This is a genomic window from Pseudomonas sp. W22_MBD1_FP4, from assembly GCF_052113765.1.
Classification (GTDB): Bacteria; Pseudomonadota; Gammaproteobacteria; order Pseudomonadales; family Pseudomonadaceae; genus Aquipseudomonas; species Aquipseudomonas sivasensis.
Genome location: NZ_JBGQOI010000025.1, coordinates 1 through 95,165 on the forward strand (window position 1 = coordinate 1; position 95,165 = coordinate 95,165).

Annotated in this window: 82 protein-coding genes, 1 tRNA gene and 1 pseudogene; 58 read left to right on the forward strand and 26 right to left on the reverse strand. The window is 59.8% G+C overall.

Features of this window, described 5'->3' with window-relative positions:
* Positions 1–205 precede the first annotated feature (205 nt).
* Positions 206–626: pseudogene (locus ACEN2T_RS25215) on the forward strand (IS3 family transposase); the annotation flags it as partial.
* An 85-nt stretch (positions 627–711) separates the two neighbouring features.
* Here the strand turns inward: ACEN2T_RS25215 and ACEN2T_RS25220 are convergent.
* The gene (locus ACEN2T_RS25220) at positions 712–861 is read right to left on the reverse strand and encodes a hypothetical protein (protein WP_442117749.1); all 150 of its coding nucleotides are present in this window, start codon (positions 859–861) and stop codon (positions 712–714) included.
* Positions 862–1,408: 547 nt separating this feature from the next.
* Positions 1,409–1,493 (reverse strand) — tRNA-Leu (locus tag ACEN2T_RS25225).
* Between the two features lie 108 nt (positions 1,494–1,601).
* Here ACEN2T_RS25225 and queA point away from each other — a divergent pair.
* From queA to ACEN2T_RS25255, 6 genes are all read left to right on the forward strand, one after another.
* Positions 1,602–2,651 carry a tRNA preQ1(34) S-adenosylmethionine ribosyltransferase-isomerase QueA gene (gene queA, locus ACEN2T_RS25230; RefSeq protein WP_099602713.1) on the forward strand — a complete coding sequence of 350 codons (1,050 nt, stop codon included), beginning with the start codon at positions 1,602–1,604 and terminating at the stop codon, positions 2,649–2,651.
* A gap of 5 nt (positions 2,652–2,656) precedes the next feature.
* Entirely contained in the window at positions 2,657–3,772 is a 1,116-nt protein-coding gene (gene tgt, locus ACEN2T_RS25235) for a tRNA guanosine(34) transglycosylase Tgt (RefSeq protein WP_003175976.1), read from the forward strand.
* A gap of 43 nt (positions 3,773–3,815) precedes the next feature.
* A complete protein-coding gene (yajC, locus tag ACEN2T_RS25240) occupies positions 3,816–4,154 on the forward strand; it encodes a preprotein translocase subunit YajC (RefSeq protein ID WP_003175975.1) in 339 nt (112 codons plus the stop codon).
* A 62-nt stretch (positions 4,155–4,216) separates the two neighbouring features.
* Positions 4,217–6,085 (forward strand): protein translocase subunit SecD, encoded by a 1,869-nt coding sequence (gene secD, locus ACEN2T_RS25245; protein WP_032890673.1) that lies wholly within the window; start codon positions 4,217–4,219, stop codon positions 6,083–6,085.
* A 9-nt stretch (positions 6,086–6,094) separates the two neighbouring features.
* The gene (gene secF / locus ACEN2T_RS25250; protein ID WP_032890676.1) at positions 6,095–7,009 is read left to right on the forward strand and encodes a protein translocase subunit SecF; all 915 of its coding nucleotides are present in this window, start codon (positions 6,095–6,097) and stop codon (positions 7,007–7,009) included.
* 124 nt (positions 7,010–7,133) lie between these two features.
* Entirely contained in the window at positions 7,134–7,676 is a 543-nt protein-coding gene (locus ACEN2T_RS25255) for a glycine zipper 2TM domain-containing protein (protein WP_032890678.1), read from the forward strand.
* A 206-nt stretch (positions 7,677–7,882) separates the two neighbouring features.
* On the opposite strand, the gene suhB is transcribed toward ACEN2T_RS25255, so the two are convergent.
* Complete coding sequence (gene suhB, locus ACEN2T_RS25260) at positions 7,883–8,698, reverse strand: type III secretion system regulator SuhB (protein ID WP_003175971.1); 816 nt, start codon at positions 8,696–8,698, stop codon at positions 7,883–7,885.
* A 145-nt stretch (positions 8,699–8,843) separates the two neighbouring features.
* Between suhB and trmJ the strand changes: the two genes are divergently transcribed.
* The 19 genes from trmJ to der all read left to right on the forward strand — a co-directional run bounded on the left by trmJ (position 8,844) and on the right by der (position 25,611).
* Entirely contained in the window at positions 8,844–9,614 is a 771-nt protein-coding gene (gene trmJ / locus ACEN2T_RS25265; protein WP_032890680.1) for a tRNA (cytosine(32)/uridine(32)-2'-O)-methyltransferase TrmJ, read from the forward strand.
* 2 nt (positions 9,615–9,616) lie between these two features.
* Entirely contained in the window at positions 9,617–10,399 is a 783-nt protein-coding gene (cysE, locus tag ACEN2T_RS25270) for a serine O-acetyltransferase (RefSeq protein ID WP_442117750.1), read from the forward strand.
* A 302-nt stretch (positions 10,400–10,701) separates the two neighbouring features.
* A complete protein-coding gene (gene iscR / locus ACEN2T_RS25275) occupies positions 10,702–11,193 on the forward strand; it encodes a Fe-S cluster assembly transcriptional regulator IscR (RefSeq protein WP_003194020.1) in 492 nt (163 codons plus the stop codon).
* A 50-nt stretch (positions 11,194–11,243) separates the two neighbouring features.
* On the forward strand, positions 11,244–12,458 hold the full coding sequence (locus ACEN2T_RS25280) for an IscS subfamily cysteine desulfurase (protein WP_032890684.1): 1,215 nt from the start codon (positions 11,244–11,246) through the stop codon (positions 12,456–12,458).
* Between the two features lie 99 nt (positions 12,459–12,557).
* Complete coding sequence (gene iscU / locus ACEN2T_RS25285; protein WP_003209682.1) at positions 12,558–12,944, forward strand: Fe-S cluster assembly scaffold IscU; 387 nt, start codon at positions 12,558–12,560, stop codon at positions 12,942–12,944.
* Between the two features lie 28 nt (positions 12,945–12,972).
* Complete coding sequence (gene iscA / locus ACEN2T_RS25290; RefSeq protein WP_003209680.1) at positions 12,973–13,296, forward strand: iron-sulfur cluster assembly protein IscA; 324 nt, start codon at positions 12,973–12,975, stop codon at positions 13,294–13,296.
* Between the two features lie 8 nt (positions 13,297–13,304).
* The gene (hscB, locus tag ACEN2T_RS25295; protein ID WP_032890686.1) at positions 13,305–13,826 is read left to right on the forward strand and encodes a co-chaperone HscB; all 522 of its coding nucleotides are present in this window, start codon (positions 13,305–13,307) and stop codon (positions 13,824–13,826) included.
* A 51-nt stretch (positions 13,827–13,877) separates the two neighbouring features.
* Complete coding sequence (gene hscA, locus ACEN2T_RS25300; protein WP_032890687.1) at positions 13,878–15,740, forward strand: Fe-S protein assembly chaperone HscA; 1,863 nt, start codon at positions 13,878–13,880, stop codon at positions 15,738–15,740.
* Positions 15,741–15,743: 3 nt separating this feature from the next.
* Positions 15,744–16,085 carry an ISC system 2Fe-2S type ferredoxin gene (fdx, locus tag ACEN2T_RS25305; protein ID WP_099602716.1) on the forward strand — a complete coding sequence of 114 codons (342 nt, stop codon included), beginning with the start codon at positions 15,744–15,746 and terminating at the stop codon, positions 16,083–16,085.
* 14 nt (positions 16,086–16,099) lie between these two features.
* The gene (gene iscX, locus ACEN2T_RS25310) at positions 16,100–16,300 is read left to right on the forward strand and encodes a Fe-S cluster assembly protein IscX (RefSeq protein WP_032890702.1); all 201 of its coding nucleotides are present in this window, start codon (positions 16,100–16,102) and stop codon (positions 16,298–16,300) included.
* Positions 16,301–16,391: 91 nt separating this feature from the next.
* Positions 16,392–16,817 (forward strand): nucleoside-diphosphate kinase, encoded by a 426-nt coding sequence (gene ndk / locus ACEN2T_RS25315; RefSeq protein ID WP_003175956.1) that lies wholly within the window; start codon positions 16,392–16,394, stop codon positions 16,815–16,817.
* Positions 16,818–16,846: 29 nt separating this feature from the next.
* Positions 16,847–17,995: a 23S rRNA (adenine(2503)-C(2))-methyltransferase RlmN gene (gene rlmN, locus ACEN2T_RS25320; protein ID WP_032890704.1), complete on the forward strand. Its 1,149-nt coding sequence runs from the start codon at positions 16,847–16,849 to the stop codon at positions 17,993–17,995.
* A gap of 12 nt (positions 17,996–18,007) precedes the next feature.
* A complete protein-coding gene (pilW, locus tag ACEN2T_RS25325; protein ID WP_032890706.1) occupies positions 18,008–18,766 on the forward strand; it encodes a type IV pilus biogenesis/stability protein PilW in 759 nt (252 codons plus the stop codon).
* Complete coding sequence (locus ACEN2T_RS25330) at positions 18,766–19,755, forward strand: RodZ domain-containing protein (RefSeq protein WP_032890708.1); 990 nt, start codon at positions 18,766–18,768, stop codon at positions 19,753–19,755. The genes pilW and ACEN2T_RS25330 overlap by 1 nt, the downstream gene beginning before the upstream one ends.
* 2 nt (positions 19,756–19,757) lie before the next feature.
* The gene (ispG, locus tag ACEN2T_RS25335) at positions 19,758–20,867 is read left to right on the forward strand and encodes a flavodoxin-dependent (E)-4-hydroxy-3-methylbut-2-enyl-diphosphate synthase (RefSeq protein ID WP_003175952.1); all 1,110 of its coding nucleotides are present in this window, start codon (positions 19,758–19,760) and stop codon (positions 20,865–20,867) included.
* A 23-nt stretch (positions 20,868–20,890) separates the two neighbouring features.
* Positions 20,891–22,180, forward strand: coding sequence for a histidine--tRNA ligase (gene hisS / locus ACEN2T_RS25340; RefSeq protein WP_122756092.1), 1,290 nt, complete (start codon positions 20,891–20,893; stop codon positions 22,178–22,180).
* Between the two features lie 41 nt (positions 22,181–22,221).
* Positions 22,222–22,863: a YfgM family protein gene (locus tag ACEN2T_RS25345; protein WP_032890712.1), complete on the forward strand. Its 642-nt coding sequence runs from the start codon at positions 22,222–22,224 to the stop codon at positions 22,861–22,863.
* Positions 22,856–24,007: an outer membrane protein assembly factor BamB gene (bamB, locus tag ACEN2T_RS25350; RefSeq protein WP_032890714.1), complete on the forward strand. Its 1,152-nt coding sequence runs from the start codon at positions 22,856–22,858 to the stop codon at positions 24,005–24,007. Before ACEN2T_RS25345 ends, bamB begins: the two co-directional genes overlap by 8 nt.
* A 134-nt stretch (positions 24,008–24,141) precedes the next feature.
* Positions 24,142–25,611: a ribosome biogenesis GTPase Der gene (gene der / locus ACEN2T_RS25355; RefSeq protein ID WP_032890716.1), complete on the forward strand. Its 1,470-nt coding sequence runs from the start codon at positions 24,142–24,144 to the stop codon at positions 25,609–25,611.
* A gap of 34 nt (positions 25,612–25,645) precedes the next feature.
* Here the strand turns inward: der and ACEN2T_RS25360 are convergent, their stop codons facing one another.
* Positions 25,646–26,908 carry a hypothetical protein gene (locus ACEN2T_RS25360; protein ID WP_442117751.1) on the reverse strand — a complete coding sequence of 421 codons (1,263 nt, stop codon included), beginning with the start codon at positions 26,906–26,908 and terminating at the stop codon, positions 25,646–25,648.
* 243 nt (positions 26,909–27,151) lie between these two features.
* Here ACEN2T_RS25360 and ACEN2T_RS25365 point away from each other — a divergent pair, with 243 nt between their 5' ends.
* Both ACEN2T_RS25365 and ACEN2T_RS25370 read left to right on the forward strand, forming a co-directional pair.
* Entirely contained in the window at positions 27,152–28,300 is a 1,149-nt protein-coding gene (locus ACEN2T_RS25365) for a pyridoxal phosphate-dependent aminotransferase (RefSeq protein WP_442117752.1), read from the forward strand.
* Complete coding sequence (locus tag ACEN2T_RS25370; RefSeq protein ID WP_442117753.1) at positions 28,288–29,079, forward strand: amidohydrolase; 792 nt, start codon at positions 28,288–28,290, stop codon at positions 29,077–29,079. The genes ACEN2T_RS25365 and ACEN2T_RS25370 overlap by 13 nt, the downstream gene beginning before the upstream one ends.
* 170 nt (positions 29,080–29,249) lie before the next feature.
* Here ACEN2T_RS25370 and leuA read toward each other — a convergent pair whose 3' ends face one another.
* The 4 genes from leuA to ACEN2T_RS25390 form a co-directional block, all read right to left on the reverse strand.
* Positions 29,250–30,929 carry a 2-isopropylmalate synthase gene (gene leuA, locus ACEN2T_RS25375; protein WP_442117754.1) on the reverse strand — a complete coding sequence of 560 codons (1,680 nt, stop codon included), beginning with the start codon at positions 30,927–30,929 and terminating at the stop codon, positions 29,250–29,252.
* A gap of 324 nt (positions 30,930–31,253) precedes the next feature.
* Positions 31,254–32,075: a M23 family metallopeptidase gene (locus ACEN2T_RS25380; protein WP_032890722.1), complete on the reverse strand. Its 822-nt coding sequence runs from the start codon at positions 32,073–32,075 to the stop codon at positions 31,254–31,256.
* A 3-nt stretch (positions 32,076–32,078) separates the two neighbouring features.
* Positions 32,079–33,458: an exodeoxyribonuclease VII large subunit gene (xseA, locus tag ACEN2T_RS25385; RefSeq protein WP_122680807.1), complete on the reverse strand. Its 1,380-nt coding sequence runs from the start codon at positions 33,456–33,458 to the stop codon at positions 32,079–32,081.
* 10 nt (positions 33,459–33,468) lie between these two features.
* A complete protein-coding gene (locus ACEN2T_RS25390; protein ID WP_442117755.1) occupies positions 33,469–34,359 on the reverse strand; it encodes a LysR family transcriptional regulator in 891 nt (296 codons plus the stop codon).
* 99 nt (positions 34,360–34,458) lie between these two features.
* Between ACEN2T_RS25390 and ACEN2T_RS25395 the strand changes: the two genes are divergently transcribed.
* From ACEN2T_RS25395 to ACEN2T_RS25415, 5 genes are all read left to right on the forward strand, one after another.
* Positions 34,459–35,226: a sulfite exporter TauE/SafE family protein gene (locus ACEN2T_RS25395; protein ID WP_442117756.1), complete on the forward strand. Its 768-nt coding sequence runs from the start codon at positions 34,459–34,461 to the stop codon at positions 35,224–35,226.
* Between the two features lie 137 nt (positions 35,227–35,363).
* On the forward strand, positions 35,364–35,912 hold the full coding sequence (locus ACEN2T_RS25400) for a hypothetical protein (RefSeq protein ID WP_032890730.1): 549 nt from the start codon (positions 35,364–35,366) through the stop codon (positions 35,910–35,912).
* A 104-nt stretch (positions 35,913–36,016) separates the two neighbouring features.
* On the forward strand, positions 36,017–37,486 hold the full coding sequence (guaB, locus tag ACEN2T_RS25405) for an IMP dehydrogenase (RefSeq protein WP_003209646.1): 1,470 nt from the start codon (positions 36,017–36,019) through the stop codon (positions 37,484–37,486).
* 80 nt (positions 37,487–37,566) lie between these two features.
* On the forward strand, positions 37,567–39,144 hold the full coding sequence (guaA, locus tag ACEN2T_RS25410) for a glutamine-hydrolyzing GMP synthase (RefSeq protein WP_032890732.1): 1,578 nt from the start codon (positions 37,567–37,569) through the stop codon (positions 39,142–39,144).
* Positions 39,145–39,369: 225 nt separating this feature from the next.
* A complete protein-coding gene (locus ACEN2T_RS25415) occupies positions 39,370–39,777 on the forward strand; it encodes a hypothetical protein (protein ID WP_032890734.1) in 408 nt (135 codons plus the stop codon).
* A gap of 28 nt (positions 39,778–39,805) precedes the next feature.
* Here ACEN2T_RS25415 and ACEN2T_RS25420 read toward each other — a convergent pair whose 3' ends face one another.
* The gene (locus tag ACEN2T_RS25420; RefSeq protein WP_442117757.1) at positions 39,806–40,576 is read right to left on the reverse strand and encodes an APH(3')-II family aminoglycoside O-phosphotransferase; all 771 of its coding nucleotides are present in this window, start codon (positions 40,574–40,576) and stop codon (positions 39,806–39,808) included.
* 19 nt (positions 40,577–40,595) lie between these two features.
* Entirely contained in the window at positions 40,596–41,300 is a 705-nt protein-coding gene (treR, locus tag ACEN2T_RS25425) for a trehalose operon repressor (RefSeq protein WP_032890738.1), read from the reverse strand.
* A 227-nt stretch (positions 41,301–41,527) separates the two neighbouring features.
* Between treR and treP the strand changes: the two genes are divergently transcribed.
* From treP to ACEN2T_RS25450, 5 genes are all read left to right on the forward strand, one after another.
* Positions 41,528–42,970, forward strand: a complete 1,443-nt coding sequence (gene treP, locus ACEN2T_RS25430) for a PTS system trehalose-specific EIIBC component (protein ID WP_032890740.1) — start codon at positions 41,528–41,530, stop codon at positions 42,968–42,970.
* A gap of 105 nt (positions 42,971–43,075) precedes the next feature.
* Positions 43,076–44,722, forward strand: a complete 1,647-nt coding sequence (gene treC / locus ACEN2T_RS25435; protein WP_122753163.1) for an alpha,alpha-phosphotrehalase — start codon at positions 43,076–43,078, stop codon at positions 44,720–44,722.
* A 72-nt stretch (positions 44,723–44,794) separates the two neighbouring features.
* The gene (locus ACEN2T_RS25440; protein WP_442117758.1) at positions 44,795–46,015 is read left to right on the forward strand and encodes a maltoporin; all 1,221 of its coding nucleotides are present in this window, start codon (positions 44,795–44,797) and stop codon (positions 46,013–46,015) included.
* 49 nt (positions 46,016–46,064) lie between these two features.
* Positions 46,065–48,581, forward strand: a complete 2,517-nt coding sequence (gene ptsP, locus ACEN2T_RS25445) for a phosphoenolpyruvate--protein phosphotransferase (RefSeq protein ID WP_442117759.1) — start codon at positions 46,065–46,067, stop codon at positions 48,579–48,581.
* 2 nt (positions 48,582–48,583) lie between these two features.
* Complete coding sequence (locus ACEN2T_RS25450) at positions 48,584–48,883, forward strand: PTS transporter subunit EIIB (RefSeq protein ID WP_442117760.1); 300 nt, start codon at positions 48,584–48,586, stop codon at positions 48,881–48,883.
* 68 nt (positions 48,884–48,951) lie between these two features.
* On the opposite strand, the gene mltF is transcribed toward ACEN2T_RS25450, so the two are convergent.
* A complete protein-coding gene (gene mltF, locus ACEN2T_RS25455; protein ID WP_032890750.1) occupies positions 48,952–50,412 on the reverse strand; it encodes a membrane-bound lytic murein transglycosylase MltF in 1,461 nt (486 codons plus the stop codon).
* A 286-nt stretch (positions 50,413–50,698) separates the two neighbouring features.
* Between mltF and purL the strand changes: the two genes are divergently transcribed.
* The gene (gene purL, locus ACEN2T_RS25460; RefSeq protein WP_181639812.1) at positions 50,699–54,595 is read left to right on the forward strand and encodes a phosphoribosylformylglycinamidine synthase; all 3,897 of its coding nucleotides are present in this window, start codon (positions 50,699–50,701) and stop codon (positions 54,593–54,595) included.
* Positions 54,596–54,599: 4 nt separating this feature from the next.
* On the forward strand, positions 54,600–54,911 hold the full coding sequence (locus ACEN2T_RS25465) for an NGG1p interacting factor NIF3 (RefSeq protein ID WP_095185810.1): 312 nt from the start codon (positions 54,600–54,602) through the stop codon (positions 54,909–54,911).
* 66 nt (positions 54,912–54,977) lie between these two features.
* On the opposite strand, the gene ACEN2T_RS25470 is transcribed toward ACEN2T_RS25465, so the two are convergent.
* The 8 genes from ACEN2T_RS25470 to ACEN2T_RS25505 all read right to left on the reverse strand — a co-directional run bounded on the left by ACEN2T_RS25470 (position 54,978) and on the right by ACEN2T_RS25505 (position 69,234).
* Entirely contained in the window at positions 54,978–60,656 is a 5,679-nt protein-coding gene (locus ACEN2T_RS25470; RefSeq protein ID WP_442117761.1) for a membrane-targeted effector domain-containing toxin, read from the reverse strand.
* A gap of 77 nt (positions 60,657–60,733) precedes the next feature.
* Complete coding sequence (nagE, locus tag ACEN2T_RS25475) at positions 60,734–62,440, reverse strand: N-acetylglucosamine-specific PTS transporter subunit IIBC (RefSeq protein ID WP_442117762.1); 1,707 nt, start codon at positions 62,438–62,440, stop codon at positions 60,734–60,736.
* Between the two features lie 26 nt (positions 62,441–62,466).
* The gene (ptsP, locus tag ACEN2T_RS25480) at positions 62,467–64,977 is read right to left on the reverse strand and encodes a phosphoenolpyruvate--protein phosphotransferase (RefSeq protein ID WP_442117763.1); all 2,511 of its coding nucleotides are present in this window, start codon (positions 64,975–64,977) and stop codon (positions 62,467–62,469) included.
* Positions 64,978–65,013: 36 nt separating this feature from the next.
* Positions 65,014–66,024, reverse strand: a complete 1,011-nt coding sequence (locus ACEN2T_RS25485) for an SIS domain-containing protein (RefSeq protein ID WP_442117768.1) — start codon at positions 66,022–66,024, stop codon at positions 65,014–65,016.
* The gene (gene nagA, locus ACEN2T_RS25490) at positions 66,017–67,123 is read right to left on the reverse strand and encodes an N-acetylglucosamine-6-phosphate deacetylase (protein WP_032890764.1); all 1,107 of its coding nucleotides are present in this window, start codon (positions 67,121–67,123) and stop codon (positions 66,017–66,019) included. The genes ACEN2T_RS25485 and nagA overlap by 8 nt, the downstream gene beginning before the upstream one ends.
* 19 nt (positions 67,124–67,142) lie before the next feature.
* Positions 67,143–67,892 (reverse strand): GntR family transcriptional regulator, encoded by a 750-nt coding sequence (locus ACEN2T_RS25495; RefSeq protein WP_442117764.1) that lies wholly within the window; start codon positions 67,890–67,892, stop codon positions 67,143–67,145.
* Positions 67,893–68,153: 261 nt separating this feature from the next.
* Positions 68,154–68,657, reverse strand: a complete 504-nt coding sequence (locus tag ACEN2T_RS25500; RefSeq protein ID WP_095185804.1) for a L,D-transpeptidase family protein — start codon at positions 68,655–68,657, stop codon at positions 68,154–68,156.
* 28 nt (positions 68,658–68,685) lie between these two features.
* Positions 68,686–69,234: an NUDIX hydrolase gene (locus tag ACEN2T_RS25505; protein ID WP_032890771.1), complete on the reverse strand. Its 549-nt coding sequence runs from the start codon at positions 69,232–69,234 to the stop codon at positions 68,686–68,688.
* Between the two features lie 146 nt (positions 69,235–69,380).
* Here ACEN2T_RS25505 and ACEN2T_RS25510 point away from each other — a divergent pair, with 146 nt between their 5' ends.
* From ACEN2T_RS25510 to purT, 5 genes are all read left to right on the forward strand, one after another.
* Complete coding sequence (locus tag ACEN2T_RS25510) at positions 69,381–69,983, forward strand: CoA pyrophosphatase (protein WP_032890773.1); 603 nt, start codon at positions 69,381–69,383, stop codon at positions 69,981–69,983.
* Between the two features lie 35 nt (positions 69,984–70,018).
* Positions 70,019–70,543: a gamma carbonic anhydrase family protein gene (locus ACEN2T_RS25515; protein ID WP_442117765.1), complete on the forward strand. Its 525-nt coding sequence runs from the start codon at positions 70,019–70,021 to the stop codon at positions 70,541–70,543.
* Positions 70,540–70,755, forward strand: a complete 216-nt coding sequence (locus ACEN2T_RS25520; protein WP_032890777.1) for a DUF1289 domain-containing protein — start codon at positions 70,540–70,542, stop codon at positions 70,753–70,755. Before ACEN2T_RS25515 ends, ACEN2T_RS25520 begins: the two co-directional genes overlap by 4 nt.
* A 165-nt stretch (positions 70,756–70,920) precedes the next feature.
* A complete protein-coding gene (locus ACEN2T_RS25525; protein WP_032890779.1) occupies positions 70,921–71,388 on the forward strand; it encodes a VUT family protein in 468 nt (155 codons plus the stop codon).
* A gap of 69 nt (positions 71,389–71,457) precedes the next feature.
* On the forward strand, positions 71,458–72,639 hold the full coding sequence (purT, locus tag ACEN2T_RS25530) for a formate-dependent phosphoribosylglycinamide formyltransferase (protein WP_003193969.1): 1,182 nt from the start codon (positions 71,458–71,460) through the stop codon (positions 72,637–72,639).
* 128 nt (positions 72,640–72,767) lie between these two features.
* Here the strand turns inward: purT and ACEN2T_RS25535 are convergent, their stop codons facing one another.
* The 3 genes from ACEN2T_RS25535 to ACEN2T_RS25545 all read right to left on the reverse strand — a co-directional run bounded on the left by ACEN2T_RS25535 (position 72,768) and on the right by ACEN2T_RS25545 (position 76,364).
* Positions 72,768–74,078: an MFS transporter gene (locus ACEN2T_RS25535; RefSeq protein ID WP_032890781.1), complete on the reverse strand. Its 1,311-nt coding sequence runs from the start codon at positions 74,076–74,078 to the stop codon at positions 72,768–72,770.
* Between the two features lie 222 nt (positions 74,079–74,300).
* Complete coding sequence (locus tag ACEN2T_RS25540; RefSeq protein WP_099602734.1) at positions 74,301–75,539, reverse strand: transporter associated domain-containing protein; 1,239 nt, start codon at positions 75,537–75,539, stop codon at positions 74,301–74,303.
* A 12-nt stretch (positions 75,540–75,551) separates the two neighbouring features.
* A complete protein-coding gene (locus ACEN2T_RS25545; protein ID WP_032890784.1) occupies positions 75,552–76,364 on the reverse strand; it encodes a cytochrome C assembly family protein in 813 nt (270 codons plus the stop codon).
* 233 nt (positions 76,365–76,597) lie between these two features.
* Between ACEN2T_RS25545 and ffh the strand changes: the two genes are divergently transcribed.
* The 11 genes from ffh to ACEN2T_RS25600 all read left to right on the forward strand — a co-directional run bounded on the left by ffh (position 76,598) and on the right by ACEN2T_RS25600 (position 86,025).
* Positions 76,598–77,974 (forward strand): signal recognition particle protein, encoded by a 1,377-nt coding sequence (gene ffh, locus ACEN2T_RS25550; RefSeq protein WP_003193965.1) that lies wholly within the window; start codon positions 76,598–76,600, stop codon positions 77,972–77,974.
* A 250-nt stretch (positions 77,975–78,224) separates the two neighbouring features.
* Positions 78,225–78,476, forward strand: a complete 252-nt coding sequence (rpsP, locus tag ACEN2T_RS25555; RefSeq protein ID WP_003175899.1) for a 30S ribosomal protein S16 — start codon at positions 78,225–78,227, stop codon at positions 78,474–78,476.
* A gap of 5 nt (positions 78,477–78,481) precedes the next feature.
* Entirely contained in the window at positions 78,482–79,018 is a 537-nt protein-coding gene (gene rimM / locus ACEN2T_RS25560) for a ribosome maturation factor RimM (RefSeq protein ID WP_053135622.1), read from the forward strand.
* Positions 79,000–79,773 (forward strand): tRNA (guanosine(37)-N1)-methyltransferase TrmD, encoded by a 774-nt coding sequence (gene trmD / locus ACEN2T_RS25565; protein WP_024077235.1) that lies wholly within the window; start codon positions 79,000–79,002, stop codon positions 79,771–79,773. Before rimM ends, trmD begins: the two co-directional genes overlap by 19 nt.
* 45 nt (positions 79,774–79,818) lie before the next feature.
* Positions 79,819–80,169 (forward strand): 50S ribosomal protein L19, encoded by a 351-nt coding sequence (gene rplS, locus ACEN2T_RS25570; protein ID WP_003175895.1) that lies wholly within the window; start codon positions 79,819–79,821, stop codon positions 80,167–80,169.
* Between the two features lie 82 nt (positions 80,170–80,251).
* Positions 80,252–80,665 (forward strand): acyl-CoA thioesterase, encoded by a 414-nt coding sequence (locus ACEN2T_RS25575; RefSeq protein WP_032890787.1) that lies wholly within the window; start codon positions 80,252–80,254, stop codon positions 80,663–80,665.
* Positions 80,666–80,743: 78 nt separating this feature from the next.
* A complete protein-coding gene (gene xerD, locus ACEN2T_RS25580; protein ID WP_032890789.1) occupies positions 80,744–81,640 on the forward strand; it encodes a site-specific tyrosine recombinase XerD in 897 nt (298 codons plus the stop codon).
* Positions 81,641–81,784: 144 nt separating this feature from the next.
* The gene (locus tag ACEN2T_RS25585; protein ID WP_003175893.1) at positions 81,785–82,516 is read left to right on the forward strand and encodes a thioredoxin fold domain-containing protein; all 732 of its coding nucleotides are present in this window, start codon (positions 81,785–81,787) and stop codon (positions 82,514–82,516) included.
* A gap of 129 nt (positions 82,517–82,645) precedes the next feature.
* The gene (locus ACEN2T_RS25590; RefSeq protein ID WP_032890791.1) at positions 82,646–83,950 is read left to right on the forward strand and encodes a homoserine dehydrogenase; all 1,305 of its coding nucleotides are present in this window, start codon (positions 82,646–82,648) and stop codon (positions 83,948–83,950) included.
* Between the two features lie 66 nt (positions 83,951–84,016).
* Entirely contained in the window at positions 84,017–85,426 is a 1,410-nt protein-coding gene (thrC, locus tag ACEN2T_RS25595; protein ID WP_442117766.1) for a threonine synthase, read from the forward strand.
* Between the two features lie 314 nt (positions 85,427–85,740).
* Positions 85,741–86,025: a DUF3509 domain-containing protein gene (locus ACEN2T_RS25600; protein WP_401384434.1), complete on the forward strand. Its 285-nt coding sequence runs from the start codon at positions 85,741–85,743 to the stop codon at positions 86,023–86,025.
* Between the two features lie 170 nt (positions 86,026–86,195).
* On the opposite strand, the gene ACEN2T_RS25605 is transcribed toward ACEN2T_RS25600, so the two are convergent.
* A complete protein-coding gene (locus ACEN2T_RS25605; protein ID WP_442117767.1) occupies positions 86,196–87,065 on the reverse strand; it encodes a TIGR02285 family protein in 870 nt (289 codons plus the stop codon).
* 16 nt (positions 87,066–87,081) lie between these two features.
* A complete protein-coding gene (locus ACEN2T_RS25610; RefSeq protein WP_122753150.1) occupies positions 87,082–88,281 on the reverse strand; it encodes a CaiB/BaiF CoA transferase family protein in 1,200 nt (399 codons plus the stop codon).
* Between the two features lie 147 nt (positions 88,282–88,428).
* On the opposite strand from ACEN2T_RS25610, the gene ACEN2T_RS25615 reads away from it, so the two are divergent.
* On the forward strand, positions 88,429–88,971 hold the full coding sequence (locus ACEN2T_RS25615) for a YaeQ family protein (protein WP_032890801.1): 543 nt from the start codon (positions 88,429–88,431) through the stop codon (positions 88,969–88,971).
* A 96-nt stretch (positions 88,972–89,067) separates the two neighbouring features.
* On the forward strand, positions 89,068–90,777 hold the full coding sequence (gene recJ / locus ACEN2T_RS25620) for a single-stranded-DNA-specific exonuclease RecJ (RefSeq protein WP_122753149.1): 1,710 nt from the start codon (positions 89,068–89,070) through the stop codon (positions 90,775–90,777).
* 137 nt (positions 90,778–90,914) lie between these two features.
* Here the strand turns inward: recJ and ACEN2T_RS25625 are convergent, their stop codons facing one another.
* Both ACEN2T_RS25625 and mprF read right to left on the reverse strand, forming a co-directional pair.
* Positions 90,915–92,195 (reverse strand): virulence factor family protein, encoded by a 1,281-nt coding sequence (locus ACEN2T_RS25625; RefSeq protein ID WP_095185797.1) that lies wholly within the window; start codon positions 92,193–92,195, stop codon positions 90,915–90,917.
* A complete protein-coding gene (gene mprF / locus ACEN2T_RS25630) occupies positions 92,195–94,837 on the reverse strand; it encodes a bifunctional lysylphosphatidylglycerol flippase/synthetase MprF (RefSeq protein WP_032890807.1) in 2,643 nt (880 codons plus the stop codon). The genes ACEN2T_RS25625 and mprF overlap by 1 nt, the downstream gene beginning before the upstream one ends.
* Positions 94,838–95,165 lie beyond the last annotated feature (328 nt).

Here is a 95,165-nt window from a genome sequence, read left to right on the forward strand (position 1 = left end):
TCATCGTCAAGATTAAATTCCGAAACCCCATTTGCGAAAGCAGATGGGGTTTTGTTTTGGGCGGGCGGAAAGTGCGAGGACGGATCAGGGCGAGCTCTCGAATATCCTCAGGGGCGGCGGGCCTGAACTGGCCTAATGATTTTGAACACTTCAATCGGGCGCTATATTGGTACCCAAGTCTGAGGTGTTTGGATACTTCGCCAAAAAGTGCGCCTTTATCAAGCAGCGCACGGGCGACTACTCGATTCGACGGCTTTGCCTGACGCTGATAGTGCATCCCGGTGGTTATTACAGCGTGGCGGTCTGAGCCGCAATCTATACGCGCCAAAGACGACCAGCGACTGCTGGGTTTGGTCAAGCATTCCTGGCTGGAGAGCGGCGGCGTTTACGGCTATCGCAAAATCCATGACGATCTGCGCTAGGTCTGTGAGGATTGTGGTGGTCATTGTGTGGCTAGGCTGATGCGTCTTTAAGGTATGCGTTCTCAGACAGGTTATCGACGCCGCCCCGGAAAGTGCGGCGGTAAGCCAGCGGTAGCATTACCCAATTTGTTGAAGCGCCAGTTCGATGTCTTGGAATCCAACAGGGTTTGGGTCACTGACATCACCTACATTCGTACGTATGAAACAACGTAAAACGCCGCCATGGTTTCAACAATCAGCTGCCATCGGTAGAGTTTGAAAAGCGTTACGCAATGAGCTTGCAAGGTGTCTAGAGAATCCGGGGCGATTCACACTGATTGAGAAGGCGCGGGATGACCGGCAAATAGTTAGGATTATTTTTGCCGTCCCAGTTCGGACGATCAATCGCATCTTGAGCGTCAAGGATAACAATCAGGATAGGGGCGGATTGGTCCTTCATCTCATCTCCTTTGGGTAGGGCGGCAGGCCGAGTGTGCTGAGACGAGCCTCAACCAACAGTTGATTGCACTCGAAACCTGCCTACAGCTCTTTGCGAAGCCCCCCATAATGAATCTCAAGCTTATGCAAGTTGAGTTCGGCAGACGCTTACCGATACGCGCACTGCCTGATGCGGAACATTTGCCAGGATTCCTACCGGATATTGCCTTCTACCTAAGCTAGAAATCTCTCAATGATCGAGCCTGGGTGTTGCCGACGCCTCGGCGTAGCCCAAATTCGTCCAATCGATAAGGCCGATATCGTAATTCGAGATTCGCGCGTTGGCTTATGCGTGATGGGAGGTGAGCGAGAGTGGGCTTTCGATGTCATCACAAGGCTTCTGGGGCGGGGCGTGAGCGCGCTCAACGATCTTTAAGGCTTGTAACTATCTTGTGGGCTGGTTTTGTCTGTTCTCGCCTTCTGGGCACCTTTGCCGGCCTCTGGCGACGTTACTTCACTTTTCCACAGACGAAAAAAAAGACCTTGAAATTCAAGGTCTTTTTTTAAGATGGTGCCCCGAGGGAGACTCGAACTCCCACTCCTTTCGAAAACGGATTTTGAATCCGCCGCGTCTACCAATTCCGCCATCAGGGCTCAATGGCGGCGAAGTATAGAGATGAGATTACCGTTGGTCAATCACGTTTCATGGTCTATTTTCACTATTTCCGCTAAACTTCCCGGCCCTGCTAGACGAACCCCATCATGCGCGTTTCTGACTTTACTTTTGAACTCCCTGATTCGCTGATCGCACGCCACCCTTTGGCCGAGCGTCGCGCCAGCCGACTGCTTACCCTGGAAGGGGTCAGCGGTGCCCTCGCACACCGTCAATTCACTGATTTGCTTGAGCATTTAAACCCAGGCGACTTAATGGTATTCAACAACACCCGCGTAATTCCTGCGCGGTTGTTTGGCCAAAAAGCCTCCGGCGGCAAGCTGGAAATTCTGGTGGAGCGCGTGCTGGACAGCTATCGCGTGCTAGCCCATGTGCGCTCCAGCAAATCACCGAAGCCGGGTTCGAGCATTCTGATCGAAGGCGGCGGCGAAGCCGAGATGGTGGCGCGCCATGATGCATTGTTCGAGCTCAAGTTCGCCGAAGAGGTTCTGCCTCTGCTGGAGCGCGTCGGCCATATGCCGCTGCCTCCCTATATCGACCGCCCTGATGAAGACTCGGACCGCGAGCGCTATCAGACGGTGTACTCCCAGCGCCTAGGCGCGGTTGCCGCGCCAACGGCCGGACTGCATTTCGACCAGCCGCTGCTGGATGCGATTGCGGCCAAGGGCGTCGAGACGGCCTATGTGACCCTGCACGTGGGGGCCGGCACCTTTCAGCCGGTGCGTGTGGATAACATCGAAGACCACCATATGCACAGCGAGTGGCTGGAAGTCAGCCAGGAAGTTGTCGATGCGGTATCTGCGTGCAAGGCTCGTGGCGGGCGTGTAGTCGCAGTGGGTACCACCAGCGTGCGCTCCTTGGAGAGCGCGGCGCGTGATGGTGTGCTCAAACCGTTCAGTGGCGACACCGATATATTTATCTTCCCAGGCCGGCCGTTCCACGTCGTCGATTGCCTGGTCACCAATTTCCATCTGCCGGAATCCACGCTCTTGATGCTGGTGTCGGCATTTGCCGGTTACCCGGAAACCATGGCGGCTTATCAAGCGGCCATCAATAATGGGTACCGTTTTTTCAGCTACGGTGATGCGATGTTTATCACCCGTAACCCGGCGCCACGCGGCCCAGAGGAAACCTTATGAGTCGTATGTCGTTTGAATTATTGGCCACCGACGGCAAAGCCCGTCGCGGTCGCCTTACTTTCCCTCGCGGTACGGTAGAGACGCCGGCGTTCATGCCGGTTGGCACCTACGGCACCGTAAAGGGCATGCTGCCCCGTGACATCGTCGCCACCGGTGCCGAGATCATTCTTGGTAACACCTTCCACCTGTGGCTGCGTCCGGGCACGGAAGTGATCAAGAAGCACGGCGACCTGCACGATTTCATGAAGTGGCAAGGCCCAATCCTCACCGACTCCGGTGGTTTTCAGGTGTTCAGCCTGGGCGCCATGCGCAAGATCAAGGAAGAGGGCGTAACGTTCGCCTCGCCGGTGGATGGTTCCAAAGTATTCATGGGACCGGAAGAGTCGATGCAGGTACAGCGCGACCTGGGTTCCGACATCGTGATGATTTTCGACGAGTGCACGCCTTACCCGGCCGATGAAGATGTCGCGAGAATCTCCATGGAGTTGTCGCTACGTTGGGCTCAGCGGTCGAAGAACGCCCACGGTGATAACACCGCTGCGCTGTTCGGTATCGTCCAGGGCGGTATGCATGAAAGCTTGCGTAAACGCTCGCTTGAAGGCCTCGACAAAATCGGGTTCGATGGCCTGGCCATCGGCGGTTTGTCGGTAGGCGAACCCAAACACGAGATGATCAAGGTGCTGGACTACTTGCCAGGCCTGATGCCCGCTGACAAACCTCGTTACCTTATGGGCGTTGGCAAACCGGAAGATCTCGTAGAGGGTGTGCGCCGCGGTGTGGACATGTTCGATTGCGTGATGCCAACCCGTAATGCCCGCAATGGGCATCTGTTTATCGATACAGGCGTGCTGAAGATCCGTAACGCGTTCCATCGCCATGATGATTCGCCGCTGGATCCCACCTGTGATTGCTACACCTGCCAGAACTTCTCCCGTGCTTATCTGCACCATCTGGACAAATGCGGGGAAATGCTGGGTAGCATGTTGAATACCATCCACAATTTGCGTCACTACCAAGTCCTGATGGCTGGTTTGCGCGAGGCTATTCAACAGGGTACATTGGCCGCCTTCGTCGATGCCTTCTATGCCAAGCGCGGGCTCCCTGTGCCGCCCTTGGACTGAGTTTTCCGACCCTAAGATTCACTATTTGCAACTGGAGTGCTAAATGAGCTTTTTTATCTCTAACGCCATGGCTGACGCCGCTGCGCCTGCTGCTGCCGGCCCTATGGGCGGTGGTTTCGAGTGGATTTTCCTGGTCGGCTTCTTGGTCATCTTCTACCTCATGATCTGGCGTCCACAGGCCAAGCGTGCCAAAGAGCAGAAAAACCTGCTGGGCAGCCTGCAGAAAGGTGACGAAGTTGTGACCACTGGCGGTATCGCCGGCAAGATCACCAAGGTTTCCGACGCTTTCGTGGTTCTGGAAGTCTCCGACACTGTAGAAATGAAGTTCCAGAAGGGCGCCATCGCCGCCACGCTGCCAAAAGGCACGCTCAAAGCGATCTAAGTAACAACCTTTACCAATCGACGGGGCGCGCAAGGCGCCCCGCGTTATAAGCGGGCGGCGTGATGCTGAACAAATACCCTCTGTGGAAATACGTACTGATCCTGGCGGTGCTGGCGATCGGTTTTATTTATTCCGCTCCCAATCTCTATCCTGATGATCCGGCGATCCAGATCACTGGCGCCAGCACTTCGTTGCAGGTCAATCAGGCTGACCTGGAACGCGCGAGCAAGGCTCTGAACGACGCGGGTATCCAAGTTAAAGCGGCAACATTGGCGGCTGGTGCGAAGGGCGGCTTGTTGCGCCTGACCAAGCAAGAAGACCAATTGCCGGCCAAAGACGTCGTGCGCAAGGCCATGGGTGACGACTACGTCGTTGCGCTGAACCTGGCACAGACCACGCCGCAATGGCTGCGCAGCATTGGCGCGCACCCGATGAAGTTGGGTCTGGACTTGTCCGGCGGTGTGCACTTCCTGCTGGAAGTCGACATGGACAAAGCCCTCGACGCACGCCTGAAAGTCTATGAGGGCGATGTGAAGAGCCTGCTGCGCAAAGAAAAGTTGCGTTATCGCAGCCTGCCGCAGCTCAACGGCGCCATCCAGTTGGGCTTCTCAGACGAAGCTTCCCGCGAACAGGCCCGTGCGCTGATCCGCAAGAACTTCAACGATTTTGACATCGTACCGGCTGACCTGAACGGTCAGGCCGTGCTGCGTCTTGCAATGAGCCCGGCCAAGATCGCCGAAATCCGCGAGTATTCCATCAAGCAGAACTTGACCACGGTACGTAACCGCGTCAACGAGCTGGGCGTGGCCGAGCCGATCGTTCAGCGCCAGGGCGCCAACCGCATTGTGGTTGAGCTGCCAGGCGTGCAGGACACCGCTGAAGCCAAGCGTATCCTGGGTAAAACTGCCAACCTGGAATTCCGTCTCGCAGCTGAGCCAGGCGCTTCCCGCGCGACTTCCGAGGAGTTCGAATTCCGTGAAGGCAATCGTCCGCCGGCGCAAATCGAGCGTGGTTTGATCATCACGGGTGATCAGGTGACCGACGCCAAGGCCGGGTTCGGCGAGCACGGCACACCTGAAGTTAACATTCGCCTGGATGGTCACGGCGGCGAACTGATGAGCCGCGCCACGCGCAGCAACGTCGGTCGCAGCATGGCGGTGATCTTCATTGAGCAGCGTCCTGTTACTACCTACACCAAGCAGATCGTCAACGGCGTCGAGAAAGACGTGCCGGTGCAGACCTTCAAGGAAGAGAAGAAGATCATCAGCCTGGCGACCATCCAGTCGCCGCTGGGTGCTCAGTTCCGTATCACTGGCCTGAACGGCCAGGGTGAATCCTCGGAGCTGGCACTGCTGCTGCGTGCTGGTGGCCTGGCGGCGCCGATGTACTTCGCTGAAGAGCGCACCATCGGCCCAAGCCTGGGTGCAGACAACATCACCAAAGGCGTGGACGCTGCACTGTGGGGCATGTTGTTCGTGTCGCTGTTCATCATCGCCATCTACCGCTTCTTCGGCATCATCGCTACCGTAGCCCTGGCGGGCAACATGGTGATGCTGCTGGCTTTGATGTCGCTGCTGGGCGCTACGCTGACCTTGCCGGGTATCGCCGGTATCGTACTCACCATGGGTATGGCGGTAGATGCCAACGTGCTGATCTTCTCGCGGATACGTGAAGAGATCGCCGCAGGCATGACTGTGCAGCGCGCAATCAACGAAGGCTTCGGCCGGGCATTTACCGCGATTCTCGACTCCAACCTGACCACATTGCTGGTTGGCGGGATTCTCTTTGCCATGGGCACCGGCCCTGTCAAAGGTTTTGCGGTGACCATGTCCCTCGGTATCTTTACCTCGATGTTCACGGCCATCATGGTGACCCGCGCAATGGTCAACCTGATCTTTGGCGGGCGTGACTTCAAGAAGTTGTGGATTTAAGGGGCTGCCATGTTACGTACAATCAACTTCATGGGCGTTCGCAACATTGCGTTCGGCGTCACTGTGCTCCTTACCGTTCTGGCGTTGTTCAGCTGGTTCCATAAGGGCCTGAACTACGGTTTGGATTTCACCGGGGGTACGCTCATTGAGCTGACCTACGAGAAGCCGGCCGACGTTACCTTAGTGCGCAACGAGCTGGTAAAGGCCGGTTATCACGAGGCCGTGGTGCAGAGCTTTGGTGCGACCACCGACCTGCTGGTGCGCATGCCAGGCGAAGATCCGCAACTGGGTCACCAAGTAGCCGAAGCCTTGCAAAAGGTTGGCGGCGACAATCCCGCGTCGGTCAAGCGCGTCGAGTTTGTCGGCCCGCAAGTAGGTGAAGAGCTGCGCGACCAAGGCGGCCTTGGCATGCTGATGGCACTCGTCGGCATCATGATTTACCTGGCTTTCCGCTTTCAGTGGAAGTTCGGTGTCGGCGCGATTGTGTCGCTGATCCACGACGTGATCGTGACCGTAGGTATTCTGGCGTACTTCCAGATAACCTTCGATCTGACCGTACTGGCGGCTGTGCTGGCGATTATTGGTTACTCGCTCAACGACACAATCGTGGTATTCGACCGGGTTCGTGAGAACTTCCGCGTATTGCGCAAGGCGACGTTGATCGAGAACATCAACATCTCCACCACTCAGACCCTGCTGCGTACCATGGCGACATCAATCTCCACTTTGCTGGCGATTGCTGCGCTGATGATCTTCGGCGGTGACAACTTGTGGGGCTTCTCCCTGGCGCTGTTTATCGGCGTTCTGGCGGGTACTTACTCGTCGATCTACATCGCCAACGTTGTGCTGATCTGGTTGAACCTCAACAGCGAAGACTTGATCCCTCCAGCCGCGACTGGCAAGGAGGTCGACGACCGCCCTTAATGAGCGCTTGTTGATCTGCTGTTACAAGAAAGGCACGAGTATTGAACTCGTGCCTTTTTTTTTGCTCCAAGGCTGGGTATAGCGCGGATCTTTCGGTCCGTTTGTGATGGTCAGGAGGTTCAACGTGAACAAGTCGTTACTGGTTGGTGCGGTATTGGGTGCTGTCGGTGTAACTGCCGGGGGTGCTGTCGCCACCTACAGCCTGGTAAAAAGCGGCCCTGAGTATGCGCAAGTGCTGGCGGTGCAGCCGGTAAAAACCCAGATCAAGACCCCTCGCGAAGTCTGTAAGGATGTCGCAGTTACTCGGCAGCGACCGGTGCAGGATCAACACCAGATCGCAGGTACCGTTGTGGGTGCATTGGCGGGTGGTTTGCTAGGTAATCAGATCGGTGGCGGTAACGGTAAGAAGCTAGCGACGGTAGCCGGTGCGGTCGGTGGTGGTTATGCCGGTAACAAGGTTCAAGAGGGTATGCAGAATCGCGATACCTACACCACCACACAAACGCGTTGTAACACCGTCAACGACATCAGCGACAAGGTAGTCGGCTATGACGTGCGTTACACCTTGGATGGTAAGGAAGGCTCGGTGCGGATGGATCGTGATCCGGGTGGCCAGATTCCGGTCGATAAAGAAGGTCGTTTAGTGTTGGGTCAAAACCAGCAATAATTTGAGGCTTGTCATAGTTGGAGGTGTGAGAGGGGGCTTGCTCTTGATGTGGGCGCATCGGTTAATGAGTCTGTAACTGAGCTGCTGCCATCGGAGGCAACATCCCTTTCACATTGATTGGTAGCGTTGCTGGTATTCAAGTTCGCACCAAATCGCAGGCATAAAAAAAAGCACCCCGAAGGGTGCTTTTTTTTATGCTCGCTAGCTTAGCGCTTCAGCGAGGCTGGCAGGTGTGGCTGTATAGCCGTCAGCACTGCCTTGAAGCATTTGGTGTTGCCAGCAACGACGTGGCCTTTTTCCAGGAAGTCGTGACCACCGGTGAAGTCGCTCACCAAGCCACCGGCTTCCTGGATTAGCAGAGCGCCTGCAGCCATGTCCCACTCGGACAGGCCTGACTCCCAGAACGCATCAAAACGACCGGCAGCAACATAGGCCAGGTCCAAACTCGCTGCGCCAGCGCGACGGATACCTGCGGTCTGGCCAACCAGGGCGCGGAACATGCCCAGGTAGTTTTCCAGGTTGTCCATCTGGTCATCGCGGAAGGGGAAGCCGGTACCCAGCAGGGCACCGTCGAGACTGGTACGGCCGCTGACGCGCAGGCGACGACCGTTCAGCTGGGCGCCACGGCCACGGCTGGCGGTGAATTCTTCCTGGCGAACCGGGTCGAGGACGACGGCATGTTCCAGGCGGCCACGGTATTTGCAGGCGATGCTTACTGCGAAGTGGGGGATGCCGCGCAGGAAGTTGGTGGTGCCATCCAGTGGGTCGATGATCCACAGGTAGTCTTCGCCTTCGCCGCTACCTTTATGCAGGCCGGTTTCCTCACCCAGGATGCCGTGGGTAGGGTAAGCCTTGCGCAGTGCGTCGATGATTTTCTGTTCGGCGGCGCGGTCTACCTCGGATACATAATCCTTGGCGTCTTTTTCGTCGACCTTGATGGTATCCAGGCGCTCGATGGAGCGGAAAATCAATTCACTGGCGCTGCGGGCGGCGCGCAGCGCGATATTCAGCATGGGCTGCATGGATGTGTCACCTAAGGTTGTTAAAGAAAGCCGAGCATTCTAGCAGAAACTTTCTTCAGGTGAAGGACGACGTTAGCTTTCATGGCATAACCTTAGGCTGTTCTGTAAGATTTGCTCCCCTTTCCCATGTCCGAGAGCGCCTCCCTTGCTGCAAAACATTCGTGTCGTCTTGGTCAATACCAGTCATCCCGGCAATATCGGTGGGGTGGCGCGTGCCATGAAAAACATGGGGCTGACGCGCCTGGTGCTGGTCGAACCGCGTGTGTTCCCGCATCACGAGGCCGATGCCCGTGCATCCGGTGCCAATGACATCCTTGAAAAAGCCCAGATCGTCGCCACCCTGGAGGATGCTTTGGTCGGCTGCAATCTGGTGCTCGGCACCAGCGCCCGTGATCGTCGTATCCCCTGGCCTTTGCTGGATCCCCGTGAGTGCGGCGGCAAAGTGGTGGAAGAGGCTGCTGGTGGCGCTGAAATCGCCTTAGTGTTTGGTCGTGAAGACTCCGGCCTCACCAATGAGGAGCTGCAGCGATGTCACTACCATGTGCACATTCCATCGGACCCTGAATTCAGTTCACTGAACCTCGGGGCTGCGGTGCAGGTGCTGACTTACGAAGTGCGCATGGCGTGGCTGGCAGCTGCCGGTCAGCCAAGCAAAATGGAAAAGGAAGAGGTTGCGTCGACCAAAAGTGGCGAGCTGGCCACCATGGATGAGCTGGAGCGGTTTTATGAGCACCTGGAGCAAACCCTGGTGGCTATCGAATTCCTTGACCCTGACAAGCCGCGGCACTTGATGGCGCGCCTGCGTCGGTTGTACGGGCGCAGTTCGGTAAGCCGGGCGGAAATGAATATATTGCGTGGCATCCTCACGGAAACCCAAAAAGCGGCCCGTGGCGAGCTTCTTAAGCGGAAGGATTAAAAATGTTCGAGCGTTTGCGAGAAGATATCCAGAGTGTTTTCCACCGTGACCCGGCGGCCCGCAACGCCTTTGAAGTGCTGACCTGCTATCCGGGCATGCACGCGATCTGGATTCATCGGCTATCCGGCGCCTTGTGGGGCATGGGCTGGAAATGGCTGGCGCGACTGGTGTCGAACTTCGGCCGCTGGTTGACGGGTATCGAGATTCATCCGGGGGCCAAGGTGGGGCGCCGTTTTTTTATCGATCATGGTATGGGTATCGTCATCGGTGAAACTGCTGAGATTGGCGATGATGTCACGCTCTATCAAGGTGTGACGTTGGGCGGCACTAGCTGGAACAAAGGCAAGCGCCACCCAACGTTGGGCGATGGCGTGGTGGTAGGGGCCGGCGCCAAGGTGCTAGGGCCATTCACTGTAGGTGCTGGCGCTAAGGTCGGCTCCAATGCGGTCGTAACCAAGGCTGTACCGCCTGGCGCAACCGTGGTGGGTATTCCGGGCCGAATCATCGTCAAGCCGGAAGTTGGCGATGAGCAGAAAGCAAAGCGCAAGGCAATGGCCGAGAAGATTGGCTTTGATGCCTATGGGGTCAGTGAAGACATGCCTGATCCGGTCGCGCGCGCCATCGGCCAGTTGCTTGACCACTTGCAGGCGGTGGACGGGAAGCTGGACGGTATGTGCGGCGCGCTGAAGGAGCTGGGCAGCAGCTACTGTGCGAAAGAACTGCCCGAACTGCGCGAGGAGGACTTCGCCGAGATCAAGGACGAAGCTGCGACGAAGACTGGTTGAGGTCTTCCAGGCACTGAAAGTCACCTGTGGGAGGGGGCTTGCTCTCGATAGCGGTTTGTTAGTCGTTCCCTGCGTGGGCTGGTCCGCTGCTATTGGGAGCAGTTGCCTCCTACATCTTGACCTCCATTGGTCTCGGAGTAGCCGCTAGGCCCTGTTCCCGCTGTTCGTCCCCACCCCATCCTGCTATGATTCGCGCGCCCTTTTTACGGGTAATCCTGACTAAAGTACTAGGTCTTATAGTTGACTTAAATACTCGGGAATCGCATACTTGCCCACATTCTGAAACACCTTGGTAATTGTCCATGAGACTGACTACAAAAGGCCGATACGCGGTGACTGCCATGCTCGACCTGGCTCTGCACGCGCAAACTGGGCCGGTGTCCCTGGCCGATATCTCCGAGCGCCAAGGCATTTCCCTGTCCTATCTTGAGCAACTGTTCGCCAAATTGCGCCGTAGCAATCTGGTCTCCAGCGTGCGTGGGCCAGGTGGCGGCTATCAGTTGTCCCGCGATATGCAGGGCATTCAGGTGGCCCAGGTGATCGATGCGGTCAACGAATCCGTCGACGCGACCAAATGCCAGGGCCTGGGTGACTGCCATGCAGGCGACACCTGCCTGACGCACCATTTGTGGTGTGACTTGAGTCTGCAGATCCATGAGTTTTTGAGTGGTATCAGCTTGGCTGATCTTGTGACTCGCCGTGAGGTACAAGAAGTAGCCCAGCGTCAGGACCAGCGCCGTTGCAACACTAAGGCGCCGCGTCTGGACAAGATTGAAGCGTCCGCCGTCGAGTGACAGCCGAAGAGCTAACGGCACGCCAGCCAGCCTGATTTAGGAGAAAGTCCATGAAATTGCCGATTTACCTTGATTACTCAGCGACCACCCCGGTTGATCCGCGTGTCGCGCAAAAGATGAGCGAGTGCCTGCTGGTCGACGGAAACTTCGGCAACCCGGCCTCCCGTTCCCATGTATTCGGCTGGAAAGCCGAGGAAGCGGTCGAGAATGCTCGTCGCCAAGTCGCCGACCTTGTTAATGCCGACCCGCGCGAAATCGTCTGGACTTCCGGCGCCACTGAGTCCGACAACCTGGCAATCAAGGGTGCGGCGCATTTCTACGCGACCAAAGGCAAGCACCTGATCACCACCAAGATTGAACACAAGGCTGTCCTCGACACCATGCGTCAACTTGAGCGTGAAGGTTTCGAAGTTACCTACCTTGAGCCGACCACCGACGGTATCGTCACTCCGGCCATGATTGAAGCCGCGCTGCGTGAAGACACAATCTTGGTTTCCGTGATCCACGTAAACAACGAAATCGGCACCATCAACGACATCTCGGCCATCGGCGAGCTGACTCGCTCCAAGGGCATTCTGTTGCACGTTGACGCTGCTCAGTCCACCGGCAAGGTTGATATCGACCTGTCCAAGCTGAAAGTTGACCTGATGTCGTTCTCGGCCCACAAGACTTACGGGCCTAAAGGTATCGGCGCGCTGTACGTGAGCCGTAAGCCACGCGTGCGCATCGAGGCCACCATGCACGGCGGCGGTCACGAACGCGGCATGCGTTCTGGCACCCTGGCGACCCACCAAATCGTAGGCATGGGCGAAGCCTTCCGTGTGGCCAAGGAAGACATGGCTGCCGAAAACGTGCGCATCAAGGCCCTGAGCGATCGCTTCTACAAGCAGGTCGAGAACCTTGAAGAGCTGTACATAAACGGCAGCATGACCGCCCGCGTACCGCATAACTTGAATTTGAGCTTCAACTACGTCGAAGGCGAGTCGCTGATCATGGCGCTCAAGGACCTGGCGGTTTCGTCCGGTTCGGCCTGCACCTCGGCCTCTCTTGAGCCTTCGTACGTACTGCGCGCCCTGGGCCGCAACGACGAACTGGCACATAGCTCGATCCGCTTTACGTTCGGCCGCTTCACCACCGAAGAACAAGTCGACTACGCCGCGCAGAAAGTCTGCGAAGCCGTCAACAAGCTGCGCGTTCTGTCGCCGCTGTGGGACATGTACAAAGACGGTGTCGATATTTCCAAGATCGAGTGGGCGGCACACTAACTATAGAAGCCGCCACCCAAGCTCTGTAGGAACGTGGCGGAAAACGCAGGCGTTTTTACAGGGTTCCAGAGCGGCCCTGATGAGTGAGGATTCAGTACCATGGCTTACAGCGAAAAGGTCATCGACCACTACGAAAACCCGCGCAACGTCGGCAAGATGAACGCGGAAGATCCTGATGTCGGCACCGGCATGGTCGGCGCTCCGGCGTGCGGCGATGTGATGCGCCTGCAGATCAAAGTCAACGAAGCTGGCGTCATCGAAGACGCCAAGTTCAAGACTTACGGTTGCGGTTCGGCCATCGCCTCCAGTTCTCTGGCAACCGAATGGATGAAAGGCAAGACTCTGGATGAGGCTGTGACTATCAGCAACACCCAGTTGGCCGAAGAACTGGCCCTGCCGCCAGTGAAAATCCACTGCTCCGTACTCGCAGAAGACGCCATCAAGGCGGCCGTTCGCGACTACAAGCAGAAGAAAGGCTTGATCTAAGCATTTGGCGACGAGTAAGGAGTCAACGATGGCTATCAGCATGACAGAAGCGGCTGCGCAGCACATTCGCCGCTCCCTGAATGGGCGCGGTAAAGGTGAGGGGATTCGTCTGGGTGTTCGCACCACGGGCTGTTCCGGCCTTGCCTACGTGCTGGAGTTTGTCGACGAGGTGGTTGAGGAAGATCAGGTGTTCGAAAGTCACGGCGAGAAAGTGATCATCGATCCTAAAAGTCTGACCTACCTGGACGGCACCGAACTCGATTTCGTCAAGGAAGGGTTGAACGAGGGCTTCAAGTTCAACAACCCCAACGTACGCGGTGAGTGTGGCTGCGGCGAAAGCTTCAACATCTGAGGCTATTCGTGGGTACTCCTTGTCATTTCGCTTTATTCGAGCTGCAGCCGAGCTTTCGGCTGGACCTTGAGCAGCTTGCCACGCGCTACCGAGAGTTGGCGCGTGGGGTGCATCCGGACCGCTTCGCTGACGCTTCCGAGCGTGAGCAACGCCTGGCCCTGCAGCAGTCGGCCAGCCTCAACGAGGCCTATCAGACACTGAAGAGTCCGCCAAAGCGCGCGCGTTACCTGCTCGCCATGAACGGCGGCGAGTTGCCGATTGAAGTCACGGTTCACGATCCCGACTTCCTGATGCAGCAAATGCAGTGGCGCGAAGAGCTCGAAGACCTACACGACGAGGCCGATGTGGCCGGTGTCGCCGTCTTCAAGCGCCGTCTGAAAGTGGCCCAGGATGAGCTCAACGAAAGCTTCGCAGCCTGTTGGGATGATGCAGCGCAACGTGAACAGGCCGAACGCCTGATGCGACGCATGCAGTTCCTCGACAAGCTCACCTACGAAGTGCGCCAGCTAGAAGAGCGCCTCGACGATTAACCCAGTGCTGCCCGTGATGCACGCCTGATAGACAGATAAGACCTGATTACCATGGCATTACTGCAAATCGCCGAACCCGGCCAAAGCCCTCAACCGCACCAGCGTCGCCTGGCGGTCGGGATTGACCTGGGCACCACCAATTCCCTGGTCGCTGCCCTGCGCAGTGGCCTGTCCGAACCGCTGCCGGACGCTGATGGGCAGGTCATCCTGCCCTCGGCCGTGCGCTATCACGCTGATCGCACCGAGGTCGGTGAGTCTGCCAAGTTGGCGGCATCTAGCGATCCTTTGAACACTGTGCTGTCTGTCAAGCGCTTGATGGGGCGTGGCTTGTCCGACGTCAAGCAGCTCGGCGACCAACTGCCGTATCGCTTTGTCGGCGGCGAATCCCACATGCCTTTCATTGATACTGTCCAGGGGCCGAAAAGTCCGGTGGAAGTGTCGGCTGATATTCTCAAGGTGCTGCGCCAGCGCGCAGAAACGACCTTGGGCGGCGAATTGGTCGGTGCAGTGATCACGGTTCCCGCTTATTTCGACGACGCACAGCGTCAAGCCACCAAGGATGCGGCGAAGCTTGCCGGCCTCAACGTGCTGCGCCTGCTCAACGAGCCGACTGCTGCTGCTGTGGCCTACGGTCTGGACCAGCACGCCGAAGGTCTGGTTGCCATTTATGACCTGGGCGGCGGCACTTTTGATATTTCGATCCTACGCCTGACCGGCGGTGTGTTTGAGGTGCTGGCTACTGGTGGCGACAGCGCGCTGGGCGGCGATGACTTCGACCACGCGATCGCAGGCTGGATTATCAGCAGTGCCGGCTTGTCCGCGGACTTGGATCCAGGCGCACAGCGCAACTTGCTGCAAACTGCTTGTGCCGCTAAAGAAGCGCTGACTGATGCTGCCTCTATTGACGTGTCTTACGGCAACTGGTCGGCACCGCTGACGCGCGAAGCCTTCGATGCGTTGATCGAGCCAATGGTCGCCCGCAGCCTCAAGGCGTGCCGTCGCGCCGTACGTGATTCCGGTATCGAGTTGGAAGACGTCGGTGCCGTGGTCATGGTGGGTGGTTCGACCCGTGTGCCGCGTGTTCGTGGGGCAGTTGCCGAGGCTTTTGGTCGCGAGCCACTGACCGAAATCGACCCCGATCAAGTAGTCGCCATCGGCGCAGCGATCCAGGCAGACACCTTGGCCGGCAACAAGCGCGATGGCGGCGAACTGCTGCTCCTCGACGTGATTCCGTTGTCGCTGGGGCTGGAGACCATGGGCGGCTTGATGGAGAAGGTGATTCCGCGCAACACCACCATCCCCGTCGCCCGCGCCCAGGACTTCACCACTTATAAAGACGGCCAGACGGCCATGATGATTCATGTGCTGCAAGGCGAGCGCGAGCTGATCAGTGACTGCCGCTCCCTGGCGCGTTTCGAATTGCGTGGTATCCCTGCAATGGTAGCCGGTGCTGCGAAAATTCGTGTGACCTTCCAAGTCGACGCCGACGGCCTGCTTAGTGTCGCGGCCCGTGAGCTGGGGTCTGGTGTTGAAGCCAGCATCCAGGTGAAGCCTTCCTACGGCCTCACCGACGGCGAAATCGCCAAGATGCTCAAGGACTCTTTCCAGTACGCCGGTGACGACAAGGTCGCCCGTGTGCTGCGCGAACAGCAAGTGGATGCGCAGCGCCTGCTTGAAGCGGTGCAGGGCGCCCTTGAGGCTGACGGCGAACGCCTGCTGGATGCCGAAGAGCGCATGGTCATCGACCTGCAGATGCATGAATTGGCCGAACTGATGAAAGGCACTGATGGTTATGCTATCGAGCAACAGACCAAGCGCTTGTCGCAAGTGACCGATGCCTTTGCCGCCCGCCGTATGGACCAGACGGTAAAAGCCGCCCTGGCGGGACGCAACCTGAATGAAATCGAGGAATAATTAATGCCGCAGGTCATTTTTCTGCCACACGCCGAGCATTGTCCGGACGGTATGGTTGTGGAGGCTGAGACCGGCAAGTCCATCCTCGAAGTTGCCCATGACAACCACATCGAGATCGAAAGCGCTTGTGGTGGCGTGTGCGCCTGTACCACTTGTCACTGCATCATTCGCGAGGGTTTCAATTCGCTTGAAGAAGCCGACGAGCTGGAAGAGGACTTTCTCGATCGTGCCTGGGGCTTGGAAGCGCAATCGCGTCTAAGCTGTCAGGCAAGGGTGGGAACTGAGGACATCACTGTCGAAATTCCGAAATATTCGCTCAACCATGCGGCCGAAGCGCCGCATTGATTCAAGGAACTGTCATGAGCCTGAAATGGGTTGATGTACAAGAAATCGCTATACAACTTGCTGAAGCTCATCCTGAGGTCAATCCTCTTACCGTGAACTTCGTCAAACTGCGTGATCTCGTAATGGCGCTGCCGGAATTCGATGACATCCCGGATCGGGGTGGCGAAAAGGTTCTGGAGGCGATTCAGGGCCTGTGGATCGAAGAAGCAGACTGAGCCGCCTTTTACGCAGTTAGGCAATACCCAATAACCCGCGTATAATTCGCGGGTTTAATTTTTCGTAAATTACCGTTTCTGGAGTTACACCATGGCTGTTCAACGTACTTTCTCCATCATCAAGCCTGACGCTGTTGCAAAAAACGTCATCGGCGAGATCACCACTCGTTTCGAAAAAGCCGGCCTGAAGGTTGTAGCTTCGAAACTCAAGCAACTGTCCAAGGCTGAAGCTGAAGGCTTCTACGCTGAGCACAGCGCTCGTGGCTTCTTCGGCGACCTGGTTGCCTTCATGATCTCCGGTCCTGTTGTTGTTCAGGTTCTGGAAGGCGAAAACGCTATCGCTCTGAACCGTGAGCTGATGGGCGCTACCAACCCTAAAGAAGCTGCTGCCGGCACTATCCGTGCTGACTTCGCTGAATCCATCGACGCCAATGCTGTACACGGCTCGGACTCCGAAGCTGCCGCTGCTCGCGAAATCTCGTACTTTTTCGCTGCTACTGAAGTAACCGCTCGCTAAGCATTGGCTTAAAGAGTGAGGGTGAATCCATGACTACATCGACTGTTAAAACCAACCTGCTGGGTCTGACTCAGCCGGAAATGGAGAAATTCTTCGACTCAATCGGGGAGAAGCGCTTCCGTGCCGGTCAGGTAATGAAATGGATTCACCACTTTGGTGTCGACGATTTCGACGCCATGACGAACGTCAGCAAGGCCCTGCGCGACAAGCTCAAGGCCATTGCTGAGGTCCGTGGTCCCGAAGTTGTCAGCGAGGACATTTCCACCGACGGCACCCGTAAATGGGTGGTGCGCGTGGCGTCCGGCAGCTGCGTCGAGACCGTGTACATTCCCCAGGGAAAACGTGGCACCTTGTGCGTTTCGTCCCAGGCAGGCTGTGCCCTGGATTGCAGTTTCTGCTCCACCGGCAAGCAAGGCTTCAATAGCAACCTCACTGCCGCCGAAGTCATCGGCCAGGTGTGGATTGCCAACAAATCCTTTGGCAGCGTCCCGGCGACCGTCGACCGTGCCATCACCAACGTGGTGATGATGGGCATGGGTGAGCCGCTGCTGAACTTCGACAACGTGATTGCGGCCATGCATCTGATGATGGATGACCTGGGCTACGGCATCTCCAAACGCCGTGTGACCCTGTCGACCTCCGGTGTGGTACCGATGATTGATGAGCTGGCCAAGCACATCGACGTATCCCTGGCGTTGTCGCTGCACGCACCTAATGACGCATTGCGTAACCAATTGGTGCCGATCAACAAGAAGTATCCGCTTAAGATGCTGCTCGAATCTTGCCAGCGTTACATGGCTACTTTGGGTGAGAAGCGCGTGCTGACCATTGAGTACACCATGCTCAAGGACATCAACGACAAGGTCGAACACGCGATCGAGATGATCGAGTTGCTCAAGAACACCCCGTGCAAGATCAACCTGATCCCGTTTAACCCGTTTCCCCATTCTGGCTACGAGCGGCCGAGCAACAACGCCATTCGTCGTTTCCAGGATCAACTGCACCAGGCAGGCTACAACGTCACCGTACGCACCACTCGTGGTGAAGACATCGACGCCGCCTGCGGCCAATTGGTAGGACAGGTGCTGGATCGCACCCGTCGCAGCGAACGTTATATCGCCGTGCGTGAACTGAATGCCGCCGACGACATGCCGCAAATCGCTGTGAATCGAATCTGAGAGAGGATCTCTATGCCCTTGCGCCTTGCGCTGCTTCTGCTTGTTACCGGCCTCGCGGCCGGTTGTGTTTCATCGGGCCATGAGAGCCCTTTGCAAACCGGTAAAGGTCGTGATGAGGCGCGAGTTGCCTATGTGCAACTGGGGTTGGGTTACCTGCAGCAGGGCATGAGCGAGCAGGCCAAGGTGCCTTTGAAAAAGGCCCTTGAACTGGACAACAACGATGCCGACGCCAACGCTGCATTGGCCTTGGTGTTCCAAGCCCAGGCCGAGCCTGAACTTGCCGATCAGTATTTCAGAAAGGCTTTGGCCTCCCGTCCTGCCGACCCTCGGCTGCTGAACAATTACGGCAGCTTCCTGTTCGAACAGAAACGTTATGACCAGGCTTCCCGTTATTTCCAGCAAGCTTCTGCCGACACCCTTTACCCAGAGCGTTCGCGGGTCTTCGAGAACCTTGGGGTGACCTCAATGCGTCTCGGCCAGCGCGACAGTGCTCGCCAGCAATTGGAAAAAGCCCTGCACCTGAACAGTCGCCAGCCGCGGGCATTGCTCGAAATGGCTGAGTTGTCTTACGAAGACAGGCATTATGTGCCGGCACGTGACTATTACGAGCGTTTTAGCCTGCTCAGCGGGCAAAATGCACGTAGTCTATTGCTCGGTGTGCGCCTGGCGACAGTTCATGAAGAACGCGACACGGCCGCACATTTTGGCCAGCAACTCGAACGACTCTATCCCGGTACGCCGGAATATCAGCAATACCTGTCGGAGCAATGATGAAAGCGGCGCACCCGGAAGTTGTAGCAGCTAATCGCGTAAACCCAGGCGAAACCTTGCGTCAGGCCCGCGAAAGCAATGGTTGGTCGCTGGCGGAAGTGGCCCTCAAGCTCAATTTGACCACCACGTCCTTGGGCAATCTGGAAGCTGGCGCGTTCGATAAGCTGCCTGGGCACACCTTCGCCCGAGGCTATATCCGCGCATACGCCAAATTGCTGGGTATCGACCAGACCGTTCTGGTTCAGGAGTTCGACCAATTCACCGGCACCGATTCCCAGGGCAGCAGTGTTCATGGCCTGGGTCGTATCGAAGAGCCAGTGCGCGTTTCCCACACCATTTTGCGAATTGTTAGCCTGTTGCTGCTTGTTGCGGTGATCGGTGGCGGGTTTGTCTGGTGGCAAGACCAAGCCTCTCAGCGCAGTAAAGACCTGACCAGCAGCGCGATGGAGCACGTCGAAGTCGAAAGCGCCGATGGAACCACTCAGATCCATCCGTTGGATGAACCGGAAGACCAGGCTGTTGCCGAGGGGCAAGCCACGTCTGAAGCGCCGCTCGCGACCGAGCAACCGGCACCGGAAACCGCTCCTGCGACAACCGCCGCTGTGCCTGCTCCTGTAACGCCAGCGACTCCGGCAGCGCCCACCGCCCAGGCTCATACGCCGGCAGCACCCGCGTCCGCGCCCCCCGCTCCAGCAGCCTCGGCTACGCCAGCTATTTCGCCACCTACCACTCCAGCATTGATCGCCGGTGACGGGCGCGTACAAGTGACCTACATTGCTGACTGCTGGACGCAAGTCACCGATGGCAACGGTAAAGTGCTGTTTAGCGGTCTTAAGCGTAAGGGAGATACTCTTGACCAAGGCGGTAAGCCTCCTCTGACGCTGCGTCTGGGCTTCGCCCGTGGCGCGCAAGTGGCCTACAACGGTCAGCCTGTGGACGTGGCGCCGTTCACCAGTGGCGAGACTGCTCGCCTAAAGTTGGGACAATAGTCATGCACGGCGAATCTCCAATCAAACGTCGCGTATCGCGCAAGATCTGGGTCGGCTCGGTGCCGGTGGGCGGCGACGCCCCCATCGCAGTACAAAGCATGACCAACAGCGACACCAATGATGTAGCCGCCACTGTGGCCCAGATCAACCGTTTAGAAGCCGCTGGCGTGGACATAGTGCGGGTTTCCGTGCCGGACATGGACGCTGCGGAAGCCTTCGGCCGCATCAAACAGTTGGTCAAGGTGCCGTTGGTTGCAGACATTCACTTCGACTACAAGATCGCGTTGCGCGTGGCTGAACTGGGTGTCGATTGCCTGCGTATCAACCCAGGCAACATCGGTCGTGAAGACCGTGTGCGCGCGGTGGTGGATGCTGCCCGTGATCGTGGGATCCCGATCCGCATCGGCGTCAACGCAGGTTCTCTGGAAAAAGACCTGCAAAAGAAATACGGCGAGCCCACTCCGGCGGCGCTGGTTGAGTCGGCATTGCGCCACGTTGAACACCTTGAACGCTTGAATTTCCAAGACTTCAAAGTCAGCGTAAAGGCCTCCGACGTGTTCATGGCGGTTGAAGCTTACCGGCTGCTGGCGAAGGAAATCGTGCAGCCATTGCACTTGGGTATCACCGAGGCTGGCGGTTTGCGCTCAGGCACAGTGAAATCTGCGGTAGGTCTCGGTATGCTGCTCGCCGAAGGGATTGGCGATACTATCCGCATCTCGTTGGCGGCAGACCCTGTAGAGGAAGTGAAAGTCGGTTACGACATTCTCAAATCCCTGCGTTTACGTTCCCGTGGCATCAACTTCATTGCCTGCCCGAGCTGCTCGCGGCAGAACTTCGACGTGGTGAAAACCATGAACGATTTGGAGTTGCGCCTTGAAGACCTGCTGGTACCGCTGGATGTTGCGGTGATCGGTTGCGTGGTTAACGGGCCGGGTGAAGCCAAGGAAGCGCATGTGGGCTTGACCGGCGGTACACCCAATCTGATTTACATCGACGGCAAGCCGTCGCAGAAGTTAACGAATGACAATCTTGTGGATGAGCTGGAAAAGCTGATCCGCGAGAAAGCGGCCGAAAAGGTCGCCGCTGACGCAGCGCTGATCGCTCGCGGCTGATTGAACGAATTTAAGGATTTGATGTGAGCAAGTCTCTGCAAGCCATTCGTGGCATGAACGACATCCTGCCGGAGCAGACGCCCCTGTGGCGCTACTTCGAGAATACTGTCGCGCGTCTGCTGGATAACTACGGTTACAAGCAGATCCGCATGCCGATCGTCGAGTTCACCGAGCTGTTCAAGCGCTCCATTGGTGAAGTGACCGATATCGTCGAAAAAGAGATGTACACCTTTGAAGACCGTAACGGCGACTCCCTGACCCTGCGTCCGGAAGGCACTGCCGCGTGCGTGCGCGCTGTGCTTGAGCACGGCCTCACCGGTGGCGGCCAGCCGCAAAAACTATGGTACATCGGTCCGATGTTTCGCCACGAGCGTCCGCAAAAAGGCCGCTATCGTCAGTTCCACCAGATCGGCCTGGAAGTATTTAACCTCGACGGTCCGGACATCGATGCCGAGCTGATCGTGATGACGTGGCGCTTGTGGGGCATGCTTGGCATTCGTGATGCGGTCAAGCTTGAACTCAACAGTCTGGGCACCAGCGAATCCCGTGGCCGCTACCGCGTCGCACTGGTCGAGTACCTGTCTGCGCATCTGGACAAGTTGGACGAAGACAGCCAGCGCCGTCTGAAAACCAACCCGTTGCGCGTGCTGGACACTAAGAACGCCGACACGCAAGCCGTACTGGTCGATGCGCCGAAAATGGCCGACTACCTGGATGACGAATCCCGCGCGCACTTCGAGGGCCTCAAGGCTCGCCTGGATGCGGCCGGCATTCCCTACGTAATCAACCCTAAGTTGGTGCGTGGTCTCGATTACTACAGCAAAACCGTGTTCGAATGGGTCACTGACAAACTAGGCGCCCAAGGCACTGTGTGCGCGGGTGGCCGTTACGACGGCTTGGTCGAGCAGATGGGCGGCAAGCCGACCACCGGCGTGGGTTTTGCCATGGGCATCGAACGGCTGATCCTGCTGTTGGAAACTTTGGAACAAATCCCCGCAGAAATCTCCCGTCAGGTGGATGTGTACCTGTGCGCCTTTGGTGAGGCAGCCGAACTGGCGGCCCTGGCCTTGAGCGAGAGCGTGCGCGACCAGCTGCCGAACCTGCGCCTTCAGATCAATGCCGGCGCGGGCAGCTTCAAGAGTCAGTTCAAGAAGGCCGACAAGAGCGGTGCACTGTATGCACTGATCCTCGGCGATGACGAGTTGGCCCAGCAAGTGATAGGTTTCAAACCCCTGCGTGGCCAGGGCGAGCAACAGAACATTGCCTTTGATGCGCTCGCTGCGCACTTGGCCACCTGCGTCGTGCAGGGTTGAAGCTGTCGAACAGCCGAATTTAGCGATTAAGGAGTATTGGGGTGTCGAGTACTGATGATGAGCAGTTGGCCGAGTTCAAGGACTGGTGGCAGCGTAACGGCAAGCCCCTGGTTACTGGCGGTCTGCTGGCTTTAGTGGTGGTGTTCGGCTGGCAAGCCTGGACAAAATATCAGGCCAACCAGTCCCAGGGCGCCTCTATCCTCTATCAGCAATTGCTGGAAACCACCCTGACGCCGGACGGCAAGCCCGACCCTGCGCAAGTGGCGGACCTGGCCGGCAAGCTGAAGAACGAATTCGGCGGTAGCACCTACGCCCAATACGGCAGCCTGTTCGTCGCGAAGGTCGCGGTCGATACCGGCAAGCTGGATGACGCCGCTGCAGAACTGAAGGCTATCGCCGACAAGCCGACCAACCCGACCCTGGGTGAAATCGCACGTCAGCGCCTGGCCCAGGTATTGGCGGCACAGAACAAAGCTGACGAAGCACTCAAACTGCTCGACGGTGATGCGGACAAGGCATTTGTTGCCACTCGCGAAGAGCTCAAGGGCGACCTGTTGGTCCAATTGGGTCGTACCGATGAAGCCAATGCTGCGTACAAGAAAGCCAAGGCGGCGCTGTCTGATGAAGCGGCGGTCGGTGGCTTACAAATCAAGCTCGACGACTTGGCCAAAGGGGATGCGTGACGTGATCCGTTGGAAACATGCAGCATTGCTGGCTCTGGCCGTTCTGGCCGCGGGTTGCAGCAGCAACAGTAAAAAAGAACTGCCTCCGGCCGAGCTGACCAGCTTCAAGGAAGAAGTAGTCCTGCAAAAGCAATGGAGCCGCTCCATCGGTGACGGCCAGGGCGAGACCTACAACATGTTGGTTCCGGCAATCGACGGTGACAACATTGTGGCTGCTGACGTGACCGGCGTAGTGATCTCCATGGATCGCATGAACGGCGATGTGAAATGGAAGACTGACCTCGAATTGCCTGTTTCCGGCGCCGTAGGCGTTGGTTATGGCCTGGTGATGGTCGGCACGCTGAAAGGCGAAGTGGTTGCCCTCGATTCCAGCACCGGTGAAGAGAAATGGCGCGCTCGCGTGACCAGTGAAGTCCTCGCACCTCCTGCCACCAACGGCGACATCGTTGTGGTGCAGACCCAGGATGACCGTGTAATCGGTCTGGATGCCGCTACCGGCAACCAGCGCTGGTTGTACGACAGTACTCCTGCGGTGTTGACCCTGCGTGGTACCAGTGGTCCGGTTGTAACCAACAATCTGGCCGTTGCAGGCCTGTCGACCGGTAAAGTGGTCGCCCTGGACACCCAGAACGGCGTGCCGGCCTGGGAAACCCGTGTGGCAATCCCGCAAGGTCGTTCCGAGCTGGATCGTGTAGTGGATATCGACGGTGGCTTGCTGCTGTCGGGTGAAACCCTCTACGTCGCCACCTATCAGGGCCGTGTTGCGGCGCTGGACCTGCAGAGCGGCCGCGTTAACTGGCAGCGTGATGCTTCCAGCTACGCCGGTGTCTCCCAAGGGTTTGGCAGCGTCTACGTCAGCCTGGCATCCGGCACTGTTGAAAGTGTCGACGAGCGTTCCACTACCGCGTTGTGGAGCAACGACTCCCTGGCTCGCCGTCAACTGTCGGCACCGGAAGTGTTCTCCAGCTACGTAGCGGTCGGCGATTTCGAAGGCTACTTGCATCTGCTGAGCCAGGTGGATGGTCGCTTCGTAGGTCGTGAGCGTATCGACAGCGACGGCCTGCGCGCGCGTCCGCTGGTCGTGGGTAACATGCTTTATGTGTATGGCAACAGCGGCAAGCTGGAAGCCCTGACCATCAAGTAAGAACTATGCTTGGGGTAACACCCAGGCGGCCCCGCTTCGGCGGGGCATGCGGCATCTGACGATGCTGCCCCGAGCACCAGCCGCTGCCCTGCAGCGGCTTTTGTATTTTCTGAAATAACGAAGTGGAGAGCCGCATGGTTCCCGTAATCGCCCTGGTGGGCCGACCTAACGTCGGCAAGTCCACCTTGTTCAACCGCCTGACCAGGACTCGCGACGCTATTGTCGGCGACTTGTCCGGTCTGACCCGTGATCGCCAATACGGTGAGGCAAAGTGGCAAGGGCGCTCCTACATTATTGTCGACACCGGTGGTATCTCCGGTGATGAGCATGGCATGGACGAAAAAATGGCCGAGCAGTCGCTGCTGGCCATTGAAGAAGCCGATGTCGTGTTGTTCCTGGTGGACGCCCGCGCTGGCTACACCGCTGCCGACCAGATGATCGGCGAGCACCTGCGCAAGCGTAACAAGCGTTCCTATTTGGTCGCGAACAAGATCGATAACATCGATCCTGAGGCGGCCCGTGCTGAATTCAGCCCGATGGGCCTGGGCGACGCGATCCCGGTTGCCGGTGCCCACGGCCGCGGCATCACGCAGATGCTGGAAATCGCTCTGCGCGACTTCCCGAAGGATGATGCTGAGGAAGAAGAGGGCGAAGAAGAGATCGTTGCCGAAGGTGAGGAAGCCAAGCGCATTCCTGGCCCTAGTGAAAAAGACGGTATCAAGATCGCCATCATCGGCCGTCCTAACGTCGGCAAGTCGACCCTGGTCAATCGTATGCTCGGTGAAGACCGGGTAATTGTGTACGACCAGCCTGGCACCACCCGCGACAGTATCTACATCCCGTTCGAGCGTAACGACGAGAAGTACACGCTGATCGACACAGCCGGTGTGCGCAAGCGCGGCAAGATCCACGAGGAAGTTGAAAAGTTTTCCGTGGTGAAAACCCTGCAAGCGATCAAAGACGCCAACGTGGTGATCTTCGTGATGGACGCCCGCGAAGGCGTGGTGGACCACGACCTCAACTTGCTGGGCTTTGCCCTGGAAGCGGGCCGGGCATTGGTCATCGCGATCAACAAGTGGGACGGCATGACGCCGAGCGAGCGCGATTTCGTCAAGATCGAGCTGCAGCGCCGCCTGTTCTTCGTCGAGTTCGCCGATATTCACTTTATCTCGGCATTGCACGGTACTGGCGTGGGTAACCTGTACGCTTCCGTACAGAATTCTTTCAAGTCCGCAGTCACCCGCTGGCCGACCAATCGTCTCACCCAGATCCTGGAAGATGCGGTGGGCGAGCATGCACCGCCGATGGTCAACAACCGCCGGATCAAACTTCGTTACGCCCACTTGGGTGGTGCCAACCCGCCGATTATCGTGATCCACGGTAACCAGATCGAGAAGGTGCCTAAGTCCTACGTGCGTTACTTGGAAAACACCTACCGCCGTGTCTTGAAACTGGTCGGTACGCCGATCCGTATCGAGTTCAAGGGGGGCGAGAACCCATACGAAGGCAACAAGAACACACTGACTGACCGTCAGGTGAACAAGAAGCGTCGTTTGATGACTCACCACAAGAAGGCCGACAAGAAGCGCCGCGACAAGCGCTGATTCAAGCTTTAAAAAGGCGCCGGTGGCGCCTTTTTTACGCCTGCGATTCGGAAAAATAACACGCCAGCAGGAGGAAGGTTGGTTCAAGCGTGAGACCTGATAAGGACATCAATACGAGCAATCGTTTTTGTTGGTCCATGACCAGCCCAATGGGCTCGCTGAACTGCTGGTTGAAGTCCAGCTCAACGATGCCGGTGCCGTTAGGCCCGAAGCTTGTATCGATCTCGCCATTGCTATTGAAGCGCGCCATCACGGCCGTTTTGTTCAATACCTCTTCAAGGGTGCCGACCGCTACGATTTTGCCAGCGTCCACCAGCAACTTGTGCCAACGGGTCACGTTTGCCGTGATTACCGGTAGGCCATTGTTGAAGCCGGGATCCGGCACGCCGTCGGGGTCTAGTGAGATAAGCAGTGCTCCTTGCGCAGCAGAGCCGCACGCAAGGATCTTTTCATGGGTGGCAACGAGATCAAGGTATTGATGATCCTGGGTTCGGTACTCGCCGCTGATCGCGAAGGTTGTATCTACCGCACCTTCCGAGGTGTAACGCTGGAGGATTCCCGTCTTGATACCCCTGACATGGACGCTGTGGCCGTAAGCGAGAATCTTGTCGTCCGCTTGAATGGCAAGGCCTGCTAAAGCCGTGTTCTCGCCCGCCTTAAGGGTGTCGATATAGCCACGGCCACTATTGAAGGCGAGGTCGGTTTGGCCGTCGGCATTTATACGGGCTATCAGAGCTCCCCAGTGTCCGGGTTCGCCTGTGTACAAGTGCAGGGTGATTATCTTCCCGGTACTTTGAAGGGCCGCGTCCACGCCTGGCGCTTGGTTGGGGCCTTGTTCGTAGGTGATTGGCAGATTCAGTACCGATAGGCCGTTTTTACCGAACTGAAGGACGGGTGCTCCGGTTAGTTGGCTTTTAGCTACTGCGGGTACGGGAGTGCTTGAGTTGTGCGTCAGTGCTCCGCACAGCAAGTAGGACTGGTGATCCGCCGTGAGCACTTTCAGGCCATTTGAGGGCCATTGCTGATCCGATGGTTCAAAGAGCCCGGTCACGATTCCATTTTTACCGAAACCTTGATTGGGCTGCCCATCTGCTTGCAGGTTGAAATAGGCGAAGTGGCCTTGGGTGTAAGTGTTCATATCCTTCAGAACACTGGCGGAAACCAGTAACTTGTCGTCAATGCTGTTCAGTCCATATGCCCTGAAAATCGCTCCATCTTCGATGTTGAGCGGCAAGACTCCGCGTTCACCAAACGACGGATCCAGTTCACCGGTTTTGTGGAGGAGAGTGGTTGACATGGGTTGCCTCGCTGATGGGGTAAGCCTGATTAGTTAGGCGCTTTTTTCTTCGTTGAGGTAACTGTCAGAAATACCTGTTATGCACACTGAGACAGTCCGTTCGTCGCAGAGGACGCGGTAGAAGGCCGATACTGGTCATGGCTATCAATGGCGCGTGCCGGCTTTTTTTCTGACAACCGCATGGGCTATCCTCGACCCTTACCGCGCCATTGCAGCGACAGGTGTTCAGCAGGGACTCACCGAATGATCAACAGCAAGTTACCGAATGTCGGCACCACTATTTTCACCACTATGTCGCAATTGGCTGCCGAAACCGGTGCGCTCAACCTCTCCCAGGGGTTTCCCGACTTCAACGGCCCCCAGGCTTTACTCGATGCCGTGGGCAAACATGTTGCCAGCGGGCATAACCAATACTCCCCGATGACCGGCCTTCCGGCGCTGCGTCAACAGGTGGCGGGCAAGATCGCTCGCAGCTATGGCGCCACGGTCAACCCGGACAGCGAAGTGACCATCACCCCCGGTGCCACGGCTGCGATCTTCTGTGCGATCCAGGCGGTGATCCGCAGTGGCGATGAAGTCATCGTGTTCGATCCCTGCTACGACAGCTATGAGCCCTCGGTCGAACTGGCCGGGGGACGCTGTGTCCATGTGCAACTGAGCCTGCAAGGCTTTGCATTGGACTTTGAGAAGATCAAGGCCGCGCTGTCGCCACGCACGCGCATGATCATCCTCAACACCCCGCACAACCCGACTGGCGCGCTGATCAGCCGCGCCGAGCTGGACCAGTTGGCCGAACTGATCCGCGATCGCGATATCTACCTGGTCAGCGATGAGGTCTACGAACACCTGGTATTCGACGGCGTGCCCCACGTGAGCGTGCTGGCCCATAAAGAGCTGTACCTGCGTGCGTTCGTGGTCAGCTCCTTTGGCAAGACCTACCACGTCACTGGCTGGAAAACCGGCTACGTGGTAGCGCCACCGGCCCTGACGGCTGAATTGCGCAAGGTGCATCAATACGTCAACTTCTGTGGCGTAACCCCGTTGCAGTTCGCCTTGGCCGATTTCATGGCCGAACACCCGGAGCACGTCGACGAACTGCCTGCGTTCTATCAGGCCAAGCGCGATCTGTTCTGCGACCTGCTGGCGCCGTCGCGCTTCAGCGTTACCCGGGTGACCGGAACCTACTTCCAATTGGTGGATTACTCACAAATACGCCCGGACCTGGATGACGTCGCCATGTCCCTGTGGATGACCCGTGAACACGGTGTGGCGACTATCCCGGTCTCGGTGTTCTACCAGACCCCACCCCAAGGCCAGCGCCTGGTGCGCCTGTGCTTTGCCAAACGCGAGGAAACGCTGCAGCAGGCAGCTGAAAAACTATGCGTGATCTGAGTGCACTGCCGAATCTGAATATCGCCCTGGTCCAGACCACCCTGGCCTGGCACGACCGCCAGGCCAACCTCGAACATTTCGAAGGGCTGCTGGAGCAGGCCCGCGGCGCCGACCTCATCGTGCTACCGGAGATGTTCACCACCGGTTTCTCCATGGACTCGCAAACCCTCGCTGAGCCGGAAAACGGCCCGACCCATCATTGGCTCCAGGCCCAGGCTGCGAAGTACAACGCGGTGATCACCGGTAGCGTGATCATCCAGGCCGCTGATGGCAGCCACCGCAACCGCCTGTTATGGGTGCGGCCGGATGGCGAGGTGTTGCACTACGACAAGCGTCATTTGTTTCGTATGGCCGGTGAACACAATCACTACACACCCGGCGAGCGCCAGGTGCAGTTCGAGTTGAAAGGTTGGCGTGTTCGGCCGCTGATTTGCTACGACCTGCGCTTTCCGGTGTGGAGTCGGGATCCCCAGGACACTGACTTGCTGCTGTACACCGCCAATTGGCCGGGCGCGCGGCGCCAGCATTGGAACCGGTTGTTGCCGGCGCGGGCTATCGAGAACCTGTGCTACGTAGCGGCGGTCAATCGAGTGGGCACCGACGGCAAGGGCTTTGCCTACACTGGCGATAGCCAAGTGCTGGATTTCCAGGGCGAGAGCCTGCTGAGTGCGGGGGAGGCGGACGGGGTGTTCCAGGTGTGCCTTGACGCGGCTGAGCTCGCTGCGTATCGCACCAAGTTTCCGGCGAATCTGGATGCCGATAGCTTTCAGTTTGTCTGACAGACCGCTATCGGGGGGGCAAGCCTCCTCCCACACTTTGATTTGTGAATACATTCAAAATGTGGGAGGGGGCTTGCCCCCGATGAGTCCCTGACAGGCAACCCAAATCTGGAACTCAATAAAAAGGCCCCTGGGTTCTCACCCAGGGGCCTTTTGTATGACGGCTAAGGTTACGCCGCTTTGGCTTCCTGCTGGCTCAGCGATCGGTTCAGCGCACTGAACAGCGCCTTGAAGCTCGCCGTGGTGATGTTTTCATCAATGCCCACGCCATGCACTGGACGTTCACCGTTCACACGCAGTTCGATATAGGCCGCTGCCTTGGCGTTGGTACCCGCACCGATCGCATGTTCGTTGTAGTCCATGATTTCCACGCCAATCGGCAGGCCAGCAACCAGGGCTTCCAGTGCGCCGTTGCCCTTGCCCTTCCAGTGCAGGTTGGTTTCGCCCTGGCCCTTGCCCGAGACTTCCACTTCGACAAAGCTGTTGCCGTTCTCTTCCTGCAGGCGATGGCTGACCAGCGCGTACGGAGTGTTGGCTTGCAGGTATTCACGCTGCAGTAAGGCGTAGATCTGTGGTGCGGTCATCTCCAGGCCCACGCGGTCGGTTTCGGCCTGGACTACCTGGCTGAATTCGATCTGCATGCGGCGTGGCAAGCTGATGTCGTATTCCTGTTCCAGCAGGTAGGCGATGCCGCCTTTGCCCGACTGGCTATTAACGCGGATCACTGCCTCGTAGCTGCGGCCGATGTCAGCCGGGTCGATCGGCAAGTACGGCACTTCCCACAGGGCATCATCTTTCTGTTGGGAGAAGCCTTTGCGGATCGCGTCCTGGTGGGAACCGGAGAACGCGGTGTGCACCAGATCGCCGACGTACGGATGACGGGGGTGTATCTGGATCTGGTTGCACTCCTCGACGACTTTGCGCACACCGTCGATGTCGGAGAAGTCCAACTGCGGGTCCAGACCCTGGGTGTACATGTTCAACGCCACGGTGACGAGGTCGACGTTACCGGTACGCTCGCCGTTACCGAACAGGCAGCCTTCGACACGGTCGGCGCCGGCCATCAGACCCAGCTCGGTAGCGGCCACGCCGGTACCACGGTCGTTGTGGGTGTGCAGGCTGATGATCACGCTGTCACGGCGGTTGATATGGCGGCCGAACCACTCGATCTGATCGGCATAGATGTTAGGCGTGGCGCACTCCACGGTGGCTGGCAGGTTGAGGATCATCTTGTGCTCAGGCGTCGGGTTCCACACCTCGATCACCGCGTCACACACTTCCTTGGCGAACTCCAGTTCAGTGGCACTGAAGGTCTCTGGGGAATACTCGAAGGTCCACTGGGTTTCCGGCTGCTGGGCAGCGTATTTGACGAACAGCTTGGCCGCATTGACTGCGATGGCCTTGATGCCGTCCTTGTCCTGGTTAAACACGATGCGGCGGAACGACGGCGAGGTGGCGTTGTACAAGTGCACGATGGCTTTCTTGGCGCCGCGCAGGGATTCGAAGGTGCGTGCGATCAAGTCTTCACGGCCCTGGGTCAGCACCTGGATGGTGGTGTCCTCGGGGATGTGATTGTCTTCGATCAGGGTGCGCACGAAGTCGAAGTCGGTTTGCGACGCGGCAGGGAACGATGCCTCGATTTCCTTCACGCCGACGGCTACCAGGGTCTTCCAGAAGCGCAGTTTTTTCACTGCGTCCATCGGCTCGATCAACGACTGGTTGCCATCACGCAGGTCGGAGCTGCACCAGATCGGCGCGGTGGTGATGGTCTTCGATGGCCAAGTGCGGTCCGGGATATCGATGGTCGGAAACGCGCGGTACTTCGAAGACGGGTCTTTGAGCATGCTCATCGGGAAATCCTTTGTTGTAGGGGCCGAGAAAAGGCGGCCTGCCGTGGAACTGTTTTTGGGGATAAAGCGTAGAGACGAGGCAGATCGATTCAGCCTGGCAGTCGTGCGCTGACGAGGCACAGGCTGCGGTGCTGGCGGAGCTGAATGAGGGTGTGAGAGGTTTTCATAAGCTCAACCCTAACCGCCGAGGTGAAAGATGGCAAGCAGTCGAGAAAAATTGAGAGAAGTTCTGCTATTTACGTAGGAGGCGAGATTTTATGCCTGGAAATTCGCTGGGTTCTGAATTTAATTGCGCGCGCTTTGCGGCGCACGCAATCGAGTCATTCAGGGCTGGAACGCGCCGATAAAGATCGCAGGGTCCACCCGCGCATCGTTGAGGCTGACGTTCCAGTGCATATGTGGGCCGGTGGCGCGGCCGGTCGCGCCGACCTTGCCCACCACTGTCCCACGCACCAGTTGCTGGCCGACCTTCACGTCTATCTTCGACATATGACAGAACATGCTGATAAAGCCTTGGCCGTGGTCGACGAATACGGTGTTGCCGTTGAAGAAGTAGTTACCGACCAGAATCACCTTGCCGTTTGCCGGCGTCTTGATCGGCGTACCGGCCGGCACGGCGAAATCCAGGCCCGAATGCGGGTTGCGCTCTTCGCCGTTGAAGAAACGGCGCACGCCGAACTTGCTCGACAGGGGCCCGTTTACCGGTTTATCCAGCACCAGATTACTCGGCAGGTTGGGGCTGAAGCTGCGGTAGGCCTTGAGCTGTACGGCCAGTTCGCCTTCGATGCGCTTCAGTTGAGCCGGGTCGGGGTTGACCTGGCTTTTGTTTTTCAGGGTGATGCGCTGTTCCGGGTATTTCTTATAGCCGACGATAAACGGCAGGCTGCGCCCGCCGCTGCTGATGCGCTCGTTACCCGGCTTGACGCTCAGCGGGATACCGACAATCGCCAGCCAATTGTCCTGTTCCTTGACCACCAGCACCGGCTTGCCTTGATAGGTCGCTTTCGGCGCTGCCGCCGAAGGGCCAAGGTCGACCACGGCCACTCCACCCGGCACCGGTTTGTTCAAGGTACGGCTGATATAGCTATCGGCGTGGGCATTAAAGGTGAGGCACAGCAGCATCAACAAACTAAAGAGACGAGGCATCAATCAATCCAATAACGAAAGGGTGACGGGTGTCAGGTGGTTGTCTTCCACGCGCACTTGCAATTGGCCTTCACCGAGACGCGCGGTGAGACGCTGGCCGGTGTGGGTTTGCGCCGCGTTGCGAATGGCATGGCCGCGCTCATCCAGCAGGATGCTGTAACCACGGCCCAGGGTCGCCAGCGGGCTGACCACCTGCAATGTCTGCACCTGGCTTTGCAGTTGCAGGCGACGGGCCTTCAGGCCTTCGCGCATGGCGCGGGGCAAGCGTTCGGCGAGGCTGTTCAGGCGCTGGCGCAATAGCGCCAGTTGACGGCCGGGGTGCTGGCCGGCGAGGCGGGTTTCCAGGCGGATCAGACGCTCGCGACGGGTATTGAGGCTGCGTTCAAACGCACGGCGCAGGCGCATATCCAGATCATCCAGGCGCTGGGCCTGCTGGCGCAGACGTTCGCCGGGATGGCGCAGGCGACGGGCCATGCCTTCCAGACGCAGGCGGTCGTGGGTCAGGCGGTTGCGCATCAACATGACCAGGCGGCGATGCAGATTTTCCACCTGACGCACCAGATGGCTGGCGTCCGGTGCCAGCAATTCTGCGGCGGCGGATGGGGTAGGGGCGCGTACGTCCGCCACGAAGTCGCTGATGGACACATCGGTTTCATGTCCGACGGCGCTGACAATGGGGGTCACGCAAGCGTCCACCGCGCGGGCTACGGCTTCTTCGTTGAAGCACCAGAGGTCTTCCAGGGAGCCGCCGCCACGGGCCAGAATCAGTGCGTCAAAGCCTCGCGCATCGGCCAGTTTCAGCGCGCGGACAATCTGCGGGATCGCCTCGCGGCCTTGCACGGCGGTCGGGATCAAGGTCAGCTCAATGTTTGGCGCCCGGCGGCGGAACACGCTGATGATGTCGCGGATCACTGCTCCGGTGGGCGAACTGATAATGCCAATGCGTCGAGGATGGGCCGGCAGTGGGACCTTACGCTCGGCACTGAACAAGCCTTCGGCGCTGAGCTTTTCCTTCAAGGCATCGAAGGCCAAACGCAGCGCACCATCACCGGCGGGCTCCACGGTGTCGAGGATCAGTTGGTAGTCGCCACGGCCCTCGAACAGCGAGACCTTGCCGCGCACCTTCACCGCCAGGCCATCTTTCAGCGCCTGGCGCACCCGTGCGGCATTGTTTCGAAACAACGCACAACGCACTTGGGCGCCGCTGTCCTTGAGGGTGAAATACACATGGCCGGAGGCTGGGCGGGCGAGGTTCGAGATCTCGCCTTCGACCCAGATATTGGTGAACACGTCTTCCAGCAACACCCGCGCACGGCCGTTGAGTTGGCTGACAGTCAGGACTTCACGGTCCAGGCCCAGGCGGGCAAAGGGGTCTTTAATCATGGGCGGCAGTTTATAGGCATTCGTGCAAGGTTTGACAGAACTGCTCAACCAACCGGCTCGGCGTCGGTGGGCAGGCCAGGGCCACGGTGCTCAGGCAATCCGGATCGGCCAGCGGTAGAAAGTGCACATTGGCGGGAGCAATGTCCTGCATGGATTTTGGTAATAAGGCAATACCAAAGCCGGCCTGGATCAACTGTAGCTGGGTGGTCTTTCGTGACATGACCCGCGCAGCCTTAGGGAAAAATCCGGCGCGCATGCAGAGCTCGGCCGCCAGATAACTCAGGCCGCCACGCTGTGGGTGGGGGATCGAGATAAACGCTTCATCTTTGAGCTGTTCCAGGTCGACGGGCTCGTAGCTACGTGCCAAACGGTGATTCGGCGGCACAGCAAGCAGCAATTGTTCTTTATATAAGGGCTCCACACGTACCCCTTCACGCTGGCGCAACACCGGCAACCGTAGCAGTCCGATATCCAGCCTACCGTCGGCGATTTCCTCCAGTTGCGCCTCGGATGACAGTTTGACGATGTCCATTGATACGCCGGGGCAACGCTCCAACCACGTGTTGATGCCTTGCAACAAAACGCCGCTCATCGGCACGGTGCTCGAATGGCTCAGCCGCAGGGTGCCGAGCTGGCCGTTACCGACCTGGGTCGCGGTTTCACTGGCCTTGAGTAGCTCGCTCAGCAAATTGCGTGCCCTCGGGTAGAACGCTTCACCGGCGGCGGTCAGGCGTGGCTGACGCGCGGTGCGTTCGAACAATGGCGTTTGCAGCTGTTTTTCCAGCTCCTTGATCTGTCGGCTTAGAGCCGATTGCGCCACAAACAGACGTTCGGCGGCGGCGCTGAAGCTGCCGCTGTCGGCGATTTCAACGAAGTAGCGCAGTTGGCGAGTGGAAATCACGCGTCATGCCTTTTCGAGATGGGTGGAGGGCTTTGAAGATATTAGTCGCAACCCTCGCCGATGGCTAAAGTGATGGTTATCTCTTTCAAGGAAGACTCCATGAGCCCTCTTGAGCTGATGAACCAGTGGTCGTTTAGCGGTGTGGATTGGCTGGTGATCGGCCTGGGTGTCGTCGTGGCGTACATCGTGTTTGGTATTGCCGGCTTCGGGACGGCGCTGGTGGCGGGGCCTATCCTGATTCTGTTTATGCCGCTGTCGAAGATCATTCCGTTGCTGGTGCTGCTGGATTTTGTCGCCGCCTTTGGCGGCCTGCTGCAAACGCGGCGGGATGTGAATACGTCGGAATTGTTGCGGCTGCTGCCGTGTATGGCCATTGGTTGCACACTGGGCGTGGTGTTTTTGCTCAATCTGCATTCGGACTTGTTGCTGCTGTTGATGGGGCTGTTTATCAGCGCCTATGCCGTCTACACCTTGGCAGTAAAAGCCCGTCCCACGCAGCTCGGCAAAGGCTGGTCGATTCCCATGGGCACCGTCGGCGGCCTGTTTGGCGCGCTGTTCGGCAGTGGCGGCTTTTTATATGCGATCTATCTGAACAGCCGATTATCCAAGGACGCGGCGCGGGCGACTCAAAGTGCGCTGATCAGTTGCAGTACCGTGGTGCGCCTGAGCCTGTTCCTGATCGCCGGGGTGTACGCGGATCTGCCATTGTTGCTGTTGGCGCTGTGCCTACTGCCAGCGATGGGCCTTGGGCTGTGGTTTGGGCGTAGGTTGACGATGCGTATGTCGCGTGAGGCGTTTGTGCGGTTAGTGACGTGGCTGGTGCTGACCAGTGGCATTGCGTTGATTGGACGGTATCTGAGCACTTGACCGGATTTCTTCAGGGATTAAGCTGCCAGCCTCCCGGGCGTCATCGCGGGCAAGCCCGGCTCCCACAGTTGAGCGCATTCCAATATGGGAGCCGGGCTTGCCCGCGATGACGCCAGAAGCCACACCGCAGGACTCTCATGAACTCCCAAAGCATCCTTGTCCCGAAAATCTCCACCTTGCCCGTTCACGAACCCCGCGCGCGGGCGATCGTGCGTTGGCTGGTGCGCAAGAACATCATCAAGGAAGAACTCACCACTTGCGGGCGCACCGGCAACCGCATGGCCTACGCCCTGGCCGACGGTGCCCGCGCCGTGGTCCGGCACCCCGAAGCGCTGCCGTTCAACGAGCCGGTCAACGGCCTGGAGATCATCTACAAACGCTGCATCTACACCCCGGCCAAGGGCTTTCTCGAAGAAGCCGGCTGCCCGGAATGTCGCAAAGAGGTCGGCGAGGCGCTGTTTGAAAGCCTGGAAGACTGGATGCCCGGCCACACCGACAACTTCACCTGCCCGCTGTGTGGGCATGAAGATGACATCAATGGGTTTCTGTTCCTGCAGGAATGCGGGTTTTCCAACCTGGGATTCATCTTCAATAACTGGGCAGAGGCGGGGTTCAAGCAAAGCTTCATCGACGAATTCGCCGATTGGCTGGACCAAAAGATCAGTTGGGTTAAGGTCGAACTTTAATCCATCTATCAGTATTACCAAGTTTGTCAGAGTTTTACATTGAGCCCGACAGGGTGCATGTATATAATGGCGCGCTTCCATTTTCCCGCTCGGGAGCCCCCGCGATGCTGCGTATCAGCCAAGAAGCTCTGACATTCGACGACATTCTCCTAGTGCCCGGTTATTCCGAGGTGCTTCCTAACGAAGTCAGTCTCAAGACCCGCCTAACCCGTGGCATCGAGCTGAATATTCCCCTGGTTTCCGCTGCGATGGACACCGTTACCGAAGCCCGCCTGGCCATTGCCATGGCGCAGGAAGGCGGTATCGGGATCATCCACAAGAACATGACTATCGAGCAGCAAGCTGCCGAAGTGCGCAAGGTCAAGCGTTACGAAGCCGGTGTGGTGAAAGATCCAATCACCATCGAAGCCGACGCCACCGTGCGTGATCTGTTCGACCTCACTCGTCTGCACAACATCTCCGGTGTTCCTGTGCTGCACGATGGCGACCTGGTCGGCATCGTCACTTCCCGTGACGTGCGTTTCGAAAACCGTCTTGAAGTCACCGTCCGCGAAGTGATGACGCCTAAAGAGCGCCTCGTGACTGTCAAGGAAGGCGCCGACAAGAACGACGTGCGCGAACTGCTGCACAAGCACCGCATCGAGCGCGTGCTGATCGTCGACGACAAATTCGCCCTCAAAGGCATGATGACCGTCAACGACATCGAAAAAGCCAAGGCTTACCCGCTGGCCAGCAAGGATGACCAAGGTCGTCTGCGCGTGGGCGCTGCCGTCGGTACCGGTAAAGACACCGGTGACCGCGTTGCAGCCCTGGTAGCCGCGGGTGTGGACGTGGTGGTGGTCGATACCGCTCACGGTCACTCCAAAGGCGTGATCGACCGCGTACGTTGGGTCAAACAGAACTTCCCTGACGTGCAGGTGATCGGCGGCAACATCGCCACCGGCGCAGCGGCCAAGGCCCTGGCCGAAGCCGGCGCTGACGCAGTCAAGGTCGGTATCGGCCCTGGCTCGATCTGCACTACGCGTATTGTCGCTGGTGTGGGCGTGCCGCAAATCAGCGCCATCGCCAACGTTGCCGCTGCGCTTGAAGGCACCGGCGTTCCGTTGATCGCTGACGGCGGCATCCGTTTCTCCGGTGACCTGTCCAAGGCCATCGTAGCCGGTGCCTCCTGCGTGATGATGGGCTCGATGTTCGCCGGTACCGAAGAAGCACCGGGTGAGATCGAACTGTTCCAGGGCCGTTCGTACAAGGCTTACCGTGGCATGGGTTCGCTGGGCGCCATGTCCCAGGCTCAAGGCTCGTCCGACCGTTACTTCCAGGACTCCTCGGCAGGCGCCGAGAAGCTCGTTCCGGAAGGCATCGAAGGCCGTGTTCCTTACAAAGGCACCCTGAGCGCCATCATCCATCAACTGATGGGCGGCCTGCGTTCTTCGATGGGCTACACCGGCAGCGCCGACATCGAAGAAATGCGCACCAAGCCAGAGTTCGTACGGATCACCGGCGCCGGCATGGCTGAATCCCATGTCCACGACGTGCAGATCACCAAGGAAGCGCCAAACTACCGCGTAGGTTGAGGCTTCCAGCAAAATGTTAAGTAACCGGGGCTGTTCTTCAGCCCCGAGTTGTTTCTGATTCATTAGACGAGACTGACTTCATGGCCCTCGACATTCACGCCCACCGCATCCTGATCCTCGACTTCGGTTCCCAGTACACCCAACTGATCGCCCGCCGCGTGCGTGAAATCGGCGTGTATTGCGAACTGCACCCGTTCGACATGGATGACGAAGCGATTCGCGAATTCGCACCGAAAGGCGTCATCCTCGCCGGTGGCCCCGAGTCCGTGCACGAAGCCAACAGCCCGCGCTGCCCTCAAGCCGTATTCGACCTGGGCGTGCCGGTCTTCGGTATCTGCTACGGCATGCAGACCATGGCCGAGCAACTGGGCGGCAAGGTTGAAGGTTCCGAGCTGCGTGAATTCGGTTATGCCCGTGTAGATGTGGTCGGCAAAAGCCGCCTGCTGGACGGCATCGAAGACCACGTTGACGCCGATGGCCTGTTCGGCCTCGACGTGTGGATGAGCCACGGTGACAAGGTCACCAAGATGCCGGAAGACTTCCACATCCTGGCCAGCACTCCAAGCTGCCCGATCGCCGGCATGTTCAGCGACGAGCGTCGTTACTACGGCGTTCAGTTCCACCCGGAAGTGACCCACACCAAGCAAGGCGGCCGCATCCTGTCGCGCTTCATCCTCGACATCTGCGAGTGTGAAGCCCTGTGGACCCCGTCGAAAATCGCTGAAGACGCCATCGCCAACGTGCGTGCCCAGGTTGGTACCGACAACGTGCTGCTCGGCCTGTCCGGCGGCGTTGACTCCTCTGTGGTTGCTGCGCTGCTGCACAAAGCCATCGGCGACCAACTGACCTGCGTGTTCGTCGACAACGGCCTGCTGCGCCTGCACGAAGGTGAGCAAGTGATGGCCATGTTCGCCGAGAACATGGGCGTCAAGGTGATCCGCGCCAACGCTGAAGACCAGTTCCTCAACAACCTGGCCGGCGAGTCCGACCCGGAGAAGAAGCGCAAGATCATCGGTCGTACCTTCATCGACGTATTCGATGCCCAGTCCAACAAACTGGACAACATCAAGTACCTCGCCCAAGGCACCATCTACCCTGACGTGATCGAGTCGGCCGGCGCCAAGAGCGGCAAGGCCCACGTGATCAAGTCCCACCACAACGTGGGTGGCCTGCCTGAGGAAATGAACCTCAAGCTGGTAGAACCACTGCGCGAATTGTTCAAGGACGAAGTCCGTCGTCTGGGCCTGGAACTGGGCCTGCCGTACGACATGGTCTACCGCCACCCATTCCCAGGCCCGGGCTTGGGCGTGCGTATCCTCGGTGAAGTGAAGAAGGAATACGCCGACCTGCTGCGTCGTGCCGACCACATCTTCATCGAAGAACTGCGCAAGGCCGACTGGTACCACAAGGTCAGTCAGGCGTTCGTAGTGTTCCAGCCGGTGAAATCGGTTGGCGTTGTCGGCGATGGCCGTCGTTACGCCTGGGTCGTTGCCCTGCGTGCCGTAGAAACCATCGACTTCATGACCGCCCGCTGGGCCCACCTGCCGTACGAACTGCTGGAGACTGTCAGCGGCCGTATCATCAATGAGATCGAAGGCATCTCGCGCGTTACTTATGACGTGTCGAGCAAGCCGCCAGCGACGATTGAGTGGGAATGATTGGGCGTCCGGCATTGTCCGGTACGATCTAGCAAGAAATACCCTGGAGCCCGCGTAATTGCGGGCTTTTGGTTTTTTGGTGCTGGCAAGTTCTGGCCGCTTTGTGCATCGCTAAGACAGTTACTTCATCAACGATACTAACGCTGTATCACAGTCTTCCAGTGGGGGGCTAAGCCAGTAGATGCAGGGCATTTTCTGCTCCGCCAAATCAAGGATGGAACATTTATGAAAATACGGATCTGGCTCAAAAGCTTCGCGTTGCTAATGCTGGTGGGCCTGGTGTTGAGTACAACGCTTCACTTCGCGCTTTACCTGCCGTTCATTGTGAAATACGTGGGGGTGGGTAGTTCACTCGGCCAGAAGATGCTGATATTCACTGCCATGGACATCCTTGCTTACCTAGTCTGGGTCTTGCCGGCAGGGTTGTTGTTGATATTCAACTTACGAAAGTCCGCCTACGGTGTAATGCTCATCGTAATTCTGACCTCCCTGAAATTCCCAGAGGCTCTTGCGCTGGCGCAATTGCTGATGTGGCTGTGGGCTGTGTGTCTGGTGCTGAGGACTGTGTTGCTGGCGGTGTGGCTAAGCGGGTGCAAACTTCGCGACCTTTATAACTATCACCGTTCCAAATGATTGCGACCCCAGCAGGGCTTCAAGCGAGTTAGAAGAATTCATCCAGCAAGCAGTAAAACCTCATGCGCTGCTCATCAGGCTCAATACCGTAACGCTCGAAAAATGGCTTTACCCATTCCGGCCCAAGGTTACGCCCGATGCTGCGTGCCGCGAGCGCCAAGTCTTGGTATCGGTCGCTGATACCCAGGCGCCCGCAGTCGATGAACCCACTGAAACGGCCGCCTTGCGCCATGAAATTTGGCAGGCAGGCGTCACCATGGGCCACTACCAGATCATGGGTGTTTGGCTGAGTCGACAAGAGTTCGGCCAGCACATCTTCCGCGCTGCGTCCGAGTCGTTCGTCGTCGAAGTCTGTCTCATCGACCAGCCCGGCACGAACGCGCTCCCGCGCGAGCCCGATGCGTTGCTTTAGAGGGTGATCGAAGGGGCATTGCGCGATGGGTATCTGGTGCAAGGTACGCAGGGCCGTTGCCAGTATGTCGATGGTTTGCGTGGCAGACAGCGTGTTGGCGCTGGCCAGGTCCTGTCCCGGAAGGGCGGTCATCAGCACCCAGTGGTGATGGTTTTCTGTCAGCTCAGCCAGCACGATGGGCGCCGGCAAATTAACCTGCTGGAGCCACCGAAGGCGCTCGACTTCATCCGCAAGCTCACCGAACGCTCCCTGGGGCTCGGCCTTAAGGAACAGGTCTGCACCACAGCCCTGGCTCAGGCGAAACACGTCAGCCCGCGATTCACCGATGGACTGTTGCTCAATCAGCGCTTGCGGGAACTGTTCACGCCACGCGTTCGGAATATGCACTGTGCTTTCCGTTCTCGGCTCAGCGCCGCGCAATATCCGAAAAGTAAAACTTATCCAACGTATGCCGCGACTCGGTGTACTCGAACTGCCGCCCATCCTGCAAAAACGTCTGGTTGCTCACCACGATCACGTGGCTTTGGCCGTCGAGGTCTAGGTGTGTCTGGTCGTCTTTACTGCGGGGCAGGGCTTCGATGGTGCGTTGGGCGTAGCTGATCTGCAGCTGCAAGGTCTGCTCGATAAACGCGTAGATCGACTGCTCGGCAATTGCTTGGTCCAGGCCAGGGATCAGGTCGGCGACAAAGTGGTTGATGTCGAGAATCACCCGTTTACCACCGATGCGCCGCACGCGTTTGATGCGGGTGATCAGGCTGCCGGGTTCGGCTTCGATGTGTTGCTGCAATGAGCCTTCCAGCGGGAACTGCGTGAACTCGACCACTTCGGTGTGTACGTCATCGCCCAGGTCGGCGTGGGTTTCGTGGAAGCTGACGATGCCACCCAGTTGAAATTCGATCGGGTTGGGCGACAGGACGAAGGTGCCTTTGCCGTGGATTTTTTGCGCAAAGCCGCGTTCCTGCAGCTGCTCGATGGCGCGACGCACGGTGCCACGGCTGGCCTGGTAGCTGTCCATCAATTCGGTTTCGGAAGGAAGGCGCGTACCGCGTTGCAGGCGTTCAGTGGTGATGCTGGCAAGCAGATCCGTATAGATCTGGTTGTATTTGCTCATGTGATGGCTGCTCTGTGCCCGGCTTTCTGTAGGTGAACGGTGCGTTCAAGGCAGGAACCTTAGTGGCAGCGGTGGGGTTTGTCCATTGGGCCTTGGAAAGCGGTAAGCCAATATTTTTAAACTCGTCTGTACGAGTTGTTGCTTTAACTCGTACAGACGAGTACTTTTGGCTTCGGCGTGCTGCCAATGACTGCCCTCAAATAAAAAAATCAAAGTGGAAACCAAGCATGAGCCACGACTATTCAACGATCGCCCGCGAGATTCTCGACAACCTCGGGGGGCGCGAAAACCTTGAGCAAGCTGCCCACTGCGTGACCCGCCTGCGCCTGGCGCTCAAGGACCCAAGCCTGGTCAATAACAGCGCGCTGAACCAGGTCGATCTGGTCAAAGGCTCGTTCTTCACCGGTGGTCTGTTCCAAGTGGTCATCGGCCCCGGCGAAGTGGAAAAGGTCTACGCCGCCCTGCGCGAACAGACCGGCCTCGCCGCTGCCACCATCGCCGACGTAAAGAAGAAGGGCGCCGACAAGACCAACGCCATGCAGCGTCTGGTGCGGGTGTTTTCCGATGTGTTCATGCCGATCCTGCCTGCGCTGATCATCGCCGGCCTGCTGATGGGCGTGAACAACTTGATGGGCGCCAAGGGCATGTTCATCGAGGGCAAGACGTTGCTGGAGGCGTATCCGAACCTGGATGGCCTCTGGAGCCTGATCAACCTGATGGCCAACACCTCGTTCGTGTTCCTGCCGGCGCTGGTGGGCTGGTCGGCGGCGAAGCGGTTTGGCGGCAGTGAAATCCTCGGCATCGTGCTCGGGTTGATGCTGGTGCACCCGGACCTGCTCAATGCCTGGAACTACGGCAAGGCGGTGGCGGGGCTCGACGGCCAGAGCCTGCCGTATTTCGATATTTTCGGCTGGTTCAAGATCGAGAAAGTCGGCTACCAGGGGCAGATCCTGCCGATCCTGATGGCGGCGTATGTGATGAGCGTCATCGAGAAATGGCTGCGTGCTCGCGTGCCCAATGCCATTCAACTGCTGGTCGTGCCGATCACCACCATCGTCGTTACCGGCGTGCTGGCGTTGGCGATCATCGGCCCGGTGACCCGTCACCTCGGCATCCTGATCACCGAAGGCGTGGTCACCCTGTTTGACCTGGCGCCCATGCTCGGCGGGGCGATTTTCGGCCTGCTGTATGCACCGTTGGTGATCACCGGCATGCACCACATGTTCCTCGCCGTGGACCTGCAACTGATTTCCACCCAAGGCGGCACCTTTATCTGGCCGATGATCGTGATGTCCAACCTGGCCCAGGGCAGCGCCGCGCTCGCGGTGTTCTACATGACCCGTAATGCGCGGGACAAAAGCATGGCCTCGACCTCGGCGATTTCCGCGTACTTCGGTATCACTGAGCCGGCGATGTTCGGGGTGAACCTGCGCTTCAAGTTTCCGTTCTATGCGGCATTGCTCGGCTCGGCGCTGGGCAGCATTTTCCTGTCGATGAACAAGGTGCAGGCGTCGGCCATCGGGGTGGGTGGCTTGCCTGGGTTTATTTCGATCGTGCCGAGTGCCATTCCGATGTTTGTGATTGGGATGGTGGTCGCGATGGTGGTGCCGTTTGTTCTGACCTGTGCGTTGAGCATGAAGATTGTTCGGCCGGGTTATCGCGTCGCCTGATCGACCGCTATCGGGGGCAAGCCCCCTCCCACATTTGACCGCGCTCCCCTGTGCCGGCGATAGGGCCCAAGAGGCCGGCACACAATTCAACTGAAGGAACCCAGCATGCAAACCTGGCAACACTCGGTGATCTACCAGATCTACCCCAAAAGCTTCCACAGCCACGCGGGTAACGCCACCGGTGACCTGCTGGGCATCGTGGACAAACTCGATTACCTCCAATGGCTGGGCGTGGATTGCCTGTGGATCACGCCGTTCCTGCGCTCGCCGCAACGGGACAACGGCTACGACATCAGCGACTACTACGCCATCGACCCCAGCTACGGGACCATGGCCGACTGCGACCTGCTCATCAGCGAAGCGGCCAAGCGCGGAATCAAGTTGATGCTCGACATCGTGGTCAACCACACCTCCATCGAGCACGAGTGGTTCCAACAAGCGCGCAGCAGCCTCGACAACCCGTACCGCGACTTCTACATCTGGCGTGACCAGCCGAACAACTGGGAATCCAAGTTCGGCGGCTCGGCCTGGGAATACGAAGCGCAGACCGGCCAGTACTTCCTGCACCTGTTTGACCACACCCAGGCCGACCTCAACTGGGACAACCCCAAGGTCCGTGCCGAAGTGTTCAAGCTGATGCGCTTCTGGCGCGACAAAGGCGTAGGCGGTTTCCGGCTGGACGTGATCAACCTGATCTCCAAGCCTGCCGACTTCCCCGAAGACACCAGTGACGGCCGCCGCTTCTACACCGACGGCCCCAACGTGCACGAATACCTGCAAGAGATGCACCGCGAAGTCTTCGAAGGCCATGACCTGATCAACGTCGGCGAAATGTCGTCCACCAGCCTGGAACACTGCATTCGTTACTCTCGGCCTGAGTCGAAAGAACTGTCGATGACCTTCAACTTTCATCACCTGAAAGTGGATTACCCCAACCTGCAGAAGTGGGTAAAGGCCGACTTCGATTTCCTGCAACTCAAGCGGATCTTGTCTGACTGGCAACTGGGCATGCAGGCCGGTGGCGGTTGGAATGCATTGTTCTGGTGTAACCACGACCAGCCGCGAGTGGTCTCGCGCTTTGGGGATGACGGTGAACACCGCGTGGTCTCGGCGAAGATGCTCGCCACGGCGCTGCACTTCCTCCAGGGCACACCGTTCGTGTACCAGGGCGAAGAGTTGGGCATGACCAATCCGGGTTTCGACGCGATCGAACAGTACCGCGATGTGGAGACCCTCAATATCTATCGCCTCAAGCGCGATGCCGGTGAATCCGAGGCGTCGAGCATGGCGGCGATCATGCAGAAATCCCGCGATAACGGACGCACACCGATGCAGTGGAACACGCAGGCCAACGCTGGTTTCAGCAGTGGCGAGCCGTGGATCGGCGTTGCGGCCAATGCGGCGCAGATCAATGTCGACAGCCAGCGTGATGACCCGGACTCGGTGCTGCATCACTACCGCGCGCTGATCGCCTTGCGTCGTCACGAACCGCTGATTCAAGAGGGCGTTTACTGCGAACTGCTGCAAGACCATCCCCAAGTCTGGGCTTACCTGCGCGAGGGCCACGGCGAACGCCTACTGGTGCTGAACAATTTCTACGGGCAGCCCTGTGACATCCAACTGCCCGAGAGCGTGATCAGTGCGGCGAGCGAGCAGCGTCTGTTGATCAGCAATTACCCCGACTGTCCGCGGCGTACGTCTTCGGTGGTGCTGCGCCCTTACGAATCCTTCGTGCTGCATCTCAAGGACTAAGACCCGTTGTAACCCCCGTATGGGAGTGCGGGGGCGCTGCAAAAAAACATAATAAAAATATCGGAGTGCTTCATGAAAACAACAATAAAGTTGGGCCTCGTTGCATCCTGCCTGAGCCTGCCTCTCGGCGCTCAAGCCCTCGAATTCGCCGGCTATTTGCGTAGTGGCGCGGGGACGTCAACCGGCAGTGGCCCGCAGCAATGTTTCCAACTTCCGGGCGCGCAATCCAAATATCGTTTGGGTAATGAATGCGAGCAATACGGCGAACTGGAACTGCGCCAGGACCTGCTGACCTTTGACGATGGCTCGGTGCTTAGCGTCGATGCCATGGCTTCCCTCTACAACAAGTACGACCGCGAGCTGAAATTCCAGGGCGAGAATAACGGCTCGGCGCGCATGCCGCAGATGTATGCGCAATGGTCGAACCTGCCCGCCCTCAACGGCGGTTCGGTGTGGGCCGGTCGGCGTTACTACAAACGTAACGACATCCATATCTCCGATTTCTACTACTGGAACCAGAGCGCCACCGGCGGCGGCATCGAGGACGTGCTGATCGGCGACCTTAAATACAGCTACGCCATTTCGCGCAAGGACAACCTGTACCAGAAGGAATACGCCACCCGTCACGACTTCAACGTCGCGGGCTTCAAGACCAACCCCAGCGGCGAGCTGGAGCTGGGCTTGAGCTATATCGAGAAAGCCGGCGGTCGCGATACCAACAGCGGCTGGGCACTGACAGCGCAGCACGTGCAAAAACCTTTCCTCGGCGGCAAGAACAAATTCGCCCTGCAATACGGCGAAGGCCCCGGCACTGGCCTGGGCTACACCGGCAATACCTTCCTGGATAAAAGCAGCAAAAGTTATCGCGCCGTGGAGTTCTTCGACTGGCAAGTGACCCCGCGCTTTGGTGGGCAGATCGAGGCGGTGTACCAGAAGGATATTCGCCCCGGCAGCCAGGACCAGACCTGGATGTCCATCGGCGTGCGCCCGGCCTATGCCCTCAGCGAGCAATTCAAACTGGTCACCGAGCTGGGCCATGATCAAGTCGATGCCAGCGGCGGTACGCGCAAGTTGAGCAAATTCACCTTCGCCCCGACATGGTCGCCCAAAGGTCCGGATTTCTGGGCACGGCCCGAAGTGCGCTTGTACTACACCTATGCCACCTGGAACGAAGCTGCCAAGCGTGCGGCGAATGAACTGGCGGCTGGTTCGGCGTTATCCGACACCGGGTCCTACGGCACCGCGCGGCATGGATCGAACTTTGGTGTGCAGGTCGAGTATTGGTGGAAGTGATCCCTCTTCTGCCCAATGATTTTTACAGAACCAAACAGCAGGTGACGTCATGACCGCAACTCAACCCCTGGAATTGCTGGCGCCTTTATCCGGCGTGCTGCTGGCGCTGGATCAGGTGCCGGACCCGGTGTTCGCCAGCCGCATGATCGGCGACGGCCTGTGCATCGATCCCACCTCGCAGACCTTGTGCGCACCGTTGACCGGGGTGGTCAGCAATATTCAGAACACGGGGCACGCGGTGAGTATCACGAACGACAACGGCGTGCAGGTGCTGATGCATATCGGCCTGGATACCGTGAACCTGGCGGGCAAGGGCTTCACCCGATTGGTCGAAGAAGGCCAGCGGGTGGAGGCCGGCGAGCCGCTGATCGAAATTGACGCTGACTACGTGGCGCTCAATGCCCGCAGTTTGCTGACCCTGATGCTCGTGGTCAGCGGCGAACCGTTCACCCTGCTGGCAAACGGTGCTGTAGACATCGGCCAGCCGCTGTTGCAGGTATCCCCAGGCGAGCCGATTGAAGCTGCAAGCGAGGAGGAGGGTGATGCGCTGTTCTCCAAACCGCTGAGCCTGCCCAACGCCAATGGCCTGCACGCGCGCCCGGCGGCGGTATTTGCCCAGGCGGCGAAGGGGTTCAATGCGAGCATTTATCTGCACAAGCAAACCCAAAGCGCCAACGCGAAATCCCTGGTGGCGATCATGGCGCTGCAAACCGTGCAGGGCGATATCTTGCAGGTGAGTGCGGCGGGAGAAGAGGCTGAGGCGGCCATCAAGGCGTTGGTGGAATTGCTGGCGCAAGGGTGCGGCGAGCCGGTCGCGGCAACGGTGGCGGTGGTTGAGTCGGTGGTGTCTGCGACTGTGCTGCGAGGTGTTTGCGCATCGCCGGGTTCGGCGTGTGGTCATGTGGTGCAGGTGGCTGAGCCTGAGCTGAACATCCCTGAAAAGGGCGCGGGCGAAGCGGTCGAGCGTGCCGCGCTGGCGCGTGCGCTGCGGGCTGCTACGGAAGCGCTGCAAACCTTGCAAGCCAAGGCGGTCGGCAGTGCCCAGGCGGAGATTTTTCGTGCTCATCAGGAATTGCTCGAAGACCCGACCCTGCTGGAACACGCCCATGGCCTGCTCGCCGCTGGCAAAAGCGCAGCATTTTCCTGGCACAGCGCCACGGCGGCCACGGTCAAGTTGTTCCAGGGGCTGGGCAATGCGCTGATCGCTGAGCGTGCAGCGGACCTGGCCGATGTGGGCCAGCGCGTACTCAAACTGATCCTGGAAATTGAGGACCGCGCCTGGGATCTGCCCGAGCGCGCCATCTTGATCGCCGAGCAACTGACCCCGTCACAAACCGCCAGCCTCGACACCGGCAAGGTGTTGGGGTTTGTTACGGTCGGCGGCGGTGCGACCAGCCATGTGGCGATCCTCGCCCGTGCTTTGGGTTTGCCAGCGATCTGTGGTGTGCCCGTGCAAGTACTGGCGCTGGCCAACGGCAAACACGTCCTGCTGGATGCCGATAAGGGTGAGCTGCACTTGGAGCCGAACCAGGCTGAGATCGAACAGTTGAAAGCCGCACGTCAACAACAGGCACAGCGACAGCAGCGCGACGTTGCACAGGCTGCGTTGCCCGCCATCACGCGCGACGGCCATCACGTTGAGGTCACGGCCAACGTCGCCTCATTGCAGGAGGTGGAGCAGTCACTGACTCTCGGCGGTGAAGGGGTCGGCTTGCTGCGTTCGGAGTTTCTGTACCTCGACCGCAGCCGCGCGCCGAGCCCGGAGGAGCAGGCCAGCACCTACACGGCCATCGCCCGCGCCCTGGGCGCTGAGCGCAACCTGGTTGTGCGCACGTTGGACGTGGGCGGCGACAAACCGCTGGCCTACGTGCCGATGGAGGCCGAGACCAACCCGTTCCTGGGCTTGCGCGGCATTCGCCTGTGCCTGGAGCGCCCGGAACTGTTGCGCGAACAGTTCCGCGCGATCCTCGCCAGCGCCGGCCTGGCGCGGCTGCATATCATGTTGCCGATGGTCAGCCTGCTGTCGGAACTGCACCTGGCCCGCAGGATTCTCGAAGAAGAAGCGCTGGCGCTGGGGGGGGGCGAGTTGCCGAAGCTGGGGATCATGATCGAAGTGCCCTCTGCGGCGTTGATGGCAGACGTGTTTGCGCCCCATGTGGATTTCTTCTCCATCGGCACCAACGACCTGACCCAATACACCCTGGCCATGGATCGCGACCACCCACGCCTGGCCAGCCAGGCGGACAGCTTTCACCCGGCGGTATTGCGCTTGATCGCCACCACCGTCAAGGCCGCCCATGCCCATGGCAAGTGGGTTGGCGTATGCGGCGCGCTGGCGTCCGAAGCGCTGGCGGTGCCGGTGCTGATCGGGCTGGGGGTGGATGAGTTATCGGTCAGCGTGCCGTTGATCCCGACCATCAAGGCCACCGTGCGCGAGCTGGACCTGGTCGACTGCCAGAGCATTGCCCGTCAGGTGCTGGGCCTGGAAGAGGCCGCCCAAGTGCGCGAGGCCTTGCGTGGCTTTCACGCGGCGACCGTCGAAACCTCATCTGTGCTGGAGAACTGAGCATGTTGGATAAATTAAAGCAGGCGTTCTGGAAAGCCCTGACCCCGGATTTGATTGCCGAAACGGTCGAGGCGCCGACGCAGAGTCTAGTGTCGGCCGACGTGCTGAGTGCGTTGGGTGGCGCGGATAACCTCACGTCGCAACAGCGTGTGGCACTGACGCGGGTTAGGGTGCAATTGCAGGATGTGGGGCGGTTGGATGAGGCAGCGTTGAAAGCGGCGGGTGTGCCGGGTGTGATGGTGTTGGCGGGAGGTGTGGTGCACCTGATCACTGGCCTACAAGACTACCGTGATCGAATGTGAGCCGTTTGAATGGGGTGTAATTTACTTGCTTGTGGTGAGCGGGCTTGTCCCGCGCTGGTTGGTGGCGTTTAGAGCTTAGGGTTGTCTTCCGCAGGCTTGGTCTTGTCCACACCTGGCACATGCAGGTTGCCTTCGACCACCTGGTTGCCTTCCAGCTGCGGCTGCGTCACCCACGTCAGAATGTCGTAGTAGCGCCGGATGTTCGCCACAAAGTGCACCGGCTCACCGCCCCGGGCGTAGCCGTAGCGGGTCTTGCTGTACCACTGCTTCTGCGACAGGCGCGGCAGCATTTTCTTCACATCCAACCACTTGTTCGGGTTCAGGCCTTCTTTCTTCGCCAGGGTGCGCGCGTCGTCCAGATGGCCGGTGCCGACGTTATAGGCGGCGAGGGCAAACCAGGTGCGGTCCGGCTCGGCGATGCTGTCGTCCAACTCATCCTTGATTTTGGCCAGGTACTTGGCGCCGCCCATGATGCTCTGCTTGGGATCCAGGCGGTTGGACACGCCCATGGCCTGTGCGGTGTTCTGTGTCAGCATCATCAGGCCGCGCACGCCGGTCTTGGAGGTGACCGCCGGTTGCCACAGTGATTCCTGGTAGCCGATGGCCGCTAACAGGCGCCAGTCGACCTTTTCTTCCTTGGCATAGGCCCGGAAGTGTTTCTCGTATTTGGGCAGGCGCTGCTGCAGATGCTGGGCGAAGGTGTAGGCGCCGACATAACCGAGCACATCGACGTGCCCGTAATAGCGGTCTTTGAGACGTTGCAGGGTGCCGTTCTTTTCCACCTTGTCCAGGTAGCTGTTGATCTCGTTGAGCAGGCTGTTGTCTTCGCCGGCGGCCACGGCCCAGCTCTGGTTGCTGGCGTTGCCCAGGTCGAAGGCCACGCGTACGTTGGGGAAGTACACCTGGTTCATCGCGACTTCGTTGGAGTCCACCAGGGTCAGGTCGATTTGCCCCTCGTCCACCATGCGCAGCAGGTCGACCACCTCAACCGCGTCGGATTCTTCGTACTCGATTGCAGGGTTTTGCTTTTTCAGCTCGGCCAATTGCTCGGCGTGGGTACTGCCCTTGAGCACCATGATCTTCTTGCCCACCAGGTCCGCCGCGTTCGTCGGCCGTGACTGGCCGTTGCGGTAGATGACCTGCGGAGTGACTTCAAGGTAAGGATGGGAGAAACGCACCTGTTGCTGGCGCTGCTCGCTGCTGACCAGGCCGGCGGCGGCGAGCACCGGGCCATTGGTCTTGCCCAGTTGGCCGAACAGGTCGTCGAGGTTGTCGGCAGTCTCGATCTCCAGCTTCACGCCCAGGTCGTCGGCAAAGCGCTTGACCAGTTCGTATTCGAAACCGGTTTCACCGTTGCGGTCCTGGAAATACGTGGCCGGGCTGTTCCGGGTAATGACCCGCAATACGCCATCCTCCTTGATTCGCTCAAGCGTGCTGGGTTTATCAACACAGGCGCTGAGCATCAGGAAGAGTCCGGTGGCGATGAGCCATTTGGCGCATCGCGGGCGCAAAGCAGTTGGTGAGAACATCTGCGCAGTATACGCAAACGGCCCACGGCGCCATATCTCGACAGCGGGGGACTTGTCTGCTAGCGCCGCCAAAACTGTGCTGCAGCCCGCAGAAACGTGGCTTGGCGGGCAAATGTGACGGTTAAAATAACTACGCGCAATGCCTTGGATAACGCCCCGATAGTGTGCAAACCGTGCCAACTGACGTCCGGCAGCAGCCAGCGATGCCGTTTCGGGTGCCGTTGGCGATGGTTTACGCTAGAATGCACGGCCTCAAAGCACACCCCTTCCCGAGGCTGTCCCGAAGATGTTGATCCTGCGCGGCGCTCCTGCCCTTTCTGCCTTTCGCCACAGCAAACTCCTTGAGCAACTGAGCCAGAAGGTTCCAGCGGTTACAGGCCTGTATGCTGAATTTGCTCACTTCGCCGACGTTACCGGCGTATTGACCGCCGACGAACAGCAAGTGCTCGCACGCCTTCTGAAGTACGGCCCAAGCGTTCCCGTTCAAGAGCCGACCGGCCGCTTGTTCCTGGTTCTGCCACGGTTCGGCACCATCTCGCCCTGGTCGAGCAAGGCCAGCGACATCGCCCGCAACTGCGGCCTGGAAAAAATCCAGCGCCTGGAGCGCGGTATCGCCTTCTACGTTGCCGGCCAGTTCAGCGATGCCGAGGCCGAGCTGATCGCCAGCAGCCTGCACGACCGCATGACCCAGATCATCGTCAGCCAGCTCGAACAGGCTGCCGGTCTGTTCAGCCACGCCGAGCCCAAGCCGCTGACCGCGATTGACGTGCTTGGCGGTGGCCGCGCCGCCCTGGAGAAGGCCAACACCGAACTGGGCCTGGCCCTGGCCGAAGACGAGATCGACTACCTGGTCAACGCCTTCAACGGCTTGAAGCGCAACCCGCACGACATCGAACTGATGATGTTCGCCCAGGCCAACTCCGAGCATTGCCGTCACAAGATTTTCAACGCCAGTTGGGACATCGACGGCCAGAGCCAGGAAAAAAGCCTGTTCGGCATGATCAAGAACACCTACGTGATGCACAGCGAAGGCGTTCTGTCGGCGTATAAGGACAACGCCTCGGTCATCGTCGGCTCCGTCGCCGGCCGTTTCTTCCCGGATCCAGAGACCCGCCAGTACGGCGCGGTTCAGGAACCGGTGCACATCCTGATGAAAGTCGAAACCCACAACCACCCGACCGCGATTGCCCCGTTCCCTGGCGCAGCCACCGGTTCCGGCGGTGAAATCCGTGACGAAGGTGCTACCGGACGTGGCGCCAAGCCAAAAGCCGGCCTGACCGGTTTCACCGTGTCCAACCTGCAGATCCCTGGCTTTGAACAGCCGTGGGAAGTGCCGTACGGCAAGCCTGAGCGCATCGTTACCGCCCTCGACATCATGATCGAAGGCCCGCTCGGCGGCGCCGCGTTCAACAACGAGTTCGGTCGCCCGGCTCTGACTGGCTACTTCCGTACCTTCGAACAGTCCATCACCACTCCCCATGGTGATGAAGTGCGCGGTTACCACAAGCCGATCATGTTGGCTGGCGGCATGGGCAACATCCGTGAAGAACACGTCAAGAAAGGCGAGATTCTGGTCGGCTCCAAGCTGATCGTGCTGGGTGGCCCGGCGATGCTGATTGGCCTGGGCGGCGGTGCTGCTTCCTCTATGGCAACCGGCACCAGCTCGGCTGATCTGGATTTTGCTTCCGTACAGCGTGAAAACCCGGAAATGGAGCGTCGCTGCCAGGAAGTCATCGACCGTTGCTGGCAATTGGGTGACAAGAACCCGATCAGCTTCATCCATGACGTCGGTGCTGGTGGTTTGTCCAACGCCTTCCCGGAACTGGTCAACGATGGCGACCGTGGTGGCCGTTTCGAACTGCGCAACATTCCAAACGACGAGCCGGGCATGGCCCCGCACGAAATCTGGAGCAACGAATCCCAAGAGCGTTACGTGCTGGCCGTCGGTCCTGAGGACTTCGCGCGCTTCCAGGCCATCTGCGAACGCGAGCGCTGCCCGTTTGCCGTGGTCGGCGAAGCCACTGCCGAGCCGCAACTGACGGTCACTGACAGCCACTTCGGCAACAGCCCGGTGGACATGCCCCTCGAAGTGCTGCTGGGCAAAGCCCCGCGCATGCACCGTTCAGCGGTGCGTGAAGCCGAGCTGGGCGATGATTTCGACCCAAGCACACTCGAACTGGCCGACAGCATCGAACGCGTGCTGCATCACCCGGCCGTGGCGAGCAAAAGCTTCCTGATCACCATTGGTGACCGCAGCATCACCGGCCTCGTAGCCCGTGACCAAATGGTCGGCCCATGGCAGGTGCCGGTGGCCGACGTTGCCGTCACCGCCACCAGCTTCGACGTCTACACCGGTGAAGCCATGGCCATGGGCGAGCGTACGCCGCTGGCCCTGCTGGACGCCCCGGCGTCGGGCCGCATGGCCATTGGTGAAACCCTCACCAACATCGCCGCGTCGCGTATCGGCAAACTATCTGACATCAAACTGTCGGCCAACTGGATGTCCGCTGCCGGTCACCCGGGTGAAGATGCGCGTCTGTATGACACCGTAAAAGCGGTCGGCATGGAGCTGTGCCCGGAACTGGGCATCACCATTCCAGTGGGCAAGGACTCGATGTCCATGGCCACCCGTTGGAACGAAGACGGCACCGACAAGAGCGTGACCTCGCCGCTGTCGTTGATCGTGACCGGTTTTGCACCGGTTACCGATGTTCGCCAGACCCTGACCCCGCAACTGCGCATGGACAAAGGCACCACCGATCTGATCCTGATCGACCTGGGCCGTGGCCAGAACCGCATGGGCGCCTCGATCCTCGCGCAAACCCACGGCAAGCTCGGCAAAGTGGCGCCGGACGTTGACGACGCTGAAGACCTCAAAGCCTTCTTCGCCGTGATCCAGGGCTTGAACGCCGACGGCCATCTGCTGGCTTACCACGACCGTTCCGACGGCGGCCTGCTGACCAGCGTTGTCGAGATGGCGTTTGCCGGTCACTGCGGCCTGAACATCGTGCTCGACAGCGTTGCCGAGGATGCATCCGAGATCAACGGCATCCTGTTCAACGAAGAGTTGGGCGCCGTGATCCAGGTTCGCCAGGACGCGACTCCGGACGTACTCGCTCAATTCAGCGCCGCTGGCCTGGACGACTGCGTGGCGGTGATTGGCCAGCCGATCAACAACGGTGAAATCAATATCTCGTTCAACGGCGATACAGTGTTTGCCGGTCAACGCCGTCTGCTGCAACGCCAGTGGTCCGAGACCAGCTACCAGATCCAACGCCTGCGTGACAACGCCGATTGCGCCGAGCAGGAATTCGACGTGATCCTGGAAGAAGACAACCCGGGCCTGAGCACCAAGCTCAGCTTCGACGTCAACCAGGACATCACCGCGCCGTACATCAAGAAAGGCATTCGCCCACAAGTTGCTGTGCTGCGTGAGCAGGGCGTCAACGGCCAGGTGGAAATGGCGGCGGCGTTCGACCGTGCCGGCTTCAATGCGATTGACGTGCACATGAGCGATATCCTCGCCGGTCGCGTTGACCTCAACGAGTTCAAAGGCCTGGTCGCTTGCGGCGGTTTCTCCTACGGCGACGTGCTGGGTGCCGGTGAAGGCTGGGCCAAGTCGGCCCTGTTCAACAGCCGTGCCCGCGATGCGTTCCAAGGCTTCTTCGAGCGCAACGACAGCTTCACCCTGGGTGTGTGCAACGGTTGCCAGATGATGTCCAACCTCAGCGAACTGATCCCGGGCAGCGAGTTCTGGCCGCACTTTGTGCGTAACCGTTCCGAGCAGTTCGAAGCCCGTGTCGCCATGGTGCAGGTGCAGGAGTCCAACTCGATCTTCCTGCAAGGCATGGCCGGTTCGCGCATGCCGATCGCCATCGCCCACGGCGAAGGCCATGCCGAGTTCGCGAGCGAAGAAGCCTTGCTCGAAGCCGACCTGTCCGGTTGCGTGGCCATGCGCTTCGTCGACAACCACGGCAAAGTCACCGAAAACTACCCTGCCAACCCGAACGGCTCGCCGCGCGGGATCACCGGCCTCACCAGCCGCGACGGCCGCGTGACCATCATGATGCCGCACCCGGAACGTGTATTCCGCGCTGTGCAGAACTCGTGGCGCCCGGAAGAGTGGAACGAAGATGGCGCCTGGCTGCGCATGTTCCGTAACGCTCGCGTTTGGGTGAACTAAGGTCGTGTACAAGCTTGCCTTCTTTGTGCCCGACAGCCATGTAGAGACGGTGAAAACCGCCGTCTTTGCAGCCGGCGGCGGGCGCATTGGCGACTACGACAACTGCGCCTGGCAAGTGCTGGGCCAGGGCCAATTCCGCGCGTTGGACGGCAGTCAGCCGTTTATCGGCCAGGTTGGCCAGGTCGAAGTCGTCGAAGAATGGAAGGTCGAGTTGGTGGTGGCGGATGCGCTGATCGTGGCTGTTGTGGCTGCGTTGAAGCTGAGCCACCCCTACGAGACACCGGCGTACGAGGTATGGCAGTTGGCGGATTTTTGATTCGTTGACGGCATAAACAAGAAACCCGCTGGGCCAGTTTGGTCAGCGGGTTTTTTGTTGCCTGGATTACGGCGCGGGCGTCAGTTGTACCTGGGCGCGTACGGCGTCGATCAAGGTGGTCTGGTAGAGGAAGCGCTGCTGCGCCATGCCCCAGCGATCGATGTAGAACAGGCCCTGGTCATCGACCTGGATCGGGGTCGAGACGATTTCGCCGCTGCGGGATTTGTGCAGCAGGTTGCTTTCGGCCATTGACGGGTGTTCGACCAGAAAGTGGCCGGACACTTTCAGTCGGGTGCGGTCCAGCGGTACGAATGCGGCAGGCTCACGCATGCCAGCCACGCCGACCTTTAGCGTGAAGTCGCTGCGCAGTGCCGTCCAGCGGGTTTCCAGACCTGTCTCCCAGCGGCCGGGGTGGATGGGGGACGCCAGGTTGGGCGCAGCGTCGCGGATATGCAGGCTGGCGGCGCCTTGCAGCTCGGCCAGGCCGGGCACTTGCAGGTGGGTGTTGGTGTGGGCGCTGCCGATGAACGCCACCCATTTGTGTGGGCCGTGCGCCGCCTGGTCAGCGTCGATCACCCGTGACGCGAAGTAGCTGAACATCTGGTTGCGCGCCTCTGTGTTTGCGCCCTTGACGTGGTAACTGGCGGTGCAGTCGAGTGCGCGTACACGCAACCCATATTTGTTGGCTTGCTGGATCACTTCGAAGTAGGTGTTGGCGCCACTGTAGAGCGGCATGTGCCCGGCATCCTGGCGTTTGAGGTAGTCCTTGAGCGTGGGCGAAAGGCGTTTGGATTGGCGGAAGGCATCCAGCTCGGCCTGGTGCAGGTCGGTGAGCAAATGTTCGACGTACAGCGTGTCGAACTTGAGCGCCTTGAGTTGCTTCATGTGTTTGATCAGGAACGCCTTGCTCGTCTGCGCGCTGTGGGCCTCGCCGATGACCAGCCCCGCCAGCCGGCTTTCGCTGACAGCGCGCAGAAACGGTTCCGGCTGCGTCTGCCCGTTGAGTCGCGACAGTTCCGGGCGAGCCGGCAGGGTGTGCTGGCTGAAGTACTGCTGTGCATCTTGGGTCAGACGCTCCCGCGTTTTCTTGAACACCGAAAACGCCTTGCGGTGCTCGGGGGCCGGCAGGAAATGACTGTCCAGGCCGTGGGACTGGTATGACTGGGTCTGGATGCTTTCGCGCAGGTCCGCAGCGATATCGTAGTCGCTGTAATGCGTGACCGTTGCCGCACCACTCGACGGGGCAGGGGATTCTACGGTTTGTTCAGGCCCGCGCACGGCCAGGGTGTAATCGGCGGAAGCGTCGCTGGCGTCGATGCGCAAACCCACGGCATGGTCAGCGCCGACATTTTCCACGCGCACAGCAACTGCCTTGTGCAGATCGGCCAAGCCCGGGACTTGATCGGCCGCGCGCATGCGCGCGGGGTCCAATAGGGCAATCCAGCGCTCATCGGGCAGGGCGTCGCTGTCGCCTTGCAGGACTTTGTGCGAGTAGAAGTTGCGCAACGCGGTGCTGCGCGTTGTGGTGGGTGGGGTGTCGCCGAGGTTAAGGGCATCATCCAGGTCGTAGCAGGTCGAGGCGTCCAGTGCCTTGATCTTGATGCCTTTGGCCGAAGCCTTGCGTACCAGCGCCACGTAGGAGAATTCGGCGTTGTCGGCAAAGCCCATTGCCTTGTCGACGAGCTTCAGATGCCGCTCGATGTGCTTCCAGGATTTGCCGCTGTTGAGCTTGTCCAGTTTCAGGCGAAACACATCACCGGGCAGGTATTCGATGTACAGGCGCTTGAAGCCTTTGTTGAGCAGCGCGTCGATGTTCTCGATAAGCACCTGCTGGCCGACACCGCTGCCGGGGATGGCGCCAATGATCAGGTTCGGTGCGCGGCTAAATGCGGGGTTATCGGTGAGCGTGGCCAACGATGTCTCCCGCGTTACGGTAGGTACCTCGGCACGGGGCGCGACGGGCGGCTGCTGGCGGAAAAAGTCCTCGGCGTCGCGGGTCAAGTGGCTGACTTGTTGCTGATACACATCGCGCACCGGCTGCAATTCTCGGGACGCCGCAGCGACGGTGACGTGCGGGTTTTGGTACACCCAGTCACCCTGTTGGCGCAGTTGCGCCGTGAGGTCGGGGTTGAGCACCTGCTCCAGCTTGTCCGCGTACTGGGGGGGCATCTCGTAGTGCTTGAGCGCATCGGGGGCCTGCGGGACTTTTTGATACTTCGGCGCGCCGCCAGTCACTCCGGTACGGCGCCATACACCTTGGGCATCCGGTGCCGCGAGGCGGGTGGTGGAGACCAGCTTGCCGGTGACCGGGTCGAGGCGATAGAGCAAATAGCGTCCGATCGGGTCCGGAGTCTGATGAGCCCAGAGATATTCGCCATTGAACAGCACCGATTGCATCCCCGCAGGCTTGAGTGGCGCCGGTTCCACGGCGCTGATCAACTGCAGCGTCGGGCTCTGTACGAGGCGCCTTGGGGCCTGGCGCACGGCGAACTGTTGCAAGGTGCCGAGGGCCGGGCGCAGGTCGGTGAACAGCCCGCCGGCGCTGTTGAGCAGGTAACCCATCAAGTGTTCCAGGGCCTGGGCGTTGTCGCCCTGGTGGTAAGCGTGCAGAGCCAGCATGGCGTCCTTGAACGCCAGCGCCAGACCGATGCTCAGGCTCAGCACTGGAAAAGGCGCGGTAGCGATGGCGGCAACCCATTCCACACAGGTCCAGGCGATGCCGCTGATCATCTGGGTACGGTTGACGGTAGTCGCGTGAACATCATCAATGGTGCGTTGCAGCTTGAGGTCATACACCTCGCGCCGCAGGTCCTGGATCTGGGTTTGCGCGCGTATCGGGTCATAGCGCGGCGGGCTGATGCTGGTTTTATCCAGCCCTTCAGGCAACTGGTGCCGGGCGTCCTCCAGGAATGTGCGCACTCGTCCCTGGGACTGCACCGCGACGCGTTGCACCAGGTAACCGAGCATGCCGGGCAGTTTTTTCAGCAAGTAGTTGAACTGCCTGGCTTCGCGCACGCTGATGCCATCCGGAGCATTGGGGGTGTAGAGCAGCGTTGGGTCATCGGCATGGGTGAACAGATAGCAGCCGATCACCCAGTCGCCGTCGATGACCAGGCGGTGTATCCCATGGTCGCGGCGGATGGCCGGTGCCGTCTCGCCCATCTTCGCAATACTGCGCTCCAGCCATTCCCGGTCGATGGACGCGATATCCCCCTGCAAGTGAGATTCCAGAGCGGCACTGCGCAATTGCCCTTGAGTAATGGCCAGTGTGGTATCGCGGCGCAGCTTGTAGTCCGGGCTGCCGACGTTCAGTAGGCGTGTCTTGATCTCATCGATGTAGCGCTGGCCGATCCAGACGCCGGTGACCGAGCGTGCGACTTTTTCGGCGGTCAATGGGCTCAGATCGATGCCTTCGGGGCCTTTGAAGTGTGCCGAGCGCGAGAACTTTTCGTCGAGAAAACCGATGCCGTCGGCATAGCCGTCGCGATACAGCTGGGTGTAGTTGATGGGCGCAGCCTTTGCCGACCCCGGTGAGTAGGCCCAAACAGTGTCGGGGTCGACATCGTTGCGTGGGCGTCCCAGCAGCTCATTCAGACGGGCGCGCGCCTGCTCATGCAGGTAAGCGCTGAAGCCCGGCACTTGCGCCTCGGACAACGAATAATCGTTGTAGGCGCGCAGACCGCCTTTGGTGTCGTCCGCCAGTTTCATCAGGGTTCGCCGCGTGGTCAGCGGCGCCGCGCGGAACCAGGTAGGCGTGCTGAACTCATCGTCATCCAGGCGCGTGGCCAACACATGGGTGGCCATGGCCTTGAGGCAATCGGCATGGCTGCCGGCGTGTCCGAAGCTGATTTCGCGGTGTTCCTGGGCGTGAAACTTGTAGCTCAGGCCGCTGAGCACCTGTTTCATCTTGGCCCGAAAGCGCAGGGCGACGCGGCTGATCAGGTAATCGGTGAGGGTACCTGGCGGCGATTTGAGGCCATTGTCCAAAGTCCAGCCGAGGATGTGGTTCTGGCAGGCAATTTCACTGTCGAACGCCTGGAACTGTTGCTCGCGCGGAGCCTGCGGCGTACATAGCAACACGCGGTCGACGGCGCCGCTGGCGTCGCGCCTGAGCAGCACCCACAGGTCTTGCAGTTGGGCCTCGTGCAGCGCCAGGGTCGTGGCGCTCAGCAATGGATCGCTGTCTTGGCGCACGCGTTGGATCAGTTCGAAATCGTCAGCAGTGAGATGCCCCTGCAGCATTGCGGTGCAGGCCAGCGCGTTGATTCTGTGGTCGAGCATGGCTTCGATGGCCTGGCACAGCTCGGTCTTGGCATGCAGCTGCTTTTGCAGGTCCCTGAAGTCGATACGCGGTTGCAACGTGCCCATTTGTTGCGCGAGCCAGGCCGGCGTCAGCGCGGCGTAGGTGTCGGGCAGTGGCGCGCCGTCGTAGCTGAGGCTGGTCTTTTCGAGGAAGTCGGAACCGGCGTTTTCATCGTCGGGATGCAGGCCGCGCAAGGCCAATTCGACCAGGTCGCGTTTGTGGCTGTATTCACCGATCGGTGTGACGGCGCGGCGGGTGGTCACCAGCAAGCGTTGTGGTTCCAGGTCGTGGATATCCAGGTCATCGCTCAGGCGCTCCAGCCATTGGTGGCGTGCCAGGGTGTACGGCGTGGCCAGGGCGCCGAACAGTTGTTCCAGGCGCTGCCGGGACTGGTCGTAATGCTGCAAGTGTTCGGCGAGTCGTGCGCGTTGGGTGTCTGAGGCGCTGCGGTACCAGTCTGGCGCGCTGTGCCGTAACCATCGGTCGAGCAGCAATTGGGCGCGCCATTGCAGTCGCGCGCCGAGGTCGGGCACGGCGTCGACGATGGCCTGCTCCAGCGCATTGATCAGTGTCTGCGCGTCAGTGTGCGGGTTGTCCACCAGGCTCAGGGCGCGGTCGATGTCGGCGCTGCGCTTGGCGATCAGTTGGTTGTCGAGGTGCTCGAACAGTGGCCGTTCGCTGATCGGGGTCAATGCTAGCGGCCAGATGGCTTGCGGCGTCAGTGCGCGGTAGTCGCTTGCCAGCAGGCCCATGAAGTGAGCGCGCTCGGCGGCGGTGTCCAGGCGTTGGAACAGATCGCTGTCGAGGTCGGCCAGTGAGGCGAAAAATTCAATCCCGCGCGAGGGAGTGAACAGTGCCACGCGGCCAACCGGCGTGCTCGATTGAAGCTCGCTTACCACCGGGCTTGAATGTTCGGTCAGCACAAACGCACCGGCCAGTTCGATGGTTTGCCCCTGGTATTCAAAGGTCAGTGCATACAGGCCGGGGCGTTGCGTGACGCCCAGTGGTACGCGGTCCAGGATCGCCTGCTCTTGAGGATGGAACAGGCGATCGGCGACCGCGAGTGCGGTTTCGTGGGTCAGTGCGATGTAGCCGGCTTCAAAGGTCATGAAGGATTTGCGCGCTTTGCCGTCGATCTGCTCGCGGCTATCCATATCCAGCAATTGCGTGTTGAGCGTGGCCTTGAGCGTGGTCAGCAGGGCCTGACCTTCAGTACTGCGCAGATCGCTGTTGGCCAGGTTCTGGTACAGCACGCGGCTGTTTGTCAGGAACTGCTGGCGGTAGTTTTCCAGATGGGTATTCAGGCGCTCCAGGTACGCGAGTGGAGGCGACGCTGGCTGCGTCGGCAGCAGCGGTGCATCGAGGTCGAGCAGGTGATGGCCGATCAAGTTGAGTGAGCCTTTGATCTCGTCAAAGGTCAGGGGTGGGGTGGAAGTGCTCACGGGCACAGGCTCCATGCTGAGGATTGGAGCCCTCAGCATGGGCACGACCGCCCCGAACAGGGCGGTAGATAGGTAGGTCAGGCGCCGGCGCGGACTGGCTGGCCAGAGGTCAAGGCCTTGAGTGCGGCGCTTAAGCCTTGGGCCTGCTCGCCGACCAGCAGGTGCCACACACCGGCGTCGATCCGGCTGACACCCTGGCAACCGAGTGCCGTGAGCTGCGCCTGCGACAGCGCGTTTTCGTCGGCCAGGTGCAGGCGCAGGCGGGTCATGGCCACGCATTCCAACTGCACGACATTGGCCTGACCGCCCAGCGCATCCAGCCATTGCTGCGCCACGGTCGAGGCAACGTTGCTGGCTTGAGTCGGCGCAGTGGCGCTGGCAGGTGATGTGCTGACGGAGGTCGGCATCGCCAGACGAATCTCATCGGCAATGCTGTCTGCCAGCGGCCCGACCACTACCTGCAAACTGCCGCCGTTGCCCGGCCGCACGATAGCCATCGCCCCCAGGGCTTTGAGCTCGGCATCCACGGCCTTGTTGCGGTCAACCATGTCCAGGCGCAGGCGAGTGGTGCAGGCGCCGACGCTCAGCAGATTGTCCGCGCCGCCCAAGGCGCGGATGTACGCCGTGGCGCGCTGGTTGTCGCTCATTGCTTCGGCCGGTGCCACTTGGCCGTCTTCACGGCCCGGGGTTTTCAGGTTGAAGCGGCGAATGCAGTAGCTGAACACCGTGTAGTAGATCGCTGCGTACGCCAGCCCCACCGGCACCACCAGCCAGCCATTGGTGGACTTGCCCCAGCCCAGCACCATGTCGATAAACCCGCCGGAGAAGGTAAAGCCCAGGTGGATATTCAGCATATTGGTCACGGCCATCGACAGACCGGTGAGCAGCGCATGGATCAGGTACAGGAACGGCGCGAGAAACATGAATGCGAATTCAATCGGCTCGGTCACGCCGGTGAGAAACGAGGTCAGCGCCATCGATAGGAAGATCCCGCCCATCACCTTGCGCCGTTCCGGCAGGGCGTTGCGGTACATCGCCAGGCACGCGGCGGGTAGGCCGAACAGCATCACCGGGAACATGCCGGTCATGAATTGGCCACCTTTGGGGTCACCGGCAAAATAGCGGGTCAAGTCGCCGGTCACTACGGCGCCGGTGGCCGGGTCGGTGAAGCTGCCGAACACAAACCAGGCCATGTTGTTGAGGATGTGGTGCAAGCCGGTGACGATCAGCAGGCGGTTGAACACGCCGAACACGAACGCGCCGATGCTGCCGCTTTCCATCAGCAGCACGCCGAAACTGTTGATGCCGTGCTGGATCGGCGGCCAGATCAGGCCAAAGATCACCCCCAGCCCAACCGCTGAGAACCCGGTGACAATCGGCACGAACCGTCGCCCGCCGAAGAAGGCCAGGTACTCAGGCAGCTTGATGTCCTTGAAACGGTTATACAGCGCACCGGCCATCAGGCCGCTGGCGATCCCGGCGAGCATGCCCATGTTGATGCTGGTGTCCATCACCTTGAGGGTAGAGATCATCACCAGGTAGCCAATCGCACCGGCCAGCCCGGCTGTGCCGTTATTGTCGCGGGCAAAGCCCACGGCGATACCGATGGCGAAGATCAGCGCCAGGTTGGCGAAGATCGCCTGGCCGGCATCGTGCATCACTGCGATGTTGAGCAGGTCGGTATCGCCCAGGCGCAACAGCAGGCCGGCAATCGGCAGGATGGCGATAGGCAGCATCAGCGCGCGGCCCAGGCGTTGCAGGCCTTCGATGAACAGTTGGTACATGGCGGGTCTCCTTTTTCTTGTTGTTGTCAGCTCAGCGGCCAGTGGTGTTGACAGGCTTGGCGTACGGCTTTGGCGCTGCTCAGGTCGAGCAGGCTAAGGCTCAGTTGCCGGCATTGCGCCGCATCCAGGTGGCGGACGCGGTCCTTGATTTCTGCGATTTGCGGCGGGCTCACCGACAGCTCGCTGACCCCCAGGCCGATCAGTGCGGGGGTGGCCAGCGGGTCGGACGCCAGCGCGCCGCAGACGCCAACCCAGCGCCCATGCTTGGCTGCGCCGTCGCAGGTTTGGGCGATCAGCCGCAGCAGCGCCGGGTGCAGCGCGTCGACCCGCGCGGCGAGTCCGGCGTGGTCGCGGTCCATGGCCAGGGTGTACTGGGACAGGTCATTGGTGCCGATGGACAGGAAGTCCGCATGTTCGGCCAGTTGTTCGGCCATCAGCGCGGCGGCGGGAACTTCGATCATCACCCCCAGTTCAGGGCGCTGGGTCAGCTTCAGCTGCGCACACAGTTCATCCAGGCGCTGGCGGATCTCCAGCAGTTCGTCGACTTCGCTGACCATCGGCAACAGGATGCGGCAGCGCGCCAACGGTGTGAGTTGCAGCAGCGCGCGCAGTTGCTGGTCGAGCAGTTCGGGACGCACCTGGGCCATGCGAATACCGCGCAGGCCCAAGACCGGGTTGGCTTCGACGGGCAGGGGCAGGTAGTCGAGTTGTTTGTCGCCGCCCACATCGATGGTGCGGATGATTACCGACTTGTCGCCCATGGCATCCAGCACGGCTTGATAGGCCTGGCGTTGCTCCTGTTCATCCGGCGCGGTGCGGCGGTCGACAAAGAGGAATTCGGTACGCAGCAGGCCGACACCATCGGCGCCGTTTTCAAACGCTGTCTGGGCTTCGGCGCTGGAGGCAACATTGGCGGCCACTTCAATGCCTACGCCGTCACTGGTGCGTGCCGGTTGGTGAGCCTGGGCCTGTTGCTGTTGGCGGCGCAGTTTTTGCGCGTCGCGAATCTGGTGCACTTGAGCGTGCCGGGCTTCGCTGGGCGCCAGTTCCAGGCGACCGTTGGCGGCGTCCAGTACCACCCGCTGGCCTTGCGGTACGTCGAGGACTTCGCTGCCCAGCGCGACCACGCAGGGCAGACCTTTGCCGCGCGCCAGAATCGCCACATGGGAGGTCGCGCCGCCTTCGGCCATGCACAGGCCGACGGCCTGCTGCGCGCTCAGTTGCAGCAAATCCGAGGGCGTCAGTTCATGGGCGCTGACGATGGCGCCAGCGGGTAACTCGAAGTGCCAGCCTTCACCCAGCAATGTGCGCAGCACGCGTTGTTGCAGGTCGCGCAGGTCGTTGGCGCGCTCGGCGAACAATGGCTTGCCCAATGCCAGCAGCACTGCGCACTGGGCCTGGATCGCATCGCGCCAGGCATGGGTGGCGGCGCTGCCTTGCTCGATGGCACCCGTGGCGGCTTCCAGCAGGGTCGGGTCTTCCAGCAGGGCCAGGTGGGCGGCGAAGATGTCTTCTTCCTCGACGTTTTTACGCTGGCGGGCGTGCTCCAGGGTGTTGCGGATTTCACCGCGCACCTGCTCCAGCGCCGTGTCCAGACGTTGCAGTTGTTCGTCGGCCGAATGCTGGCCCGTGTCTGCGGGCAGCTCGATACCGCTCAGGCGAAACAGCGGCCCGCAGACCAGGCCGGGCGCCGCGCAGACACCTTGCAATACACCGGCTTCGGTATTGGCTCGGCGTGGCGTAACGGAGGCAGGCGCGTGATGTTCTTCTTTCATCGGTGCAGACAGCGCGGCAACCAGGGCCTGCAAGGCCGCCTCGCAGTCCTTGCCCCGGCAAGTGACGCGCACTTCGTCGCCTTCGCCGATGCCGAGCCCCATCAAACCGATCAAGCTGTCGCAGGCGGCCGACTTGTCAGCGTAGTGCAAGCGCGCCTGGCTGCTGAATCCCTGGGCCGTCTTGCGGATCAGCGCTGCAGGCCGAGCATGCAAGCCGCCTCGATGGGTGATGTGCACACGGGCGCTGGCTTCTTCGATGGAGTTATCCACAGCCGTCTGAGCGGGCGCTGTCGACCGCGCGATGACCTGCATCAGTGGCTCGCCGACGTTGACGGTTTGCGACGCCAGAGGCAGCACGTCGAAGTGCTCGCCATTGGTTAGGATGATCAGGCTGATAAGGCTTTTGCACTGGCGCGCAATGCAATCCAGGTCAAACCGTACCAGTGCCTGGCCCAGGCTCACCCGCGCGCCCTGTTTGACCAGCAGCGCAAAACCTTCGCCCTTCAGCTCGACGGTGTCGATACCCAGATGCATCAGCAGCTCGGCGCCATTGTCGGCGCGGATTGTCAGCGCGTGGCCGGTACGCGCGACGTGAATGATCTCGCCGTCGCAGGGCGCATGCAGGCAGTTATTAAGCGGGTCGATCGCAAGGCCGTCGCCCATGGCACCGCTGGCGAATACTTCGTCGGGGACGTTGCCCAGGGTCAGCACCGGCCCACTGAGGGGGGCGCTGAGGGTCACTGCATTATTGTTGTTAGACATGGGCACGGTACTCATCAGGAAAACACGGCACACCACTCAGTGAGTGCGGGTGACTTTGCTCAGGTGGCGCGGTTGGTCCGGGTCCATGCCGCGGGCGACCGCCAGACCGGCGGCCATGACGTAGAAACTCTGGATCGCCAGCACCGGGTCCAGGCTCGGGTGTTCGGCGCGGCTCAGGGTCAGGTCGCGTTCGGCGATATCGTCCGGCGCGGCCAACAGCACGCGGGCACCGCGCTGGCGCATGTCGGCGGCCAGGCTCAACAGGCCTGCCTGCTCGGCGCCGCGCGGGGCAAACACCAACAGTGGATAGTTGTCGCCGATCAAGGCCATCGGCCCATGGCGCACCTCGGCGCTGCTGAAGGCTTCGGCCTGGATCGCCGAGGTTTCCTTGAGCTTGAGTGCAGCTTCCTGGGCAATGGCAAAACCGGCGCCACGGCCGATCACCATCAGGCGCTGACTGTCGCGCAGGGCGTCGATGGCGCGGCTCCAATCCTGGCGGGCCGCTTCACGCAGGCCATCGGGCAACGCCTTGCAGGCTTGCAGCAGGTCGGCTTCCTGATTCCAGTGGCCGACCAACAGCGCGCTGGCGCTGAGGGTGGCGATAAAGCTTTTGGTCGCGGCCACGCTGAGTTCCGGCCCGGCGCACAGCGGCACGTGGAATTCACAGGCGGCTTCCAGCGGCGAGTCTTCGGCGTTGACCAACGAGATGCTCAAAGCCCCGCGCTTACGCAGCAGGCGCAGGCTGTTGACCAGGTCCGGGCTTTGGCCGGACTGCGAGAAACCGAACGCCACCTGGCCGCTGACCTTCAACGGCGCTTGCAGCAAGGTCACCACCGACATCGGCAACGACGCCACCGGAATGCCCACATGTTGCATGGCCAGGTAGGCGAAATAGCTGGCGGCGTGGTCCGAGCTGCCACGGGCGATGGTCATCGCCACTTGCGGCGGCTGGCGGCGCAGGCGGCCGGCGATTTCTTCCAGTGCCGGGTTCAGGCGTTGCAGTTGCGCCGCGACGGCGTCACAGGAGGCCAAGGCCTCTTCAAGCATTTTTGAAGACAATGGTTTCTCCTTCGACCATGACGTCGGTGAGTTGCAGGGAGCGGTCCAGGCGTACGCAGTCGGCAAAGCTGCCGGGTTGCAGGCGGCCGCGTTCTTCCAGGCCCAGGTAATCCGCAGGAAATTGCGACAGGCGTTGTGAGGCTTCGCTGATAGGCAGGCCGATCTTCACCAGATTGCGCAGCGCCTGGTCCATGGTCAGCGTGCTGCCGGCCAGGGTGCCGTCGGCCAGGCGTACGCCGCCCAGGCATTTGGTCACGGTGTGGCTGCCCAGCTTGTATTCGCCATCGGGCATGCCGGCCGCGGCGGTGGAGTCGGTAACGCAATACAGGCAAGGGATCGACCGTAGCGCCACGCGTATCGCGCCGGGGTGCACATGCAGCAGGTCCGGAATCAACTCGGCGTACTTGGCGTGGGCCAGCGCGGCGCCGACGATCCCCGGCTCGCGGTGATGCAACGGGCTCATCGCGTTGTACAGATGGGTAAAACTGGTGGCGCCCGCGGCGAGGGCGGCGACGCCTTCTTCATAGCTGCCCAAGGTGTGGCCGATCTGCATGCGTACGCCGCGCTCGCTGAGGGCGCGGATCAGGGCGTCGTGGCCGGCGATTTCCGGGGCGATGGTGATCACTCGGATGGGCGCCAGGCGCAGGTACGCCTCGACTTCTTCCATCAGCGCGGTGTGGGCGAAGTTGGGTTGGGCGCCAAGTTTGCCTGGGTTGATGTAAGGCCCTTCCAGGTGTACGCCGAGTACTCGGGCGCTGCCGGCAGGGCGCTGCTCGCAAAAGCCGCCGAGTTGACCGAGCACGCTGGAGATTTCATCCACCGGCGCGGTCATGGTGGTGGCCAGCAGCGAGGTGGTGCCAAAGCGCACGTGGGTGCGGGTGATGGTCTCGAAGGCGTCGATGCCTTCCATGATGTCCTTGCCACCGCCGCCGTGCACATGCAGGTCGATAAAGCCCGGCAGCAGGTAGGGCAAATCGTTTTGCGTCGGGTCGCAAGGCACGCCTTCAATGGCGGTCACCTTGCCGTGTTCATGCACCAGGCGGCCGCGAATCCAGCCGTGGGGCGTGAGGATATTATCTTCGGACATGGGCAGTTCTCTAAGGCCGCTACTCGGCGGCAAAGTCATATCGACGCAGCTCTGCGACAAAGTCGTAGTAGTCGTTGCGGCAGTAGGTGTCGGTGATTTCAATCGGCGTGTTGTCGGCGGTGTAGCCCACGCGGGTCATCAGCAGCATGGCGGTGCCGGGGGCGATGCCCACCAGGGCGGCGAACTCGTCCGAGGCGTTGACCGCCTGGATATGCTGCAGGGCACGGACGATGGGCTTGCCGATACTTTCCAGGTACTCGTACAGCGAGCTGCCGATGGCTTGCGGTTGCGGCAGCACCGAGGCGGACATGGTGGTCATCTCAATGGCCATGACGGTGTCGTCGGCTTTACGCAAACGCTTGAGGCGCGCCACTTTGTCGGTGGGCGACAGGGCCAGGCGGATCAGCTCTTCATGGGTCGGCGGGGTGATGTCACGCTCCAGCCATTGGGAGCTGGGCACAAAGCCCTTGAGGCGCAACATCTCGCTGAAACCCGACAGGCGTGAGAGCGGCTGTTCCAGGCGAGGCGTGATAAAGGTACCGGAGCCCTGGCTGCGGCGGATCAGGCCTTGGGCAAACAACACTTCCAGCGCCTTGCGGGCGGTGACTCGCGAGATGCTCAGTTGCTCGCTAAGGACGCGTTCAGACGGCAATGCCTGTTCGGATTTCCACTCGCCGGCATGGATAGCCGCTTCCAGCTTGCGGGCCAATTGCAGGTAAAGCGGCGTGGATTGTTTGTCGTCAGGGCGCAGGGCCAGGATGGGATTCATCTGTCAGGTTTCCGATGCGTTATTGGAGTGTTGTCGCCCGGTATTGGCCGGAAATTAATACCACTTAAATACCATGTCAATGCAGCGAAAACGGTGCAAATCCGGTTTTTATGGACCTATAACGGGGCTCGGTCTTAAGTGGTATTAGAGAGGTCTTTATGGCGCGCAGAACGGCGCAGCCCGCGCGGTGAACTGGTATTCACCGGCGGGCGCTGTTGAAGGCGGGAAAAATTTTCGAATTATTTTACGAACGGTCGACGATTACGGCCGAATCTCGATCAGGGTGCCGTCTTTGACCAGGGTCCAGACTTCACGCATATCGACGTTGCGCATGGCGATGCAGCCGTCGGTCCAGTCCAGGGTGTGGAACCACTGTTCGGGGTAGTCTTCGGTGTCAGGCGTGCCGTGGATCATGATCATGCTGCCGGGCTTCACGCCTTCGCGGCGCGCGCGGGCGGCGTCGCTGATATTGGGGTAGGAGATGTGCATGGCCAGGTTGAAGCGGTCGCTGGTCTTGCGCCAGTCGATCCAGTACAGGCCTTCCGGGGTGCGGCGGTCGCCCTCTATCAGCTTGTGGCCCTTGGGGTTTTTGCCCAGGGAAATGCGGTAAGTCTTGATCGGCTTGCCGTCGTTGATCAGTTGCAATTGATGGGCGGACTTGAGCACCAGGACTTTTTCGACGGTTTTGCCGCCCAGGGTCTCCACGGTAGAAGCCGGCGAAAGGGTAGCGAACGACAGGCAGAGCAGAGCAAGCAACCAACGCATTAAAACGATTTCCCTTGATGCCGGATTATTATTGGGCGGGCTTGCCCATCGGCGGCACAGCCTCGCTGCGCACCGGGTAGGACTCAAGTCTGCGGTCAGCGAAAAAGCATTCTAAGGTACGTCCCACCGTGCGGAAAGCCAGCTCGGACCAAGGGATGTCGGCTTCGTCAAACAACTGCACTTCAAGGCTTTCGGGGCCTGCGGCGAAGTCCAGGTCGACCAGTTCGGCGCGGTAGAAGATATGCACCTGGTTGATGTGCGGCACATCGATCAGGGTGTAAATCGCCAGGTTGCGCACGCGGGCGCAGGCTTCTTCCTGGGTTTCGCGCGTGGCGGCCTGCTCGACGGTCTCGCCGTTTTCCATAAAGCCCGCGGGCAGGGTCCAGTAGCCGAGGCGCGGCTCGATGGCGCGTCGGCACAGCAGCACTTTATCGCCCCACACCGGCACGGTCCCGGCGACGATATTGGGGTTCTGATAGTGAATGGTCGAGCAGTGATCACACACAAAACGCAGGCGCCCGTCGCCTTCTGGAATGCGTTGGGTGACCGGTTTACCGCACTGGCTGCAGAATTTCATGCTGGGGTTCCTGGAAAGTGCGCCTATCTTGGCGTGGCGGGCAGGGGCCTGCAAGTTGTCGTTTAGCGACACCCGCCGGGTTTTGGGGTTGGGCGCCCGCACGCTTTGGTGCATGATGCATGGTAGCCAACAGACCGAGATGACTCATGCTGGACGAGCTACTTCGCCGGGTAAGCAACCACACCCCCCACACGCTGGAAACCGACGGGCGTTTCCCCGAGGCTGCGGTGCTGGTGCCGATTACCCGCAGTGATGAACCCGAGCTGATCCTGACCCTACGCGCCAGCGGCCTGTCGACCCACGGTGGCGAAGTGGCGTTTCCCGGCGGTCGTCGCGACCCCGAAGACCCGGACCTGATTTTCACCGCCCTGCGTGAGGCCGAAGAGGAAATCGGCCTGCCGCCTGGCTTGGTCGAAGTGATCGGCCCGTTGAGCCCCCTGATCTCCCTGCATGGTATTCGCGTCACACCTTATGTCGGCGTGGTCCCTGATTACGTCGAATACCTGGCCAATGATGCAGAGATTGCCGCCGTTTTCAGCGTACCCCTGGACTTTTTCCGACAGGATCCGCGCGAACATACCCACAGAATCGATTACCAGGGCCGCAGTTGGTATGTGCCCAGCTATCGGTTTGGCGAATACAAGATTTGGGGGCTGACGGCGATCATGATCGTCGAGTTGATCAACCTGCTCTATGACGACGCCCAGATCAGCCTGCACCAGCCGCCCAAGAGCTTCATCAATATCTAAGCCATCGTTTGAATGGCAAGCCGTGAGGACACACCATGAAATACCGCCTGGGCGACGCCCGCGTCGAGACGCATCCCAACAGCTGGGTGGCGCCGAACGCCACGCTGGTGGGCAAGGTCAAGCTGGAAGAGGGCGCCAACGTCTGGTTCAACGCGGTATTGCGTGGCGACAACGAAATGATCCTGATCGGCAAGAACAGTAATGTGCAGGACGGCAGCGTGATGCACACCGATATGGGCTATCCGCTGACTCTGGGCACGGGCGTGACCATCGGCCATAACGCCATGCTGCACGGCTGCACCGTGGACGATTACAGTCTGATCGGCATCAATGCAGTGATCCTCAACGGCGCGAAAATCGGCAAGCACTGCATCATTGGCGCTAACTCGCTGATTGGCGAAGGCAAGGAAATTCCCGATGGTTCGCTGGTGATGGGCTCGCCGGGCAAAGTGGTGCGTGAGTTGACCGACGCCCAGAAGCGCATGCTCGAAGCCAGCGCCGCCCACTATGTGCATAACTCACAGCGCTATGCCCGCGACCTGGCTGAGCAGCAAGAATGAACCCGATTGAACGCCCCGTTGGCTCGCCGTGCGTGAGCATTTGCGCGCTGGATGATGACGACATCTGCACCGGCTGCCAGCGCACCGTGGATGAAATCACGCGCTGGAGCCGCATGGACAACGCCGAACGCCGGGTGGTGTTGGGCTTGTGCCACGAGCGAGCGGTGGCGGCTGGGCTGGTGTTTATGGCTTCTGGTAAATCCGGCGCCTGATAGATCGCCATCGGGGGGCAAGCCCCCTTCCACACTTAACCGCGTTTAATCTGTAGCAATACGGTCAAAATGTGGGAGGGGGCTTGCCCCCGATGAGGCCCTCCCAGACGACATATTTCAAAATGTGAAGTACCCTGTGCCCCTTGTTCACAGGTCTCTCGCCCCATGCTCTTCCTGATCGCCTACATCAGCAGCGTCGTGCTGATCAACTTCGCTTTCTCCACCGCCCCGCACCTTGACGTGATCTGGTCCGCCTGGGGTGGCCTGGTATTTATTCTGCGCGACATGGTGCAAACCCGCTTCGGCCACGGTGCGATCATCGCCATGTTGGCGGCGCTGGTACTGTCCTACGTCACTTCCGACCCTGCCATTGCCCTTGCCAGTGCCACGGCATTCGCGGTGTCCGAATGCATCGACTGGCTGGTGTTCAGCATCACCAAGCGCCCGCTCCACGATCGCCTGTGGATAAGTTCGGCGCTGAGCATTCCCCTCGACACGTTTATCTTCTTCGGCCTGATCGGCGCGCTGACGCCGGCGGTGGTGGGTACGGCCTTGGCATCGAAATTCGCCGGGGTCACGGTGGTGTGGCTGATCATGGCCTGGCGTATCCGCAAGCGGGCCGTCGCCAACTGAGGCCAATTTTTACAGTTCATGTAAAATGCCGGCCTTTCTCCCCATGATCCGCTCCCCTGAGGACCTGAGATGACCCGAATCGGAACTCCATTGTCGCCAACCGCGACCCGCGTTTTGCTGTGTGGCTGCGGTGAGCTGGGCAAGGAAGTGGTGATCGAACTGCAACGCCTGGGCGTTGAAGTGATTGCCGTGGATCGCTACGCCAATGCGCCGGCCATGCAGGTTGCCCACCGTAGCCATGTGATCAACATGCTCGACGGCGCCGCCCTGCGTGCGGTGATCGAAGCGGAAAAGCCGCACTTCATCGTGCCGGAAATCGAAGCCATCGCCACCGCTACCCTGGTGGAGCTGGAAGCCGAAGGCTTCACCGTGATCCCGACCGCGCGCGCCACGTCGCTGACCATGAACCGCGAAGGTATCCGTCGCCTGGCCGCCGAAGAGCTGGACCTGCCGACCTCGCCGTACCATTTTGCCGACACCTTTGAAGACTACAGCAAGGCCGTCCAGGATCTGGGCTTCCCGTGCGTGGTCAAGCCAGTGATGAGCTCGTCGGGCAAAGGCCAGAGCTTGCTGCGCAGCGCTGACGATGTGCAGAAGGCCTGGGATTACGCCCAGGAAGGCGGGCGGGCTGGCAAAGGCCGCGTGATCATCGAAGGTTTTATCGACTTCGACTACGAAATCACCTTGCTGACCGTGCGCCATATCGGCGGCACCACCTTCTGCGCGCCAGTCGGCCACCGTCAGGAGAAGGGCGACTATCAGGAATCCTGGCAGCCACAGGCCATGAGCCCGGTTGCCCTGGCGGAATCCGAGCGCGTTGCCAAAGCCGTGACCGAAGCCTTGGGTGGCCGTGGTCTGTTTGGCGTGGAGCTGTTCATTAAGGGCGATCAGGTGTGGTTCAGCGAAGTGTCGCCGCGCCCGCATGACACGGGTCTGGTGACCTTGATTTCCCAGGATCTATCGCAGTTTGCCCTGCACGCGCGCGCCATTCTGGGCTTGCCAATCCCGTTGATTCGCCAGTTCGGGCCTTCGGCCTCGGCGGTGATTCTGGTGGAAGGGCAGTCGACCCAGACCGCATTCGCCAACCTCGGCGCTGCACTGAGCGAGCCGGACACCGCGTTGCGTCTGTTTGGTAAGCCAGAAGTGAATGGCCAGCGCCGCATGGGCGTGGCGTTGGCGCGGGATGAGTCGATTGAAGCGGCTCGGGCCAAGGCAACCCGTGCTTCCCAGGCGGTTGTGGTAGAGCTCTAGAAAGCATCGGGGGCAAATCGAATCTTCGCACCGCCCCTCCCACACTTGACCGCGTTTAATCTGTAGAAATGCGCTCAAAATGTGGGAGGGGCGGTGCGACGATTCGACTTGCCGCCGATAGCGGTCTATCAGGCAACCTTGTTCAAATCATTATCCCGCGTCTCTTTCAGGCACAGCACAGCAATCAAGCTGAGCAACGCTGCCGCCGACACATACCCGCCGACATAACTGAGCCCGCCCATCGCCACCAGCTTGGTTGCGAAAAACGGTGCCGCCGAAGCGCCCACAATTCCACCCAAGTTATACGCCGCCGAAGCGCCGGTATAACGCACGCGGGTTGGGAATAGCTCTGGCAACAGGGCGCCCATCGGTGCGAAGGTCACACCCATCAGGAACAGCTCCAGCGCCAGGAACAGTGCCACGGCCCAGGTCGAGCCATGAGTCAGCAGTGGCTCCATGGTGAAGCCGGACAGGATCGCCAGGACTGCGCCGACGATCAGCACCGGCTTGCGCCCGTACCGATCACTGGCCAAGGCAGCCAACGGTGTGGCCAAACCCATGAACAGCACCGCGAAGCACAGCAGGCCAAGGAATGTCTCGCGGCTGTAGCCCAAGGTCGACACGCCGTAGCTCAGGGAGAACGCCGTGGTGATATAGAACAGCGCATAGCACACCACCATCGATGCGGCGCCCAGCAGCACCGGCAGCCAATGCTGGCTGAACAATTCCACCAGCGGCACCTTTACCGGTTTTTCCTTGGCCACGGCGTTGGCGAACACCGGGGTTTCATGCAATTTCAACCGCGCGTACAGGCCGACCATCACCAGTGCTGCGCTGAGGATGAACGGGATGCGCCAGCCCCAGCTACGGAATTGCTCGTCGTTGAGGCTCATGGCCAGGATCAGGAACAAGCCGTTTGCGGCCAGGAAGCCGATCGATGGGCCAAGCTGCGGGAACATGCCGAACCAGGCGCGTTTGCCCTTTGGCGCATTCTCGGTAGCCAGCAGCGCCGCGCCGCCCCATTCCCCGCCCAGGCCAAGGCCCTGGCCGAAACGCAGCACGCACAACAGGATCGGCGCCCAGGCCCCGATGCTGTCATAGCCGGGCAGCAAACCGATCAACGTGGTGCACACGCCCATCAGCAGCAGTGAAGCCACCAGCGTCGACTTGCGGCCGATACGGTCGCCAAAGTGGCCGAACAGCGCTGAACCCAGTGGGCGGGCGATAAAGGCGATACCGAAGGTCAGGAATGACGCCAGCATCTGCGCGGTGCCGGAGGTTTGCGGGAAGAATACCGGGCCGATCACCAGGGCAGCGGCGGTGGCGTAGATATAGAAGTCGTAGAACTCGATGGCGGTACCGACGATGCTCGCGGTGGCGACTCGTGCAGTCGAGTTGGTTGGGGCGGCGGTCGCAGCCTCGTTATAGGTGGTGCTCATTGAGTTATCCCTGACAGTCATTGCGCGTTTGGACGCGGATTATTATTGGTCGAACACCCCTGGATCAGGGTTGTGCGCGGGGCGGCTCGGGATGGGAGCGTACACCGGTCAGACAGGATGCTGCGGTGCCTGGACGCGCTCAGTGCGGATAGCACACGGTCGGGCGGGGCTTGGGTAAGCCGACCCGATTATAGGAAGGGGGTTGCGCATCGAACAAGCGGATTAAACGGCCACCGGCACTCGACTGGTGTGCCAGATCAGTACCTTGCTCACCCGGTTGTCCTCGGTTTCGAGGATTTCCAGGCGGTAGCGGCCGATCTTCAGGCACACCGCGCAATCCGGAATGGTCTCCAGGGCTTCGGTCACCAGGCCGTTGAGCGTCTTGGGGCCGTCGCTTGGCAGGTGCCATCCCAGGCTCTTGTTCAGTTCGCGGATCGAAGCGGCGCCATCAATGATGTAGCGGCCATCGGGCTGCGCTTCGATATGCGGGTTGTCCGTACCCTGTTCACTTTCGAACTCTCCGACGATTTCTTCGAGGATGTCTTCCAGGGTAACGATGCCCAGCACTTCGCCATATTCATCCACCACCATGCCCAGGCGCCGCTGCTGTTTGTGGAAGTTCAGCAATTGCAGCTGAAGGGGCGTGCTTTCCGGTACGAAGTAGGGTTCGTAGGAGGCCTCGAGCAAGGCTTCCTTGGTCAGGCTGGCGTCCGGCAGCAGATGCTGGATCAGCCGGGTGTTCAGTACGGCTTCGACCTGATTGATGTCACTGTGGAACACCGGCAGGCGAGTGCGCGGTGAGGTGCGCAGTTGCTCGATGATTTCTTCGATCGAGTCATCCAGGTTGATACCGTCCACTTCGCTGCGGGGTACCAGGATGTCATTGACGGTGATGTTGTCCAAGGCGTGGATGCCCGGCATGCGAGGGGTGCGGCTGTCGTCGGCCTCGGGCTGCGGCTCATCGTCGTGGTCGGGCTGTGGCTCGTCGCTGTTTTTCACCACGCCGGGCTTTCGGGCAAACGGGCGTAGCAGCAACAGGCTGATGCCATTGAGCAGCCAGGCGGCGGGATAGAGGATTTTCAATGGCACCCCCAGCAGCGTGTTGCCGAAGCCCAGCACCGCTTGCGGATGGCGGGTTGCCAGGGCGCGTGGCAGGTAGTCGGCCAGGATCAGTAGAACAGCGCAGGAGATCAGCCAGCCGAGCCACGGGCCGTTCTGTGCCCAGGCATAAATCGCCAGCAGGGTGCAGAGGATTACCACGGCCGCACGGCACAGGCTGTTGCACAGGATCAGGCTGTGGCGCGGGAAACTCAGGCGGGCGGCAGCCTTGTCGCCCTGACGTGTACCGGGGCGCAGGGCCAGCAGGTGTTGTTGTGCGGCTTCGATGGCGGTAAACAGCGCCGCCCATAACACCAGCAAGGCGATTACCGCGAGCATCGGCCCAAGGGGCAAGTTGTCCATGATTGCTGCCCGTCAAATATGCAGGATGTATTCGCGAACCAGCTTGCTGCCGAAATAGGCCAGCATCAGCAGGCAGAAACCGGCCAGGGTCCAGCGGATCGCCTTGTGCCCGCGCCAGCCGAGGCGATTGCGGCCCCACAGCAACACGCTGAACACCACCCAGGCCAGGCACGCCAGCAGGGTCTTGTGCACCAGGTGCTGGGCAAACAGGTTCTCGACGAACAACCAGCCGGAGATAAGCGACAGCGAGAGCAGCGTCCAGCCGGCCCATAGGAAACCGAATAGCAGGCTTTCCATGGTTTGCAGCGGAGGGAAATTCTTGATCAGGCCGGAGGGGTGCTTGTGCTTGAGCTGGTGATCCTGCAGGAGCAGGAGCAGGGCCTGGAACACCGCGATGGTGAACATGCCGTAGGCCAGGATCGACAGCAGGATATGGGCGAGGATACCGGGTTCTTCGTCAATCACCTGCACCGTGCCGGTGGGCGCGAACTGCGCCAGTAGCACCGTCAGTACGCCCAGAGGGAAGAGCAGGACCAGTAGGTTCTCAACGGGGATCCGGTAGCAGGCCAGCAGCGTCAGCGCGATGACCGCTGCAGCGATCAGGCTGGCGGCACTGAAAAAGTCCAGGCCCAGGCCGACCGGCGTCATCAGGTGGGTGAACAGGCTCGCGGCATGAGCCAGCAGGGCGAGTACGCCCAGGCCGACCAGCAGGCGTTTGTCCGCCTTGGTGCCTTGGGCAAGACGAGTGCCCTGATAGAAGGTCGCAGCGGCATATAAGAGGGCGGCGGCGAGACTGGGTAGCAAACTGGGTGACAAGGGGACCATAAATCCTGATAGACAAGCCCGAAAGGCGCTGAGTTTGGCATACACCTGCGTTCCACGAAAGACTCCCGGACCAGACAGCGGGTGTGCATGGGCGCAGTCTTCGCTATAATCCGCGACCTGCCCACGCCGCAGGCTCGCCGAGCGCTGTTTTTAATAGCGATTTACCACAGCCTGGGCCGCCATTACCTCGGTCTACAATGCATTTCGATGAATAGGGCCTGAAAGGATCGCGCATGTTTGAAAACCTGACTGACCGTCTCTCGCAGACGCTGCGCCACGTAACCGGCAAGGCCAAGCTGACCGAGGACAATATTAAAGACACCCTGCGTGAAGTACGCATGGCGTTGCTGGAAGCCGACGTGGCCTTGCCTGTGGTCAAGGACTTCGTCAACTCGGTCAAGGAGCGTGCGGTCGGCACTGAAGTGTCCCGCAGCCTGACCCCGGGCCAGGCCTTTGTGAAGATCGTCCAGGCCGAACTCGAAAGCCTGATGGGCGCCGCCAACGAAGATTTGAACCTCAGCGCCGTGCCACCGGCCGTCGTGCTGATGGCCGGTCTGCAAGGTGCGGGTAAAACCACCACCGCCGGCAAGCTGGCGCGCTTCCTTAAAGAGCGCAAGAAGAAGTCGGTAATGGTTGTGTCGGCCGACGTGTACCGTCCGGCGGCCATCAAGCAGTTGGAAATGCTGGCGGGCGAAGTGGGCGTAACCTTCTTCCCGTCCGATCTGAGCCAGAAGCCAGTCGACATTGCCAACGCAGCTATTAAAGAGGCCAAGCTCAAGTTCATTGATGTCGTAATCGTCGATACCGCCGGTCGCCTGCACATTGATGAAGAGATGATGGGCGAGATCAAGGCGCTGCATGCCGCGATCAATCCGGTCGAGACACTGTTCGTGGTCGACGCCATGACCGGCCAGGATGCGGCTAACACCGCCAAGGCTTTCGGTGATGCGCTGCCGCTGACCGGCGTGATCCTGACCAAGGTCGATGGCGACGCCCGTGGCGGTGCTGCGCTGTCGGTACGCGCCATTACCGGCAAGCCGATCAAGTTCATCGGTATGGGTGAGAAGAGCGAAGCGCTTGAACCGTTCCACCCTGAGCGTATCGCCTCGCGTATCCTCGGCATGGGTGATGTGCTCAGCCTGATCGAACAGGCCGAAGCCACCCTCGACAAGGACAAGGCCGATAAACTGGCCAAGAAGCTGAAGAAGGGCAAGGGCTTCGACCTCGAAGACTTCCGCGACCAGCTGCAACAAATGAAGAACATGGGCGGCCTCGGCGGCCTGATGGACAAGCTGCCGAACATCGGCGGTGTGAACCTGGCGCAAATGGGCAATGCCCAAGGCGCGGCAGAGAAGCAGTTCAAGCAGATGGAAGCCATCATCAACTCCATGACCCCGGCCGAGCGCCGCGACCCTGAGCTGATCAGCGGTTCGCGCAAGCGTCGGATCGCCATGGGTTCCGGCACCCAGGTGCAGGACATCGGTCGCTTGATCAAGCAGCACAAGCAGATGCAGAAGATGATGAAGAAATTCTCCGCCAAAGGCGGAATGGCCAAGATGATGCGCGGCATGGGCGGTATGTTGCCCGGCGGCGGCATGCCGAAAATGTAAAGAATTCGAGCGCAAGTTTGCTTGCGCTCCGACCCACAGGGATGTGGGATCTCCAGCAAACCCGCCGTTGGCGGGGGCTGACCTGCCGTTTTAAACGACGGCTCTATAGCAGATCTGAATGGCACGCTGATAGGCGCCAGAAAAAGACATTTGCAAAAGTCCGGATATTCCTTAGAATATGCGGCCTTTCGGGCACCTATGCCCGCTGTGCATTTAGATTTGCAGCACCGACTACAGGAACGATCTTCACATGCTAACAATCCGTCTTGCCCTCGGCGGCTCCAAAAAGCGCCCGTTTTACCACTTGACCGTAACCGACAGCCGCAACCCGCGCGACGGTTCGCACAAAGAACAGGTTGGTTTCTTCAACCCTGTTGCTCGTGGTCAAGAAGTTCGTCTGTCCGTGAACCAAGAGCGCGTAGCCTACTGGCTGAGCGTTGGCGCACAGCCATCCGAGCGCGTTGCAAAACTGTTGAAGGACTCGGCTAAGGCCGCAGCCTGAGCAATATGAACGCGACGCCAGCTGTTGCTGATGATTTGATCGTTATCGGCAAGATTTATTCTGTTCATGGCGTTCGCGGCGAAGTGAAGGTGTATTCCTTTACTGATCCGACAGAAAACCTGTTGCAGTACAAAACCTGGACGCTCAAGCGCGAAGGTAGTGTGAAACAGGTCGAGCTGGTCAGTGGGCGTGGGAGCGATAAGTTCCTGGTCGCGAAGCTCAAGGGTCTTGATGATCGTGAAGAAGCTCGTCTTCTGGCTGGTTATGAGATCTGCGTGCCGCGCAACCTGTTCCCTGAATTGACCGACGGCGAGTACTACTGGTACCAGCTGGAAGGTCTGAAGGTTATTGATCAACTCGGGCAATTGTTCGGGAAAATCGATCATCTTCTGGAAACCGGCGCCAATGATGTAATGGTGGTCAAGCCTTGTGCTGGCAGCCTGGATGATCGCGAACGCTTGTTGCCCTATACGGAGCAATGCGTGTTGGCTGTTGACCTGGCAGCGGGCGAGATGAAGGTGGAATGGGACGCGGACTTCTAAGCGTGGCTAATTTGCGCATTGAAGTGATCAGTTTGTTTCCCGAGATGTTTTCCGCCATCAGCGAGTACGGCATCACCAGTCGGGCGGTGAAACAGGGGCTGTTGCAGCTCACCTGTTGGAACCCGCGAGACTACACGACGGATCGACATCACACTGTGGACGATCGCCCATTTGGCGGTGGCCCGGGCATGGTGATGAAGATCAAGCCCCTGGAAGACGCGTTGGTTCAGGCCAAGGCAGCTGCTGGGGAGAAGGCGAAGGTAATTTACCTGTCCCCTCAAGGCCGTCAGCTGAAACAGGCGGCGGTACGCGAACTGGCGAATGAGGAAGCATTAATCCTGATTGCCGGTCGCTATGAAGGCATTGACGAGCGCTTTATTGAGGCTCATGTCGATGAAGAGTGGTCGATTGGGGACTATGTCCTGTCTGGCGGCGAGCTGCCGGCGATGGTCCTGATAGATGCGGTTACACGACTGCTGCCTGGAGCTTTAGGGCATGCGGACTCCGCGGAGGAAGATTCCTTCACGGATGGTTTGCTGGATTGCCCGCACTACACCCGTCCGGAGGTGTATGCGGATCAGCGTGTTCCCGACGTATTGCTAAGTGGCAATCACGCACACATCCGGCGTTGGCGTTTACAGCAGTCCCTTGGTCGGACCTATGAACGACGCGCCGATCTTCTGGAAAGCCGCTCGCTTTCTGGAGAAGAGAAGAAGCTGCTCGAGGAATACATCCTCGCGCGGGACGATAGTTAACAACGTATCGATGGTAGGTCCATTGACTTACCTTAGGAGCACAGCATGACTAACAAAATCATCCTTGCACTCGAAGCAGAGCAGATGACCAAAGAGATCCCTACCTTTGCCCCGGGCGACACTATTGTCGTTCAGGTGAAAGTGAAGGAAGGCGACCGTTCGCGTCTGCAAGCGTTCGAAGGCGTGGTAATCGCCAAGCGTAACCGTGGTGTGAACAGTGCTTTCACTGTTCGTAAAATCTCCAACGGTGTTGGCGTAGAGCGTACTTTCCAGACCTACAGCCCGCAAATCGACAGCATGGCCGTTAAGCGTCGCGGTGACGTACGTAAAGCCAAGCTGTACTACCTGCGTGACCTGTCCGGTAAAGCAGCTCGCATCAAGGAAAAACTGGCTTAAGTCCAGCTTTCCGATGCAGAAAAAAGCAGCCTACGGGCTGCTTTTTTGTGCCTGAAATTTGTCCATTTTCCGGTATTTGCCCATGACTACTCGCCTCGAAGAAATTCAGCGCCGTACTGACCTCTCTGTCACCCATGTGACCAAGGCTGTATTCCCGCCGACGACCAACCACCACAACACCTTGTTCGGCGGCACTGCACTGGCCTGGATGGATGAAGTATCGTTCATCACCGCCACGCGTTTTTGCCGTTTGCCGTTGGTGACGGTTTCTACCGACCGCATCGACTTCAATCATGCGATCCCGGCGGGTTCCATCGTTGAGCTGATCGGCCGTGTGATCAAGGTCGGCAACACCAGTCTCAAGGTTGAGGTGGAAGTGTTCGTCGAGAGCATGAGTGCCGATGGCCGTGAAAAGGCGATCCAGGGCGTGTTCAGCTTTGTCGCGATTGATGCGGACAAGCGCCCAGTACCTGTGCTGCCGGGATTTGCAAACTGAAACATCCTTTTGTAGGAGCCGGCAAGCCGACTTCTACATGCGGTAGCATCCCCCTATTCTTTTCAGCCCCGAGCCCTCATGCCTGCTATCGACCACCCCCTGATCGACCGCTTCCTAGACGCCCTCTGGCTGGAAAAAGGCCTTTCGGACAACACTCGCCAGGCTTACCGCAGTGACCTGGCGCTGTTCAACGGCTGGCTGCAGGAGAATAACCTTGAGCTGGTCAGCGCTGGCCGTGAGCTGATCCTCGATCACTTGGCCTGGCGCCTGGATCAGAATTACAAGCCGCGCTCCACTGCACGGTTTCTATCTGGTGTACGTGGCTTTTATCGCTATCTGCTGCGGGAAAAGCTGATTGCCCTGGACCCGACCTTGCAAGTCGACATGCCGCAACTGGGCAGGCCATTGCCCAAATCCCTATCGGAAGCCGACGTCGACGCCTTGCTCGCCGCCCCTGACCTGAGCGAAGCCATCGGCCAGCGTGACCGCGCTATGCTCGAAGTGTTGTACGCATGCGGGCTACGGGTTACCGAGCTGATCAGCCTGACCCTGGAGCAGGTTAACCTGCGTCAGGGCGTGCTGCGTGTGATGGGCAAGGGCAGTAAGGAGCGGCTGGTGCCGATGGGAGAGGAGGCGATTGTGTGGGTCGAGCGTTATATGCGCGATGCCCGTGGCGAATTGCTCGGTGGGCGCCCCAGCGATGTGCTGTTTCCCAGCCTGCGCGGTGAGCAAATGACCCGCCAGACTTTCTGGCATCGCATCAAGCACCAGGCCAAGGTCGCCGGAATTGGCAAGAGCCTGTCTCCCCACACGCTACGCCATGCATTTGCCACCCATTTGCTCAACCACGGTGCGGATTTACGCGTGGTGCAAATGCTGCTCGGGCACAGCGACTTATCCACTACCCAGATCTACACCCATGTGGCGCGTGCGCGATTGCAGGATATGCACGCCAAGCACCACCCGCGAGGCTGAAAACCGCCAATTTATCCCGCCGCGGGCTGCCCTGCGGCCCAACTGTGGTAGGCTTTGCCGGTTAGCAAAGGTGACGGTCCCGACCCGTGTCTACAGAGACAGCGGTGTTCCTTCCCGTCCCTGCATCTGCCTTCAGGAGTTCCCATGCGCTTGACCCAGATTATTGCCGCCGCAGCCATTGCGTTGGTTTCCACCTTTGCCGTCGCCGATGATGCTGCCGAGCAGACCATCCGCAAGAGCCTGGCCAACCTGCAACTTGATACCCCGATCGAAAGCATCAGCGCCAGCCCGATGGCCGGCCTGTATGAAGTCAAGCTCAAGGGTAGCCGCGTGTTGTACGCCAGTGCCGATGGCCAGTACATCGTCCAGGGTTACCTGTTCCAGTTGAAAGACGGCAAGCCGGTCAACCTGACTGAGAAAGCCGAGCGTCTGGGCGTGTCCAAATTGATCAATGGCATTCCGGTGGCCGAGACTGTGGTGTACCCGGCCATCGGCGAGACCAAGACTCACATTACCGTGTTTACGGACACCACCTGCCCGTACTGCCATAAGCTGCACGCCGAAGTGCCTGCGTTGAACAAGCTGGGTGTGGAAGTGCGCTACGTAGCGTTTCCGCGTCAGGGCCTGGGTTCGCCGGGTGACGAGCAATTGCAGGCGGTCTGGTGCTCGGCCGACAAGAAAGCGGCCATGGACAAGATGGTCGACGGAAAGGAAATCAAGGCTGCCAAGTGCGCCAATCCGGTCTCCAAGCAGTTCGCATTGGGCCAGTCCATTGGCGTGAACGGTACACCGGCTATCGTTTTGGCTGACGGCCAGGTTATTCCGGGCTACCAGCCGGCGCCACAAGTTGCCAAACTGGCGCTGAGTGCCAAATAAACCAGCATCGTCGAACCTTTGACGATCATGGCTCGTTGATCAGTCAACGGGTCATTAATTGAAAGCCGCAGTTGTGCGGCTGTTTTCCACGGCCGACCTAGCGTCGGCCGTTTCATGGGGAGTTCTTCAGTGAAACCGGTCAAAGTAGGCATCTGTGGTTTAGGGACCGTCGGTGGCGGCACCTTCAACGTACTTCAGCGTAATGCTGAAGAAATTTCCCGCCGTGCAGGGCGCGGGATTGAAGTGGCGCAAATTGCCACGCGTTCGCCAAAGCCTCAGTTCGAAACGACCGGTATTGCGATTACCAACGATGTCTTCGCCGTGGCCACCAATCCGGAGATCGATATCGTCATCGAGCTGGTAGGCGGCTATACCGTTGCCCGTGAGCTGGTGCTCAAAGCCATCGAGAACGGCAAGCACGTGGTCACTGCCAACAAGGCGCTGATCGCCGTGCACGGCAACGAGATCTTCGCCAAGGCGCGTGAGAAGGGCGTGATCGTAGCGTTCGAAGCCGCAGTAGCCGGTGGTATCCCGGTGATCAAGGCGATCCGTGAAGGCTTGTCCGCCAACCGTATTAACTGGGTGGCCGGCATCATCAACGGCACCGGTAACTTCATTCTCACCGAAATGCGTGAGAAGGGCCGTACCTTCGAAGACGTGCTGGCAGAAGCCCAGGCTCTGGGTTACGCCGAAGCCGACCCGACTTTCGACGTGGAAGGGATCGACGCGGCCCACAAGCTGACCATCCTGGCGTCCATCGCCTTTGGTATCCCGCTGCAGTTCGACAAGGCCTACACCGAAGGCATCACCAAGCTGACCACGGCCGACGTGAACTACGCCGAAGCCCTGGGCTACCGCATCAAGCATCTTGGCGTAGCGCGCAGCACCCCGGCTGGTATCGAGCTGCGTGTGCACCCGACGCTGATCCCCGCCGATCGCCTGATCGCCAACGTCAACGGCGTGATGAACGCAGTGATGGTCAACGGTGACGCTGCGGGTTCCACGCTGTTCTACGGCGCCGGCGCTGGTATGGAGCCGACCGCTTCCTCGGTGATCGCCGACTTGGTGGACGTGGTTCGCGCCATGACCAGCGACCCGGAAAACCGCGTCCCGCACCTAGCCTTCCAGCCTGATTCACTGTCGGCCCACCCAATCCTGCCTATCGAAGCGTGCGAAAGCGCCTACTACCTGCGCATCCAGGCCAAGGATCATCCGGGCGTGTTGGCCCAGGTCGCCAGCATCCTGTCGGAGCGCGGTATCAACATCGAGTCGATCATGCAGAAGGAAGTCGAGGAGCAAAATGGCCAGGTGCCGATGATCCTGCTGACCCACCGCGTGCTTGAGCAGCACATCAACGACGCCATCACCGCGCTGGAAGCCTTGCAAGGCGTTGTCGGCCCGGTCGTTCGTATTCGTGTTGAACACCTGAACTAACCGATTGTTCCAGGGGCCCCGCGCGTTCGGCGGCCTCTGTTCGAGAATGTTTTAGAGGAGCCAGTCATGCGTTACATCAGCACCCGCGGCCAGGCACCGGCCCTGAATTTCGAAGACGTTTTGCTGGCAGGCCTTGCCACTGACGGCGGCCTGTACGTGCCGGAAAACCTGCCACGCTTCACTCAGGAAGAAATCGCCTCCTGGGCCGGGCTGCCGTACCACGAACTGGCGTTCCGAGTGATGCGTCCATTCGTCACCGGCAGCATTCCAGATGCGGACTTCAAGAAGATTCTGGAAGAAACATACGGCGTGTTTTCCCACAGCGCCATCGCTCCGTTGCGCCAACTGAACGGCAATGAGTGGGTGCTGGAACTGTTCCACGGCCCGACTCTGGCGTTCAAGGACTTTGCCCTGCAACTGCTCGGTCGCCTGTTGGATTATGTGTTGGAGAAGCGCGGCGAGCGCGTGGTGATCATCGGCGCTACCTCCGGTGATACCGGTTCGGCCGCCATCGAAGGTTGCAAGCACTGCGAAAACGTCGACATCTTCATCCTGCACCCGCACAAGCGTGTGTCGGAAGTGCAGCGCCGTCAGATGACCACCATCTTTGGCGAGAACATCCACAACATCGCCATCGAAGGCAACTTCGATGACTGCCAGGAAATGGTCAAGAACAGCTTCGCTGACCAGAGCTTCCTCAAGGGCACCCGCCTGGTCGCGGTGAACTCGATCAACTGGGCGCGGATCATGGCCCAGATCGTTTACTACTTCCACGCATGCCTACAGTTGGGCGGCCCGGCGCGTTCGGTGTCGTTCTCGGTGCCGACCGGCAACTTCGGCGATATCTTCGCCGGTTACCTGGCGCGTAACATGGGCCTGCCGATCAATCAGTTGATCGTCGCCACCAACCGCAACGACATCCTGCACCGCTTCATGAGCGGCAATCAGTACGTCAAGGAAACCCTGCACGCTACCCTGTCGCCTTCCATGGATATCATGGTCTCGTCGAACTTCGAACGCCTGCTGTTCGACATGCACGGTCGCAACGGTTCGGCGATTGCCGGCTTGATGGACACCTTCAAGAGCGGCGGCGGTTTCAGCGTTGATGAGGAGCGCTGGACCGAAACCCGCAAGCTCTTTGACTCCCTGGCCGTGGACGATGCACAGACCTGCGAGACCATCGCCGAAGTCTATGCCCAGACCGGCGAACTGCTCGACCCGCACACCGCCATCGGTGTGAAGGCCGCCCGCGAATGCCGTCGCAGCCTGGATATTCCAATGGTGATCCTCGGTACCGCGCACCCGGTCAAATTCCCGGAAGCGGTGGAGAAAGCCGGTGTCGGCAAGGCGTTGGAGCTGCCGGTGCACTTGACCGACCTGTTCGAGCGCGAAGAGCGTTGCACGGTGTTGGCCAATGACTTGAAAGCGGTGCAGGCGTTTGTCAGCCAGCACGGCAATCGTGGTAAGCCGTTGTAAGGCAGACCGCGTACACAAAAACGCCGCTTTCCCTTGCTGGGTCAGCGGCGTTTTTTGTTTTTTGGCAGCGCTCATGAAGTAAAGGGGCGACCTGCGATAGCGCCTGGCCAAACCCCAAACCACCGCCCATTGCGCAAGCATTTATGTATCGCCGTTTTTTGCTTGTCATATTGCAAGCGCATGCTGGAAACCTCATCCCCCGGTAACCCCCGTAAATACGAAAAAGCGAACTTTCCTACGTCATAACCAGTCACTTAGGATAGATGCAGTTCCCGTTGAAACGATTGTTCCCGAACTATTGAGTGGTGATCGAGATGGAAAGTATCAGCCTATTGCTCGAAGAAGCACTGACCCCTTATCAGGTTACGCTGACCACTTCGGGTGTTCAGGACGAGTGCTTGGTGACAGTAAAGAATCCTACTGGCGCTATTGTGGTCGAGCGTGAAGTTGACCGTGCTCAATTGATGGATAAACGCGTGCTGGTGGACGTAGTGGACTGCCTGCTGCGTGACATCAAAATTGCAGAAGGCCGATTGGAACCCTCGGTCATCGCCGCCTTACGCAATGCCGCCCAGACCCGTGGCATTGCCCGCGCATGAAGAATTGTTCATCGATGGAAACTTCCTACGGCATGGCCGGTCAGATTTTGTAACAGCAAGAGCAAACATTGTGCTCCGGTGTTTGTGGCTTGCTGTACTGGTCTTTGTTGGCCACGTTTAACCCTGAAGTGTCTCCCCACGCTTCGGGGTTTCTTTTTGCCCGCGATTTGTCAGGGCATAGGCGCGTCTTGGTAAAACTGGAGATGGTCGGTCAGGTACTGCGCGCGCAGCGCCGGGTCGAGCCAGGCGGCATAGGCGTGCAGTAGTTGAGCCTGGGGCAGCGCGTTCAACACTTGGTTGATGTGTTCAATTGCCTGGTGGCCCTCAGGCGTATCGGAGCAGCCGATATGCACACGCTGGTAGGGCATGACGCCAGCAATCGGATAGAACGCCAAGGTCAGCGGATCAATCCCCTGGCGCAGGGCGTGATAGCGAATTTCAGTCCAGTAGCCCAGCACGGCTTCCAGGCGACCCAATCGCTGCATTTGCAGCAGGCTGCCCAGGGCGTCGTTTCCGTAGTGCAGCACGCGTGTGTGCGCATCCGTTTGGTCCAGCATTTCATCGATGAGCGTCCCGTAGCTGCGCTCGGCCACCACGCCCAGGCGTGCGCGCTTATCCAGCAGGAGCGCCGCGAGGTCCACCCTTTGCTGTGCGACAAGCGGCGCGAGCACGTCACGGCGGTCCTGACGTACCACCACCCCATTACTGACCATTGAAAAAGCCGGGCGCGAATACACCACCCACTTGGCCCGTTCTGCGGTCCATAGCATGGTGGGGTCGCAGGTCAGTGCGGGGGTCTGAAGTATCTGCAGGCCGCGTGCACGGTTAACGTGCAAAATCTTGTGTTGGTACTCGGGCAGGCGCTCCATCAGCATCGGCAGCAATTCGTCGATGACGCCCTGGCCCTTTTGCGGGCCGTCGAGGATGGTCATCGGGGGCAGGTCGCGGATTAACCAGGTCAAGGTGTCCGCTGCCTTGGCAGACAGCGGCAGAAGCCCGAGCAACGGTGCACAAACACCCAGGAGCCAACGCCGCGCCATTATTGCGAGTGCGCCATCAGATCGCGCCTTGTTCACGTAGCCGGGTGATCGCGGCCGCGTCGTAACCCAGCTCGTTAAGCAGCACGTTGGTGTGCTCGCCCAACTGCGGCCCGACCCACTCGCAGCTCCCGGGCGTGTCCGACAGCTTGGGCACGATGCCCGGCATCTTGAAGTCCTTGCCGCCTGGCAGTTGCGCCTTGAGGAACATCTCCCGCGCCAGGAATTGCGGATCGCCAAGCATGTCCTCGGCGCTGTAGATCCGGCTGGCGGGTACCTCGGCCTTGTTCAGTTGCTCCACCACCTGCTCCAGTGACAGCGAATTGACCCAACGATCAATCACGCCATACAGCTCATCACGGCGGGTATCACGCCCGTCATTGCTCGCCAACTGCGGATCATTCGCCAGGTCTTCACGGCCAATGGCACTCATAAACCGTTTGAAGATTGCATCCCCATTTGCGCCGATCTGCACATGCTTGCCGTCCGCGCTGGTATGGATCGACGACGGTGTAATGCCGGGCATGATGTTGCCGGTGCGCTCACGGATGAATCCGAACACGTCAAACTCAGGAATCATGCTTTCCATCATGGCGAAGATAGCTTCATACAGCGCCACATCCACCACTTGGCCTACGCCGCCATTCACTTCGCGATGACGCAGCGCCATCAGTGCACCGATTACTGCCCACAACGCAGCGATGGAGTCGCCAATGGAAATCCCTGTGCGCACCGGCGGGCGGTCCTCGAAACCGGTGATGTAACGCAGCCCGCCCATGGATTCACCGACGGCACCGAACCCCGGCTGGTCTTTCATCGGTCCGGTCTGGCCAAAGCCCGAGAGGCGCACCATCACCAGTTTCGGGTTCAGCGCGTGCAGGGTTTCCCAGCTCAGGCCGAGTTTCTCCAGTACGCCGGGGCGAAAGTTCTCGATGAGGATGTCGGCGTCCGTCAGGAGTTGCTTGAGAATCTCCAGACCGTCCGGGTGCTTTAGGTTCAGCGTCAGGGATTTTTTGTTGCGTGCCTGCACGAACCACCACAGCGAGGTGCCCTCGTACAGCTTGCGCCATTTGCGCAGCGGATCGCCGCCATTCGGGGATTCGACCTTGATCACTTCTGCACCAAATTCAGCGCAGATACGCGAAGCGAACGGGCCGGCGATCAGGGTGCCGAGTTCGATGACTTTCAGGCCGGCAAGCGGTTTGGCATTAAACGACATGGGGATCCTTGTCTGCGCGGAGCGGGTGTGTGATGCCTTTTAACATAGGCGAGCGGCCAGGGATAAGCGTGAAACAGCGCAGGATTCGTTGAATGGCACCACCATCAGTTAGACTGGCCGCCTTTCCCTGTCTCTAGAAGCCCGTTCATGGCCCAGCCGTCCACGACCTACAAATTCGAACTCAACCTCACCGACCTCGACCGTTCGGTGTACGAGAGCGTCAAACAGACCATCGCCCGCCATCCTTCGGAAACTGAAGAGCGCATGACCGTGCGCCTGCTGGCCTACGCCCTTTTTTACAATGAGCAATTGGCATTCGGTCGTGGCCTGTCAGATGTAGACGAACCAGCCCTGTGGGAAAAAAGCCTGGATGATCGGGTTTTGCACTGGATCGAAGTCGGCCAGCCCGATGCCGACCGCCTGACCTGGTGCTCGCGCCGTACTGAACGTACCAGCCTGCTGGCTTATGGCAGCCTGCGTGTATGGGAAGGCAAAGTGGTGCCGGTGGCGAATAATCTGAAAAACGTACACATCGCTGCGGTGCCCCAGGAGATTCTGGAGGTTCTGGCCAAGGACATGCCCCGCGTAATCAAGTGGGACGTGATGATCAGCGAAGGCACGATCTTCGTCACTGATGACCGTGGCCAGCATGAAGTGCAACTGCAATGGCTGGTCGGCGAGCGCGGTTGAATACTGCGGGGAGGGCTTGCCCCTTCCACATGTGCTCCGTGTTGCCTTCAGCGTTGTCGTTTAACCGTCGTATCAAAGAGAAGCGCCCATCACCCCATGCGTATTGATCCTCGTCCGTTGCCCGCTGTCCTGCCATTTCTCGGTGAATTGCCACCGCTGTTGACCCGTCTTTATGCCGCACGCGGGGTGCAGTCCGAGGCCGAGCTGGATAAAAGCCTGGCGCGCTTGATTCCCTATCAACAGCTCAAGGGCATCGACGCCGCCGTAGACCTTTTGGTGACGGCCCTGGAGCAACGCCAACGCATCCTCATCGTTGGTGACTTCGACGCCGATGGCGCCACCGCCAGCACTGTAGGCACCCTGGGCCTGCGTTTGCTCGGTGCCGCCCATGTCGATTACCTGGTGCCCAATCGCTTTGAATACGGCTACGGCCTGACGCCGGAGATTGTTGCCGTGGCCCTGCAGCGCGAGCCGCAGTTGCTGATTACCGTGGACAACGGCATCTCCAGCGTCGAAGGCGTGGCCGCAGCGAAGGCGGCGGGGTTGCAGGTGTTGGTCACCGACCACCACTTGCCCGGTGACGAGTTGCCGGCGGCAGACGCCATCGTCAATCCTAACCAGCCGGGCTGTGAGTTTCCGAGCAAGGCGTTGGCCGGTGTTGGCGTGATTTTCTACGTGCTGATGGCGCTGCGCGCGCGGTTGCGTGAGCTGGGCTGGTACGCGAACAAGCCGCAGCCGAATATCGGCGATCTGCTCGACTTGGTCGCCCTGGGCAGTGTCGCCGACGTGGTGCCGCTGGACGCCAACAATCGCATCCTGGTGCACCAAGGCCTGGAGCGTATCCGCGCAGGTCGCGCGCGGCCGGGGATCAAGGCGATCCTTGAAGTGGCCAAGCGCGATGCGGCGCGCATCACCTCCACCGACCTGGGCTTTATTCTCGGGCCGCGGCTCAACGCCGCCGGGCGCCTGGACGACATGAGCCTGGGTATCGAATGCCTGCTCACCACGGATTTCGCGGCGGCGCGGGAAATGGCGGCGCAACTGGACGGCATGAACCAGGACCGTAAATCCATCGAGCAAGGTATGCAGCGCGAGGCTCTGGCCCAGCTCAAGGACTTGCCGGTGGAATCAATGCCCTATGGCCTGTGCCTGTTCGACCCTGAATGGCACCAAGGCGTGATCGGCATTCTGGCGTCGCGCATGAAAGAGCGTTATTTCCGCCCGACCATCGCCTTCGCCGATGCGGGTGATGGCCTGCTCAAGGGTTCTGGGCGCTCTGTGCCGGGTTTTCACATCCGTGATGCGCTGGCGGTGGTTGCTAGCCAGCATCCCACTCTGATCGCCAAGTACGGCGGCCATGCCATGGCGGCGGGTCTGACATTGCCAGAGGCGAATTTCCCTCTGTTTGCCGAAGCTTTTGATGCCGAAGTGCGTCGTCAACTGCGTGAAGAAGACCTCACCGGTCGCCTGTTGTCCGACGGCACACTGGCGGTTGAGGAGTTTCACCTGGAGCTGGCCCGCGCCCTGCGGCACGCCGGTCCTTGGGGGCAGCACTTCCCCGAGCCGCTGTTTCACGGGGTGTTTCAGTTGGTGGAGCAACGTGTGGTGGGGGAGCGGCACCTGAAAGTGGTGCTCAAGAGCGAATGCGGGTCAGTGAAGCTCGATGGCATCGCCTTTGGCGTGGACCGTGAGGTCTGGCCGAATCCGACCGTGCGATGGGTGGAGTTGGCCTACAAGCTGGACGTGAACGAGTTTCGTGGGAATGAAACCGTGCAGTTGATGATTGCCCACATCGAACCGCGCTAGATTTTATTAACACCGCAAAACAACGGTGGGAGGGGGCTCGCCCCCGATAGCTGAGTGTCAGTCAACAATGCTGTGACTGACCTACCGCTATCGGGGGCAAGCCCCCTCCCACATTTTGATTTGTGTAAGGCCTGGGGTTATTCGCTTTTGGCCTGGTGCTTGACGATGATATCCACCAACCGCTTGGCCAGCGCCGGGTAGTTCTCATCGAAGTGATGCCCGCCGGGCAGCTTCACAGCCTCGCCCACGGCGGTCTTGTCGGTGCAGCCACTCTCGTCGACTTCTTCGGCGCCGTAGATGCACACCACTTTCTCAGGCGGCAGCTTGGCCATTTCCGGGCCGGTCGCGGCTTCTTTGCCGGCGTTGCCCAGCCAGCCTTCCACTTCGATTTCAAAGCTACCGGTGCGGGCGAAGGCCAACAGGATGATCGCATCGACGCGCTGTTGCTCGTTCTCCGGCATGCGGTTGTAGATCGCTGGCAACACGTCGGCGCCGAACGAATAGCCGGTCAGCACAAAGCGCTTGGTGCCCCACTTTTGCCGGTAGTGCTGCATCAGCTCGGTCAGGTCTTTGGCGCTTTGTTCCGGCGTCTTGTGCTGCCAGTAGTAGCGCAGGGTATCGATGCCGACCACTGGGTAGCCGATCTTGGCCATTTCACCGGCCACGTCGCGGTCCAGGTCCCGCCAGCCGCCGTCCCCGGAGAGGAACAGGGTCACGGTGTCCTTAGCCTGGCCTGCCGGGACTTCCACCACGGGAATCGCCAGGCCACCGTTATCCGAACCCACCAGTTGCTTGCGCAGTTCGTTGTTCAGTACTTGCGGGTAGTGAATGTCGTAGTCACTGATGCTGGTTGTGGCGCGTGGTGTATCGCGTACGAAACTGGCGCTTTCGTCGTCAGGGTTGTCATTCCACGCCACCAGCCAGTTGCCGTGCTCTGCAGTTTTCGGCAGTGGATCTTTGCAGCCTTCCTGCGCCAGAGCGAAGCCAACAGAGATGGCATTGGCCTTGTCGTCGTTCTGAGTGGCCAGCCAGCGCCAGGCAAGCGCCGCGCCAGGGCCGATGCCGCTGACCAGCGTCGCTGGGCCCTTGAGCTGGCTCAAGGCGCTTTGCAGCGCTTGTTCCTGCAGCTTGCAGTCATCTTTTGGCAAGACCACCTGGACGATCTGCGCTTTGCCACCCTGGCTCAGGGTTAACAACTGGCTATCGGTCAGGGTTTCGTCGGCCATTACCGCCACGGCCACACGGGCTTTCGGGTTGCCGGCCGGGGTCACGCGGGTCATTACCGAGCCATCGGCCTGGGGCAGTTGCTCCAGGGTCGGCTGCGGGGCAGGGCGTTTCAAATACCAAAAGCCGCCACCCAGAACCAGGGCCAGCAGCACTACAAAGGCCAATACATACCGCCAGGAGCGTCGAATCATCAGCGTTTCACCAATCCAGTCAAGCCACCCGCGATCAGGGCGGCGGTATCGGCCAGTGCCACCAGCGGATCAAGTCCTGCGGGCACGGCCATGTAACGGGGTTCCCAGTCTGGCTGGAACTTGTCTTTGAAGCGGCGCAAACCTTGGAAGTTATACAGTTGCTCGCCACGACGGAACACCATCGAACCCAAACGCTGGGTCAGTGGCGCGCCGCGTCGCGGTTGCAGGCCCGACAACGGCACCATGCCGAGGCTGAAACGGGCGTAGCCGTGACTCTTATAGTGTTGAATCAGACCGACCATCATGAATTCCATGGTCAACTTGGGCGCATCCGGATGGGCGCGCATCAGGTCGAGGCTGGCCAGGTCGTGATTGTAAGTCTCAAGCAAATTGGCGAAGGCTACCGGGCGTCCTTCGAAGCGAATGATCGCAATCCGAAAATGCTTGAGGTAGTCGTCACTGAAGCGTCCCAGGGAAAACCCTTTTTCGCGCACATTCTTACCGGTAAGCCATGCGTCCGAGATGACTTTTAATTCATCCATCGGCGCCGTACCCGGTTCATGGATCTCCAGGGACAGACCGTCCCGGGTGCCACGGTTCCAGGTGTAGCGCAGATCCTTCATCTCTTTGCCTTTGGCTTCCAGGTCAAAGCGTTTCAGGTCGACGCGCGCCTCTTCGCCCAGCTTGATCGCGGTTAGGCCGATGTCCATGTAGTAGGGCAGGTTCTCTGCCCGTACCTGATAGAACACCGGACGCGCGTGGTGGATGTCGCACAGGTCGCGGAACTGCCAAATCATCTCGGCCCTTGGCTGGGTCGGTCCAATTGGATCGTACAAGGCCACCAGGCTGCGGCCGCGACGGGCATACATCAGGAAGGCTTCGTCGTTGGGGTGGAACAGCAGCGCCTTGTCACCGGTCAGCGCAAGGCCACCGTCGGGTTGGGACGAAGCCATCAGGATCTTCGAGGCGCGCTCCAGCTCATCCGGGGTCGGCAGGTGAATCACCGGGCGGGCGGTGCGCAGCAGCCAGGTCAGCGATACGATCACCAGCAGCACGGCGGCTCCCAGCAATGAGCGCAGGCCGCGTGGGGCGTTGGCATCGAGGGTGAACTGCCACCACAGTTGATGGCTGTACGGCACATCTTGATAGGCAAACAGCAGCAGCCAGATCGAGGCACCCAGCACGCAGACGCTGGACACCAGGTACAGCGGTGAGAACGGCAGTTCTGTCAGGCGGCTGGCGCGGTAGAACGAGCGGCGAAAGATCGCCAGCAGCACCGCCGTCATGGTCATCAGGCTGGCTTCTTCCCAGTCGAAGCCTTTGAGCAGCGAGAGCAGGGCGCCCACCAGCAGCAGCACCATGGTCAGCATCCAGGCCGCCGACAAACGTCGACGCAGGCCCTGGGCCAGCAACAGGCACAGTACACCGATCAGGCTGGCACCAAAGTGCGAGGCATCAATCAGGCGGTGGGGAATCAGGAACCCGATGTTTTCCAGGCGTGAATCGATCTCTGGCGTGGCGCCTGAAAACAGCAGGACCACGCCGGACAAAAAAACCAGTACGGCCAGCACTGGCGCCGCCAGACCTGAGGCCACGCGCAGGCTCTGCTGGGTCTGGAATAGTCGTTGCGCCTCGTTGATCAGCAGGAACACGCACGCGATCAGGAGCGGCAACACTACGTAGATCATCCGATACAGCAGCAGGGCAGCGGCCAGTGGTGCGGCGCCGAGCTTGTCTGCAAACGCGGCGAGCAGGATCGCTTCGAACACCCCGACTCCGCCCGGTACGTGGCTGAGCACGCCAGCGGCGAGAGCCAGCAGGTAAACCAGCAGGAATGGACCGAAGGGCGGCGCTTCTGGCAGCAATAGATAGAGGACAGTGGCGGCGGCGGCGACATCCAGGGCAGTGATGACCAATTGCAGGAGCGTCAGGCGCCGGCCGGGCAGGCGCAGGGTGCGACGGCCGACTTTGACCAGCAGGTTGTCCGGGTAAGGTTGCTCCGGCAAGCGGCGGCGGTAAATGCCGATACACAGCGCGGCCGACAACAGCAGCACGGCACCGGCAATCGCGCCGAGCAGGCCTTGCGACAGATGCAGGTAGGTCGACGCTGCAGGTAGGTTGCTCAGTGTCGCGAGTGCGGCCAGCGGGGGCAGGGCGCAGCCCAGGGCCAGGCTGGCGAACACAGTCATATGGGCGACTTCCGAGGCCCCGATGCCATGGCGTGCATATAAACGGTAGCGCACCGAGCCGCCGGAGAGCATCGACAGGCCAATCGCATTGCCAATGGCAAAGGCGGTGAAGCCGCCATGGGCCAGTGTCTTGGCGGGCAGCTTCACGCCGGCATAGCGTGCGCCGGAGAACTCATAGCCGAGAAGAATGACAAACCCTGCGACGCCCGCGGCAAATGCTCCCAGCAGTGCAGGTTTGGGCACTTCCAGGATCGAGTCGTGAAGTGCGTACAGGTCGAGTTCCAGCAGAAGGTGGCGGCAAGCGATCAAGGCGATGGCGAACAGCAACAGGGTGACCGCCAGCCCGAGGGGTTGCCGGTACTTGCTGATCAGATCCAGCCAACGCAATCGGGTAGGCGTGATCGGTTGTTCTGCTGTGACGGTGTCTTGTGGTTCAGACGAGTTGGCGCGCATCAATCACCTCGTGGATTGTGCGCGACAGGATGGGGGTATCCAGCCAAGTTACCAATCCCTATGGACAAAATAATTACAAATATTAACGCGTATCACCGGGGGCGGCGACAGCGGCCCTTGGTCGTAGAGGAGTAAGCATAGCGTGCGATGAGATGGACTCTACAAACCGTGTACGGTTTCATGAAAGATGCCATCCCATTGTTTCAGAAGAACTTTTTCACCGGATACAAAAAAGGCCACTCTTTCGAGTGGCCTTTTTTGATGTTTGGTTGCGGGAGCCGGATTTGAACCGACGACCTTCGGGTTATGAGCCCGACGAGCTACCAGA

What these genes read in the sequence shown, in the direction of transcription:
- ACEN2T_RS25220 (WP_442117749.1), bottom strand. Translation starts at nt 861, where the DNA reads ATGAAGGACCAATCCGCCCCTATCCTGATTGTTATCCTTGACGCTCAA.
- queA (WP_099602713.1), top strand. Translation starts at nt 1,602, where the DNA reads ATGCGCGTTTCTGACTTTACTTTTGAACTCCCTGATTCGCTGATCGCA.
- tgt (WP_003175976.1), top strand. Translation starts at nt 2,657, where the DNA reads ATGTCGTTTGAATTATTGGCCACCGACGGCAAAGCCCGTCGCGGTCGC.
- yajC (WP_003175975.1), top strand. Translation starts at nt 3,816, where the DNA reads ATGAGCTTTTTTATCTCTAACGCCATGGCTGACGCCGCTGCGCCTGCT.
- secD (WP_032890673.1), top strand. Translation starts at nt 4,217, where the DNA reads ATGCTGAACAAATACCCTCTGTGGAAATACGTACTGATCCTGGCGGTG.
- secF (WP_032890676.1), top strand. Translation starts at nt 6,095, where the DNA reads ATGTTACGTACAATCAACTTCATGGGCGTTCGCAACATTGCGTTCGGC.
- suhB (WP_003175971.1), bottom strand. Translation starts at nt 8,698, where the DNA reads ATGCAGCCCATGCTGAATATCGCGCTGCGCGCCGCCCGCAGCGCCAGT.
- cysE (WP_442117750.1), top strand. Translation starts at nt 9,617, where the DNA reads ATGTTCGAGCGTTTGCGAGAAGATATCCAGAGTGTTTTCCACCGTGAC.
- iscR (WP_003194020.1), top strand. Translation starts at nt 10,702, where the DNA reads ATGAGACTGACTACAAAAGGCCGATACGCGGTGACTGCCATGCTCGAC.
- ACEN2T_RS25280 (WP_032890684.1), top strand. Translation starts at nt 11,244, where the DNA reads ATGAAATTGCCGATTTACCTTGATTACTCAGCGACCACCCCGGTTGAT.
- iscU (WP_003209682.1), top strand. Translation starts at nt 12,558, where the DNA reads ATGGCTTACAGCGAAAAGGTCATCGACCACTACGAAAACCCGCGCAAC.
- iscA (WP_003209680.1), top strand. Translation starts at nt 12,973, where the DNA reads ATGGCTATCAGCATGACAGAAGCGGCTGCGCAGCACATTCGCCGCTCC.
- hscA (WP_032890687.1), top strand. Translation starts at nt 13,878, where the DNA reads ATGGCATTACTGCAAATCGCCGAACCCGGCCAAAGCCCTCAACCGCAC.
- fdx (WP_099602716.1), top strand. Translation starts at nt 15,744, where the DNA reads ATGCCGCAGGTCATTTTTCTGCCACACGCCGAGCATTGTCCGGACGGT.
- iscX (WP_032890702.1), top strand. Translation starts at nt 16,100, where the DNA reads ATGAGCCTGAAATGGGTTGATGTACAAGAAATCGCTATACAACTTGCT.
- ndk (WP_003175956.1), top strand. Translation starts at nt 16,392, where the DNA reads ATGGCTGTTCAACGTACTTTCTCCATCATCAAGCCTGACGCTGTTGCA.
- rlmN (WP_032890704.1), top strand. Translation starts at nt 16,847, where the DNA reads ATGACTACATCGACTGTTAAAACCAACCTGCTGGGTCTGACTCAGCCG.
- pilW (WP_032890706.1), top strand. Translation starts at nt 18,008, where the DNA reads ATGCCCTTGCGCCTTGCGCTGCTTCTGCTTGTTACCGGCCTCGCGGCC.
- ACEN2T_RS25330 (WP_032890708.1), top strand. Translation starts at nt 18,766, where the DNA reads ATGAAAGCGGCGCACCCGGAAGTTGTAGCAGCTAATCGCGTAAACCCA.
- ispG (WP_003175952.1), top strand. Translation starts at nt 19,758, where the DNA reads ATGCACGGCGAATCTCCAATCAAACGTCGCGTATCGCGCAAGATCTGG.
- bamB (WP_032890714.1), top strand. Translation starts at nt 22,856, where the DNA reads ATGCGTGACGTGATCCGTTGGAAACATGCAGCATTGCTGGCTCTGGCC.
- der (WP_032890716.1), top strand. Translation starts at nt 24,142, where the DNA reads ATGGTTCCCGTAATCGCCCTGGTGGGCCGACCTAACGTCGGCAAGTCC.
- ACEN2T_RS25360 (WP_442117751.1), bottom strand. Translation starts at nt 26,908, where the DNA reads ATGTCAACCACTCTCCTCCACAAAACCGGTGAACTGGATCCGTCGTTT.
- ACEN2T_RS25365 (WP_442117752.1), top strand. Translation starts at nt 27,152, where the DNA reads ATGATCAACAGCAAGTTACCGAATGTCGGCACCACTATTTTCACCACT.
- ACEN2T_RS25370 (WP_442117753.1), top strand. Translation starts at nt 28,288, where the DNA reads ATGCGTGATCTGAGTGCACTGCCGAATCTGAATATCGCCCTGGTCCAG.
- leuA (WP_442117754.1), bottom strand. Translation starts at nt 30,929, where the DNA reads ATGAGCATGCTCAAAGACCCGTCTTCGAAGTACCGCGCGTTTCCGACC.
- ACEN2T_RS25380 (WP_032890722.1), bottom strand. Translation starts at nt 32,075, where the DNA reads ATGCCTCGTCTCTTTAGTTTGTTGATGCTGCTGTGCCTCACCTTTAAT.
- xseA (WP_122680807.1), bottom strand. Translation starts at nt 33,458, where the DNA reads ATGATTAAAGACCCCTTTGCCCGCCTGGGCCTGGACCGTGAAGTCCTG.
- ACEN2T_RS25395 (WP_442117756.1), top strand. Translation starts at nt 34,459, where the DNA reads ATGAGCCCTCTTGAGCTGATGAACCAGTGGTCGTTTAGCGGTGTGGAT.
- ACEN2T_RS25400 (WP_032890730.1), top strand. Translation starts at nt 35,364, where the DNA reads ATGAACTCCCAAAGCATCCTTGTCCCGAAAATCTCCACCTTGCCCGTT.
- guaB (WP_003209646.1), top strand. Translation starts at nt 36,017, where the DNA reads ATGCTGCGTATCAGCCAAGAAGCTCTGACATTCGACGACATTCTCCTA.
- guaA (WP_032890732.1), top strand. Translation starts at nt 37,567, where the DNA reads ATGGCCCTCGACATTCACGCCCACCGCATCCTGATCCTCGACTTCGGT.
- ACEN2T_RS25415 (WP_032890734.1), top strand. Translation starts at nt 39,370, where the DNA reads ATGAAAATACGGATCTGGCTCAAAAGCTTCGCGTTGCTAATGCTGGTG.
- treR (WP_032890738.1), bottom strand. Translation starts at nt 41,300, where the DNA reads ATGAGCAAATACAACCAGATCTATACGGATCTGCTTGCCAGCATCACC.
- treP (WP_032890740.1), top strand. Translation starts at nt 41,528, where the DNA reads ATGAGCCACGACTATTCAACGATCGCCCGCGAGATTCTCGACAACCTC.
- treC (WP_122753163.1), top strand. Translation starts at nt 43,076, where the DNA reads ATGCAAACCTGGCAACACTCGGTGATCTACCAGATCTACCCCAAAAGC.
- ACEN2T_RS25440 (WP_442117758.1), top strand. Translation starts at nt 44,795, where the DNA reads ATGAAAACAACAATAAAGTTGGGCCTCGTTGCATCCTGCCTGAGCCTG.
- ptsP (WP_442117759.1), top strand. Translation starts at nt 46,065, where the DNA reads ATGACCGCAACTCAACCCCTGGAATTGCTGGCGCCTTTATCCGGCGTG.
- ACEN2T_RS25450 (WP_442117760.1), top strand. Translation starts at nt 48,584, where the DNA reads ATGTTGGATAAATTAAAGCAGGCGTTCTGGAAAGCCCTGACCCCGGAT.
- mltF (WP_032890750.1), bottom strand. Translation starts at nt 50,412, where the DNA reads ATGTTCTCACCAACTGCTTTGCGCCCGCGATGCGCCAAATGGCTCATC.
- purL (WP_181639812.1), top strand. Translation starts at nt 50,699, where the DNA reads ATGTTGATCCTGCGCGGCGCTCCTGCCCTTTCTGCCTTTCGCCACAGC.
- nagE (WP_442117762.1), bottom strand. Translation starts at nt 62,440, where the DNA reads ATGTACCAACTGTTCATCGAAGGCCTGCAACGCCTGGGCCGCGCGCTG.
- ptsP (WP_442117763.1), bottom strand. Translation starts at nt 64,977, where the DNA reads ATGTCTAACAACAATAATGCAGTGACCCTCAGCGCCCCCCTCAGTGGG.
- ACEN2T_RS25485 (WP_442117768.1), bottom strand. Translation starts at nt 66,024, where the DNA reads ATGCTTGAAGAGGCCTTGGCCTCCTGTGACGCCGTCGCGGCGCAACTG.
- nagA (WP_032890764.1), bottom strand. Translation starts at nt 67,123, where the DNA reads ATGTCCGAAGATAATATCCTCACGCCCCACGGCTGGATTCGCGGCCGC.
- ACEN2T_RS25495 (WP_442117764.1), bottom strand. Translation starts at nt 67,892, where the DNA reads ATGAATCCCATCCTGGCCCTGCGCCCTGACGACAAACAATCCACGCCG.
- ACEN2T_RS25500 (WP_095185804.1), bottom strand. Translation starts at nt 68,657, where the DNA reads ATGCGTTGGTTGCTTGCTCTGCTCTGCCTGTCGTTCGCTACCCTTTCG.
- ACEN2T_RS25505 (WP_032890771.1), bottom strand. Translation starts at nt 69,234, where the DNA reads ATGAAATTCTGCAGCCAGTGCGGTAAACCGGTCACCCAACGCATTCCA.
- ACEN2T_RS25510 (WP_032890773.1), top strand. Translation starts at nt 69,381, where the DNA reads ATGCTGGACGAGCTACTTCGCCGGGTAAGCAACCACACCCCCCACACG.
- ACEN2T_RS25515 (WP_442117765.1), top strand. Translation starts at nt 70,019, where the DNA reads ATGAAATACCGCCTGGGCGACGCCCGCGTCGAGACGCATCCCAACAGC.
- ACEN2T_RS25520 (WP_032890777.1), top strand. Translation starts at nt 70,540, where the DNA reads ATGAACCCGATTGAACGCCCCGTTGGCTCGCCGTGCGTGAGCATTTGC.
- ACEN2T_RS25525 (WP_032890779.1), top strand. Translation starts at nt 70,921, where the DNA reads ATGCTCTTCCTGATCGCCTACATCAGCAGCGTCGTGCTGATCAACTTC.
- purT (WP_003193969.1), top strand. Translation starts at nt 71,458, where the DNA reads ATGACCCGAATCGGAACTCCATTGTCGCCAACCGCGACCCGCGTTTTG.
- ACEN2T_RS25535 (WP_032890781.1), bottom strand. Translation starts at nt 74,078, where the DNA reads ATGAGCACCACCTATAACGAGGCTGCGACCGCCGCCCCAACCAACTCG.
- ACEN2T_RS25540 (WP_099602734.1), bottom strand. Translation starts at nt 75,539, where the DNA reads ATGGACAACTTGCCCCTTGGGCCGATGCTCGCGGTAATCGCCTTGCTG.
- ACEN2T_RS25545 (WP_032890784.1), bottom strand. Translation starts at nt 76,364, where the DNA reads ATGGTCCCCTTGTCACCCAGTTTGCTACCCAGTCTCGCCGCCGCCCTC.
- ffh (WP_003193965.1), top strand. Translation starts at nt 76,598, where the DNA reads ATGTTTGAAAACCTGACTGACCGTCTCTCGCAGACGCTGCGCCACGTA.
- rpsP (WP_003175899.1), top strand. Translation starts at nt 78,225, where the DNA reads ATGCTAACAATCCGTCTTGCCCTCGGCGGCTCCAAAAAGCGCCCGTTT.
- rimM (WP_053135622.1), top strand. Translation starts at nt 78,482, where the DNA reads ATGAACGCGACGCCAGCTGTTGCTGATGATTTGATCGTTATCGGCAAG.
- trmD (WP_024077235.1), top strand. Translation starts at nt 79,000, where the DNA reads ATGGGACGCGGACTTCTAAGCGTGGCTAATTTGCGCATTGAAGTGATC.
- rplS (WP_003175895.1), top strand. Translation starts at nt 79,819, where the DNA reads ATGACTAACAAAATCATCCTTGCACTCGAAGCAGAGCAGATGACCAAA.
- ACEN2T_RS25575 (WP_032890787.1), top strand. Translation starts at nt 80,252, where the DNA reads ATGACTACTCGCCTCGAAGAAATTCAGCGCCGTACTGACCTCTCTGTC.
- xerD (WP_032890789.1), top strand. Translation starts at nt 80,744, where the DNA reads ATGCCTGCTATCGACCACCCCCTGATCGACCGCTTCCTAGACGCCCTC.
- ACEN2T_RS25585 (WP_003175893.1), top strand. Translation starts at nt 81,785, where the DNA reads ATGCGCTTGACCCAGATTATTGCCGCCGCAGCCATTGCGTTGGTTTCC.
- thrC (WP_442117766.1), top strand. Translation starts at nt 84,017, where the DNA reads ATGCGTTACATCAGCACCCGCGGCCAGGCACCGGCCCTGAATTTCGAA.
- ACEN2T_RS25600 (WP_401384434.1), top strand. Translation starts at nt 85,741, where the DNA reads ATGGAAAGTATCAGCCTATTGCTCGAAGAAGCACTGACCCCTTATCAG.
- ACEN2T_RS25605 (WP_442117767.1), bottom strand. Translation starts at nt 87,065, where the DNA reads ATGGCGCGGCGTTGGCTCCTGGGTGTTTGTGCACCGTTGCTCGGGCTT.
- ACEN2T_RS25610 (WP_122753150.1), bottom strand. Translation starts at nt 88,281, where the DNA reads ATGTCGTTTAATGCCAAACCGCTTGCCGGCCTGAAAGTCATCGAACTC.
- ACEN2T_RS25615 (WP_032890801.1), top strand. Translation starts at nt 88,429, where the DNA reads ATGGCCCAGCCGTCCACGACCTACAAATTCGAACTCAACCTCACCGAC.
- recJ (WP_122753149.1), top strand. Translation starts at nt 89,068, where the DNA reads ATGCGTATTGATCCTCGTCCGTTGCCCGCTGTCCTGCCATTTCTCGGT.
- ACEN2T_RS25625 (WP_095185797.1), bottom strand. Translation starts at nt 92,195, where the DNA reads ATGATTCGACGCTCCTGGCGGTATGTATTGGCCTTTGTAGTGCTGCTG.
- mprF (WP_032890807.1), bottom strand. Translation starts at nt 94,837, where the DNA reads ATGCGCGCCAACTCGTCTGAACCACAAGACACCGTCACAGCAGAACAA.